The sequence below is a fragment of the Actinomyces sp. S6-Spd3 genome (assembly GCF_000758755.1).
In the GTDB taxonomy this organism is placed as follows: domain Bacteria; phylum Actinomycetota; class Actinomycetes; order Actinomycetales; family Actinomycetaceae; genus Pauljensenia.
This window is the reverse complement of sequence record NZ_JRMV01000279.1, coordinates 57,672-167,205: the sequence shown is the minus strand read 5'-3', so window position 1 is coordinate 167,205 and position 109,534 is coordinate 57,672. Positions and strand designations below refer to the sequence as shown.

Here is a 109,534-nt window from a genome sequence, read left to right as displayed (position 1 = left end):
CGTTCGTTCGCTGCTGTCACATGAAGTTGGTGAATGTCATGCGTTATAGCCTGTGGCATTTGCTGACTTCGTGTGGAGGTTGCTAGACGGGTGGCGTGGCAGCAGGGCTCTTGCGTCGAGGTAGCCGCAGCAGATCCGTTTGTGAACTGTCTCAAGTTAGCAAGAAACAGAAATAACTTGCTCAGACCATTCGTTTGTAACAATGACACCGCAAAATGGCAGTCACGCGCCGCCCTTGTTTCGTTGCGAAGAGAGACCCATGATCACCTTCGACACTGTTTCAAAGACATATCCTCCGGATACGCGAGCAGTTGAAGACTTTTCTTTAACGATTGCCCCACACACAACAACAGTGTTCCTAGGGACTTCAGGATGCGGCAAGACCACGCTCATGCGGATGGTCAACCGCATGGTTACGCCAACATCCGGCACAGTCACCGTCCGAGGGCAAAACGTCGCCAACGAAGATCCTGTCGCTCTTCGCCGCTCCATCGGCTACGTCCTTCAAGACGGGGGCCTCTTCCCGCATCGAACAATCGTTGACAACATTGCGACCGTTCCAGTTCTCGAAGGCGCCTCAAAGGCAAGCGCGCGAGCCGACGCGCTCAAGCTCATGGAGCTCGTCGGCCTCGACCCCTCAATGGCAAAGCGCTATCCCGCACAGCTTTCTGGCGGCCAGCGCCAACGCGTCGGCGTCGCACGAGCGCTGGCAAACCGTGCCGATATCCTCCTGATGGATGAACCCTTCGGAGCCCTCGACCCTCTGGTCCGCGCTGATCTCCAGCGCCAACTCCGTCGCATTCAGAAGTCCTTGGGCACCACGATCCTCTTCGTCACCCACGACATTGACGAGGCCATCTTGCTGGGTGATCGCATTGTCCTCCTTCGCGAGGGGGCTCAGATTGCCCAAGAAGGTACTCCGCGCGATCTTCTCCTGAACCCGGCCAATGACTTTGTTCGCGAGTTCCTTGGAACCTCCGCAATCAGCGAGCGCGAACGAATTTTGGAGGGCGCAACCGGCGCAGACCAGGCGAACAAACCCAGCACGGCCTCGGCAAACGACGCACAGGGGGAGCGCGCGTGAACTGGCTCTCCGGTTCCTGGGCACTCATCGGTGAGCTCACCCTCACCCATCTCACCATCGCAGTGCCCGCGATTATTGCTTCGGTGCTGATTGCAGTTCCCATTGGAGCGTGGGCGCAGCGTTCAAAAGGCGTCGGGGGTGTAGTTCTCTCTTTCCTGACAGTTCTCTACGCGGTGCCTTCGTTGCCACTCCTGATTGTTATTCCGGTTTTGTCAGGGGTTGCTCTTCGCTCGCGGGTCAACATGGTTGTTGTGCTAACGATTTACGGAATCGCTGTGCTGATCCGTCAGTGCGCCGAGGCCTTCGCCGCTGTTCCTGCTGACGTCCTCGAGTCCGCCGATGCGCTGGGAATGTCGCGTCTCCGCCGATTCTGCACGGTTGAGCTTCCTTTGGCTGTTCCCGTGATCGTTTCTGGGACACGAGTGGTGATTACCTCGACGGTTGCTTTGGTAACGATTGGTGCGTTCATTGGTGTGCGCTCGCTGGGAACGCTGTTTACCGATGGCTTCCAGCGCGGATTGACCGTTGAAGTCTTGGCCGGGCTGGTGATGACGATTGCCTTGGCTCTGCTTTTGGATGCACTTGCAGTCGGCGTGGGAGCGCTAATGACACCGTGGAGGCGAAAGCAATGAACCTCCTATTTGAAGCCTTTCAATGGCTGGCGGATGGACACAATTGGCTAGGGCCATCCGGGATTTTCGAACGAGTGGGTCAGCACATCGTCTTCGTTGCAGCTGTTGTTTCTGTTTCGACACTCATCGCATTGCCAATCGGACTGTATATCGGGCACACCGGACGTTGGAAGAACCTCGTCATGATCGGGACCGGTGCCGCGCGTGCGGTGCCTACTCTTGGCCTTCTCACCCTAGTTGGTTTGTGGCTTGGAATCGGTTGGCAAGCCCCCTTGATTGCTCTGGTTGCACTTGCAATCCCGCCGATTATCGCAGGTGCATACTCCGGTGTGATCTCTTCTCAAGGATCATCCGATGCGGCGCGAGCGATTGGCCTGACTGAAGGACAGATCCTCACACAGCTAGAGATCCCAGCGGGCGCACCGCTGATTCTTGCGGGTGTGCGCTCAGCGGTACTCCAGGTGATCGCAACGGCCACACTGGCTGCATACACAGCGAACCTTGGATTGGGACGTTTCCTCTACACGGGGCTGAAGACGCGCGATTATGGACAGATGATCGGAGGCGCGATCGTTGTTGTTGCACTGGCACTCATTACCGACGCCATGCTTGCAGGACTCATGCGTCTCCTGCGCTCCCGAACCCATTCGGATTTACAAACTTTATAACTTCATCACATTCGCTTACAGGCTTTTCTACACTCAGCAGGCAAAACCAAAGGAAAGACAATGAAACGCTCCGTTCTCGCCGCCGCGGTAGCGGCATTCACTGCCGTTGCACTCACCGCATGCAGCACAGGGAAGTCTCTGGAAGGCGGCGAAGAAGCGAAGGGAAGCGCGGCCTCGTCGAAGATCGTGGTTGGCTCACAAGACTACTACTCGAATGAAATCCTGGCCGAGGTCTATGCCCAAGCGCTCGAAGGATCAGGCTTCACGGTCGAGCGTCAGCTGCGCATCGGTCAGCGCGAGGTCTACATGCCCGAGCTGGAATCGGGTTCGATCGATGTTTTCCCGGAGTACACGGGCAACTTGCTCCAGTACTTCGATAAAGATGCGAGTGCTCGTACGGATACTGAGGTTTACCAGGCGCTGGGCGGAGCGCTGCCCAAGGGGTTGCGCGTATTGGACGAAGCCCCCGCAACCGACCAAGACTCCTATGTTGTTACCACTGCTTTCGCTTCCGAGCACTCTCTCAGCTCAATTGGTGACCTGGCGAGCGCCGGACAGATCACTCTTGGTGGCAACTCTGAGCTTGCGACGCGTCCGTATGGACCGAAGGGATTGGAATCGGAATACGGTGTGAAGGTTGCTTTCACGCCGATCGAAGACTCGGGCGGACCGCTGACGGTAAAGGCGTTGAACGATGGCTCGATTCAGCTGGCGAACATCTACTCTTCGGACCCCGCGCTTGCAGACGGAAGCCTGACGGTCCTCAACGACCCGAAGGGACTCTTCTTGGCATCGCACGTTGTGCCGGTCGTTTCTACGAAAATCAACCAGGATGCAGCCGCTGTGATCAATAAGGTCAGTGCAGCTATGGACGCCAAGGACTTGATTGAGATGAATCGGCAGTCAACTGTCGAGGCGCAATCTGCGTCCTCGATTGCCTCGAAGTGGCTTGAATCGAAGGGGCTGCCGCACAAGTAAATGAGGGGGCACTTGTGTGGTGTCAGGTGCCGCCAACTCATCCCTGAATGCCACACGAAGTTGGTGAATGTCACGCGTTATGGCCTGTGTCATTTGCCGACTTCGTGTGTCGTTGCTGCAAACAGAAAAGGGCTGGTGCTCTAGTGAACACCAGCCCCGATCCCGTTGGGAGAACGATTAAACGCTCAGTGAGCGTTGAAGCCTTCTGTCTCTGCGCGCTCGAAGGAACGGCGGATTTCTTCTTCTGCCTCTTCTCGGCCCACCCAGTGCGCACCTTCGACGCTCTTGCCGGGCTCGAGGTCCTTGTAGACCTCGAAGAAGTGCTGGATTTCCAGGCGGTGGAACTCCGAGACATCTTCGATGTCGGTACGCCACGCGGCGCGCTGGTCCGAAGCGGGCACGCACAGGACCTTATCGTCACCGCCCTTTTCGTCGCGCATGCGGAACATTCCAAGGGCGCGGCAGCGAATCACGCAGCCGGGGAAAGTGGGTTCTTCGAGGAGAACAAGAGCATCCAAGGGATCCCCGTCCTCGCCCAGCGTGTCATCGATAAAACCGTAGTCATCGGGGTATCGAGTCGAGGTGAAGAGCATACGGTCCAAGCGGATGCGTCCAGTCTCGTGATCGATCTCGTACTTGTTACGGTTCCCCTTGGGAATCTCGATGGTCACGTCGAATTCCATTCGAGCCCTCCTGAGTCGTTGATCCACCACGTGGATGTCGATTACGTATTCTTACCCCCCGAAGCATTAGGGTGTTCCTAGGTCATTGACGGAAGGACAACCCCTACATGCGACGTGGGACTACTGCTGCGATTGTAGGCGCATCGAGCGCCGCAGTGCTGATCGCAGCCTATTTTGTAGCAGATGTGCAGGATGCCGCACCAGGCATCTTCACACTTTCTCAAGCACCCGCACCATCTGCTGCCCCCACAGCGTCAGCTGTGCCCGCTCCGACACTGAATGTTCCACAGGGACAGGGGGATAGTCAAGCCCCCACGAGCCGCGAGCTCGAAGAAGCATGGGCACCTAGCGTTGCCGCCGCACAAGAAGGCGGCTGGAACGCGTGGGCAATGGTCGTTGACGCGCGAAGCGGCAACACTCTCTACGAGTACAACGCGAATAGCGCCCACACCCCGGCCTCGATCACCAAGATCCTTACCGCCTACACTGCGCTGTCCCACCTCGACCCGAATTCGCATCTGACGACCTCGGTCGCTCAGGATAACGACAATATCTACCTCGAGGGCGAGGGCGATCTTCTTCTGGGCGAGGGAACCAATTCCATCGAGGTCAGCGGCCGTGCGGGCCTCGAAACCCTGGCGAAAGATACGGCGAGTTCCCTGATGTCTAAGGGCATTTCGCATGTCGAATTGCACGCGGCCCCCGCGCTTTTTGCGGATACCGCGCGCCCGGCCTCGTGGAGCGAACAGCAGGTTGCGGGCTACGAAGGCCAGCTCGCTCCCTACGCGATCGATGCGGGGCGCACCTACCCCAAATCGAATGAATTCTACGCGGACTCGATCTCGAACGTCGCTGAAGTTTTCGCGCAGAAGCTTCGCGCGCAGGGAATCGATGTTGATTTCGGGGTCCGAGGCCCAGCCCCCCAAGGCGCAACTCGGATCGCTTCCGTGCAGTCCGCGAGCGTCGACGAGCAGATTCGCTGGATGCTCTATCACTCGGATAACACCTTGGCGGACCAGTACTGTCACTTTGCCGCACGCCAATCCGGTGGGGAAGCAAGTTTCGCCGGGTCGGTCCAGACCCTCGAGAAGACGCTGAGTGAGCGCGGAATTCCTACCGATCAGCTTTCTTTGGAGGACTGCTCGGGGCTTTCCTCGAACGATCGGATTCACCCGAAGACTTTGGCAGCAATCCTTTCCCAGGGCTTCGACGCCACCCAACCCGTCGCGCCGCGCGTTGTGCGTAATCTTCCGTGGGCTGGAGTTCAGGGGACTTTGGCGAATCGCCTCACCGATGACATGGTCGCGGGCAATGCTCAGGCAAAAACGGGGTCTTTGGCGGAAGTGTCTTCACTCGCGGGAGTTGTCTCGACCTCGAAGGGGCACCCGGTGATCTTCGTCATCGGTATCGATAAGGTTCCCAATGATGGCGCCTATGCAACTCGCGGTTATCTGGACAATTTTGTCACCGCAATCGCCGAAATGTGACGGGCCGATTCGATAGCATAGAGACATGCCGATCTATCCCACTCTGACACAAATCGCGCAGGTCTCTGCTTTAGGCATTTTTTCGGGCCCCCAGGCGTCTTTCGCTTCGGCGCAGGCGATAGTTTCTCGTTTGAAGCGCGGCCAGGAGTGGGCGAACAAGCGCCTTCCCGGCGTCATTGGCCGTTTTGCTGAGTTTTCGCCGGTTGAGGTCTCTCTTCCTCTCGTCGAGCGCCGCTCTTCGATGCGTCTGTGGGCGCAATTCGCCGAGGACTGGGGAGTTCAGCTGCAAAGCGCACCCAGGATCCTCACCGCCCGGGGCGCTCTCGGAGTTCTCGCGAGGCGTTCTTTGAGCGTGAGTGGTCCCAATGGCGGGGTCGCCTGCATCGTTGCTCCGAATGTTCTCGAGGCCGGCATTCGCGGAAAGTTTGACTTGGGCGACTGGGCAAAGTGGGTTGCTTTGCGCGGGGCCGTTGATGTGTGGCTTTCTTCGCGGACGCCTTTCTTTGAGGAATACTGCCGTGAACTTGTTCCGGTTGCGTCGATTGATCCGATTGATGCGCAAGAGCTTTCTCGCCAGCTTCTTGTCCGTGATTGCATCATTGATGTTTTTATGGATTCATTGACTCCGAAGGACCTGTCTTCCGTTAAATGGATTGATGCTCACCGCCCGGCTGATTTCATGGTGGACGGAGCGCTTGTCACCCTTTTGGGCGGGCTTGTTCCGCAGGGGGTCATCCAGGCTCGCCGCGAGATGGCGAGCTATGTCCGCGAGGTTGTTGCAGGCCCCGGTCTTGAATCGATTTTGACCCCGCGGATGTGGCCGAGCTTCCAGTGAAATCTATTCCCGCAAACCCCACGGGGGATGTGCGACGCCTCTCTCTGGCCGTGCGCGAGCACGTGCACTGGGCGCTTGCCAATTGCGACGCGATTCTGATCGCAGTATCGGGCGGCGCAGATTCCACAGCTCTCGCAGCGGTTGTCATCGACCACTGCCTGCGCGCTGGATCCACCCCTTATACCCTCAGCGTTGATCACGGGATCCGTCCGGGTTCGGATCGCGAGGCCCAAGAAACATGCGAAGTGATGGCCTCCTTGGGCGCGCAGAGTTCGTGGGTGAGCGTCACCGTCGACGCCCCAGGTGGTCCCGAGGCCTCGGCTCGCTTGGCCCGCCGGAGTGCACTTGCCACGCACGCCCGGACTTTGGGCGAGAGGGTCGCCGTCTTCTTAGGACACACGATGGACGACCAGGCCGAGACTGTTCTTTTGCGCCTTGCACGAGGCTCTGGAGTTGGCTCCCTGCGCGCGATGAGTGTTCGCGATGACGCCGGGAGCATCGTGTGGATGCGTCCCCTGATGAATTGCCGCCGCAGCGAGACTCTAGGTGCATGCCGCCAGCTTGAGCTTCCTTGGGTTGATGACCCCTCGAACAAGATGGACGGTCCGTGGCGAGCTGCTGACGGGAGTGCGCTGCGCCGCAGTGCGGTGCGCGAGCAGGCGATCCCCAGCCTCGCGAATAGCCTTGGGATGGACCCGGTTCCTGCCCTTGCCCGCACGGCTGAACTTTCCGCTGCAGACGACGAGGCCCTCGATGAGTGGGCAGAGCAAGTTTGGCAGCGCGCGTGGGAGGCTTCGGCCGGGGCGGCCTCGGGAATCGGGGTACTTCGGGTCGCAGAACTCAAAGAAATCCCCCAAGCGGTGCGCATGCGCGTTCTTCACCGCTATCTCAGCGCAGTGGGAGCACCCTCCCTGGCTCACCTCGAAGAGGCCGATGCACTCATCACTCACTGGAGCGGGCAAGGTCCTCTCTCGATTCCCAAAGGGACGCTCACGCGCGCGGGAAAAGGAAAAGATGCGAGGCTCATCTTGCAGCCATTGCGCCTAGAGCGAGAAAGACCGCGTCACTGAGCAGCCCGTAGGGCACATGTGGCACTCTTATTATCTGGACTAGCAGTCGAAAGGACATGGAACTGTGGACGCACAGGACATGGGAGATGCGCTCGAGCGCATTCTGGTTACCGAGGACGAACTATCTCGCCGAATGCGTGAACTCGCTGCGCAAATCGACGCGGATTATCAAGGCAAAGAGCTTCTCTTAGTAGGCGTTCTCAAGGGCGCTCTCATGGTGATGGCCGATTTGTCACGCAATCTTCACACTCCGCTGGCAATGGACTGGATGGCCGTGTCTTCCTATGGGACCGGCACAAAGTCTTCCGGCGTGGTTCGCATCCTTAAGGATCTCGACGCAGATGTGCATGGCCGGGACGTCCTGATTGTCGAAGACATTATCGACTCGGGTCTGACGCTGTCGTGGCTCCGCGAAAACCTCTTGTCTCGCGGTGCAGCATCGGTCGAAATCGCTGCAGCGCTTCGCAAGCCTGAAGCTGCAAAGGTCCATGTTGACGTCAAATACGTCGGTTTTGATATCCCCAACGAATTCGTCGTGGGCTACGGCCTCGACTATGCAGAGCGCTACCGTCATCTTCCCTTCGTCGGGACCTTGGCGCCGCATGTTTATGGCGGCTGAAAGGGGCTTCCATGGCAAATAACACTCAGAGCAAGAAAAAGAAGAACGCCTGGGGGCTTGCAGCAATTCCCGTGCTGCCCCTCATCATCGCGCTGTTCTTCTTGTGGACGTGGTTCCAGCCCCAGTCGGTGGATACCTCCGAAGGCCTTCAGATCCTGAAGGAAGCTCAGATTGAGCGCGTGAGTGTCAATGACGGCACGCAGCAGGTCAACCTGATGCTCAAGGACCCTTGGACGCACAAGGCCGTCGGGGCCAATGATCGTGAGCGCAGCCTTGGACGTTCGATCTCCTTCACCTACGCGCGCACGCAGTCGCAGGCTATCGTCGATGCAGTAGAGAAGGCCTCGCCGACAACCGGGTGGAACGCCTACTATCCACAGTCTTCGCTTCTGGGTTCGACCCTGGTCATGGTCCTGCCGCTGCTCATCGTCATGGGCCTCTTCTGGTTCTTCATGGGCCGAATTGGCGGCGGGCGGATGATGGGTCCCTTCAGCCAGAGCCGCACGAAGGAATTTAACCAAGAGCGTCCAAATGTCACCTTCGCGGATGTCGCGGGTGAAGATGAGGCCGTCGAAGAACTCGAAGAAGTTCGCGAATTCCTGATTGCCCCCGAAAAGTTCCACAAGGTTGGAGCCCGCATTCCCCGAGGCGTCCTGCTTTACGGTCCACCCGGAACGGGTAAGACTCTGCTGGCAAAGGCAGTTGCAGGAGAGGCCGATGCCCCCTTCTTCTCTATCGCCGGTTCCGAGTTCCTCGAAATGTACGTCGGTGTTGGCGCCTCGCGCGTGCGCGACTTGGTTGCACGCGCCAAGAAGGTTGCTCCCGCGATCATCTTCGTCGACGAAATCGACTCCATCGGTCGCCACCGTGGTTCGGGATATGGCGGCGGCTCCGATGAACGCGACCAGACTCTGAACCAGCTCCTGGTTGAGATGGATGGTTTTGACGATTCCTCGAACTTGATCTTCATTGCGGCAACGAACCGCCCCGATATTCTTGATCCGGCGCTGCTGCGTCCGGGACGCTTTGACCGTCAGATCGCGGTTGAAGCCCCTGATCTCAAGGGGCGCGAGGCCATCTTGCGTGTGCACGCCGAAGGCAAGCCGCTGACCAATGACGTCAACCTCCACACGATCGCGAAGCGCACCCCGGGTTTCACCGGCGCCGACCTTGCCAATGTTTTGAACGAGGCCGCGCTGCTGACCGCTCGCTCCAACGCTGACCTGATCGATAACCGTGCCATTGACGAGGCCATTGACCGCGTCATCGCTGGCCCGCAGAAGCGTACTCGCGTGATGAACGACCACGACAAGTTGGTGACCGCCTATCACGAAGGTGGCCACGCCCTGTGTGCTGCTGCTCTTCGATACACGGACCCGGTCACGAAGGTGACGATTCTTCCGCGCGGTCGCGCTTTGGGCTACACCATGGTGCTCCCGACCGAGGATCGTTACTCCAAGACCAGGAACCAAATTCTCGATGATCTGGTCTACGCGATGGGTGGTCGCGTCGCCGAAGAACTCGTCTTCCGTGATCCTTCCACCGGCGCCTCGAACGATATCCAAAAGGCCAGCGCACAGGCACGTGCTTTGGTCACCGAATACGGTATGTCCGATCGCATCGGTAATGTGCGGCTGAGTGCGGACGAATCCGATCCCATGACCGGGTATGGAATGGGCCGCGGGAATGAGCGCGCATACTCAGACGAATTGGCATCCATCGTGGATGAGGAAGTTCGCAAGTTTATGGACGCGGCAACCCGCGAAGCATGGGAGATCCTGACGAAGAATCGTCACGTCTTGGACCGCCTCGCTCAGCGTCTTCTTGAAGAAGAAACCCTGGACGAAGCTCAGCTGGCTGAGATCTTCGCCGATGTCATCAAGCAAGATGAGCGTCCCGTGTGGAATTATGGCGAAGAGGCTGCCATCGATGGTGCAGTTATGGGCAACCCCATTGAGATGCCCGGTGGTGACCGCGCGAAGTTTGATCCGAATTCGGATCCCAGCGAGGCTGCGGCCGAGCCAGCGATGACGCTTGATGATCCCGCCGGGGGAGTGCAACCCGAGGAGAATGCTCAGTGACCTACGATCAGCACGGCGTTGAGGATGCTTCCCGCGCTCTTCTTGAGGCAGTCGGGGAGGACATTACGCGCGAAGGCCTGCGTGATACTCCTTCGCGAATGGGGCGTGCGTGGCGCGAGCTGCTCAGCGGTTTGGAAGAGGATCCCCGCGATCACCTGAAGACCACCTTCGAAGTGGGGACGGACGAAATCGTCATGGTCCGTGATATCCCCTTCTATTCCGTGTGTGAGCATCACCTTCTGCCTTTCTACGGACACGCGCACGTCGGCTACATCCCGAAGGGCGGTCGCGTGACGGGGCTTTCGAAGCTCGCGCGCGTTGTCGAGGGCTATGCTCGTCGTCCCCAGGTTCAAGAGCGCCTCACCGCGCAGATCGCTGATGCGATTGATGAGGTTCTTGCCCCGCAGGGCGTCATTGTCGTTGTCGAGGCCGAGCACATGTGCATGACCATGCGCGGTATCTCCAAGCCAGGCTCCTCAACGGTAACTTCCGCTCTGCGCGGGATCGTCAAGCGCGATGCAACGCGGGCGGAAATGATGTCTTTGGCCTTGGGAGGGGTCCGTCGATGACGTCTCACGAGGCCGCCTCCGCTTGGGCGCTCGCGGGCGGTGCGCGTCCGCCTCGTCTTCCCAAGGGAATCACGCTTCCTACTGACCGGATGCTGGTCATGGGAATTCTTAACGTGACTCCGGATTCCTTCTCCGATGGGGGGCGTTTCTTTGACCCGGGCGCTGCCTTTGAGCACGCGCTTCAGATGGTTGAAGCCGGCGCCGATCTTGTTGATCTTGGCGGCGAGTCGACGCGTCCGAATTCTCAGCGCATCAGCGAGGACGAGGAGTGGGAACGCATCGGTGCGACCATCCAACGCCTGACTCAGGCGGGGATCGTCGTTTCGGTTGATACTCTTCACGCGATCACTGCTCGCCGAGCCGCAGACGCGGGAGCCGCAATCATCAATGATGTCAGTGGGGGGCGCTGGGATCCGCAGATGAACGCTGCGGTTGCCCAAACCTCGTGCGCCTACGTCATCCAGCACTATCGTGCGCTTCCCGGAATGCCCGAAGAATCCTTCGATTACGGGGACCAACCCATTGCCGTGGCGCTGCGTGAGCGCGTGGCAAGCCAGGTTCGCGATGCTCTCGAGGCCGGTGTTGAGCCTGAGCGCATCATCGTCGACCCCGGACTGGGTTTTTCACTCAATAACGAACAATGCTGGTCTCTCGTCGCGTCGCTCCGGATTTTTGCGGAGCTTGGGTACCCTGTTCTTATAGGTGCGTCCCGGAAACGCTTCCTCGGTCAGTCCCCCCTTTCGGACCGAGACGAAGCAACTCTCGATATTTCTCGGCGCGCACTTTCAGACGGGATGTGGGCTGTCAGGGTCCATGCCATAGACCAACAAGCGAGGCTTGTGCGTGCAGGGAGGTGAGGGCACGGTGGGACAGCTCGATGTCATCGCATTACGCGGCATTTCAGCGCAGGCTGTCCATGGAGTCCTCACGAAGGAGTGGAATGCTCCTCAATCTTTCTCGGCTGACATCCTCCTGTGGGTCGACACCGATCAAGCGGCCCTCAGTGACGATATTGCCGACACTGTCTCCTATGCGGAAATTGCCGAAAAAGCGCACGCAATCCTCAGAGGTCCTTCGGTTCGACTGATCGAAACGCTGGGACATCGGATTGCAGACGTCGCAATGGAAGATGAGCGAGTACGCGGCGTTGAGGTCACCATCCACAAGCCCGATGCTCCCATTGATGTTCCTTTCGCTGATGTCTCGGTGACGATCCGTAAGGGAAATATTCCCCTACCTTTCGTTGCGGCTTCTCATGATCTTCCTTTCGATGGGCCGGCTTCGGAAGAAGCGACGCAGCCCAGTGGCCCGATTGCGCCTGAAACTGGCGCAGATGAAGACTGTGATATCCCCAGCGCTGGCGTTGAAACGATTCTGCCTCCCAGTTCGGAGGCAGACACTGCCCCGGTAAGCGAAGCTGCCTCGGAAATTGAAGCCCCGGCGGAGCCTGTCAAACACTCGCACCGCGGTGCCTACGCTGTCGATGATCGCCCTCCGACATGTGACGTGGTCCTAGCCTTTGGCGGAAATCTTGGGAATGTTCCCGTCACTTTGAAGAGGGCCATCGAGGAAATCTCCCAGTGGGACGACGTTGATATCACGACTGTCTCTCCCTTGGTGCGTACCCGCGCTGTATTGCGGCCGGGGCAAGATGCCCAGCCGGATTATTGGAATGCCGTTGCTCTGGGAACAATTACTCTTGCCCCTCTGGATTTCCTTGATCGCATCCACGAACTTGAGGCGCGCCTGGGACGCGTGCGCCACGAGGTGTGGGGCGCGCGCACCATCGATATCGACGTCATCGATATCAAGGGAGTGACATCGGATGATCCGCGCCTGACGCTGCCTCATCCGCGAGCACACGAGCGAGCCTTTGTTCTTTCCCCGTGGCTCATGGCAGACGAAAATGCAGAGCTTTCGGGATACGGCCCTCTTGCAGATCTCATTGCCCAAGCGCCCGACCGAGGTGGAATCCTCGACGCGGTTGCCAATTGGATGGAAGATTCCGAGTCGGTCATCGCTGATTCAGACGAATTACTCGAAGAATTGCGTCTGCCCCGCCTGGAACAGGCCGAAAAGCTTCGTCCCCTCAAGCTTGAAACGAATGGTATTTCAGTACGTCCAAGCCGCCTGGACATGCTTCCCGAGGCATCTCGTTCCGATCTGGCTCCCGACGATGAAGGTACGGATTTCGTCTGGAAACAGCTGTGGAACCGTTGGAGTTCCCCGGTGGATTCGGTCGAGTCTCGCCACGTTGAGCTGTCAAAGCCTGCAGCCTCGCAGCCTTCGGTAACGTCGGCCCCCACGACTGCAGCGTCTTTTGAGCCCACAACCGGTGATCGCCCGTCGCATGAAGCTGATTCACTCGTTCCGCCCAGCATAGCTTCATCGAATGAGGCGCCCATTCAGCTTGCAAGCCGCCAGCTCCCGGCACCCGCACCGCTGAACGTTCCACCGCTGAAGCCTTCTCGTCTTTCCGGTCAGACAGATAGCTCCGCTTCGACCCAGCTCACTGAAGGAATGGTCTCTTTGGCGCCTCGTCGCCCCATTCCCACGGCTCATGTCGAACAGCCCACGGTGGTGCGCCGCCCCCTCTTCGAGCGCGTGCAGAGCCGTGAGTCGGAGATCCCGAGCGCCTCCCTTGAGGTTGCCCCAGAACCTCCCACGATTCAAAGCACGGACCCGCAGGAAGAGGCTTCTCCCTCAACCTCGCCGATTACCGCGGAAGTTCCCTTGAGCCGCAGGAAGCGCCGTCCTCGCTGGCGTCCTGTGACCGAGGAGGGAACCGGTATTTCCACGGCTAATTCCCCGCGTCCTTTCCGTGCTCGCACGGATCGTTTGGCCGCGCAATCGCACCGCGCTAAGCCCTCGCACCGCGCGCCCGAATCCCAAGATTCAGCATCGAAGACCGCTCAGCAGACCTCACCCGTTTCCGAGGCCGACGCTCAGCAGCCCCGCCGAAGCTCACTTTTCTCCCGCCGACCCGAGCAGGCCTCGGCGCAAGAGAAAACCAAGGCTCAAGGAGACGCTCAAGCGCAGGACGCTGCGGCCTCGCGGCGCACCCCTGCAACGCGCGCGCTTCCGGGCTGGACTTTCTCCGAGGACGTTCGCGTGGTCGATGACTCCAGCGCACTGACCCCTCGCGAGGCGACTTCGCCCCCTCAACCCAGTCTTCCCCCGCGCTACAGCCACGTGCTGGATCCCAAACTTGCCGATACCATCGATCAGGGGCCGGCACAGGAAACGGGACCGCAGACTCCCTCCTCAAGTGTTCGTCGCAATGTGACGATCCGTCCCAGTGTGACCGGCCAGATTCCTGTCTTCCGTCGTCGCCCTGAGGACTCATGAAACCGCTGAGTATTGTTCTTCTTGTCGCCGAGGCAGCTGCTGCCTCGGCGCTTGCAGCTGCGGCCACTGCTGTTGCGATTCGCTTGGGACAAGGCCCCTGGATTATCCATCCCGCACTCGCGTTGGTTTTCGTTGTTGTTGCAGGAATCCTCGTGTGGCTTGGCCTGCAGGTTCGTCGCTTCCGTGCTCATAAGACCACGTGGATTGATGCCGTTGCAGCCTTGAGAATCGCAATGTTTGCACGCGCGAGCGCTCTGGTGGGAATCCTCAGCAGCGCAATTATGGTCGGGATGTCTCTTGCTTTCTTCACGCGCTGGGAAGCTCAAGCCAGCGTTTATGCGGCAATTTGCGGCCTGATTTGTGCGCTCGGTGCCTGTGCGTGGGGGACCGCCGGGATCATTGTTGAACGCTGGTGTGTCATCGATCCGAAGGATGACGCCAAGGAAGGTGAACAACGAGCACACGGAGCCAAGGGGACACTTGGGGCTTCGAGCCGCGTGGGTGCCGGTAGTGGAAAGTCGCAGGGGGCGATCTAATGGCACAGCGTTCTGGACGATCCTCGTCGAGGCCCGTGCGTCCCTCGGGTCGCTTTCCTTCCCAGCAGGGGAAGAAACGAAGTGCTGCCCGGCCTGCGCAGGTCCCGACCTCGCTGTGGGTGAGAAGAATCGTCACGGGACTTGGCTTACTTCTCATCGTCGCGCTTCTTATTTGGGGGATCGCAAAGGGAGTCTCGGCACTGACGAAGTCCAAGGAGGCAGAGCCCCAACCACAGCCCACCAGCGCGCAGCCTACACCTACAGCAACAGCGACGGGCGCGGCCTCGTTGAAAGACGGAGAAACTGCAAGCAGCGATGGCATCGTTGATGCCGATGGACGCGTCCGGATCCCTGCGTGTGCACCGGCAGATCTAACGGTTCGTCCATCTGTATCAGACACCTTGGTTGGGCAAACGCAAAATGTTTCTGTTGCGATCGAAAACCGAGCAGGGGTTGCTTGCTCCTTTGAATTCGGACAGATCGATCTGAAGATTCTCAGCGGCGATGAAACTGTTTACGACGGATCAAAATGCCAGCGTGATCGCACGAGTGCCATTTTGCTCTTGGTGCCAGGCGATACCTCGAATGGCGGTTTGAGCTGGGATGGAGGACTCTACTCGGGGTGCACTCCTCGCGATGGGAACTCTGATGGTGCGACCGATCCCGCGCCGGCCGGTACTTACCGCGTGCAATTGATGCTTGACGGGAAGACAGTCGGAGACGAACGCGTCTTCACGATTACGCAGCCCGCACCAGCCACTACCGAGGCGACGCCTGCGCCTTCCGAATCAGCGCAGTCGCAGGGGGATTCGCAGCAGGGCGAACACGAATAAGCGGCTACGTTTTACCAGCCGACGATTCCCGTTGCCGCCATTGAGAACTGATTCTCAAGAGTTTCACGGATGAGCTTCGCGCGGTAGGGGCCAATACCTTCGATTTGTTGAAGGTCTTCGACGCTGGCTTCGCGAAGATCTGCAAGATTCTCCCAGTGGCTGGTGATTTCCTTGATGACATTCCACGGGAGACGGGGAACCAAGGAGAGAGCCCGGACACCACGGGGTTGGATCATGCGGTCCAGATCGGAAGGATCGTAAACGCCAAGCCCCAAAACGTTTGCGATAGCCGCAAGATCAACAAGACGGTCACTGGCAAGCTCAGACAAAGCAGCTTCGGCGGTCGCCACGGCCGAAGAATCCCTGATGTAATCACGCAGGACCAGAGCGCGCTCCGACCCGGCTCCGCGAACCAGATCATCAACCTGCAGGGCGAGAAGACGTCCTTCCGAACCGAGTTCTTCAAGGTACTCGTTAATTTCAGACGTGATGCGGCGGATCATTTCCATGCGCTGCATGACGGTTGCGACATCGCGAATGGTCGCCGAATCACGCATTTCGAGGATTGTGAGCGTCTGCAAAACTTCATCGAGACGCTGGCTGTAACGATCCAAGGTGTCAACCGCGAGATTTGCACGCGAGAGCAAAGCCTCAGGTTCTTCGACAATGTGGTGGTATTTACCGACGTAGATCGAGATCAAGCGCATGGATGCGGAAACCGAAAGAACAGGAAGGTGCGTTTGATAGGCGGTGCGCTGTGCAGTACGGTGACGCATTCCCGATTCATCGGTCGGAATGGACTGGTCGGGGAAAAGCTGGACGTTTGCCTTGCGAATTCGCCAATTCGTTGGGTCGATGATGACTGCGCCATCCATCTTGCATAATTCGCGCAGACGAGACGCGGTGAATTCCACGTCCAAATCGAAGCCGCCTGAGCACAGCTCTTGGAGTTCAGGAGAAAAGCCGAGGACGATCAGTGCGCCCGTGTGGGAGCGCTGAATGCGTTCGAGACCCTCTCTCAGCGCAGTTCCGGGCGCAATGTCCTGTAATGCGCTGCGCAAGAGTGCGGCATCTGATGTCATGAATCCAGCCTTTCAATGCGTGATCCCTGCTCTAAGTGTATTAGACGGATTCTTGCAATGAGCGAAGAAACTCAGCGGATTGCGGCCCGCAGCGCACTTGCCAGATCAGAAATGGGCAAGACAGTAATGCCCTCCACTCCCATGGCCTCTTCGCATCCTTGTGCAGGAATGATTGCGGTTGTGAATCCTAAGCGCGCGGCTTCTTGAACGCGTCGTTTCACTCCGGTACAGGCGCGTACTTCACCCGTCAAACCGACTTCGCCGAAAGCAATGAGCGCGCTGCGAGTGGGAGTCCCCCTGACCGCCGAGACAATGCCGATAGCAGTAGCAAGATCCGCAGCGGGTTCGCTGATTCGAGCTCCTCCGACCGTCGAGGCGTAGACATCGCAATCAGAAGTATCAATTCCGAGCCGTGCCTGCAGGACTGCCAAGATCATGGCCACGCGCGAGTGGTCAACGCCAACCGTTGTTCGACGTGGGGACCCGGCCGAGGTATGAGCTACGAGAGCTTGGATTTCAGTGGGGAGGGGACGGCGCCCCTCCAAAGTGACAGTGACGCAAGAGCCTGGGACGGCAGATTGTGACTGTGAGAGGAATAAGCCAGAAGGATCTGTCAGCCCGATAATTCCGGTGTCACTGAGCTCGAAACAGCCCACTTCATCGGTGGGACCGTAGCGGTTCTTAACGGCCCGCAACAGCCTCAACCGCGTGTGACGGTCCCCCTCGAATTGGCAGACCACGTCGACAAGGTGCTCTAACAAACGAGGCCCCGCGATCCCGCCATCCTTGGTGACATGACCAACCAAAAGGATCGGGATGGAGCGTTCCTTCGCAACACGGATCAACGCGCTGGCAACAGCCCTTACCTGAGCCACGCTTCCCGCACCACCATCGAGCTGATCCGATTGCAACGTTTGGACAGAATCAACAATGACAAGGGAAGGGTTCGTTGCTTCGATGTGGCCAAGCGCCGTGGACAGCGATGTCTCATCGGCAAGGAAAAGCTGAGGGTGGAGTGCGCCGATGCGTTCCGCGCGGCCTCTAACCTGCGAGGCAGATTCTTCCCCCGTGATGTAGAGGACCGGGGCCGCGCCGGCGCAGGTCGAGGCAACCTCTAAGAGAAGCGTCGATTTGCCAACACCCGGCTCTCCGGCAAGGAGGATGACGGCCCCGGGGACAATCCCGCCTCCGAGGACGCGGTCAAATTCCCCGATACCGGTGGCTTTGCTGCGTGCTTTCTCTGCACTGATGTCATTGATGGGCAGTGCGGGCTGGCGCGGGGTAGTGGCAAGCGTTGTTCCGGGAGATTGGACAGCGGGACCGGATTCTTCCATCGAGTTCCACTGGTGGCACTCGCGGCACTGTCCGACCCATTTGGGTGAGGTCCACCCGCATTCGCTGCACCGGTAAACGCTTTTCTCTTTAGCCATGTCCCTACGCTAAACCACGCCGGGTGCATCTGCGTCCAGTTGTGGACGCAGACAGAAAAATTACTAGGCGCAATAGATCACGGACGATTGGCGAAGTACTCCAGCAGACGCGTATCACCCGAGACAACGATGACGTCTTCCCGATTAATGCGCGTCGTGGAATCCGCATACTCGAAAGGCGCGCCGGGACGAAGGATGCCCAGCACGTTCACGCCGTAGCGGCCTCGCAAATCAAGCTCACTCAAGGTGAAGCCACAAACTTCTTTAGGGGGACGCAGCTTCATGATTGCGAAGCCGTCCTTATCCATTTCGATGTAGTCGATCATGCGTCCACCCACGAGGTGAGCGGTGCGCTGACCGGCATCGAATTCGGGGGCAACAACGTGGTGTGCGCCGATGCGACGCAAGATACGGCTGTGCTCGCGCGAGATTGCCTTCGCCCAGATATTGGTCATGCCCAAGTCGACAAGGTTTGCCGTGATGAGAACGGAAGCCTCCAGAGAAGAACCGATGCCCACGACCGCTGAATGAAAGTCGCGCGCACCCAGCTGGTTGAGTGCTTCCATTGAGGATGCGTCGGCCTCGACAACGGGAATGCGACCGGAAAACTGCTGGACGCGGCGAGAGTCTTTTTCGACCGCCAATACCTCGTATCCGAGCTTTTCTAGGGTCAGCGCGACGGCTGAGCCAAAGCGTCCCAAGCCAATAACCAGGGTTCCCGATGAGAGGTCCTTATCTTCTGCCATAGTCGTATTCTCCCACGCGCATGCGGTTTTGGTTGGAATCAATATGGAACGAGGCCGGGCTGGGGCTAGCCGATGAGGGGAGTTTCTGCGGGGAAGCGAATGGCACGAGGCCGATCGCGCAGGGCGAGCGCTGCAGCAAGCGTCATTGTTCCGGTACGTCCGGCAAACATGAGCGCGGCCAGTACATACTTCGCTAGCGCCGGGAGCGCGGGGGTGATCCCCGTTGAAAGCCCCACTGTTGCAAAGGCAGATATCGATTCAAAGAGGACGACATCCAAGGTGTAACCGGTCAGTGAGAGCAGGATGACCGTCGAGAGGCCGACAAGGAGAGAACCCATGAGAGTGACCGCAACCGCGAGGCGAAGAACGCCGTGGGAAATGCGGCGGCCGAAGACCTCGATGTCGCGATCGCCTCGTGCCTCTGCAGCAGCAGCGAGCAAAAGAACCACGAAGGTGGTGACCTTGATGCCGCCTGCCGTCGACACGGAGCCGCCGCCGATCATCATGAGGACATCTTGGATGAAGTGAGTTTGGGGGCGCATCTGGCCGACGTCGAGTGCGGAGAGTCCGGAGGAACGAGCGTTGACTCCACCAAGAAGCGCATTGAGAAGCTTCGAGGAAACATCGAGGTCACCCAGCGTTGAGGGGTTGGTCCACTCTGTGATTGCAAGGGTGATGGTCCCGAAGAAGGTCAGAAGAATGTAGGTCGAAAGTGTGAGCTTTGTGTGGAGCGCCCACTTCGACGGGGTACGCCAATGCTGCGAAAGATCAAGGATTACCGGGAAACCGATAGCGCCCACGAAGGTTCCCAGAATAATCGGTCCGAGCATCCACCAGTCATTGTGATAGGGGGTGAGGCCACCACTGAGGATCACAAAACCAGCGTTATTGAAAACCGAAATTGCCATGAACATTGCGTGGAAGAAAGATTCGACAAGTGTGTCGTGGCCAAGAGTGATGAAGCGTGGGAGGAAAACGAAGGTGAGAAGGATCTGTGCGCTTAAGGAGGTAAAGATGACAGCTTTGAGGAGCGCTGTCAGTTGCCCCATGCCACTTGATTTTGTTTCGACTGTCGCGAGCATGCGCTGGGTGAGGCCGAGCTGGCGTGACACTGCGTAGCCCAGAATAGTTGCGAGAGTGACGACCCCCAAGCCGCCAATAAAAATACCCAATGCGATCACCGAGTGGCCGAAGGGTGACCAATAGGTAGCGGTATCGACGACGGTTAAGCCAGTGACGCAGACGGCAGAAATTGCCGTAAAGAGAATATCGATGAAGGGTGCGCGTTCCGTCGAGGCTGTTGCAATGGGGAGCGCAAGAAGCGAAGTAATAAAGGCAATGAGCATGACGAAGACGATCAATGCCAGCCGAGCGGGAGAATAACGAGCTTGACGAGCAAACCATACGCGGAAGCGCATCCATGGTCCCGAGTCTTCAAGAACCCGAGGACTCACTCCACGCGGGTAAACAACGGCGGGAGAGGGACGATCTTCGGAAGCAAGTGGCGCGGTCGAATAGTCACTCGAACGGTGCTCAAGAGCCCGAGCATGGGAGCTAGGAGAATGTCGACGGGGTATCCCGCGACGCACGCCTCGGCGTCGGTTAGAACGAGCCATGTCACCTCCCGTTTTCACTCGTCAATGTTCATCCTAGTGCCCAAAAAGTCTAACGCCTGAAACGTTTGTGAATAACGTGACACAGGTGGCTGAAGTAATTACATGAAATTGAAGTGGAGAAAGTTGCATTTTGGGGGAGTGAATCACGTATCATAGGACGGAAATAATCTTTGCACGTCTGGGAGTCATCAATGGATCAGCACTCTGCCCCGCGTTTTATGACGGTATCTGAGGTGGCGGACATTATGCGCGTCTCGAAGATGACTGTTTATCGTTTGATTCACAGTGGAGAGATGCCGGCAATTCGCGTAGGCAAGAGCTTCCGCGTTCCCGAATCAGCTGTGGGACAGCTGATCCGTGCCGGTCTGACTGATCACATCGATGAACGCGTTGCGGGGATTAACGGGTAATATAAACCTGCTGTGCCTTTTGGCACCTGACGTCAGGCGGTAGTCACCTCTGCCGCACCTACACACTCGAGGGAGGAACCCCATGGGCTCCGTCATTAAGAAGCGCCGCAAGCGCATGGCGAAGAAGAAGCACCGCAAGCTGCTGCGCAAGACGCGTCACCAGCGTCGCAACAAGAAGTGATCTTCTTGAAGGGTCCCTCCACAGGTGGGGCCCTTCGGCATATCTCCTCCATTCCCTCCTCTTCTCGCGTTTTGCCCGCGTGTCGATGATGGGAGCCACGAAAGGCTTGTGAAATGAAGACCGTCATCCATGTGATGCGCCACGGAGAAGTCGATAACCCAGACGGTATTTTGTACGGCCGCCTTCCCGGCTATGGCCTTACCGACCTCGGTCACCAAATGGCCGAGGCCGTCGCCGACTACTTGGTGGATACCGACGCGGATATCACCCACGTTGTCGCCTCGCCCCTGCTGCGCGCACAACTCTCAGCTGCCCCCACGGCCTCGGCCTACGATCTCGAAATCGAACACGATCACCACCTGATCGAAGCCGAATCGGTTTTCGAGGGTGTCGCGGTAAACGCAAATCGATGGATTTTGGCGCGACCGCAATACTGGCGCTACTACGTTAATCCTCTGCGTCCATCGTGGGGAGAATCCTACGCCCACGCTGCACAGCGCATGACCCGCGCGGTCGCCCGTGCACTGCGTGAAGCTCGCGGCCACGAGGCCTTGCTGGTTTCGCACCAGATGCCGATCGTTTCGCTTCAGCGTCTGATCCGCCACCAGCCTCTGGGGCACTCGCCGCTGTCGCGCCAGTGCTCTCTTGCGTCCTTGACATCACTGATTTTCGACGACGATGTGCTGGTCGGAATGACCTACACGGAGCCCGCTGCGCACCTGCTTTCCCAGGCCTCGGACATGGTTCCGGGAGTATCTGAGGCTCAGCTCAAGCGCTAGGCGTCGGGTCTTCGTCCTTGCCTGGATCAGAATCCTCTCCATCGGCTTCGCTGGAGGGGTTTTCTGTTTTCTTCTTCTCTTCTTCGCGCTTGCGTTTCATCTGGAGATCACGTTCGAGGCGGAAGAGGAACTCGGGATCATCATCGGGCGCTGCTGGAGCTTTTGGAGAGCCCTGTTCCTGACGTTGTTCTGCATTCGCAACAGCCTTGAGGACAATCCACGCCAGCGCTCCCAAAGAAAGGAAAGGAACCGTGACGACCAAGATGATGAGCCAGGTCATTCGCGGCAGATTCAAGGGCATGCGGTCCGCAGGAGTTGTCGCCCAGTCCGAAATTGCATAAACGGATGCAGCAAACCAGGCGATAACAAAAAGAACGCGAACCATACGTCGAGTGTAAAGCAGGTGATCAAGCAAATGTACTTGAGACCAAAAGGGCGCTCACGAAGATGGCCCAGCCCAAGGTCAAGAAACCCGTGTGTTTAAGGACCATGATGAGTCCCTTCCCGCGCAGGTCGCTGAGGACCAGATACGCGGGCTGAGTAATCGCCAAAAGCCACGTGATCGAGGCCAGAATGCACACGATCACAGGAGTGCCAACGGCCTGGGGAAGAGCGGCAAAAACTGTGATGGGGAAGAGAAGACACAGCGCATAAATCCAGCGTGAGGTCCGCTGTCCCAAACGCACCGCAAGAGTCTTCTTTCCGCTCGCGCTATCTGTTGGGATATCGCGGATATTGTTCACCATGAGCATGGCAACCGAGAGCAGTCCCAGGCACGAGGCCATGAGCCACAGCCACCAGGGAGCCTGAGGGGTGTGCGTCCAAGTCGTCCCGACCGTTGCCATGAGGCCGAAAAAGACGAAGACGAAGAGTTCGGATAGCCCGATGCCCATGTATCCGTAGGGGTGCTTTCCTCCCGTGTAGAACCAGGCTGCGGCAACGGCTGCGATACCGGCTGCAATGAGGGCCCACGCTGCGCTAAGTGCGACCAAGATCAATCCGAGTACGCCGGCCGCCGCGAAGCATCCCAGTGCTGCGCTTAGAACAGTTCGAGGCCGAGCAAGCCCCGACCCGGTGAGGCGCTGGGGACCGCTGCGCTGGTCATCCGTCCCGCGGATCCCGTCGGAGTAATCGTTGGAGTAGTTGACACCAATTTGGAGGAGCAGGGCGACGCTGAGTGCGAGGACGGAGCGGAGCGGGTGGAAGCTGCCCAGAGCATAGGCGGCGGCCACACCCACAATGACGGGGGCAGCGGCTGCGGGAAGAGTGCGCAGCCTGGCCCCTTCAATCCAGTCCGCAAGAGTCGCCCCGCCCGGCCTTGCCTGACTCATCGGCGCCACTCTGAATCGCTGCCGGTCAGAGACTCGGCAAGGGCGCGCGCTGCAAGACGGTTGACCTTGCCCGATGAGAGCTGGGGAATCTCAGGAACAAAAATGACGCGGCGAGGTGCTTGCGGTCGACCGATCTGGTTCGCGACCTCCTCGCGGATCTTGTGGCCCCAATGCTCAACGAAGTCTGGGCTGGGCGGGAAAGAAGTCTGCGCCTCGGGGACAACCAGACAGGAGAGGACTTGGCCCCACTTCTCATCATCAAGTCCCACCGACCACGCGTCCTTAACTCCGGACACGTTCTTGAGAGCATCATCAACCCGAATAGGCGGGATATTGAGGCCTCCGGAGATGATCACATCGTCTGCGCGCCCCATGACTTTCAGGCGTCCACCCGCATCAATCATTCCGGTATCTCCGCTGATGAACCAGCGTGTGCCGAGTTCGTCGTGGAAGGGAGTGTCCTGGGCTAGATAGCGAGTCAATAGCACGGGACCCGCGATCGCGACGCGGGTTGCTCCATCCCATTCGAGCGTGCGGACTAGGACTCCGGGGAGGGGAACACCATCGTAGACGCAGCCGCCGCATGTTTCCGTCATTCCAAAGGATTCAACGATGTGGAGGCCTGCTTCTTCTGCGCGGGCGCGCAAAGTTGGATCTAGGCGAGAACCGCCGATGAGAATGGTGTGAAGTTTCGCCATGGCCTCAAGGACCTCGGCTCCGGCGTCGAGGCAGGTTGCCAACTGGGTGGGGACCAAGGACAGATAGCCCGGAAGCTCAGGATCGGAGGTAGCACCTGCAATGGCTGGAAGCAGGTCTTGCGGGTTGAACCCGTGGGTGCAGTCCACGATTTGAGGAGAAATCTCTGTGGCTGCCGCGCGCATGAGGACTTGGGCGCCCGCAATGTGGTGCGAGGCAAGAGCGAGGATCCAGCGTCCAGGATCACCAAGCGCGGAATGAGAAGCCTTGACCGAGGCCAAGAGTGCCTCGATGGAGAGCCCGACCAACTGGGGTTCGCCAGAGGATCCTGAGGAAGCGAGGACAAGATCGATCCCGTCAAAGAGGTTGGGATCGTCGATGCGGTCGGCGAGTTCGGGATAGAGCTCGGGCGGGAAGGCTTCACGAGGCGTAGTCACGGCTGCGCGCAGGCTTGAAGGTGGCACTTGGGCGGGATCGCGGATCACAACAACGGTGCGCGGCGCTGGATGGCTGGGATCGGCCTGGTGCTCTTCATACAGCTCAACGAGCTTGTGCAAGGAAGCGTGCGCCATAGCTACAGATGCCGGGGAGGTGCCCCCCGGAACAACAAGAAGACGAAGGTCACTCACTTTTTACCTCCCCGGTACCGCCTTCTTTAACGGTACGCCTGAACAGCGGAAATAGGGTACCAGGAAACAATCAGCTACGCGCGGCAAGGCTTCGTGGGTGCGAAGCTGTGAGTTTATCGCGAAAACAATGTGAAATCGGTAGGATAGGGACGATGACTGAACATACTTCTTCCCGATCACGCAAGCCTCTGATCCTTGGCGTCTCGCTTGGGGTCTTCTTCGTTGCGCTGATCGCTGCGGCTGTCGCTTACGCAGTGCACTACTCGGCGCGTGCTCTGCCCAATGTGACCGTGGCCGGACAGTCCGTTTCGGGAATGACTCGCGATGAAATTGTCTCCATGGTCGATGAGCGCGCCGCCGGGATGAAGGTCAACCTCAAGGTTGAAGGGCACTCCACTGAACTTGCGCTTGCTGACATGGGCATGACCGTTGATTCTCAGGGGAGTGCGGAGCAAGCTCTTGCTCCGAATAAGAGCATCTTGGAACGTTTCAAAGCGCTTGCAGTTCATCACGACGTCCCCGCTGCAGTCACAGTCGACGACGTCAAGCTCAGGGACCTGTCGAATAAGGTTGCCTCTTCCCTGGGAACACCGGTCGTTGATGCCAGCGTGCATCCCGCGGAGGACCAGGAATCCTTCGTGGCAACCTCTTCGCAGGCTGGCCGTGGAGTTGCCTACGAAGAACTTCGTTCAGCCCTTGGCGAGGCCGCTCGCATGCTGCGGGGAGGAGACCTCGAACTCACTGCCTCGAATCTGTCTCCCGTCGTTGACGATCGCACGGCACAGGGGATTGCCGATAGCGCGAATAAGCTGGCGCAGATCCCCGTTGAGATCTCCGATGGTGAGGACGTGATCCAGGCCGATGCGAAGGCTCGCGTTGGCTGGGTCAAGATCTCGGCCGCCGAAAACGGTACCTTGAATCAGCCGACGATCGACGATGAGCGCGTACGTGAGTGGGTTCGTACTCAGGGGGAAAGCACCAATCGCGAGCCTGTGAATGGTCGTCACAACGTGAATTCCGCTGGCGATATTGTCCAAACCCCGAAGAAGGCTGTTGATGGTCGCAAGGTGAAGGACCTTGATGCCCTCTCGTCTTCTGTTATTGAATCGCTCAAGGCAAATCGCGAATTTAAAGGCGAGTTCAGCTACGACACGACTCCTGCGACTTATGAGCGCAAACTGATCGCAGATGGCGCAGAAAAGCTGGTGTATCAAGCAGCACCGGGAGAGAAGTGGCTCGAGATTAACCTCGGAAACAACTCTGTAACTGCCTATGAAGGTGCGACGGTGGTTCATGGTCCAGTCGCAATTGTTCCGGGTTCTCCTGGCCATGAGACCGTGACGGGTCTGTACAACGTTTACCTCAAGTACCAAGCACAAGACATGGGCTGTACTCCGGATTGGCCCTACTGTGCCAAGGGTGTCCCGTGGGTGACCTATTGGACCGGTTCTTACGCTTTCCATGGTGCTCCTTGGCAGAGCTCCTTTGGCTGGAGTGGCCCGGGAGGCTCGCACGGCTGCATCAATATGCCCGTTGACGAAGCACGCTGGGTCTATCAATGGTCGGAGATTGGAACTCCGGTCATGTCGCACTACTGAGCCGCAAATCCGCGTGACTTCTTTCTGACTGGGGAATATGTCACGAAAAGATCACGCGATGGGGCCAATAGTCCGGTGATCTTCCGGCACAAATGTGGGAGAATAATTCCTGACAGATGTTGTCATCAATTAGGAGGCTCCTGTGCCCATCGCAACCCCTGAGGTTTACAACGAAATGCTCAACCGTGCGCGTGACGGAAAGTTCGCGTACCCGGCAATTAACGTGACCTCTTCTCAGACTCTGAGCGCTGCACTTCGCGGTTTCGCTGATGCCGAATCCGATGGCATCATCCAGGTTTCCGTGGGTGGCGCTGAATACTGGTCAGGTTCCACCGTCAAGGACCGTATCGCCGGCTCTCTGGCAATGGCTGCCTACGCGCGTGAGGTCGCAAAGAACTACGACGTCACCATCGCACTGCACACCGACCACTGCGCAAAGCAGAACCTGGATTCTTGGACCGAGCAGCTCATGCACATGGAGGCCGAGGAAGTTAAGGCAGGTCGTCTGCCCTGGTTCCAGTCCCACATGTGGGATGGCTCCGCTATCGCCCTCGATGAGAACCTGGAGATCGCCAAGCGCCTGCTCCAGCTCGCAGTTGACTCTCACACCGTCCTCGAGATCGAAGTTGGCGCTGTGGGTGGCGAAGAAGACGGCGTCGTTGGCGAAATCAACGAGAAGCTCTACACCTCGACCGCAGATGCCATCAAGACCGTTGAGGCTCTGGGCCTGGGCGAGAACGGCCGTTACATCACCGCTCTGACCTTCGGCAACGTGCACGGTGCGTACAAGCCCGGCCACGTCAAGCTGCGTCCCGAACTCCTGGGCACCATCCAGGAAGAGGTCGCCGCTCACTACGGTCTGGATCACCGTCCCTTCGACCTGGTCATGCACGGTGGCTCTGGCTCGACCGACGAAGAGATCGCACTGGCAGTTGCCAACGGCGTTATCAAGATGAACGTTGACACCGACACCCAGTACGCCTTCACCCGCCCGGTCGTCGACTGGATGATGACCAACTACGAAGGCGTCCTCAAGATTGACGGTGAGGTCGGCAACAAGAAGAAGTACGACCCCCGCGCATGGGGCAAGGAAGCGGAAGCCGGCATGGCTGCACGCGTCGTTGAAGCTGCTGAGCGCCTCGGCTCGGTCGGCACCAAGATGCGCTGATCGCTTCTGAGCAAGCACATCTGGTGGGGGTACCTCAAGGGTGCCCCCACCTTGCTTTTATTTTGAATGCGGCGACTCAAATCTCGTGTTCAAGACGCGTCCATCCCAATTTGTAGAGCCACAGTCAATTTCGAAGAATAGAGACGCTAGACTTGAACCAAGTCGAAGGACCACCGAGGGTCTGACGGAAGGAAGACAAAGATGACTGATGCACCATGGACCCGCGTTGAGGGCATGATGATCGCTTCCCAGCTTGATCCCGCCGAGGTTGCCCAGGCACTTCGCGAGAAGGATGTTCTGGTCCAGCTTGAATGGTTTGAAGCCACCCCCCAACTCCTAGGACTCAACGTCGCAGTGGCAGATGGTCGCGTTGCGACTATTACTGAAGGATCAACCGAGGCGGTGCCGGGTCTTACGGTCACCGAGCTTGCCCAGGATCTTGCCCAGCGCTTCAACGCCGAAGTTCGTTTGGGATCTGAACACGCTGACGCACTGTCTCAGAATGAGAGCCCGCTCGCTGATTTCCTCCCCGACGAGGTTGACGACACTGAAACTCCCGTCCGCATTGTCGAAATCGGCCGTACCCCCGCTTCGTCGGTGCCCTTGCTCGCAGCCCTCGAAGGCGTTGACGTTGCTGACATCGAGCTCGAGGACGGTTATCGTGCCCTCCTCGCTGAGATTCCGGAAGAAAAGTCCGGATGGAACTTCGGCGATCTCCCCTTGGTCTCTCTGACCATGACCGACGGCGATTTGCATCTCTACCTCGTCACCGACGACCACCTCGAGCATGTGCTCACCTATAACTGGGGAATGACGGTTCGCATCGTTGTTGGTTCTTCCTCTGTCGAGGCCGTTGATCCGGCCGTCGTCGACCTGGTAGGGGACCGTCCCGCATTGCGCGAGATTGCGGCCCACGTTCCTGGAGCCGATGTTGACGCACTGCTGGCAGCTCAAGAACTCCGCGGCGCGGAGGCAATCACTGGGGTCGTCCAGGCTCTTGCTCTTCCTCATGGCGTCGCCGAGTTCCTCTCGGGGACCATCGAAGCAAGCGATGTTGAAGGCGCGGTTCTGCATGCCGCTCGCGGAATTTCAAATGCGATCGGACGAAGTGTTGACATCATGATGACCAGCACTGAGGATGCGCAGACAGCGATTCAAAAGGCCTATATGGCAGTCGTTTCTGAGCGCCCGTGGATCATCTCAACGCTTGCCACCTTGGAGGCGGCTGTCGGTGCGTCCATGCTTGTCTCGACGGTGAAAACCCCCAAGCCTCGCTCTGGATGGAAGATCTTTGCGGGAGTCTTTGGCGGGGCCATGCTTGTGGATGCATTTGCTGAGATCGCGCTCGCGCGCGTGATGCGATCGAAGTTCCACCGTCGCTGAGACTGCGAAACTGATAAAACAGTGCCGTCCATGCCTCTGGTGAGGTGTGGACGGCAGTTTTTATCCCCTGGATCGGATGAGGAAAAGTTTCTGGGTTACTTTCCCTTGTGGAAAGTAGCAAGAGCCCCAGCCGCAGCAGTGACAAGAAGCGCGGCAACCGCGACAGCACTGTTGGCTTCAACATCGCTCATAAGGCCGCCACGGCGTCCATCAGCGTTGAATGCGTAGCTGGACGGGGGATTTGCTACGCCGGCATCAGCGGAAGTAGACGCGGCAGAAGCCGAAGGGGCCACAGTTGCGGGACTGATCGGTGCAATCGGAGCATTCGTACTGCGCTGAGCTGCACGGTTGCTGTTCTGCTGAGGAGATTGCGAGCGGTTCGCAGTCGCCCCGTTGTTTCGCGAAGAATTCTGAGCGCTAGGACGGTTCGGTGACTGCGGTGAATACACTCGAACGACGCGGGCGGGAGCCGGAGCACGGTGGTCCGCATTCGGGCGAGGCCTGGGCTGCACGATTACACGCCCCGGATTCTGGTGAGTCGGAGAAACGGTTGCTGGAACTCGCGTATTCGGGGAGGCGGTGGGTTTTGCCTTCTTCGTTGGCGTAGCAGTTGGGATCGGTGTGGGCGCCGAAGTGCTTACAGACACAGAGGGAGACGGAGTCGGCGTCGTTGAAGGGACGGGCGCGGGGCAGCTCAGCTGGCCACTGAGCTCTAGCTCGGTCCAGCGTGATTCGTCACTACTCAGGCGCTTCCAGTGGAACTTAGTCGTTGTTTCGCTAGACGAATCTGGCGAGCAGCTGGGTGCGCTCTGGCGAATGCGTGCGACGATCGAAATCTTAGAATCGCGAGGCATATTGACCACCGAGTGGAAGAGAGGAACTTCCTTATCGGAGGTAAAAGCAGCGGAACGCTCATCCGTGAAGTTCGGGCAGGTGGCTCCGCCATCCGTCGTGCATTCGAGGGTCCAGGTCAAGGTCTGGGCGCCCGGCGCCTTACTGGAGAAAACGCCTTCAATTTCGAGCTCGCGCACGTCGTTACCGACATTGCTGAGTTCAAAAGTCATTGTCCGGATCTCACCCGAAGCGACGAGAATTTCCGGAGTCGAAAGGCTGGAGTCAATCGTGGGGATGGAGTTCAGCTCTTCGATTTCTTTGATGGAGGTCGCATTAGCTGAAGGAATTGCATGGGATTCGGCCCAAGTCTGGCCTTCGTGACCGGTGAAATCACCAATAGAAGGATCGCCCTGCGGGGTCGGCTCGGGGTCGAGCTCGTCCAAAGTCACCGCGGGAGTCTGGTTCGGGAGCTTTTCTTCGGGGGCAAACTCGGCGCCCTCGACAACGATCTCTGCCTTTTCGTAGGGAGTACGCGCGAATCGCCTCCCGAGTTCGGAGTCTCCGTCTAAGACGATGGCGTCGGAAGGAACCCCAACGGAAGCAGTATGCGAAGTCTGAGCCGGCTCTGTTGAATCGGCTGAAGGGGCTGCAGCATAGACCTCGTCGGTCTTGTCTGCGTTCATATGCCCATTGCCAGGAGCTACTGAGACGGTCGTTGAGGGGAAGAGATCCACATCTGCCAGGGCTGGTGCCCACGGCAGGGACATGATCGTGAAAGATGAACCGATTGCTGCCGATGTCAGGAGAATCAGGGCGCGCGAAACCCGGGGAGCCTGTCGATACGACGGCGCCCTGTGGGAGGATCGCGTTCCTAAGTGAATTCTCACATAGGCCCTTTCGTTCTAAGTGGAATGCACGATGGGAGTGTGCACCACTAACACGCACTTTATGTTAACGGCAGTACTAGTTTATAGGGTTTGTCAAGGTTTTGGGATACACAAGTGTATCAGAGCTGTAATTTTCCCTGAAATTCAGCTAAAAATGTCATGGATCACAACCCCTGTCTGAGATTCGCAGACCCTGAAGAGGTACTGAAAGATTAGTCTTATTAGAAATAGTAAGGATAGGGGGACCAATCTGGCTCGCGGTGCTCAATGAAAGCATCTCGGCCTTCCTGAGCCTCGTCAGTCATGTACGCCATCCGCGTTGCCTCCCCCGCAAAGACCTGTTGTCCCGCCAAGCCGTCATCGGCCAAATTAAAAGCGAACTTCAACATTCGGATGGCCTGAGGGGATTTTGTTGCAATGATGCGAGCCCACTCGAGTGCAGTTTCTTCCAGCTGCGCATGGGGAACCGCTTCGTTGACGACGCCCCATTGTGCGGCCGTATCCGCATCGTAGCGTCGAGCAAGGAAGAAGATCTCGCGAGCGCGTTTATCTCCCACTTGGCGTGCAAGGAGCGCTGAACCGTATCCGGCATCGAAAGAGCCAACATTTGCATCGGTCTGCATGAAGGCTGCATGCTCACGCGAGGCAAGAGAGAGATCGCAGACGACATTGAGGCTGTGTCCACCTCCCGCTGCCCACCCGGGGATAGCGGCAATAACGACCTTGGGCATCGTTCGAATCAGGCGTTGAACCTCGAGGATGTGGAGCCGCCCCGCCCGCGCGGGATCAATCTGTTCCCTTCTCTTTTCTACCTGCGCCGAGGCCTCGCTTCCCTCAACTTCATAGCGGTAGCCATCCTTGCCGCGGATGCGCTGGTCGCCACCCGAACAAAACGAATAACCGCCGTCGCGAGGGGAGGGGCCATTGCCCGTCAGAATGACGGCAGCGACGTCACCGGTCATTCGCGCATGATCAAGGCAACGGTAGAGTTCGTCGACCGTATGAGGGCGGAATGCATTGCGAATTTCAGGACGGTCAAAAGCGATGCGAACGACGGGCAGATCCTCGCCTTTGGGGGCGCCGTCGATAGGGCCTCGGGAAATCCCACGATGGTAGGTCATATCGGTGAGCTCGAAGCCCTCAACCTCGCGCCAGCGCTGGGCGTCGAAAGTATCAGAAACAAAATCCAGTGCACTCATACAGCCAAGAATACCGACCTGCTACCACTTGGTCCCGGCACGTTTTAGGATAGGGGGGTTCACATATTATGCGTCCGCCTAAAGGAGTCCATTGATGTCCTCCTCTTTGTCCGCAATTCCCGGACTTGTCCCTCTTCCAGTCTTCATTGAAGAAGCACAACCTCATCCCTCCGATGCAACATGGGCAGAAATTAGCCCCTCGGTTGTCCTGTGTACCGAAGAAGAATTCGAGGCCGCAGTCGCCCCCTGCGAGCTTCCCTCCGGCTGGCAGCGCAGCGAGGCCTACCTCTTGGACCTATCCAACGGCGCGGCGCAGGTGAGTGCGATCAGCGAACTTGGGCTTTCACGAGGCCTGAGAAGGCTCAACACTTTGGCGATCGCCAATCATCACCGCGAGCCCGTCGCTGTGAAAATTTTTGACTACCCCGCATACAGGCACCGCGGCCTGCATATTGATGTCTCTCGCCATTTCTTCGGCGTTCCTACAATCGTTCGCGTCATGGATGCGATGAGCGAGCTGGGACTGAATATTTTGCATCTGCACCTCAGTGATGACCAGGGCTGGCGTATTGAAATTCCGCAGTTCCCTGAACTCATCGAGCGTTCCTCTGATTGCGCGGTCGGAGGAGAAGAAGGCGGATACTACAGCCTCGAGGACTACCAAACGCTGGTCGAAGAAGCGCGCTCGCGGATGATCGCGATCATTCCCGAGATCGATATCCCCGGGCACGTCAATGCAGCGCTTCACGCTATTGAAGGTCTCAACCCCGACGGTCTATGCCCCCCACTCTATGAGGGCACAGAAGTGGGCTTTTCAACGCTGTCTACCAAAGCTCCGGCAACGCAAGCATTCCTCGAAGCAATCGTCCAGACCCTTGCTCCCTTCTCTCCCGCGGGAATCCACATCGGTGGGGATGAGTCCTTCTCGACCGCAGAAGGTGACTACCCGATCATCGTTGGCAGCCAGATCGAACGCATCCATGCACTGGGCAAGCGCGCTCTCGCATGGGAGGAAGCAGCGGATCTCCTGGGCGAAGGAGACCTCGTGCAGGTCTGGCATGACGACCTCGAGGGTGACTCTATCGCTCGCGCAGTTGCGCGCGGCGTGCGCGCAGTCATGTCGCCCGGCCCCAAGGCCTACTTTGATATGAAGGAATACCCCGAACAAAAGCTCGGTATCACCTGGGCCGGTATTCTTCCTCTGAAGAATGCGTGGGATTGGGATCCAGAAAAGATCTGCGAAGGCGTGGATCGTAAAGGGATCGAAGGCGTCGAGGCCTGTCTGTGGAGTGAAACCCTCCGTCGCGAAAAAGATGTGTGGGAAATGCTCCTGCCGCGCTTAGCGGGCCTTGCTGAGGTCGCCTGGGCTGGCGGTCCCGTCGGGAGCTGGGAGGACTTCCTCGAGCGTCTTGCAGGTCTTGAGGGGCTGTGGCGAGGCCGCGGCTGGTACATCAAGTAGCAACAAGGTGATGCCCTCCCCGATTTGGGGAGGGCATCGTCGTCACCCGCACGCGCATTCCAAACGTTGGGCGGCGAGGAAAAGCGCTCAGTTATTAGACCTGGGCGTACAAGCGCATGAGGCGCTCAACTTCTTCTTGAACCAAACGAGTTGCCGGGCCAACGTACTTGCGCGGATCAACCAAGGATGGATTCTCGTTGAGGATCTCGCGAACTCCAGCGGTGAAGACAACATTCAAGTGTGTGGAGACGTTGATCTTTGTCATCCCTGCACGAATGGCCTGAACCATGCCTTCGTCGGGTACGCCCGAAGAACCGTGAAGTACCAGGGGAACCGGAACTGCCTGGTGAATTGCGGAAATCAGGTCGTTATCGAGGACCGCCTCACGAGTTGCCATGGCGTGTGAGGAGCCCACAGCGACAGCAAGAAGATCCACTCCGGTGTCGGCAACAAACTGTGCCGCGTCATGGGGATCGGTGCGTGCAGAAGGATCGTGGACGCCGTTCTTGCCGCCCACCTCGCCGAGTTCCGCTTCGACGCTCACGCCGTGCTCGTGCGCAAAAGCCGTAATCTCAGCGGTGGTTTCACGGTTTTGTGCATCGGGGAGCTTAGAACCGTCGTACATGATCGAGGTGAATCCGAGCTCGATGGCCTCGCGGCAGAGGTTGGTGTCTTCTGCGTGGTCCAGGTGCACTGAAACCTGCGCGGACGAGGCTTCTGCGAGTTCAAGGAGAGCCCGCCCGAGGGGGCGCAGACGGCCGCCGTGGTACTTCACAGCGTTTTGTGACAGCTGCAGGACCAGCGGCAGACCGGTGTTTTCAGCGGCCTGAACGAAGGCCTCGGCGTGGTCGAGAAGGACCACATTGAAAGCGGCAAGGCCAACCTTGCGCGCGGCGCACTCGCGTGCGAGTACAGCGGTATCAGCAAGCATCGTGACCTACTTTCTTGTGAATTTAAGACAAACGAATGGGGGTAATACGTGCGAGCAATTCCTCGCGAAGTGGGAGATCAACTTCGCCAGCGACCGGCATGGTCACCGCGGCGGCCGAGGTTGCGACGGCCTCGGCAATTGCGGTGGAAACGATGGACTCAAGGTCATCCCCGGCCTGAGCAAGCGAACGCGCCAAGGAGGCAACGCAAGCGTCGCCCGCACCGGTCGGATTTCCCTCGAGGACGACGCCCGCTTCGGCATGCCAGTGGCTGTGGGCGGAGAAAAGGTCCATCCCTTCTTCTCCGCGAGAGACACACACCCATGTGGGGCCAAGCTCGAGCAAGGTACGTGCCCCTTCCTCAATGGAAGATGCGCCAGTCGCATCAAGGAGCTCGTGGTGGTTGGGCTTTAAAACATCAGCCCAGCGTGCGCACTGAACCAAAGACGGCCCAGAGGTGTCCAAGATGATCCGGCATCCGCGCTCGCGGGCAGACTCAAGAATTGGCTCAAGAGACTCAAAACTTGTGTCCCCAGGAAGGGATCCGGAAACAACCAGAACATCCGACGCGCTTAAAGAAGCCTTCAAAAGCTCGCGCATCTCTTCCCAAGAATGAGGAGGAAGAGAGAAACCTGACTCGTTGTACACCGTAGCCTCGCCGTCGATCATGGCAATTGACCGGCGCGTTTGAACGGGAACATCGACCCAGTGCGTCGTGACCTGGGTGGTCATTTCTTCCATTAACGAGGCGATGGCTTGTCCCGTGGTCCCACCGAGGAAGCCCGTCGCATGGTTGGGGACACCAAGCTGCTCCAAGACGCGAGAGACATTCAATCCCTTGCCTCCAGGACGCTGGGAATACTCGGTAATGCGATGAACCTGTCCGCGAGTCTGATCGGGTGCCTGCCACGTGATATCCAAGGCAGGATTCGGCGTGAAAGTCCAGATCATGATTCGACCTCGATTCCATGGCTTTGGAAGGCAAGCGCCGCAGCGCCCAGTGCCTGCGAGGAAGAACCAAGAGCCGCGGTAAGAACCGGGGGAGCGGGCATCACGGTGCAGCCCTTGTCCAGAGCGTTGCGCAGTGGATCGTAGACAAGAGATCCGCCGCGACACAGTCCGCCGCCAAGGACGATGGGAATCGCCCCGACCTGGTGACATACCGTTGCCAGAACCTCACCCAGAAGGCTCATCGAGCTCGAAAGAATCTCATGGGCAAGGTGAGACGAATCCTCATGGGAGAGAGCGAGCTCTTCGACCTCGCGCGCGCCCGAACCCTGGGGAAGGATTCCAGCATCGATTGCACGTCGCGCAATTCCCGAAGCCGAGGCAACGCGCTCGAGGGGGACAATTTCTGAGGGATCGTCCGGGTGGGGGACGGGGACCTGACCGATTTCTCCTGCCCATGGGGCGCCGGGAGCCAGGCGGGAGTTGATGACAACACCCGAAGCGATCCCTGTTCCCACCGCAACGTAGAGGCATGAGGAGCAACGAACTCCCCACAGTGCCTCGGCTAAAGCACCCGAACGCACGTCATGTCCCAGGGGAACGAAAGAATCCAAGGCCTGGGAGAGCATGTCGCCCAGCGGGGCATCTTTCCACCCCAAGTTGGCGGAAAAAATACCGATTCCTTGTTCTTCGTTGATAATCCCTGGAACGCATACGCCTACTGGCGCCTCGGGCGAGTCCTCGCGCAGGGTGCGGGCCAGTCGCGCGGCTGCGGCAACGACGTCTTCGGCACCGGTGCGCGGAGTAGCGACGGCCTCGGAAGTGGCAATGATGTTTCCTCGGGTGTCGGCGAGCACCCCCTTAATGGTGGTGCCGCCAACATCGATTCCGATGGCCAGCTGCTGGTCCGCAGTGCTCACTTGAGGATCACCGAGCGGGTCAGGTGGCGCGGGGTATCGGGGTTAAGGCCTCGAGCCTCGGCGCGAGCAACTGCCAGACGCTGGGCAACAACCAGGTGAGCCATAGGATCACCATCGAAGGTCACCAATTCGGCGCCGGTTGCAGCAACCTGATCGGCCATTCCTTCGGGAACCGGGCCGAAAACCCAGGTGAGGCGACCGGGCTGTGCAATCGAAATGGGACCGTGGCGGTATTCCATAGCCGGGTAAACCTCTGTCCAGGACTGCGAAGCTTCGCGCAACTTCAGGCCCGCCTCGTTGGCCAGACCAATGGTCCACGCGGTGCCCAGGAAGGTGATCTGCTCGGCGTCCACCCAGCGCTGGGGGATTTCGCACTCAAGTGCGCGCTGAGCGTCATCTGCGGCGCTTGCGATATCGTCTCCCAAGCTGTGGCGGAAGTAAGCCAAAGCGGTGGTGGCGAAACGAGTCTGGACGACGGATTCTTCATCGGCGAAGTCCAGAACAACCTCAACATCTGCGTAGGGGGTTGCGGGGCCATTGCCCACAGCGGTGATCAATACATTGGGAACACCGCGTTCTTTCAATCCGCGCAGAATGTCGATGATTTCAGTTGTCGTGCCTGAACGAGACAGGCAGACGACTCGATCATAGGAGCGATCCCAGGGGAATTCGGTTGCAGTGAAGGCATCCGAGAGTCCCTTGCCCTGGCGCTCACGAGCAACGGTGTAGGCCTGGGCGATGAACCATGAGGTTCCGCATCCGATCACCGCAATTGATTCGCCATCTTTGGGAAGAGCATCGGTGGGAACTTCACAAACTCGACGCCACAGCTCGGGCTGGCTGTTGATTTCTTCTGAGGTAAGGGACATCGGTGTCTCCAGTGTGTAGAGGATGTGCATCACCACGTCGGTGTGCTTGTAATATCGTACCAAGAAGGAGATAACTTGGGACTGGCTGAAAAAGTCCGCAAAGTTGTTCCCCGCCTGCAAAGAGGCTAGATATCAACACAATGGAGTGACAATGACTGACAAAACGACGCGACTGGGCCGTCTGACTCTCCCTATCGAGCGAGGAATTGACGAAGAGGTTCGCGCCCTCGTTGAGCGGCTCGGCGCCGACGCTGTCCGTAATTCAGATGGAACCGAATTGCCCGAATGGGTTGATCGCGCCTTTGCCAAGGTTTACAGCACATACTTCCCTGCTCGCGGCGACGAAGAGTGGGCAGACCAGAGTGAAGGCGAACGCATTCACCAGTACTTGTCCTCGAATGCTCACACTGCGCCGGAAAGTGGCCCTTTGTGCATCGACGTGATGGAGGGCTGGTTCCAGGCTCAGTTCCGTCCGGATACTCAGTGTGATACATCACGTTGGTGGCAGGTGATTGACCGAACCAGTGGTGAGGTTGTTGATCCTTCACAGTGGAGCGTTGAAGATGTTCCGGCCAAGCCAATCGTTGACCCCATCCCGATCGTTGGGGACCTGCCCAAGAACGCCGGAAGCGCTGTTGTCACGATTCATTCCCCCGAGCCCTTCCACGTCTACACCGTGAGCTTCTTCGCAGTGCAAGTCTGGGATTCGACCCAGATGTACAACTATTTGACGAACGACTGGGCACTTGAGGAAGGACGCGTTAAAGAACGTCCCTTCGATGTGGCTTTCCCACGCACCTGGGAACATGTCAAGGATGCCTTAGCGATCTGGCTTAAAGCCAACCCCCAGGTGGATGTGGTTCGTTTTACAACCTTCTTCTATCACTTCACTTTGGCCTTTGATTCCCGAGGCCGCGAACGCTATGTCGATTGGTTTGGCTACTCCGCCTCGGTCTCGATCCCGGCGATGGAAGAGTTCGAAAAGGAATACGGCTACGCGCTGACCCCTGAGGACTTTGTTGATGGCGGCTGGTACAACTGCCCCTTCCGCACTCCCACTCCGGTCTTCAAAGACTGGATCGATTTCACTTCCAAGCGAGTCGCCGCGAAGGCGGGTGAGCTGGTTCGCAAGGTTCACGAGGAAGGCCGCGAGGCCATGATGTTCCTCGGGGACAACTGGATCGGCATGGAGCCCTACGGCCCCTACTTCCCCTCGATCAAGATGGATGCGGTTGTCGGATCCGTCGGCTCGGCCGCGACTTGCCGCATGATCTCGGATATCCCCGGTGTGCGCTACACCGAGGGGCGCTTCCTTCCCTACTTCTTCCCCGATGTCTTCCGCGAGGGCGGCGATCCCCTGGGCGAGGCCAATGAATCGTGGCGTACCGCTCGCCGCGCAATCGTCCGCAGCCCCCTGGACCGCATGGGCTACGGCGGTTACCTATCCTTGGCGCTCAAGTTCCCCGAGTTCATTGACCGCGTGGAGGAAATCCTTGGTGAGTTCCGTTCCCTTCACGAGGCCACGGGCGGGGAGAAGCCCGCATGTGCGCCCGTGCGCGTTGCCGTCTTGAATGCGTGGGGTAAGCTGCGCACGTGGCAGACCCATATGGTCGCCCACGCCCTGTGGTACAAGCAGATTCACACCTACCTCGGGGTGATTGAAGCCCTTGCGGGCCTGCCCTTCGATGTCCGTTTCATGTCCTTCGACGAGGTGATTGAAGGTGAGATGAAGGCGCTCGAAGACGTGGATGTCGTCATTAATGCGGGCGCTGCCAACACTTCTTTCTCAGGCGGGCAGGTCTGGGAGGATCTTCGTCTCCAAGACGCTCTGCGACGTTTCGTTGCCCGCGGTGGCGGTTTCATCGGCGTTGGCCAGCCGACGGCCTCGGTAGGGACGCAGGGAAATGCTGATCGTGGAGGAATCTGCCGCGGAAGCATCTTCGCACTCTCTGACGTTTTGGGCGTTGATCAGGAGATCTCGTGGTCACTGTCCAAGGATCACTACGAGGAGCCGGTGAGCGAGCACTTCATCACCGCTGATCTGGATGGGGACTACATCTTTGGTGAAGATCCCGGTGATGTTGTCGTTACCGACTCGGCAACTCACGTTTTGGTGATGGATCGTGGCAGTGTTCGTGCCTCGGCTCATGACTTCTGCGCAGGACGCGGTGTGTATCTTGCGGGGCTGACATGGTCGACCGCGAATAGCCGTTTACTTCACCGCGCCATCATGTGGGCAGCTCATGCTGAGGATCAGTGGCAGAGCGTTCTGTCTTCGTCGAACCCGGATGTTGAAGTTGCCTGGTACCCAGAATCAGCACTCGCATTCGTCTATAACGATGCAGATGCCCCGCGTTCGAGTGAGATTTCTGGCCAGGGCGGACAAATCCTCGTTGAATTGGCTGCAGGTCAAGGACGCTGGGTTGACTGGGAAAAAGGTCAGCTTCTTTAGTTATCAAATCGTAATCAACTAATTGCATAGTCACAGGTTAAAAATGTGTCAGACATCTTCTCTGTGAGTTAGCATAAGAGAGCAATGGATGAAGCTGACAAAAGGTGTCAACTTTATAAACGTCCCACGATGGAGAGGGAACAACATGCACATGTCACGCCGTTCCATGAGCGTTGTCGCGCTCATGTCAGTCGCTGCGATGGGTCTGACTGCGTGCTCGGGTTCGGGCTCGAAGACGGATACCACCGCAAGCTCTTCGGCATCTGCTGATAAGGCAGCGACCATCACCTACCTGCACCGTCTGCCCGATGGTGAAGGAATGACCAAGGTGTCCTCGCTGGTTGATCAGTGGAACAAGGAACACCCTGACACTCAGGTTCAGGCGGTCAAGTTCGATGGCAAGGCCAACGAAATGATCAAGAAGCTTGAAACTGACGTCAAGGCGGGCTCCGGACCTTGCTTGGCGCAGATCGGCTACGGCGAACTCCCCGAGATGTTCACCAAGGGTCTGCTCGAAGACGTCACTGAGTACGCCAACCAGTACAAGACCAACTACTCTGCCGGCGCATTCTCGCAGGTAGGCGTTGGTGGCAAGTACTTCGGCCTGCCCCAGGACACCGGCCCGCTTGTTTACTACTACAACAAGGCAGAGTTCGACAAGCTGGGAATCAAAGTTCCCACCAACCTCGACGAGTTCAAGGCCGCTGCCAAGACCGCAGCTGCAAAGGGCAAGTACATCTCCGCCTTCGAGACCGATGAAGCACAGTACGGCCTGTCTGCACAGGCAGCTGCAGCTGGCGGCGTCTGGTACAAGGCTGCAAACGACAAGTGGACCGTCAAGATCGACGATGCTTCCGCCAAGACCGTTGCAGACTTCTGGCAGTCGATGCTCGATGACAAGACCACCTTCGTCACCGAGCGTTGGGGCGATTCCTTCACCAAGGCCCTGACCGACAAGACCCTGATCGGCACGATCGGCGCCGCTTGGGAAGCACCGCTCATCTCCGGTGACCTGGCGAAGACCGATAACAAGGGCGAATGGGCAGTTGCTCAGCTCCCTGATTTCGGCAAGGGCGCCCTCACCGGCCCCGACGGTGGTTCCGGCGTTGCAGTCATGAAGGGCTGCGCGAACCCCAAGGGTGCAATGGAGTTCAACAACTGGCTGAACACCCAGGTCGACGCTCTGGTTTCCCAGGGCCTCGTCGTTGCAACCACGACCGGCACCATGAAGACCCCGGATTCGATCAAGGAGTTCTACGGCGGACAGGATGTCTTCGCTGAACTGTCGAAGGCAAACGCCAACCTGGCACCTGACTTCCCGTACATCCCCTTCTTCTCGAGCGTTGGTGCTCCGATGACCAAGGCCGCTACTGCAGCTGGTGACGGTTCCGGAAAGGTGATCGACATCTTCAAGGCTGCTCAGGAGCAGTCCGTGAAGTCGCTCAAGGACGGAAACCTCCCCGTCGCCGAGTAATCATTGATCGCGGAGGGGTGTGGTTTCTCCGCGGAGAAACCACACCCCTTTACGTATTCTTCGTCATATAACCCAATAATTCTGCGAACAATCGAAGGTGATTGATAGATGCAGTCCCAGACTCAAAACCGGCGCATTAGAGAGCGGCACGATGCGCGTACCGGGTGGGCGTTTATGGCCCCCTTCTTCATCATGTTCCTCTTGGTTTTTGCCGTTCCGATCTGCGTTGCAATCTACCAATCCTTCTTCCGTCAGGTTGCAAGCGGCGGTGGCCTCTATGGCGGCGGCGAACTTGAAAATCAATTCGTCGGCTTCGATAACTTCGTTATGGTCATCACTTCCGCCGACTTCTGGACGGGCATGGGACGAGTCGTGATCTACGCGGCCTTCCAGATCCCCTTCATGATCATTTCGGCTCTTGTCCTTGCCCTTGTTCTGGACTCCTTCTTGGTCCGCCGCGCAGGCTTTTTCCGACTGACCTACTTCCTGCCTTTCGCCATTCCCGGCATTGTCGCAGCAATGGTCTGGATGTACATCTACACCCCTGAACTCTCGCCCATCGTGAAGTTCTTTGATTCCCTGGGACTTCACGTCGACTTCATGGCACCGGGAGCCCCCATTCTGGCCTCGATGGCAAATATGACCACGTGGACCTACACCGGCTACAACATGCTGATCTTCTTGGCCGCGCTCCAGGCAATTCCCCATGAGCTCTACGAGGCCGCGCGCTTGGATGGCGCTTCTTCCTGGCAGATCGTTCGCAGCATCAAGATCCCCATGGTTTCTTCCGCAGCGCTGCTGGCAGTGCTGCTCTCAATCATCGGCACGATTCAGCTCTTCAACGAGCCCGCGGTCATGTACTCATCCAATAGGTGGATGGGGAATGCTTACACGCCCATGATGATGGCCTACAACACCATGTTTGGTCAGATCTCACCCGGTGGTGATGGTCCGGCCTCGGCAATCTCAATCGTTATGGCGCTGGTTGCGGGCGGACTTGCCGTGATCTACGCACTCTTGCAAAGGAAGACCGTCCGATGAGTACCACAATGCGCACACTGCCTGATGGACGTCAGTACACCCCCTCTCTCGAGGGAATGCCCCCGCGTTCACTCGCACCCTCGAAGGCCGCTCGAATCGTTACGATCGTTGCTCTGACCTTCACCATGCTCTACTTCGTTCTGCCGATCATCTGGGTGATGTTCTCCTCAACGAAGTCGAATGCCGATCTTGTTTCCACCAACGGTTTCTGGTTTGGTCACTTTGAATTGGGAGACAACTACACGAAGCTCATGGGGTGGACTCAGGGCCTGTTCTGGCGCTGGGTGCTCAACTCCCTCTTCTATTCAACAGCAGCAGGGATCATCGGAACTTTGATTTCGGTCGCAGCGGGTTATGCAATGGCGAAATTTGTTTTCCCCGGGCGAAATGTCTCCATGGCCATGATCATGGCAGGCCTGCTCATGCCGGTCGCCCTGCTCACGATTCCCCTGTACGTGGTCTTCCATAACTTGGGTCTGACCGATACGGTCTGGGCGATCCTCATTCCCAGCTGCGTGTCTCCCTTCGGTGTGTTCCTTGGCCGGGTCTATGCGGATTCTTCGGTTCCGACAGAGCTCATCGAGGCCGCGCGCATCGATGGGGCCTCAGAAGCTCGAGTCTTTTTCACGATTGTCTTGCGTCTACTGGCGCCGGCAATGGTGACGATCTTCCTCTTCATCTTCGTGGCAACCTGGAACAACTTCCTCTTGCCCTTGATGATGGTATCCACTGCCGAACTCAAGCCCGTCACTCTGGGCTTGTACGGAATGATGAGTTACTTTACTCCTCAAAAGGGCGCAGTCATGCTGGGCGCGCTCTTGGGTGTTTTGCCACTCATCGTGCTATTCCTTGGTTTGCAGAAGTACTGGCAATCGGGCCTGGCTGCCGGTTCTGTGAAGGGATAGTCAGTCCCGCTGTCGAGCCACCACGAGGTGCTGGGAAGGATAGGTAAATGGATACGATTGCCTACGGCGGAGATTGGAACCCTGAACAGTGGGACCGCGAGACCAACCTGCGCGACATCGAACGCATGGTCGAGGCCGGAGTCAATCTGATATCTCTAGGAATCTTTTCCTGGGCATCTCTTGAATCCGAAGAAGGGCACTACGACCTCGAGTGGCTAGCAGACCTCATTGACCAGCTCCACAATGCCGGGATTAGCGTGGATCTGGCCAATGGGACTGCTTCCCCTCCGGCCTGGATGGCGCAGCGCTATCCCGAGACTCTTCCCGTCGATTCTCGAGGCGTGCGTTTAGGATTCGGCTCGCGCCAGCAGTACAACCCCTCAAGCGAGCTTTTTTGCCGCAAAGCTTGCGAGTTGACCGAGGCCATGGCGCGCCGTTTTGGCGACCATCCCGGCGTCGTCATGTGGCATATTTCGAACGAATACGCCTGTCACACGGCAGAGAGCTTCGATGATGAGTCCGCTGCGGCATTTCGACGCTGGCTCGTGGAGAAATACGGGGATCTTCAGGCGATCAATCGGGCCTGGGGAACTGCATTTTGGTCCCAAACCTATAGGGATATCCAAGAAATTCAGCCTCCCCGTGCAATGCCCACCTTCTACAACCCCGGGCAAATGCTGGATTGGCGTCGCTTTAGTGACTACGCTCTGCGTTCCCAGATGGAACGTGAACGAGAAGTGATTCGTCGCTATTCGGACCGACCAATCACGACGAATTTTATGGGGACCTTCCCGCTTCTCGACTACCGCAAGTGGGCACCACTGTGTGACATCATCGCTGATGATTCTTATCCGGACCCCGCAGATCCTCAGGCTGCACACGACATCGCATGGCAGGGTGACGTCATGCGCGGCCTCGGCGATGGTGCTCCCTGGCTGCTGATGGAACAGAGCCCCGGCGCGGTGCAGTGGCGACCCCAAAACTCTCCCAAGCGCCCCGGACAGTTCCTTTTGTGGACCATCGCAAGGCTCGCTCACGGAGCGGATGGAATCCTCCAATTCCAATGGCGCCAATCCGCCAAGGGGTCGGAAACCTTCCACTCTGGAATGGTCCCGCATTCGGGTGAGGACTCGCCGATCTGGACGGATGTTGTGAGCACCGGTCAAGCTCTAAAGTCTTTGGCGCCTATTACGGGGACTCGCATGAGTGCCCGCGCTGCAGTTGTCATTGACTGGGAGAGCGAGTGGGCACGCCACTATGCGATCGGTCCGATTAGTTCTGAAAATCCCACAGATTCGTGGGGGAACTTCGCGCCCGCTAAGTCCTGGCACCAAAGCCTGTGGGAAGCGGGAATCGCGACCGATGTCGTGGGTGTCGATAACGACTTCACCTCCTACGATCTCATCGTTGTGCCGGCAGTCTTCATCGACTACCCCAACATGGCGCACTCTTTGCGCATTGCCGCCGAGCGCGGCGCGCAGGTAGTTATCACCGCCCCAAGCGCCGTTGTGGACAGCCAGTGCGGTGCGATCTTGGGCGGATACCTGGGCTCTCTTGCAGACCTTGCCGGAGTGAAGGTTGTCGAACACTCGACCTTGACCGGGCCCTCTCAGGGGCGCACTTACGATGCTCGCGAGAGCACTGCTTACAGGATTTCCGGTGCCGTAGAAACTCCCGCTGCCCTGAACTGGTGCGGAATCGATACCGACAACGAGGCTCTCAAGCGAACCATTGAGCTGGTTGGAGACGCTGCCAAAGACCTGCGCTCGGGACGCTGGGCCGAAAAGATCGTTCCCGCCGGTGAACATGAGTGGCGAGGCCTCGGCGAAGGAAATTCCTCGGCCGGCGTTGAGTGCGTGGCCTACTTTGATGGCCGAGGCGGCGGAGTTGACCTAGCGGGAGCGTGCGCACTGAGCCGAAACCGAGTTGGTCAGGGTTCGGTGTGGTATGCCGCAGCCGACTTCGATGCACTCTCGCGATCGGTCCTTGTGCGCATGTGGGCGAGCTACGCGCGCCTCCTCCCCGTGTTCCCCGATCTTCCTCGAGGAGTTGAGGCACAGGAACGCGAGGGTTTCCTCTTCCTCCTCAACCATTCCGATCGTGCAGTTGAACTGAGCGGGATTGTGGGCAAAGATCTTCTCAGCGGAAGGGAATGCACGGGACACGTGGTCCTAGCTCCGCGTTCAGCACTAGTCGTTGAGAGATAAGGGATCGCATAGTGGAGAAGACGCATGCGGATGCTTCGCCTCTCCGTCTCCACGAACTCTCCCTTGAGCAACTACCTTCCGATACGCGACGCGTGTTCGAGGGGATTGATCGGGTGCTCGTCTATTCAATCCCCATGCGTGTGCGTTTTCGGGGGATTGATGTGCGCGAAGGCCTTCTCTTCCATGGCGAAGAGGGATGGGGAGAGTGTGCTCCGTTTTGGGATTACGACCCCCAGGAATCTGCTGCTTGGCTTGCCAGCGCATTGGAGGCTGCGCGCATTGCCTCGCCGCGGCCTCGTCGATCAAAGATCCCACTCAATGTGACGATTCCCGTGATCGAGGCCGCTGCTGCACGCCAGAGGATACTCGACGCACCCCAGTGGATGACCGCGAAAGTAAAGGTTGCCGATGCACGTTCCGACCTTGAGCGTGATTGCAGGCGCGTCGAGGCAGTCGCCGAGGCGTTAGCCGAACGACACGGGTCATCCGCGAGGGTACGTGTCGATGCCAATGGGGCATGGGACCGGGAGAGTGCTCTGACGTGGATTGCCCGTTTGAATCGTGCAGCAGAGGCAGTGGGCGGACTTGAGTACGTTGAACAGCCCTGCATGGCAGTTGAAGACCTCGCATGGCTGCGTCGAAAACAAGACGTTCCCATCGCAGCAGATGAATCGATTCGTCGCGCGGAGGACCCCCTCAAAGTCGCGCGTCTAGAAGCCGCGGATGTCGCCGTCATCAAGATCGCGCCACTAGGTGGAGGTCGTGCGGTTACTCGCCTCGTTGAAGAACTCCCCATGCCGCTGGTGATCTCTTCGGCGCTCGAGACCAGCTTCGGCTTGGATTACGCCGCGCGAGTGGCATGTGCTCTGGATCAGGAACCACGCGCGTGCGGGCTGGGGACCGCTAATCTGCTAGCAGCGGACACTGCGCTCACCCCCGCGCTCATCCAGGACGGGTGCATGATTCCATCCGAGCTTTCCTTGAATGAAGCTTTAGTGAGCGAAGCACCTACTGACAGCTCTCTTACTCAGTCCTGGGCTGAGCGCCTTGCTGAAATGGCGCACTATCAATAGAAGAAAAGACATGTTCCCATCACAAGCTCTAGCGCAAGGCATCATTGACTCCCTGATCGCAGGCGGAGTTCGCGACTTCGTGTACTGTCCTGGATCGCGCAATGCTCCTTTCGCCTATGCTCTTGCGCGCCTGGAAGCTCAGGCCAAGAGTCCGATTCGCGTTCACGTCAGGCTCGACGAACGCTCCGCCGCCTTCTTCGCCTTGGGATTGAACCTTGATGCGAGTGCTTCGCAGCGACGAGGCCCAGCGCGCGCCTGCGTCATCACGACCTCGGGGAGTGCAGTCGCTGAGCTCTATCCCGCGATTGTCGAGGCCCACTATTCCCATGTTCCGCTGCTGGCGATCAGCGCGGATCGCCCCGTCGACCTGCACGGGGTTGGGGCCTCGCAAACTATGACGCAGCAGGGACTTTTCTCGCCTCACGTCGTGGGGGAGTGGAACTTCTCGACCGCGAGAGAAGAACTGGGGAGCATTCCTGATCGCATGTGCCGCGCGCTTGCGGCAAGTGCTGGTCTGCCGAGCGGTACTCCTGGCCCCGTTCATATCAATTGTGAATTCCGTGATCCGCTGGTTCCCGAAGATTTCCAGACCGAGAGTGTATGCGAGGCCCATGAAGGGAACCGGCGCTCGGCAGTATCGGTCTATCCCGCGCAATTTCTTCGTGATCCCCTCAGTGAGAACATTCTTGATCCAGTGCGTCCAACCGTCGTCATTGCGGGACAGGGAGCTGAGAGCGCAGTGCTTGAATGGGCCGCTCGCTCGCGGGTTCCAGTTTTCGCCGAGCCAATGGTGACCGGTGTTCCTGAAGATGTGCGTATTCCTTTCCAGCAGACTTTTCTTGGCGATGAAGAGATCACGGGGCTTTTTGAGCAGATCATTGTGACGGGGCGTCCGACCTTGTCGCGTCCGGTTCAGGCTGTGTGTGCTTCCGGTAAACGAGTCGTGGTCGTTGCCTCCTACGGTGAGTGGCCCGATCTGCACGGAAGTGCATCATGTGTTGTCCCATCTCTTCAAGACAGTGATTGCGTGGACGAGGCCCGCCAACTTCCCCTACTTGAGGCGCTGCGTGAACGCGTGAAAGAAGTGCGCGCGGGGATCGAGGAGATGATTGCCTCTTATGGGGATACCCCGAGCGCACTTGGAGTGATGGATATCGTGTGGCAGCTGTGCCCGAAGATTTTCCTCGGGGCTTCCAACCCGGTTCGTATCGCTGACCTCATCGCGCATCGCCACGAAAATGCCAGTGGCCCCACCCAGGTCTGGTCGAATCGAGGATTGGCGGGAATCGATGGCAATACCTCAACCGCTCTTGGATGGGCGAGCGCGTGCGCGCGCCTCGAAGGTGCAGATTGCTCGGGGGTGACTGCGGTGATGGGGGACCTGACTTTCTTACACGACGCCTCTGGTTTGGGACTGCCTCGCGGTGAAGAGTTTCCGCCTCTTCGAGTAATCGTTCTTGATGATTCCGGTGGCTCAATCTTTGAAAGCCTTGAGCACGGGCGCACAGCACCGGCGGAAATGTATGAGCGTTATTTCGGGGTTTCGCAGCGCGCGGATATCCCCGCACTTGGCGCGGCATACGGCGTAAAAACCCGCACGATTTCATCGCTTACCCAGCTTCGCGAGATCCTTACGTCACCAGTTGAAGGACTGGAAATTCTTCATCTTCCTATTTCGCGACCGACGAAAGATATTGCGTATCTGCGAGCCCTGTAGCATGCTAATGTAACAAATTGATAACGATTGAAATGGGTTGGCGATGAATACTGACGAAAATACACCCGAAGACGGCGCACGCTTCCAACCGCAGATGAATGAAGCACCCGAGCAAAACGCCTCGGAAACTCCTAGCCCTGTCCTTCCAACTCCCGCAGCTCCGGATGCTAGTGACGCAAGCTTTTCGCAGAGTACGCCGGTCGCCTCGGCAGAGGAAACCGGCGCAGAAACTGTAGAGGCGGCACCGGTTACCGTTGCGCCCGCTCCGGTCAGGCGTGGCCCGGGTTGGGGAGCCCTCTTCCTTGCCATGGTCTGCAGTATCGGAATGGCAACCGGTGGAACCCTGGTACTTGGCCAGAATCTGCGTTCCTCTGTTACCACTCCCTTGGTCAGTCAGACTTCCGCGCCAGCACAAGCAAACTCTGCTGGAACTGCAGTCGATTGGGAAGCGGTTTCGGCAACCGTGTCTCCCGCGGTCGTGACAATCAACGTCTCAGGACAAAGCTCTTCCGGCGTCGGATCAGGCGCGATTGTTGATTCCTCCGGAAACATCGTCACCAACTACCACGTCATCTCCTCGGTCGTCGACGGAAGCGGAAGAATCCAAGTCACCCTGACCGACGGGCGAATTTACGAAGCAAAAATCGTTGGAACTGACCAAAGCACAGACCTCGCAGTGATTCGCCTGGTCAACCCGCCTTCGGATCTGGTCGCCGCGCAATTCGGTCAATCTTCCGACCTCAAGGTCGGTCAGCCCGTCATGGCGATCGGTTCACCCCTGGGCCTATCAAATACCGTAACGACCGGAATTATCTCGGCGCTTAACCGTCCCGTCCAGGTGCAGGCCTCCGAATCGAATGACCAGGGCAATTCGAAAGACCCCTTCAATCAGCTTCAACAGCAAAACAACCAGGCGGTGACGACGAACGCAATTCAGGTCGACGCCTCGATCAACCCCGGTAACTCTGGCGGTCCTCTCTTCAACGAGCATGGGCAAGTGATCGGAATTAACTCCTCGATTGCCTCGCTGTCCTCGTCGTCGAGTTCTCAAGCGGGATCGATTGGTCTAGGCTTTGCGATTCCCTCGGACCTGGTCGTTTCCGTTGTCAATCAGCTCATCCAAAATGGCACGGTCGACCACGCCCGGCTGGGAGTTTCCATTACGACGGGCGCTGCACGAGTGGGAAACGATACTCGCGCGGGAGCGCAGATCTCAGCAGTGACTCAGGGCTCGGGCGCAGAAGCCGCTGGATTGAGGGCCGGGGACGTCATCACGGCTGTCGACGACAACACTGTTTCATCGGCGCAATCCCTGGTCGGATACGTACGGCGCTACATGGGTGGCCAGGAAGTCAAGGTGACCTACGTGCGTGACGGCGTTGAGAACACCGTCCACGTAAAACTCCAGTCGGAGAAGTAGGCTAGACGCCTAAAACCTCAAGAATCGGCCGCATCTTGGTCTGAGTCTCTTCAAATTCGCTGCTCGACAGCGAATCCGGCATGATTCCGCAGCCGGCGAAGACTCGCAAGGTGCGGCCGTGATCTTCAATCTGACCGCAACGAAGCGCAATCCCAAACTCGCCATTACCGGCGCCGTCAATCCATCCCACCGGTCCCGAGTAACGACCCCTTTCGATGCGCTCGTGAGCATGAATCAGATCGAGAGCATCATCGAGGGGAGTGCCGCACACCGCAGCCGTTGGATGCAACTGTGCGACAGCATCAAGAACAGAGCCTTCGGGGAAAGACGCGTCAACATCAGAACACAAGTGAGCGATATTGGGGAGCACGAGGACCTCGGGACGCGCGGGTGCGCGTACGTCCTGGGCAACGGGCAGAAGAGCTGCGACAACCGATTCAAGGGCGAAAAGATGTTCGGAGCGATCTTTCAAAGATAGCGGGAGCTTTTCCGCATCTTCGGGAAGACAGCTTCCTGCTAGGACCCGCGAGTGAAGGTGCCCCTCTTTCAAGGAAACCAACATTTCCGGTGTTGCACCGATCAATCCGTCAACGGAAAAAGTCCAGGTTTGCGGGTAGCGCTCATGAAGACTCTCAACGAGGGCGGCCTCATTAATTTCACTGTCGCTGCTGATGGTGAGGTCGCGTGCCATCACAACTTTTGCGGCCTCTTCGTTGCGCAGCGCATCGATCACCTCGTCAACAGCCTTGCGCCACTGTTCTTCGCCCATTGCGCCGGGGCCGCACTCAAGGTACGAAGGAAGAGTGTGCTGGCGGATCGGCGGCGCAAATTCGGGTTTCACGCGAGAATCTGTTGAAGCAGCGATGACAAAGCGCTGCGAACCGGAGGTAATGATTGTCAATTCCGGAACGATGATCGTGCGCTCACCATCGTCTTCAAAAGCGCAGGATACAAATGCAAAGGGAAGAGTGGGGAGGTTCTTTCCCCAAGCGTCGCGCGCGCCCTCGCCCCAATGAACTTGGGCTTTTTCACGCAGGAGATCCCACACGCGAGCGGCCTCGGTGATCGCAGCATTTTCCCCGGCCTCGACCAGAGGAGGGCGATCTTTCCCGCGCTTCCAGGACCAGGCTTTCCCCCAACCGACCATGGCCTCGTCGCGGATCCACGCGCATACCCCGGAGGAGGGAAGCAAAGAGAAGATTGGCGCGCGCCCATACTCGCTGGAAGGGTCAATAAGATCAACCCAGCAATACAGCGTCGGGATCGTCGAGAAATGTCGAGAGGGCATGAGTCAATGCTAATTCCCTGCACGTCCATGAGCGATTGAGTGTGCCTAAAACACGCACAAATGGGAAAATAGACACATGAGTGCATACACTTCCTCTCAGCCGCGCCGCGCCGATCTTGGAAAATCTCAAGACGAAGTAGCTGCGATGTTTGACGACGTCTCCCAGCGCTACGACGTGATGAACGCTCTGCTCAGTGGCGGGATGAATTTTGTGTGGATGAAGGCGCTGACCGCGGCACTCAAACCCAGGCCTTCCGACTATATTTTGGACTTGGCCGCTGGGACCGGCGCCTCATCGGTAGCGATCGCGCGCAGTGGTGCTCGAGTTGTCGCATGTGACCTCTCGGCTGGAATGATTGAAGTGGGACGCGCGCGTCACCCCGAGGTTGATTTCGTTCAGGGCGATGCCATGAACCTTCCCTTTGCGGACAATACTTTTGACGCGGTCACAATTTCCTACGGACTACGAAATGTTCCCGATCCGAAGCGCGCCTTGGAAGAGATGTCTCGCGTGACGCGTCCGGGTGGGCGTTTGCTTGTCTGCGAGTTTTCGACGCCGACATCGGCGCTCCTGCGCGCGGGCTACTCGCTGCACCTCCAGTACCTGATGCCCCTGGTTGCGCGCTTTGCCTCCTCGGATGATGTTGCCTATGACTACTTGGCGGAGTCGATCCTTGACTGGCCGGGTGCCCCCGAAGTTGCAGCCTTGATTGCCGAGGCCGGGTGGAGCGATGTGCAGTATCGTTACCTCACGGGTGGCATTGTTGCGCTTCACCGAGCCTACAAGGCCTAGAGGGGCGCGGAAGACTTCCGGTCGTTTGCAGAGTGTGGACTGCAAGCGGCCGGATCCTTTTATGGGCCGTAGTTTCGGGGAGCATAATGGGAGAGTCGAAGAAGACTGTGTGAATGGAGCCTTCATGTCCAAACCTCTGCGCGTTGGAATCATTGGATTGGGAGCGCGATGCTCCATTGCCGAAAACTGTCAGGTTTCCTCGGTACCCGCTGAACTAGTAGGCGGCTGTGATCCCAACCCCGCAATGCGCGAGCGCGCTCGTGAAATCCTTGGTGACCATCCGTGGGTAGAAAGTCTGGAAGAGCTTCTTGACCTGGGAATTGATGCCGCAATTGTTACGAGCCCCGATGACACTCATGAAGACATCACATGCCAGCTGCTAGAAGCTGGGGTTGGAGTCTACTTGGAAAAGCCCATCGCCATCACCATTGAAGGTGCCGATCGCGTGCTTGAGACCGCATTCCGCACAAAGACCCCGCTGTACGTTGGACACAATATGCGCCACATGGCCGTTGTCCGAATCCTTCGCCAGGTTATTCGTGATGGTTTGATCGGCGAGGTCCGTGCAATCTGGTGCCGGCACTTCGTGGGAAACGGCGGCGACTACTACTTCAAGGACTGGCACGCTGACCGCAGCCGAACGACAGGCTTGCTCTTACAAAAGGCCGCACACGATATTGACGTGATGAATTGGCTCTCCGATTCTGTGCCCGAGCGGGTCGTCGGAATGGGAGATCTCATGGTCTACGGAAAGCTCACAGATCGCAGCGGCCAGCGCCGCGATAGCGTGATGAGTGACTGGTTTTCTTTTGACAATTGGCCGCCGGAATCCCTCACAGGACTCAACCCCGTCATTGATGTTGAAGACCTCTCGATGTTCATGATGAGACAGGTCTCTGGAACCATGATTTCCTACGAGCAGTGCCATTTCACTCCCGATTACTGGCGAAACTACACCGTTATTGGAACCCGAGGCCGCGCAGAAAACTTCGGTGACGGTGATGGGGGAGTAGTGCGTGTCTGGAAGCATCGGAGTCGCTGGGAGCCTCAAGGTGACATCGAAATTCCGATCCGAGGTGATGCTCGTGGTCACGATGATGCCGACGTCGCGACAATGGACGAATTCTTGCGTTTTCTTGCTCACGGGGATCAAACGGATCCGACACCTTTGGGTGCGCGCGAGGCTGTTGCCGCGGGGGTTCTTGCAACGAAGTCGCTACGCGAGGGCAATATTCCCTTCGATGTGCCACGGGTGGCCCCGTACCTTGCTGCCTATTTTGAGGGCAATCAAGAGCGAGGCCACCGGTGAAGACCGCGTGATCTGCGGTTTTTGGCTGGAAAAGAACTGAGGGAATCTGCGACGGAGAGCAGGTGGTTGGGGATTCCTGAGTTGCAACTGGAAGCACTCTCAAGAGCTTTGAGATGGCGCTGTTTTCTCCTGAACTTGTCCTTCACATCATTAACGCAACGTATGTGTGCGTAAATTAAATAAGGGTGTGCGCTCGCTCACGGCCTCAAAGTGTTGTGCTCACGGACTTTTTGGCGTTCTTTCGCCCTTTGTGGACGCCGTGACTATCGTCGTCTAATGGACCCTGATTGAAATTCGGGTGTCATATGGAGCGTTCAGGAGGATTGGTGAGCCAGCAGGCCCAGGACATGAGTGCCGACGTCGTCGTAGTCGGCGCCGGCCCCGGCGGTGCGTCGACCGCTTACCACCTGGCGACCCTTGGTATTGATGTTCTCCTCGTTGATAAGGCCCGTTTCCCGCGTGACAAGATCTGCGGTGATGGGCTTACTCCTGCCGCCGTTCAAGAGCTCATCCTCATGGGTGTCGATACCTCTACTTGGGCTCGTAACCGAGGACTGACGGTGATTGGAGGCGGCCACACAATCCACATGGAGTGGCCAGACCAGGCCTCGCTTCCCGGATACGGAATGACCCGTGCACGCATGGAACTCGACCACGCGCTGGTCCAGCGTGCGCAGAGTGCGGGAGCTCGCCTCGAAGAAGAACTCACCGTCACCGAGGTGATCCAAGATTCTGCCCACCGGGTGTGCGGTGTCCGCGCGCGCCGAGGCCGTGGCGCAAAGACCCAGGATGTGACCATCCGCGCCAAGCTGGTTGTCGACGCCGGGGGAGTGTCCGCAAAGGTCGCCACCCGCCTCGGAATTGAAAAGAACCCCAAGCGCCCCATGGGCGTTGCTGCGCGCACCTACTTCCGCAGTCCTCGTGGAAACGAAGAGTGGATGGAATCCCACCTGGAACTGTGGGCCGGAGAACCCGGGCACTCTGATCTTCTGCCCGGATACGGGTGGATTTTCCCCATGGGGGACGGAATCGTCAACGTTGGACTGGGATCGGTATCTTCAACGGCCAGCGCGACGAGCCTGCCCTATCGCCAGGTTTTTGAACAGTGGGTTGCTAACCTCCCCGAAGAATGGGGGTTCACCGCCGAAAACCAGATCGGCCAGCTCCGCAGTGCAGCGCTTCCCATGAGCTTGAACCGCAAGCCCCACTACACCAATGGATTCCTTCTTGTTGGGGACGCCGGTGGAATGGTTTCGCCCTTTAACGGCGAAGGAATCGCGCCGGCGATGAAGGCGGGGCGCTACGCCGCCGAAGCGATGGCTCAGGCTCTCTCGCGGACTCACCGGGCGGGAGTAGACCGCGCGATGAGCGCCTATCCGCAGCGAGTTCGCGACGAATACGGCGGCTACTACCAGCTTGGGCGCATCTTTGTTCGACTCATTGAAAACCCCAAGATCATGCGTCTGTGCACGACCTACGGTCTGCCCATCCCGCGCCTGATGACACTGGTTCACAAGCTTCTGTCGGATGGATTCGAACGCCAAGGCGGCGATTTCGATGACCGACTGATTACGACCCTATCCAAGATGGTGCCATCAGCATGATGGCCACGAAGGTACACCCGATGTGGGAGGAACGATGACCAATCCCTATGTTCCGCTGCTGATCATGGCTGCAGCCGCCACGGTCCTTGCGCTTGGCGGGCTGGGCGCATCCGCAATTCTGGGGCCGACACGGAAGAACCGGACGAAGGCCGATAACTACGAATGCGGTATCGAACCCACCGAACAGCACCTGGAACGCGGACGCTTCCCCGTTCGCTACTACCTGGTCGCCATGACCTTCATTGTCTTCGACATCGAAGTGGTGTTCATGTACCCGTGGGCCGTCAGCTTCAACCAGCTGGGACTCTTCGGACTGGTCGCCATGCTGACCTTCATCGCGGTGATCACCGTCCCCTATATCTACGAATGGCGCCGCGGCGGACTGGATTACTGAGGTAAGAGGAAAACAATGGGAATTGAAGAGAGCCTGCCTGCAGGCATTGCCCTGGCAAGCATGGAGAAAATCCTCGGTCTTGCTCGAAAGCACAGTCAGTGGCCGGTCACCATGGGCTTGGCATGCTGCGCAATTGAAATGATGGCAGCCGGAACTCCCCGTTTCGACATGTCGCGTTTCGGCCTGGAAGTTTTCCGCGCCTCGCCGCGTCACTCTGACCTCATGATTGTCTCCGGACGTGTTTCCCACAAGATGGCCCCGGTTATTCGCCGTGTCTATGACTCAATGGCGGATCCCAAGTGGGTGATCTCCATGGGAGCTTGCGCGTCTTCGGGCGGAATGTTCAATAACTACGCCGTTGTCCAGGGATGCGACCACATCGTTCCGGTCGATGTGTACCTTCCCGGCTGCCCGCCTCGTCCCGAGGCGCTGATTCACGCAATCCTCACCCTGCGTGAGCAGATCGGTAGCGAGCCCCTGGGCGCGCACCGCCGCGAAATCGCACGCAAGGCTGAGGCTGCAGCGCTTGCGGCAACCCCCACTCACGACATGAAGGGATTGCTGGCATGAGCGAAGAAATCAGCCGTTTTGGCGCGGCAGAACCCTCGGTGATCAAGAGCCGTCAGGGAATGTTTGGGGTCGCAGACCAAGGCGATACCACGGGCTTTTCTGAACTTGAAACCGTTGCTCTGAGCGCCCCTGCCGCCACTCGTCCCTACGGTTCCTACTTTGACCAGATCGTGGACGTCCTCGAAGAACTCATCGAAGCCGATGGATTGGTCGTCACCGATGTCATCGAGAAGGTCGTCATCGAACACGGCGAACTCAGCATCTTCATTGCGCGCGAGCACATCCGCCGCGTTGTGCGATACCTGCGCGATGACCAAGATCTGCGTTTCGAAATGTGCTTGGGAACCAATGGCGTGAACTACCCCGAAGATCGCGGCCGCGAGCTTCACGCCATTTACCCCTTCATGTCGATCACGCATAATCGCATGATTCGTCTGGAAGTCACCTGCCCGGACGCCGACCCGCACATCCCCTCGATCGTCGATATCTACCCGGCGAATGACTGGCAAGAGCGCGAGACCTGGGACCTGATGGGCATTGTCTTCGGTGGACACCCTTCGCTTACGCGCACTGCTCTTCCCGATGACTGGGTAGGGCACCCCCAGCGCAAGGACTACCCCCTGGGTGGTATTCCCGTGGAATTCAAGGGAGCAGTCAATGCCCCTGCCGACACCCGGAGGTCGTACAACTAATGACTACTCCTTCACTGCATGCGGCAGCATCAAGTGCGGGCCTGGACATTGAAGATGTTCCCGAGGTCCTGGCTCAAGGCGGCGACTGGGATGACGTCATCGCTGAAATCGAGCGCATCAACCACGAGCGCGTGGTCCTTAATATGGGTCCCGTTCACCCCTCGACCCACGGTGTTCTTCGCTTGATCCTCGAGCTGGATGGCGAAACCGTTCGTGAAACTCGCGTCGATACGGGATACCTGCACACGGGTATCGAAAAGACCATGGAATACCGCACCTGGACACAGGGCGTGACACTGTGCACCCGCATGGACTACGTTGCTCCCTTCTTCCAGGAAGTCGGGTACTGCCTGGCCGTCGAAAAGCTTCTTGGTATTACGGATGATGTTCCCGAGCGCGCGAACCTGGTTCGTATTCTCCTCATGGAACTCAACCGCATTGCCTCGCACATCGTTGCTATCGGTACCGGTGGTAACGAGCTGGGCGCGACGACCATGATGACCATCGCATTCAGGGGCCGCGAAGAAATCCTGCGAATCTTCGAGCGCATCACCGGCCTTCGTATGAATCACGCATTCGTGCGACCCGGCGGCATTGCCCAGGACCTGCCCGGCGGTATGGTTCCCTATATCCGCGAGAAGCTCCCCAAGGTTCGCCACGATATCGGCGAACTCCAGGACCTGGTTTTGGCCAACCCCATTTTCAAGCAGCGCTTCATCGGGGTGGGCTACATGCCCCTTTCCGCGATGATGGCCCTGGGACTGACCGGTCCCTCCCTGCGAGCCGCGGGTCTGCCTCAAGACCTGCGTAAGGACCAGCCCTACTGCGGTTACGAGAACTTCGAATTCGATGTCCCGACCTATGACTCGAATGATGCCTACAACCGCGTGCGCGTCCGCTTCGACGAGTGCTACCAGTCGCTGCGCATCGTCGAGCAGGTCCTGCGCCGCCTCGAAGAAACCGAAGGCCAGCCCGTTATGGTTTCTGACCCGCACATCAAGTGGCCCGCACAGCTCTCGGTCGCAACGGACGGTCAGGGTAACTCTGCGGAACACATCGCGAAGGTCATGGGAAGCTCGATGGAATCCCTGATCCACCACTTCAAGCTGGTCACCGAAGGTTTCAAGGTCCCCGTCGGCCAGGTCTACCAGACCGTTGAACACGCCAAGGGCATCTTGGGTGTCCACCTGGTGTCTGCTGGTGGAACCCGCCCCTTCCGCGCACACTTCCGCGACCCTTCATTCGCAAATCTGCAGTCTCTGGCCATGATGACGGAAGGCGGACAGCTCGCCGACGTCGTTGTTTCACTGGCCACTATCGACCCCGTTCTGGGAGGCGTTGATCGATGAGCTATCCCGTGGAAACCTATGAGCGCCTAGCAGGTGAGGCACGCGAAATCATCGCGCGCTACCCCGAGGGCCACGCTCGCTCCGCACTGCTTCCCATGCTGCACTTGGTTCAGTCTGAAGACGGCTATGTGAGCGCTAATGGAATCGCGCTGTGCGCCGAGCTTCTGGGCATCACCCGCGCAGAAGTTTCGGCAGTTGCGACCTTCTATACCCAGTACAAGCGTCACCCCACGGGCGAGTACCTCGTGGGCGTGTGCACCAATGCGCTGTGCGCTGTTATGGGTGGAGACGAAATCTGGGAAGCCGTCAGCGAAAAGGTTGGCGTCGGAACCGATGAGACCAACGAGGCCGGAACCATCACCCTGGAGCGCCTCGAATGCAATGCCGCCTGCGATTACGCGCCCGTCGTCATGGTGAACTGGGAATTCTTCGACAACCAGACCCCCGAGTCGGCGTGTGCCCTCATCGATGACATCGAGGCCGGCAAACCCCTGCACCCCACACGCGGAAGCGCTGTGCTGCCGACCTTCAAGGAAACCGAGCATGTTCTTGCTGGCTTCCTCGACGGTCACGAACACGAAGGACCCAGCGCAGGCCAGGCCTCGACACTGGGACTGAGGATCGCCGAAGAACGCGGCTGGAGCGCTCCGGCCGATGTTCCCGCGGAAGAAGGAAAGGAGACGGACGGTGAGTGAAGCAACCGTGGCACTGACCCCGATTCTGACCCGCGGATGGGGAAGCGATCGCTCGTGGACTTTGGAGTCTTACCTGAGCCGAGGCGGCTACGAGGGACTCAAGAAGGCCAACACCATGGAGCCTGCCGAGATCGTTGAGACCGTTAAGGCCTCCGGCTTGCGAGGCCGTGGTGGCGCTGGATTCCCCACGGGCCTCAAGTGGTCCTTCCTTCCGCCCGATGACGGTTTGCCCCGCTACTTGGTGGTCAACGCCGATGAATCGGAACCGGGAACCTGTAAGGACATCCCGACGATTATGGCGAACCCCCACGTGTTGATTGAAGGCATTGCGATTACCTCGCGCGCCATCAACTGCAACCACGCATTCGTCTACCTGCGCGGCGAGGTCGTTCACGTTTACCGTCGCCTGATGAATGCGGTAAAGGAAGCCACTGAAGCCGGCCTGTTGGGCGATCTTCGCATTACCGCCCACGCAGGTGCCGGCGCATACATCTGTGGTGAAGAAACCGCTCTTCTGGATTCCCTGGAAGGCTTCCGCGGTCACCCGCGTCTCAAGCCCCCCTTCCCTGCTGTCGCAGGTTTGTATGCGCGCCCGACCGTTATTAATAACGTCGAGTCGATCAGCCAGGTGACGGGAATCTTCCAGCACTCCGCACAGTGGTACGCCTCGATGGGAACGGAAAAGTCCAAGGGACACGGTCTGTTCTCAATCTCAGGCCACGTGAAGAACCCGGGCCAATTCGAGGCCCCCTTCGGAATCACCATGCGCGAACTCATTGAGCTTGCCGGAGGTATTCGCGAAGGACACCAGCTGAAGTTCTGGACTCCCGGTGGCTCTTCAACTCCGATCTTCACCGAAGCAGAACTTGACACACCTCTGGATTACGAATCCGTTGGCGCCGCCGGTTCGATGCTCGGTACCCGAGCCCTGCAGGTCTTCGATGAAACGACCTCTGTGGTTCGCGTGATCACCCGCTGGATCGAGTTCTACCAGCACGAATCCTGCGGTAAGTGCACGCCCTGTCGCGAAGGAACCTACTGGCTTAAGCAGATCATGCTCCGCCTGGAAGCAGGTAAGGGCCAGGAAGGCGATATCGATCTGCTGGACGAAATCGCACACAATATTTTCGGTCGAAGCTTCTGCGCCCTGGGCGATGCAGCGGCAACCCCGATCATGTCGGGAATTAAGAAGTTCCGCGAAGAATTCGAGGCCGGGCTGACCACGCCCGCGCGCGAATTGTTCCCCTATGAGGCCTCGAGCAACTTTGCCAAGGGAGGAGTTCGATGAGCGAGAACCTAGTGAAGGTCACAATCGACGACGTCGAATTGGACGTTCCCGCAGGCACCCTGGTGATCCGCGCGGCCGAGAAGGCCGGAATCCGCATCCCGCGATTCTGTGATCACCCGCTGCTTGAGCCCGTCGCTGCATGCCGTCAGTGCTTGGTTGAGGTCGGAATGCCCGATCGCAATACGGGCGAGCTGCGTTTCATGCCCAAGCCTCAGCCTTCATGTGCTCAGACTGTCACCCCCGGCATGGTGGTGAAGACCCAGCGCACCTCCGAGGTTGCCCGTCGCGCCCAGGAAGGCGTGATGGAATTCCTGCTCATCAACCACCCGCTGGATTGCCCGATCTGCGATAAGGGCGGCGAATGCCCCCTGCAGAACCAGGCAATGAGCGAAGGCCGCGAGAGCTCGCGCTTCATCGATGCAAAGCGCACCTACCGCAAGCCCCTGAAGCTGACCTCGCAGATCCTGCTGGACCGCGAGCGCTGCATCTTGTGCCAGCGCTGCGTGCGCTTCGGTAAGGAAATTGCGGGCGACGTGTTCCTGGACCTTCAGGGACGAGGCGGTGGCACCGCGCCGACCGAACACCACCACTTTATGGGTGAGCAGGTTGGCTCCTTCGATACCGCGGTCTTGGATTACTTCAATCCGCAGGAAAAGGACAACGTCCAGGCGGGAATTTCGGGTCCTTACGGTCAAGAAGGCATTATTGGCTCCCTCAATGAGGGTGATCTTGCCCCCAACGATCGTGATGTTTCGGGCCGCGCATTCGCCTCGTACTTCTCGGGCAACATTATTCAGATCTGCCCGGTTGGCGCTCTGACCTCAAATGACTACCGCTTCCGTGCACGCCCCTTCGATTTGGTTTCGACCGCTTCGGTGACCGAGCACGATGCTTCCGGTAGTGCGATCCGCGTGGATATTCGCCGCGGTGAAGTTCTGCGACGCCTCGCTGGAAATGATCCCGAGGTCAACGAAGAGTGGATCACCGACAAGGATCGTTTTGCCTTCAGGTGGTCGGGCGTTGAGCGTCTCAATACTCCTTTCGTTCGCGAGAACGGTCAGCTTGTCCCGACCTCGTGGTCGGATGCCTTGGACCGTGTCCACCGCGCACTTGCCGGCCTTTCCGGTGATCAGGTTGGTTTCCTTCCCGGTGGCCGCCTGAGCTTTGAAGATGCTTGGGCATGGTCGAAGTTCGCGCGCACCGTCGTGGGATCTGATTCCATCGATATGCGTTCGCGTAGCCACAGTGAAGAAGAACGTTCATTCCTTGCTTCCCACGTGGCAGGCAGCGGTTTGGGCGTCACCTACTCGCAGCTTGAGAGTGCCGGCCAGGTCCTCCTGGTTGGGCTTGAGCCCGAGGACGAGTGCGGCGCGCTCTTCCTGCGGATGCGAAAGGCTACCCGCAAAGGCAAGCTTCGCGTGGCTTCCCTTGCCCCCATGACTTCCCGAGGCCTCGCCAAGCTTTCTGGAGAGCTGCTCCGTTGCGCTCCGGGTACCGAGGTTGAGGTTGCTGCTGAGATCCGTGAAGGTGGTGAGTTCGCCGATCTCGCCTCGCGTCTTGACGGGGGAGTGATCTTGGTTGGTGAGCGCGCCAGCCGCACCCCGGGTCTGCTCAGTGAAGTTGTCCGTCTTGCCCAGCGCTGCAAGGCACGCATCCAGTGGGTGCCTCGTCGTGCGGGTGAACGCGGTGGCCTCGAGGCCGGTCTTCTTCCCGGACTCCTGCCCTTCGGTCGTCCGGCATCCAGTGCAGATGCGCGTGAAAGCCTCGCATGGGGCGAAATCCCCGCAACTCGCGGACTCGACGCTTCGCAGATGCTGGAAGCTGCAACTGAAGGCCGCGTCAAGGCCCTCGTCGTCGGCGGCGTTGACCTGCGCGATTTCGACGATCCGGCCGCTGCGCGCGATGCCCTCGACCGAGTCGACTTCCTTGTCAGCCTTGAAGTTCGCCGCAGCGAGGTAACTGATCGTGCAGATGTGATCTTGCCGGTCGCACCGCCGCTTGAAAAGAACGGCACCTTCATCAACTGGGAAGGACGCCTGCGTCCCTTCGGTCAAGCAATCGCTTCTCGTGCACAGACCGACCGCCTTGTTTTCGATGCTCTTGCTCGCGAATTCGGCGCTGATCTTGGTCTTTCCGATCTGGTGAGCCTTTACGACCAGGTCAACCCGCTCATGAACTGGACGGGTGAGCGTGAAGAATTCGTTCCAGCTCAAGCCTCACCGCTCGTTGAGCTCGCAGAGGGACAGGCGCTCCTCGCCACCCATAAGCCGATGCTCGATGCTGGTCGCTTGCAAGATGGCGCACACATGCTGGCTGGAAGCGCACGTCGCCCCGTCGTCTTTGCGGCGCGCGCCACGGTAGCGGGCCTTGGCCTCGACGAAGGGGAACTGCTCACGCTGAGCAGCCCGCGCGGAAGCGTGACGCTTCCCCTGCAATTTGCTGATCTTCCGGAAGGAGTCGTCTGGGTGCCCGAGTGCTCGCAAGGCTCCCTCGTCCACGAATCACTGGGGAACTTCGGTTCTTCTGTCACCCTGAGCGCAAAGGGGGAGGTGGCCCGATGAACATGATCCCCATGGAAGTTCCCAACTATTCTCCCGCGGACTTCTCGCAGGAAACCTGGTGGTTAACAGTCCTTAAGGCCGTTTTCATCATTGTTTTCCTGATCCTCAACGTTCTGCTCGCACTGTGGGTTGAACGTCGAACGATCGGACGCATGCAGACTCGTCCCGGCCCGAATGTCGCCGGTCCCTTCGGCTTGTTCCAAGCAATTGCCGACGCCGTGAAGCTGCTCTTCAAGGAAGACATGTGGACGCGCAAGTCCGAGAAGTTCATCTACCTGCTTGCGCCTTCGGTCTCCGCATTCGCAGCCTTCAGCATCTTCGCCGTCATCCCGATGGGTCCGAATGTTTCGATTTTCGGCCACTCAACGCCCCTGCAGCTGGCAGATATGCCGGTCGCTGCCCTGTATATCCTTGCGATTTCTTCGCTGGGCTTGTACGGCATCGTTCTGGGTGGTTGGTCCGCGTCCTCAACGCTTCCGCTCTACGGCGCGGTGCGTTCCTCGGCGCAGGTGATCTCCTACGAACTGTCAATGGGAATGTCCCTGGTTGCGGTCTTCCTCATGGCCGGCTCGATGTCGACCTCGCAGATCGTCGCATCCCAGGCTCAAACCTGGTGGTTCCTGCCCTTGGCACCGGCCTTCGTCATCTACCTGATCTCGATGGTCGGCGAAGTGAACCGTCTTCCCTTTGACCTCCCCGAAGCTGAAGGCGAATTGGTCGCTGGTCATATGACCGAGTACTCCTCGATGAAGTTCGGTTGGTTCTACCTGTCTGAATACGTCAACATGTTCAACGTTTCGGCGGTGGCAACGACCATGTTCTTCGGCGGATGGCACGCTCCGTGGCCGCTGTCGCACATCGAGTTCCTCAATAGCGGCTGGTTCGGCATGCTGTGGTTCTTCCTCAAGATGTGGTTCTTCATGATCCTCATGATCTGGACACGAAGCACCCTTCTGCGTTTCCGCTACGACCAGTTCATGCAGCTGGGCTGGAAGCGCCTCATCCCGATTTCCTTGGCGTGGCTCGTCATGGTCGCCGTCATTCGCGCCGTGACGCAGTGGGTCTCCCTCACCCTGCCTCAGCTCATCGGCGCGGTCGCCGGCATCTTCGTTGTCGCACTGATCATCATGTGGTTCGCAGATTCGGCTGATGCCCGTAAGGAAGCAGCGAAGGAGGAAGAAGCGCGCGCACGCCTCGAGAACTTCGATCCGATGGCCGACGGCTTCCCGGTACCTCCGCTTCCCGGACAAAAGCTCCCGCCCTCGCCGCGCGCTTCCCGCGTGGTCAACGCAGTAATGGAGGAGACGAATGACTGAGCAGAACCAAAGCGAGAACCTGCGCTACGAGCAGGATCCCAAGGGACCGATCGGTCAGTTCTTCGCACCCTTCGCCGGGTACGGAGTGACCCTGTCCTCCTTCTTCCGCCCGACCGTTACCGAGCAGTACCCCTTCGAGGGGCCCTTCGTTGAACCGCGTTTCCACGGTCGACACCAGCTCAATCGCTATGCCGACGGCCTCGAAAAGTGCGTCGGTTGCGAATTGTGTGCGTGGGCGTGCCCCGCGGATGCGATCTACGTCGAGGCCGCATCCAACACTCCCGAGGAACAGTACAGCCCCGGAGAACGCTACGGTCGCGTCTACCAGATCAACTACCTACGTTGCATTTTCTGCGGTTACTGCATCGAGGCCTGCCCGACTCGTGCACTGACGATGGGGCACGACTTCGAACTGGCCGAATACACTCGCGCAGACGATATCTACGAGAAGGAACAGCTCCTAGTTCCCCTCTCCGAGGGAATGCTGCAGCCTCCTCACCCACAGGTCGAAGGACTCTCTGACGGCGACTATTACCGAGGCGAAGTCCACGGCCCCACGCAAGCACAGATCGATTGGGTGCGCGAGCATCGCCCCGAAGATCCTTCCCTTGCTACTGCACGTCCCGTCTACGAGGAGGCACGTCAGTCATGACCCTCATGAATTGGCCCGAAATGGCATCAACGGGGGAGGCGATCCTCTTTGGCTGCGTGGCAGTGTTCATGATTGCCTGCGCCCTGGGCGTGCTCTTCTTCAAGAAAGCCGTCCACTGTGCGATTTGCATGGTCGGAGTCATGCTCGGATTGGCCGTCCTCTACCTCATGCACGGAGCAGCCTTCTTGGGAACCGTTCAGGTTGTCGTCTACACCGGCGCGATCATGGTTCTCTTCCTCTTCGTCATCATGATGATCGGTTTGGGAGCATCCGACAATTACGCGCAGCAATCGCGCGGGCGCATCATCACTTCGGTGCTCATCGCTCTGGGCTTGGCAGCTGTCGTTATTGGAGCTGTTGCCCGCTCGCGCGCAACCGGCTCCTCTAATTCCTTGAGTTCAGAGCCCTACTCGAATGCTCCGATCACCGACCTAGCAGCAACGCTGTTCTCGCGCTACTGGTTCTCAATGGAACTTGCGGGAATCTTGCTCATCACCGCGGCCATCGGCGCCATGCTGCTCACTCACTCCGATCAGCTCGGCCCGGTCCTCACCCAGCGTGCAACCGCAGAAGCGAAGATGCGCGCCTTTAAGGCCTCGGGTCGCAGGATTGGTCAGCTTCCCGCCCCTGGTGTTTACGCGCACTCCAACGCGGTCGACGTTCCTGCAATCTCCGGCGAGACGCACGGCCCGGTCGAGGCCTCGGTCCCCAGGGTGCTGCGCGTGCGCGGTCTGGAGCGTGTCGTTGGACAGGTCGAACCCGAGGTCGCGCAGTCCTTGGCACTTGCCAAGAGCGGTGCTCTTGAGGACACGATCTTCGATCCCACACACCCGCAGACTCGTCAGCGTTCGCAGGCTTGGGGTATGCCCGGTGCGCCCGCCCCGAGCGGCTTGAACCAGCCCCTTGCCAGCGATAACAGTGAAGAAGGGAAGGAAGAAGAATGAGCCTTGCAGCCTACCTCGTGCTCTCGGGGATCCTCTTTGCGATCGGTGCAGCGATTGTTCTGGTCCGTCGCAGCGCAGTGATCTCCTTGATGGGAGTCGAACTCATGCTCAACTCCGCCAATCTTGCCTTCGTGACCTTCGCGCGAATCCACGGAAACGTCAGTGGAGAAATCATGGCCTTCTTCGTCATGGTTGTTGCTGCGGCTGAAGTCGTGGTCGGACTGGCAATCGTTGTGTCCATCTTCAAGTCACGCGTTACCACCAACGTTGACGACCTCGATCTTCTGAAGAACTGAGGAGTAAGCCGGAATGACCTTTACACTGCTGAATGCTGCGGCCCAAACCGCAGCTCCAGTCGAGGCTACGGGAGTCTTCTCCTGGGCTTGGCTGATGATCGCAATTCCAGCTGCATCCAGTGCGCTTCTTCTTGTGTTGGGACGCCGCAGCGATCGCTGGGGTCACCTGCTGGCAACCTTGGCATCATGGGCCGCCTTCGCGGTGGGCGTGGCGGTTATTGCCACAATGCTCTCCCTTCCCGCCCAAGGACAGCGAATCGCGCTTCCCCTGTTCCCGTGGATTCCCGCGGGAGACTTCTCCGTTGACTTCGGATTGATGCTCGACCCGCTGTCGATGACCTTCGTCATGCTGGTCACCTTCGTTGGGTCTCTCATCCATGTCTACGCGATCGCGTACATGGAGCACGACACTGATCGTCGTCGCTTCTTCGCCTACCTCAACTTCTTCATCGCCGCAATGCTGATCCTGGTTCTGGCGGACTCCTACGCGGGGCTCTTCGTCGGCTGGGAAGGCGTGGGCTTGGCCTCGTACCTGCTCATTGGCTTCTGGAACCACGTTCCCGCCAATGCGGTTGCCGCGAAGAAGGCCTTCGTCATGAACCGAGTGGGCGATATGGGCCTGCTCATCGCCATGATGGCAATGGTCGCGAACTTCTCGACCGTCAACATGGAGAAGGTCAACTCGATGGTCGTCTCGATCTCGCCGGTTCAAGCAACCATCATTGGTTTCTTCCTCCTGGTGGGTGCGTGCGGTAAGTCCGCTCAGTTCCCGCTGCAGGCGTGGCTCGGCGATGCAATGGCTGGCCCGACTCCCGTGTCCGCTCTCATCCACGCGGCAACGATGGTCACCGCCGGTGTCTACCTCATCGTTCGTTCGGGTGCGATCTTCCAGGCTTCGCCCATTGCTGCAACCGCGGTTGTCATCGTCGGCGCGATCACGTTGCTCTTCGGCGCGATCGTCGGCTGCGCGAAGGACGATATGAAGAAGGTACTCGCGGCCTCCACCATGAGCCAGATCGGCTACATGATGCTCGGTGCAGGTCTTGGCCCCATCGGTTGGGCCTTCGCGATCTTCCACCTCTTCACCCACGGCTTCTTCAAGGCCCTGATGTTCCTTGGCGCGGGTTCGGTCATGCACGGCATGAACGATCAGGTCAATATGCGTCGCTTCGGCGCATTGCGCACCGCCATGAAGGTCACGTGGATTACCTTCGCATTCGGCTGGCTGGCGATCTTGGGAGTCCCGCCCTTCTCGGGCTTCTTCTCCAAGGACAAGATCATCGAAGCCGCTTTCGGTGCGACCACTTTTGCCGGCCACGAGGCCGTCTGGGCCGGTTGGGTCTTCGGCATCGTCACCATGGTTGGTGCTGGAATCACCGCTTTCTACATGTCGCGGCTGTTCTTCATGACCTTCCACGGCACCGCTCGTTGGACCACCGAAGCTGAAGGCTCGGGCGTGCATCCGCACGAATCCTCTCCTTTGATGACCGTCCCGATGATCATTCTGGCGATCGCGGCTGCCGCTATCGGTGGAGTGCTCTCAATCGGAAACGCTTTCACAACGTGGCTCCAGCCTTCGCTGGGCGAGGTTGAGCACGCTCATCCCGTTGCCCCAGAGATCGCAATCCAGGTCGTCACCTTGCTGCTGGTGCTTGCGGGCGCTGGCCTTGCGTGGATGATTTACGGACGTCGTGAGGTTCCCACCGCAATTCCTGCGGGTAATGCACTCACGCGTGCCGCTCGCCAGGATCTCTATCAGGATTCGGTGAATGAGGCACTCTTCATGACTCCGGGTATTGCCCTGGTTAAGGCCGCAACTCTTGGCGATGACAAGGCGATTGACGGCATCGTTCACGTGGTGGAAAAGGCATCAACGGGTGCTGGACGTGCGGTGGGTGCTACCCAATCCGGACGCGTGCGCACCTATGCCTCCTACATTCTTGGCGGGGTAGTCCTTGCCCTGGCCGCCGTCTTGGCATTCACGCTGTGAGGAAGTAAGAGTTATGCAGATTTCTCAAATGACCAGCGCGCCACTTCCGTGGCTGTCGATTCTTGTCGCGCTTCCCGCGCTGGGTGCCTTGATGCTCGCGATGGTCCCCGCCCTGCGTCGCGCCGGACGTACCTTCGCCCTGATCTTGTCGGTGTGTGAACTTGCCGCGGCCATCGTGGCATTTGTCAGCGCCTTCGATTGGTCGTCTTCCTCCACCTATCAGCTTTCCGAGGCCTACTCGTGGATTCCCCAGATGGGCCTGAGTTGGGCGCTGGCCGTGAATGCACTGGGCGCGGTTATGATTCTTCTTGCCGTTGCCTTGGTTCCCCTGGTCGTGTTGGCCGGTTGGAACGACGATGAAGACGAGGCAAAAGCTGGAGCTTATTTCGGATGGGTGCTGCTTCTTGAGGCCTTCATGGTGCTGATCTTTGCGGCTTCCGATGTCCTGCTCTTCTACTTGGCTTTCGAAGGAATGCTCGTTCCTCTCTTCGTCATGATTGGTCGTTACGGAGTCGGTGAAAAGAAGGCACGTCAGCGTGCTGCGATGAAGTTCCTTCTCTTCTCTCTGGCCGGTGGTCTGGTGATGCTCGGTGGCCTTGTTGCCATCTGGGCGCTGGCTGCTCGCCGCGGAGATACCCTCTTCCGCCTCGATACGCTGGCTTCGGGGACAGTGAGCCTTCCCGTGGGCATTCAAGTCGGCCTCTTCCTGACCTTCTTCATTGCCTTCGCGATTAAGGCCCCCATGGTCCCGGTTCACACCTGGCTTCCCGATACTGCGCAGAATGCTCGCCCGGGTACCTCGGTGCTCCTCGTTGGCGTTCTCGACAAGGTCGGAACCTTCGGCATGATCACCCTGTGCTTGCGTTTGTTCCCGCTGGGAGCGGCCAGCCTGCAGTGGTGGATCTGCGGCTTCGCCGTGGCCTCGATCCTGTGGGGCGGCTTGGCTGCCATCGGACAAAACGACATTATGCGTCTGGTCTCCTACACCTCGGTCTCGCACTTCGGTTTCATGGTCCTCGGTATCTTCATCGGCTCGCAGATCGCGCTGACTGGCGCCATGGTCTACATGGTCGCCCACGGTGTGTCGATCGCAGCGATGTTCCTCCTTTCCGGTTGGCTTTCCGCACGAGGCGGCACCCAGGACATGCGCGAGTACGGCGGTATGCAGCGCGTGAGCCCGGTCCTTGCAGGCTTGTGGCTCTTCTCGGGTCTGGCTTCGGTTGCGCTTCCCGGCCTGTCCGGGTTCGTCCCCGAGTACCTGGTTCTCATGGGAACGTGGAAGGTCTCGACGATGCTCGCGCTCTTCGCAGTGCTTGGCGTAATTTTGGCCGCGCTGTACATGCTGATGCCTTATCAGCGTGTCTTCACCGGTCCGCCGCGAGCTGGAAAGGATCAGATTGCTGATCTGAATGGACGTGAGAAGACCGTTATGACCCCGTTGGTCATTGCGATGCTCGTCTTGGGTATCTGGGCGGCGCCGTTGGTTTCCGCTCTGACGCCGATTGCGACGCAGGGCGAACAGCTGATGACCGCTGCAAGTGCAGTTTTGAGTGAAGGGAGCGCACAGTGAATTCTGTGGCAACAGCCGTGACGTTCACGGTCCCCGAGATTTCCTGGGCTGCACTTGCGCCCATCCTGTGCGTCCTTGGTGGCGGTATCCTCGCGGTTCTCGCTGAGTCTTTCGTGCCGGTGCGTGCGCGCCGCTCGAGCGTCATCGGAATCGCTCTCGTTGCGCTCATTGCTTCGGCGGTTGCCCTGGTCATGCGCTGGGCAGTGGTCACAGTGACCCCCTCGTCACTGGGGGAGTACATCGAAGATCCTTTGACGATCGCCGCGCAGGGCATTCTTGTTCTGATTGCCTTCTTCGCGGTCCTCGTCATTGCGGACCGTTCCGAGGCCGGCGACGGCGCCTTTGCTGGACAGCCTTCGGACCGCCCGGGTTCTTCCGATGAGGAGCGTTCGGACGCGAAGGGCTACCAGCGTTCTGAGATGTTCGCTCTGGTTCTTTTCTCGACCGGCGGCATGATGATCTTCCCGGCAGCGAATTCCTATATTGCACTTTTCGTTGCTCTGGAAGTGATGTCTCTTCCTCTGTACATCCTGGCTGCGACCGCGCGTCGGCGTCGTCAGCTCTCGCAGGAAGCTGCGCTGAAGTACTTCATTCTTGGTGCGTTCTCCTCGGGCTTCATGCTTATGGGTTCTGCTTTCCTCTACGGTTACTCCGGTTCGCTCATCATCTCCGATGCAGCTACCCCGACCCCGCAGACGGCTGGAATGCACGTGCTCTTGCTGATGGGCACTGTCATGGTGATGGTCGGCTTGCTCTTCAAGGTTGGCGCGGCTCCCTTCCACGCGTGGACTCCCGATGTTTACACCGGTGCTCCAACTCCCGTGACGGGCTTCATGGCTGCCGCGGTTAAGCTCGCAGCCTTCGGCGCAATGCTCCGTTTCTTCCAGGTTGTGGCAGCTCCCCTGCAGTGGAGCCTGATTCCGATCATGATCGTTGTCGTTGTCTTGACCATGCTGGTTGGAACTTTCGCAGGCCTCGTGCAAATGGACGTCAAGCGCATGCTTGCCTACTCGTCGATCGCTCACGCGGGCTTCATCCTCTTGGGTATTCTCTCGCTGGTGCGCTACTCAGCTGGTCACGTACTCTTCTATGTCTTGGCCTACGCGGTGGCGACCGTTGGAGCCTTCGGAGTGATCACCCTGGTTCGTTCAAGTGACGACGAGGGAAATATCGGCGGCGAAGTGACGGATCTGCGCCGCTGGGCGGGACTGGGGAAGACCAACCCCGGCTTGGCCTCGGCAATGTTGATCTTCCTACTCTCCTTTGCGGGTATTCCTTTCACGGGCGGCTTCATTGCGAAGTTCGTCGTTTTCTCGGATGCTTTCGCGGGTGGATACGTCTGGCTGGTCGCGCTTGCGCTTGCCTGCTCGGCTGTCACGGCATTCTTCTACTTCCGTCTGGTTCGCGTGATGTTCTTCATGCAGCCGCGTGAGGACGTTGCGGTCGTTCGCTCTGAAGGTTTCGCTGGTGTTGCGATCACCGTGTGTGCTGTGGGTACGATTGCCCTTGGACTCTTCCCGAGTCCGGTTCTGTCTCTACTCAATCAGGTGGTTGTGCTTCTCCCGTGAGCGCCGTAATCGATTTACACGTTCCTGATCTCGAGGCCCGAATTCTTCCGGGCCTCGAGGCCGTTGAGGACCGTTTGCACCGTTCCGTCAGTGATTCCAGGGACTTGGTCACTGAACTCACCAGTCATCTGGCTCAGGCCGGTGGCAAGCGCATGCGTCCCTTGCTCACGCTGGTTGCAGCTCAATTCGGCGACCCCCAGCGCGCTCTGAGCGATGAGGTCCTCACTGCAGCAACTGGCATTGAACTCACGCACTTGGCATCGCTCTACCACGACGATGTCATGGATTCTGCTCCCACCCGCCGTGGAGTTCCCTCCGCTCAACACCTGTGGGGTAATAACCGCGCGATCTTGGCCGGCGATATTCTTTTCGCTCGAGCCTCTGCGATGATCGCGACTTTGGGTGATGAAACGGTTCGCCACCACGCCGTCACTTTCGAGCGCCTGTGCATGGGCCAGCTCAATGAGACTTTCGGTCCCGAAGAGGGCGATGACCCGCTGACTTTCTATCTCCAGGTTCTTGCCGATAAGACCGGTTCCTTGGTGGCATCGGCTGCTGCTTTCGGTGCGATGCACGCGGGCGCGGATCAGGCAACCATCGAAGCGCTCACGAACTTCGGAGAGCGCCTGGGCGTCGCCTTCCAGATCGCGGATGACGTCATCGATCTGGGCCCTGCAGAAGGACAGTCAGGCAAGACCCCTGGAACCGATCTTCGCGAAGGCGTGGATACCCTTCCCGTGCTGCTGCTTCGCCGCGCACAGTCCAACGGAAATCTGGATCCCGAAGGCCAGAAGATCTTGTCGATGCTGAGTGGGGATTTGTCCTCGGATGAGGCCTTGGCTGCTTTGGTTGCGCGGCTGCGTGAGCATCAGGTCGTCGCCCAGACCCGTGAGCTTGCTCATGAGTGGTGCGAAAGCGCATTGGAATGCATCGCGGATCTTCCCGAGGGGGAAGCAAAGCAAGCGCTGATTGCCTTTGCGCACTTGATGGTGGATCGCGTCGCCTAAGTCCTCTCGGCTGCTCCTCAGGTCGTGTGATTGTAGGATTGGAGCAGGATAAGGGCTGCGCGTGGGCGCAGCCGGAGAAGAGGATCACGCGTGAGCACCTACAACGTTGCCGTTATCGGCGCAGGCCCTGCGGGCATTTATGCATCTGACATTCTGTCCAAGTCCGGTTTGGACGTGAATATCGATCTGTTCGAACGCCTCCCCGCCCCCTACGGCTTGGTGCGCTACGGCGTCGCCCCGGACCACCCCCGAATCAAGCAGATTATCGTCGCCCTCTACAAGATTCTTCAGCGCGGCGATATCCGTCTGCTGGGTAACGTTGAGGTTGGCCGCGATATCACCATCGAGGACCTCCACGCCCACTACGATGCAATCATCATTGCCACGGGCGCTGATCGTGATGCTCCGCTGAATATTCCGGGCGTTGACCTTCCGCAGTCCTACGGCGCCGCCGATTTCGTGTCTTGGTACGACGGGCATCCGGATTACCCCCGCACCTGGCCTCTTGAAGCAAAGTCCGTTGCCGTGCTGGGCGTCGGAAATGTTGCACTGGATGTTTCGCGTGTCTTGGCCAAGCACGTCGAGGACATGCTGGTCACTGAGATCCCCGAAAACGTCGCCAAGGGCTTGGCTGAAAACCCGGTTACTGACGTGCATGTCTTTGGTCGCCGAGGCCCCGCGCAGGTGAAGTTCACCCCCTTGGAATTGCGCGAATTGGGGCACGTTCCCGACGTTGACATCATTGTGTCCGAGGACGATTTCGACTTCGATGAGGGCTCCGAAGAGGCACTGCGCGCCTCGAACCAGCAGCGTCAGGTCGTCAAGACCTTGACCAACTACGCGATGGAGGATCCCGAATCGCACACTGCCTCGCGTCGCATCCACATTCACCTTTTCCAGTCTCCGGTCGAGATCCTTGCCGATGAGGACGGAAACGTCAGCGCAATTCGCACCGAGCGCACTGAGCTCACGGGAGATGGCTCCGTACGCGGAACCGGTGTCATCACCACCTGGCCCGTTCAGGCGGTTTACCGCGCAATTGGCTACTATTCTTCGCCGGTTCCGGGGCTTCCTTTCGACAAGCGTGCAGGCGTTGTCCCCAACGTTGAAGGACGCGTTATCGATTCGGATACAACGCAGGATCCCAATGCTCCGGTGGTTCAAGGCGTTTACGCAACCGGTTGGATTAGGCGTGGCCCCGTTGGCCTGATCGGTTCGACGAAGTCGGATGCTCAGCAGACCATTTCTCACCTCGTCGAGGACGCGGAGGCGGGGCGCCTTCACGCGACTTCTTCTGAGGTCGGTCACGAGGCCATGGTTGCTCTGCTTCGTGAGCGTGGCGTGGAGTTCACCACCTGGGAAGGGTGGGAGCTTCTTGATGCGTACGAGGCCGCGCTGGGTGAGAAGTATGGTGAGCTTCCCGGTGGCCGCGGCCGGCGTGAACGCATCAAGGTTGTCTCGCGTCGCGCAATGACCGACGTGTCTTTGGGTAAGGACCAGGTCCACGAGGACCTCATCGGTCAGATGGGTGAGATGGGAGTTCCTTCTGCCCCCGAGCGTTTCGAGGATTACTCGGGCCCCAGCCGCATCTAGCGGATCATTCGCGCAAAGGAGGATTATGCGCACGCGTCACTATCACAACGGTTTCAAGACCGCCCTGCTCCTTGGGGGAATGTGGGCTCTGCTCTTGCTCATCGGCTCGGGCATCGCCTATGGAACCGGCCGCGCGGTGTGGATTTTCATCTTCGCAGGAATCGGCTTGGTTCAGACGGCATGGTCCTATTGGAATTCGGCGACCATGGCCCTGCGTTCAATGAACGCCTACCCGGTTACCGAAGCTCAGCAACCGGCAATGTATCGCATTGTCCGCGAGCTTTCTCAAACGGCTGGGCAGCCAATGCCGACGCTGTGGGTCGCACCGACCATGACTCCCAATGCTTTTGCGACAGGACGTAACCCCGCGAATGCTGCAGTGTGCTGCACGGAGGGAATCTTGCAGCTACTGAACGAGCGCGAGTTGCGTGGAGTGCTGGGACACGAACTCATGCACGTCTACAACCGTGACATTTTGACCTCCTCCGTTGCGGCAGCGATGGCGGGTGTGGTGACGTCGATTGCTCAATTCCTAATGTTTTTCGGTGGTGGTAATCGTCGTGATCGCGAGGGCGGGGGACTGGCAGTGATTGGTTCACTTGCCCTTGCCTTGGTTGCGCCTTTTGCTGCGACACTCATCCAGTTTTCTCTCTCGCGTACGCGCGAATTTGATGCCGATGAAGATGGTGCTCTTTTGACGCAAGACCCGTTGGCGCTCGCTTCTGCATTGAAGAAGCTTGAGAGTGGAAACTCACAGTACCCCCTAGCGGCCACCCCGCAGACGCAGAATGTCTCGGCGATGATGATTGCCAATCCCTTCAGGGGAGGGGGAATTCGTAATCTCTTCTCGACGCACCCGCCGATGGATCAGAGAATCGCACGTCTCGAGCAGATTGCCGGTTACTAATGCCAAGCTTTGTTCAGTGTCAATAAAGCTGATCAAGCTGAGCCGCGTAAGATTGCGCGGCAACTGAATAGACGTATGTGGGGGCATCTAGCACAGTGCTAGATGCCCCCACAGCTTTGCGATATTCGAGGAATCTCAGCGATAGTTCACGAACTGAAGAGCTACGTCAAGCTTTTCTCCGGAAGGGCCCTTGAGAAGGGCGATCACTGCCTGCAGATCATCGCGAGACTTGGAAGAAACGCGGATTTCATCTCCTTGGATCTGTGCCTTCACTCCCTTGGGGCCCTCGTCGCGAATCAGTTTTGTGATCTTCTTCGCAACATCTTGCTCGATTCCTTCGCGCAGAGGGGCAACGAGGCGGTAGATCTTGCCCTGTGCCTTGGGCTCGCGATCCTTGAGATCAAGCGCCTTAAGTGAAACTCCGCGGCGAATAAGCTTCGTCTGCAAGACGTCGACAATAGCCATGACGCGCTCAGGGGTGTTCGCCTCCATTTCGATGGCGCCACCAACCAGTCGAATCGAGGCGTCAACATTGCGGAAATCGTAGCGAGTTGAGACCTCTTTTGCGGCTTGATTGACCGCATTATCGACTTCCTGGCGGTCCAATTTGGAAACGATGTCAAACGATGAATCTGCCATGATCATCCTTTCTTTGTGCGCTGTGGCGCACTTCGGTCACTTTGATTGGCGCAGTGCCGGGTCATTCTGCTATTCTTCCACAGCACCGATTTTTTCGGCGCATGGCAGGTTTCCAGAGCGGCCAAATGGATCTGACTGTAAATCAGACGCTTCGTGCTTCGGGGGTTCGAATCCCTCACCTGCCACAGTCTCTTCGAGACTCGTTGTGATGTCATTCTCAATCACAGGAATTGCATTGTGGTTCCGTTTTGAGTTAGGCTTCTCGGCGTTGCCCCGATAGCTCAGTCGGCAGAGCGTCTCCATGGTAAGGAGAAGGTCAAGGGTTCGATTCCCTTTCGGGGCTCAGGTCGCGGCTACAGCCGCAGCCGCTGCGGCGGGGTAGCTCAGCTGGTCAGAGCGCACGACTCATAATCGTGAGGTCGCGGGTTCGAGCCCCGCCCCCGCTACCAGACCAACGAAGAGTCGCACGCCGACATAAGCAAAAGCAAAAGGGGAATCACCGTGGCAAGCAAGTCTCAGGACGTTCGCCCCAAGATCACTCTGGCATGCTCGGAGTGCAAGGAGCGCAACTACATCACCAAGAAGAACCGTCGTAACACGCCGGATCGTCTTGAACTGCAGAAGTTCTGCCCGCGTTGCCGCAAGTCTACGCTTCACCGCGAGACCCGCTGACGGCGTCGCGCTAACCCCGAGGAACGTAAGGTCCTCGGGGATTTTTGTTATCCCGGCGGCGCTGGTGGTTTATTCTTTTGCCTATGACTACTCGTGGTGAACCCCGTCAGATCCTTGCCCCTATCGGCTCAGGCGAGGTGCGTATTCCGGCGATTGTCACTGTAGCCAGCGGACGCGCGATTCTTTTCTATGACGAACGCCCAGCCCCGGCCTCGGGAAATGGATCGGATTTCAACGGGCTGACCATGGCCTCGGACCTGCCCAACCCCAACAAAATTCGCTGGATGGAATGCAGCGCGACGGGGGAGTGGTCGACTCCTCGGGACCTTCCCACGACGCTGCCCGCGATTACCTCAGATGCCTGCGTGGGAGTGGATGGCGATGGCTTCCTGCACCTTGCATGCGCCTCGAGCGAAGGGCGAGTCGGCTACATGGACTCGCGCGCCGATTGTGATCGTCTACAGGCGATCCTCGCGTGGGGACCTTCCCCGGAGGACCTGCGTTCGACGGATCTGACGGATGAGCTTTACCGGGAGACCGGAGCAGATGCCCTCTTCGCGACCTCTGGGTCAACAGTGAGTTTCGATGGCGCGGTATTGATTCCTTATGTTGTACGCATTGGGGAGGAGACTCATATTCGAGTCGTCGCTCTTCGAGCGGGGAGGATTGAATGGATTTCAGATCCTCTCGTGGGTCCTGAGGGTGTTCTGCTCGACGAAACAACGCTCACGGTGTGGGATGGCCGCGTTGTTGCGAATTGTCGCCTCCAAGGATTTGAAGGACGAGGCGCAGGTGGGCGCTACCTTGCCTGGGGGGATGGATGTAGCTGGGCTGGCGGGTACCTGTGGGAGTGCGAGGACCCTGGGTGCAATGCAAAGGCGATGGGGGATCTCTTTGTCCACCCGCATTCGCTTTCCGCGCGGGAGCGTGGCTCGATCCTTCGTTTAACGCCTCCGTGGGAAGGTGCGGTGCATGCCGATTGCGTTGCTTCTCTTGGGTTTGGGGGTTTTGGCTACAGTGATGCGATCCTTTCCGGAGACGAGGCTGTGGTTGTTTTTGAGCGCGATTGCGGCTTGTGGGAGGCGGTTGTGCGCGTGAATGAGGCACCTGTTTCCTGAGCTTTCTGCGAGTGTTTGCGCACCTCTTCGGAGTTTTTTGGCGAATGTTGTTTTACCCCTTGCGGGAATTTGTCAGACAACATATGCTTGCTTCAGCGGACGTGATAAACGGCCCGCACATCCCATTTCTCGAAGATGAGGAGCGAGAATATGCGTATGCGCAAGCACTTCGCAACCGGTGCTGCAATGGCAGCAGCGGCAACCATGGTCCTGACCGCATGCGGCGGCGGATCGTCCACTTCAACATCAACCAGCAGCAGTAGTTCAGACTCAGGCGCACCCAAGGGCACCATCACCGTTGGTTCCGCTTACGAGACCACTGACTACAGCCCGATCACCACTTCGGCACTCGGCATGGGCGCAAACTGGCAGGTTCTCGAAGGCCTGTACCGTTTCGACATGTCCGACTACTCGGTCAGCCCCGCGCTGGCTGCCGGTGACCCCGTCAAGGTTTCCGACACCGAGTACGAGATCGCACTGCGCGACGGAGCCAAGTTCTCCGACGGCACGGATGTCAAGGCTGCAGACGTCGTGAGCTCCTACGAGCGCACCACTAGCGACAAGTCCATCTTCCGTCAGTTCTTCACCTTCGTGGATTCCGTTTCCGCGAAGGATGACAAGACCGTCACTGTTAAGCTCAAGTACCCCTTCTCCAACCTGAAGGAGCGCTTCGTCAACGTTCACGTCGTTCCCTCGACCATGAGCGAAGATGCACTCAAGGCCAAGCCCGTTGGCACCGGCCCCTACAAGTACGATAACATCTCGGCAACTGAAATCACCGCTGTTCCCAACGAGCACTACAACGGCAAGACTCCCGCGAAGGCAGCCACCCTCAAGTGGAGCGCCCTCAAGGATGATGCAGCACGCCTCTCCGCTGCTCTCGGTGGCAGCATTGACATCATGGAAGCCGTTCCCGCCGCAGCGCAGGATCAGCTCAAGGCAGCAGGCTGGAACGTCGAAGCCAAGCCCGGCTACGGCAACCCCTTCATGATGTTCAATACCCAGAAGGCTCCTTTCGACAAGCCTGAGGTGCGCCGCGCATTCATCAAGGCCATCGACAAGCAGAAGCTGATCTCGTCGGCTCTGAACGGTCAGGCTGTGGAAGCAAAGTCCTTCCTGCCCGAAGCAAACCCGGCCTACAAGAAGCCCGCAACCGACCTGTCCTACGACAAGGATGCAGCCAAGAAGCTGCTCGCCGATGCCGGTGCTTCCGGTCTGACGGTCAACCTGGTGACGACGGACCACCCGTGGGTTCTCTCCCTGGTTCCCCAGATCAAGTCCGATCTCGAAGCTCTGGGCCTGAAGGTCAACCACCAGCAGATGGCTTCCTCGGCTCTCTACTCGACCGTGACCGACGTTGACAACCCGACCTACGATGTCGTCCTGGCCCCCGGTGACCCCTCGGTCTTCGGTGTTGACCCCGGCATCATCGTTTCTTGGTGGAACGGCGACAACGTCTGGACCAAGAAGCGTGACGGCTGGCAGGTTTCGGATCCCGATTCCTTCAAGAAGCTGCAGGGCCTCATGGACGAGGCTGTTCAGCTTGACGGTGACGCTGCCAAGGCTAAGTGGGGCGAGGTTCAGGATCTGCTCGCCGAGCAGAGCGTGATCTACCCGCTGGTCTTCCGCAACATGATCACCGCATCTAACCCCAAGAAGGTCGATGGCTTCAAGGCAATTTCCGCCACCAGCCTGCAGCTGCTTGGAGTAAGCGCGAAGTAAAGCCCTAGCAGGCTTTCGACGAAAGGAGGGGTGGGATGCCCACCTTAGGCTAACGCCACAGTGGGACCCCACCCCTCCATCATTTTGCTCAATTCCGCTTGACATGGAGGTCTAGCAGTGAATAACCTTCTGCGCCTTATCGCGCGACGACTGGTGGCGCTGCCGATCATGGTGGTCGGCGTGTCATTCCTCGTCTTCTTCATCATGTCGCTGTCTCCCATTGACCCCGCCTACTCGGCACTGGGTGAGACAGCCACTCCCGAAGCTCTCGAAGCGTACCGCGTTGAACGCGGACTCAACGAGCCCTTCTTCACCCAATACGGAACGTATCTGTGGAACATGCTTCACGGTGACCTCGGTCTGTACGCAACTGGCACGGAGTACCACGTGAGTGATCTGGTCGCACAGGCGCTGCCTGTCACTCTTCAACTCACCTTCTTGGGTCTGTTCTTCGCAATCGTTATCGCTTTCCCCCTCGGCGTCATTGCCGCTCTGTACCGCGATCGCTGGCCTGATCAGCTGATCCGCGTGATCTCGGTTATCTGCATTGGTACCCCTTCCTTCTGGCTGGCAGCGCTGCTGGTCTTGGCTTTCGTCGGTGGTTCCATCCCGGTTTCCGGTCCTATTCCTGCATTCAGCGTCGATCCCTCGGGTTGGTTCCTTCGATTACTTCTTCCCGCCATTGCATTGGCTGTTCCTGTGATCGGCCAAATGACCCGCGTCGTGCGTACCTCGATGGTTGAGGAATTGGACCGCGACTACGTTCGCACCGCAATCGGTGCGGGCATTCCCAAGCATGTCGTCGTTGCCCGCAACGTCCTGCGCAACGCCCTCATCACTCCTGTGACTGTTCTGGGTCTGCGTATCGGCTACCTCATGGGTGGTGCCGTCGTCATTGAAATCATCTTCGCCATTGATGGCATGGGTAAGCTCGTGCTCCTCCAGGGTATCCAACAGAACTGGGTGACCCTAGTGCAAGGTGGCGCCTTGGTCGTCGCAATCGCCTTCATCATCGTCAACATTATCGTTGACATGCTCTACCTGCTCATCAACCCGCGTATTAGGTCGGTGTGAGTCATGAACCAAAAAGCAAAACTCGCAAAGGTCACCGCGAAGGGTGCGCATTTCTCACGCATCAGTGCGATGTCTTTGGGATCCAAGATCGCAATCGCTGTTTTGGCACTGATCGTTCTTGTATCAATCCTCGCGCCCTTCGTGGCGCCCTATTCGCCCGAATTTATCGATACGCCGTGGCAGGGGCCGTCTTCGGCTCACCTCTTCGGTACTGACCATGCGGGCCGAGACATTCTGTCTCGCATCCTCTTCGGTGGCCGCTACTCACTGCTTATCGGTCTTTGCTCAACCGTGATCGCGCTCTTCTTCGGCGCAATCATCGGATCGATCGCAGCTGTGACGCGCAAGGCCATCTCCGAGACCATCATGCGCATCCTAGACATCATCATGGCTGTCCCCGGTATCGCAATGGCGGCCGTCACGGTTTTGGTCTTCGGACGCACACTTGCCCAGTCCGACAACAAGATGGGCATTGTCTTCGTCATTATCTTCTCGATCGCATTCGTCTACATCCCGCAGCTGGCACGTATTGTTCGCGCAAACGTGATGGCCGCGTACGGTGAGGATTACGTGCGTGCAGTGATCGTCTCCGGTGCTCGTGCACCGTGGATCCTCATCAAGCACGTCATGCGTAACACTGCTGCTCCGGTTCTGGTCTTCGCCACGGTCTTGGTCGCAGATGCGATCATCCTCGAGGCCTCGCTGACCTTCATTGGGTCAGGCCTTCCCGCAACCATGGTCCCCACTTGGGGCAATATCTTGTCCGAGGCTTCGTCCTACCTCTCGGTCCTGCTGGGCTACTGGTGGACCGCCTTCTTCCCCGGTCTGTTCATCATGATCAGCGTGTTGTGCTTGAACATCCTCTCCGAAGGCATCACGGACGCAATGGTCGCAGCTCCCTCCACGGCAGCTGTCGCCCAGGTCGATAAGAACTCTGACCGCGAAGCCGACCGCATCCTTCTCGATCCTCGCCGCGCCTACGCCGAGCAGGCCGAGTCTCTGCAGGCACGCCTCGACGATCTGGAATCTGTCGAAGGTAAGCGCACCGACCGCTTCGAAGATGACTTTACCGGAGAGCCTCTCTTGGAGGTCAAGGACCTGTGCATCAAGTTCGAGCGCCACGGCGATGTCAACGTCGTCGATCACGTGTCCTTCAAGGTGCGCCCCGGCGAGACCATGGGCCTCGTCGGTGAGTCCGGCTGTGGTAAGTCCATTACGGCGCTGACCATCATGGGCTTGATCGATCCCAAGGCAGAGATCACCGGTGAGATCCTCTACGAAGGCAAGAACCTGCTGGAGATGAAGCCTGAAGAGCGTCGTGCGCTTCTTGGCCACGAGATGGCAATGATCTACCAGGATGCGCTTTCCTCACTCAACCCCGCCATGCTCATCAAGGCACAGATGAAGCAGCTGACCAAGCGCGGCGGAACCCGCACTGCAGAAGAACTCCTTGAGCTGGTGGGCCTGGACCCCAAGCGCACCCTCGAGTCCTACCCGCACGAGCTTTCCGGCGGCCAGCGTCAGCGCGTTCTGATTGCAATGGCACTGACCCGCGACCCGAAGCTCATCATTGCTGACGAACCGACCACCGCTCTGGACGTGACCGTTCAAAAGCAGGTCATTAACCTGCTCAACGAACTGCGTGAGAAGCTCGGCTTCGCAATGATCTTCGTTTCCCACGACTTGGCGCTTGTCGCCGAGGTGGCCCACAAGATCACCGTCATGTACGCCGGTCAGGTCATCGAGCAGGCGTCGACCAAGGAACTGCTCACTCACCCGACCCACGAGTACACTCGCGGTCTGCTGGGCGCAGTGCTCTCGATCGAAGCCGGCTCCGGACGCCTGCACCAGGTTCCCGGAACTGTTCCCTCGCCTCGAGATTTCCCGATCGGCGACCGCTTTGCTCCTCGTTCCTCGCACCCCGACTACGGCCTCGATATTCGCCCGGTCCTCACCGAGGTGGGCCCCGAGCACGTGTATGCGGCACTGCCGCCTCGCGAAGAGGTCCTCGTCTCCAGCGAGACCATCGTCATTGAAGAAGGTCAGGAGGAAAACTGATGAGTACTGAAACTCCGATCATCGAGCTCAAAGACGTTGAGGTGACCTTCAACTCCCGCACTGGCTCATTGTTCCGCCCCCACAAGGTGCACGCGGTTCGCGGTGTCAACATGCGCATTGAGCGTGGGCAGACGCTGGGTATCGTCGGTGAATCCGGCTGCGGTAAGTCCACGACTGCAAATGTTATGTGCGGCCTGCAGATGCCAACGAAGGGCCAAGTGTTCTTCAACGGTGAAGAAGTCACCAAGCGCGGTGCGGATGCGCGCAGGCGTATCGGACGTGTTGTTTCCGTGGTCTTCCAAGACCCCGCAACCGCTCTCAACCCGCGTATGCACGTTGCTGATCAGCTTGCTGATCCGCTGCGCGTACACAAGATTGGTGACGAGGCCTCGCGGGCCAAGCGCGTGCAAGAACTGATCTCTTTGGTGGGTCTGCCTTCGAGCGCCTTGGATGCACTCCCCGGTCAGCTCTCCGGCGGTCAGCGTCAGCGCGTTGCAATTGCTCGTGCCCTGTCCATTGGCCCCGATGCGATCATCGCTGATGAGCCCACGAGCGCACTGGACGTTTCGGTGCGCGCACAGATCCTGAACCTGCTCACGGACCTCAAGAGTGAACTGGGCTTGGCGATGGTCTTCATCTCGCACGATATTCAAACTGTTCGCTACGTTTCTGACCGGATCGCTGTGATGAACGGCGGAAAGGTCGTTGAAGAGGGACCGGCAGCTGAGTTGCTGGCGTCCCCGAAGGATCCCTACACCCGCAAGCTCCTGGGGGCTGCACCCTCGCTGCTGCATCCAACACTCGGAGGAGAGAACTAATGAGTTCACAGATTCGCGGCGTTGTCCCGCCGTTGGCTATCCCGCTGAAGAACGGCGAACTGGACGTTGCCTCGCTGGAGCGTCACATCAACCGCATGATTGGTGCGGGCCTGAACGGCCTCTTCGTCTCCGGCTCGACCGGTGAGGTTGCATTCTCGACCTCCGAGCGTCGTCAGCAGATCCAGCGCGAGGTTGTTCGCATTGTCGACGGTCGCGTTCCGCTGCTGGTCGGTGTGATCGATACCGAAACTGAGCGTGTCATTGAGAACATCAAGGCCGTCGAGGAGATCGGTGGAGCTCTGGGCGTCGTTGCAACCGCTCCCTTCTATGCACTGGGCGGCCAGGCAGAGATCGAGAAGCACTTCCGCATCCTCAAGGAGAACACCAATCTTGAGCTGTGGGCCTACGACATTCCCGTCTGCGTCCACACGAAGCTGCAGAACGATCTTGTTCTTCGCTTGGGTAAGGAAGGCGTTCTTGACGGCGTTAAGGATTCTTCCGGTGATGATGTGGGCTTCCGCTGGCTGTCCCGTGCGAACGAGGCCGCTGGTCACCCGCTTCAGCTGCTGACCGGCCACGAAGTGGTTGTCGATGGTGCTTACATGTCGGGCGCAGACGGCTCGGTCCCCGGCCTGGCCAACGTTGACCCCGATGGCTACGTCCGTCAGTGGCAGGCTTTCGAGCGCGGTGACTGGGAAGCTGTGCGCACCGAGCAGGACCGCCTCGCGGACCTCATGCGCATCGTTCTGGTCCAGGGCGTTCAGGGCTTTGGCGCCGGTGTTGGTGCCTTCAAGACTGCTCTGCAGCTCCTCGGTGTCTTTGATTCCAACGAGATGCCTCGCCCCGTGAAGGCTCTTGAAGGTGCAAACGTCGAGCATGTCGCCTCCGTCCTTCGTGAGGTTGGTCTGCTCTCCTGATCATCAGCGAGGCCGAGGCGGTACTTCCTCTCGCGTGCGCGCGAGCGTGCGCCCGCCTTGGCCTCGCTGATTAGTCTTCTCTTCCGTCGCCTTTTGGAGAATTTTCATGACTACGCTCCTTGCTCTTGATATCGGTGGAACGAAGATCGGTTGGGGCATTGTCGAGGCCGAAGACAGCTTCACCGTTACCGAACGCGGATCAATCCCGACCTTGGCCGCTCAGGGCGGTGCCGATGTTGCTGCGCGAATCTGCGCACTGGCCTCGGAACTGATCGAGTCGCACCCGGCTATTACAGGTATCGCGGTCGCAAGCGCCGGAGTTGTCGACCCCGCGACCGGTACGATCGTGTCCGCAACGGACATCATGCCCGGTTGGGCGGGAACCAAACTCGGTGACCTCCTTTCCGCGCATACGCAGCTCCCGGTTCGTGTCCTCAACGACGTGCACGCACACGGGCTTGGAGAGGCCACTTTGGGTGCAGGGCGTCCCTATCGAAGCGTTCTATCTATTGCCGTGGGAACGGGGATCGGTGGTGCCTTCGTCGAAGACGGTCGCGTTGCCTTCGGTTCTCGCGGTATTGCGGGACACGTGGGTCACGTTCACCACCATTTCGCTCCGGACATGGTTTGTTCGTGTGGGCGCTTGGGACACATCGAATCCTTCTGCTCCGGGTCAGGAATTACCACGTGGTATAACTCGCTGCGTCCACAAGACAAGCCGGAAGTTGACGGAGGACGCGCTCTCCAAGAGCTCGCCGATTCTGGCGATCCCCTCGCACAAGCGTGTTTCGCGCGTTCCGCGTACGCACTGGGCGAGGCCACGGCCTCGTTAGTGAACTGTATGGATCCCGCCGTCGTCATCATCTCCGGCTCGATGACTCGCTCGGGGGATATCTGGTGGGATGGTCTCAACGAGGGCTTTTCAGCCAGCGCGATGACACCCGTTGCAGCTACCCCCATTCTTGTTGGTTCCCTTGGTGGCGATGCGCCGCTGCTCGGGGCTGTTTCTTTCTTCCTCAACGCATAGGAGTTCATCATGCATCCGCTTATTGCCGGTCTTAAAGGAAAGCTCATCGTTTCTGTTCAGGCTTACCCGGGGGAACCCATGCGTCACCCCGAGACTATGGCTCAGATTGCGCGTGCTGCCGAGATCGGTGGCGCTGCGGCGATCCGTTGCCAGGGGCTGTCGGATATCTCCGCGATCAAGGGACGTGTCGATGTCCCGGTGATTGGTCTGTGGAAGGAAGGCCACGAGGGTGTCTACATCACCCCCTCGTTGCGTCACGCGCGCGCCTGCGTCATGGCGGGTGCCGATATCGTGGCTCTAGACGCGACGGGTCGCCCGCGCCTTGACGGTCGTAGTTTTGCTGAAACCGTTGCGGCTTTGCGCGAAGAAGAGACACTGGTGATGGCTGACTGTGGTTCTTTTGAAGATGCACAGCGCGCCGTCGATGCCGGTGTCGATATTGTTTCAACGACTCTTGCTGGCTACACCGGCGATCGCCCGAAGACCGATGGCCCTGATTTGGAGCTTCTCGAGCAGACGGTCCAGGCATTCCCGGGTGTTCCCGTGATCTGCGAAGGACGTATTCACACTCCGGAGCACGCCGCCGCTGCCATGAAGCTCGGCGCATTCGCAGTGATCGTGGGTACCGCGATTACTCACCCGACCTCGGTCACCGGCTGGTTTAAGGCCGCCGTCGAAGGCTGATTCGTCCCGAATTTCTGCGGTGCCCGTGTGGATGTATTTCACACGGGCAGCGCTGTATTCAGCCTTTATCTACGTGCGTGAACGCGCGTAAAATTGCGAACCATGTCTATCCCCTCAGCTCGCGCTCACAGTGCCCTTCGTGCAACCTTTGTGGTCTACGCAGGCCTGGGTTCTGCAACCTCAGCGTGGCTCTCACGTCTACCCGATGTGCGTGATCACCTGGGATTGACCCCGGGAACCATCGGCATGATGCTGCTGATTGCCTCCCTGGGTTCTTTGTTGACCCTTCCCACTTCGGGTCCGATCGTCATGAAGATCGGTGCACGGTGGGCTGGGCGAATCGGCGTATTCATTTGGGCATTGGGCATTGTCGGAGCAGCGACGGGAACGCTCGCGAATTCTCTCGTGCTCTTCACCGGTTCCCTTGTTTTCATGTCTGCCGGGGCGGGCCTGTGGGGATCGAGCATGAACATCGAGGCTGGTTTGGTCCAAGCTGCTGTGAGGCGCCTTGTAGTTCCAGTGATTCAAGCGATGTACGCGGTTGGCATGCTTGGTGGCGCATTACTTGGAGCACTTGCCTCGCGGGTCGGAGTTCCACTCGGAGCGCACTTATACGGTCTGGCTGCTCTTGAACTTATTGTGTGCGGTGTTTCCATTGGTTTCTACCTCAGTCAGGACGAGGTCGCCGCTCTTGAACCCGCAAGGGAAAGCCCTGCGGGCGAAGGGGACGAGGCCTCGGCAGGCAATGCGAAGAAGGGCCTGACCCGCTTGGCGTGGCGCGAACGCCGCACGGTTCTGATCGCTCTCATGGTGATGAGCGGCGGACTCCTGGAAGGCGCTGCTAACGACTGGCTGAACCTGTCGATGGTCGACGGTTATGGTTTTGCGACCTCGACGGCGTCGGCGATCTTCGCTTTCTTCTTGCTGATGATGACGATCATGCGCTTCGGATCTCCGCGTTTAGAGAGGCGTTTTGGGGCGCCGCATCTGCTTCGATTGACCATGGGATGCGCGATCGTTGGCCTGATGCTTGTTGCCTTTGCGCCGCATCATATTCTTGCGGTTATCGGTGTTGCCTTGTGGGGTATCGGTGCATCCTTGGTGTTCCCCCTGGGTATTTCCGCCCTGAGCATTGATCCCGTGATGACGCCTGCGCGAGTATCGGTCCTCTCGACCGTGAATTATGGTTCGGCGCTCATCGGACCGCCGATTTTAGGTCTTATTGCAGATCACGTCGGCTACCACCGTGCGCTCATTTTCGTCGTGCTCCCGGTGTGTCTGGCCATCGTCTTGGCCGGACAGGTTCCGGACCAGCGGGGGCGCGTGCGAGCCGTTGCACCTCTTGACGATTAATCTTGAGTCATGACGACTCTTGCTGAATTGACGACCTTTCGCGTGGGCGGAGAGGTTTCTCGCCTTGTACGCGCAACTTCCAGTGAGGAATTGGTTGCTGGCGTTCGCGCGGCCGATGAGGAGCAGCGCCAGCTTCTAGTTCTGGGCGGCGGATCGAATCTGCTTGCATCGGATGCTCCATTTGATGGAGCTGTTGTCGCTGTACGTCCGGGTGCAGAGATTGCGCGCATCGTTGAAGAGGATGCGGCTGACTCGGTGATTGTACGTGTGTGGGCCGGTACAGTTTGGGATGACTTTGTTGCGTGGAGCGTCGAAGAACAGTTGTCCGGTATCGAGGCTTTGTCGGGGATCCCCGGAAGCGCGGGAGCATCCCCGGTACAGAACGTGGGCGCCTACGGACACGAGGTTGCTGAAACAATTCACAGCGTCGAGGCCTACGACCGCCTCGAGCAGCGCACCGTTCGTCTGCTTCCCGCAGAGCTAGGTTTTGCTTACCGTTCCTCCGCGATCAAGCACAGCATTGGTCAGCCCGGTCTTCCCGGCCGCGTGTGGGGGCCGACGGGGCGTTGGGTTGTGTTGAGCGTCGACTTCCGCCTCGAGCGCTCATCCCTGAGTGCGCCCGTCATGTACTCCGAACTTGCGCGGCGCCTCGGAGTGGAAGCTGGGGAGCGTGCCGAGGCTTCCCTGGTCCGCTCGACCGTGCTTGAGCTGCGCGCGGGGAAGGGAATGGTCTTAAACCCGGAGGACCACGATACGTGGAGCGCGGGATCTTTCTTCACTAACCCCATCCTCCCCGAGGCCGTGGCTGCCGCGCTCCCCGAAGAGGCGCCTCGTTTCCCGGCGGGGGAGGGACTGGTGAAAACCAGCGCTGCTTGGCTCATTGACCACGCGGGCTGCTCCAAGGGTTTCCATCTTCTAGAGGCCGGTGCCCCGCCTCGCGCATCCTTGTCGACCAAGCACGTGCTCGCACTGACAAACCGCGGGGGTGCAAGCGGCGCAGACATCGAGGCCTTGGCGCGCGCTGTGCGCGAGCGTGTCTTTGATGCCTATGGCGTGACTCTTGTTCCTGAGCCTGTTGCCATCGGCATTGAGTGGTAGTTCGGGCTATCTTCAACGAGCTGAGGAGGACCGCCGTGAACGAGTACCTTGCGAGCTTGGAAAGAGACCTTTCCCCGATCGAGGGAGGCTTCAAAGAAGAAGAGCGGCGGGCACGCAGCGACTACGACTCTCATGATCGCGACCAGGCTTTGGAAATTGCCTATTGCGCATACCGCTCCGAGGTTTACCAGGTGCGAATGTACGCGGTTTTCCTCTTCGGGTATCTCTCGCAGGATCAGGAAGTACTTACTTTCTTGAGGGAAAATATCGCCCAGGATGACAACTGGAGAGTTCAAGAAATCCTGGCGAAAGCCTTTGACTTTTTCTGCGCCACTACGGGGTATGAGCACTCTCTTTCAGTGATCGACGAGTGGCTGGCTCATTCCAATCCAAATGTTCGTAGAGCTGTCACTGAAGGACTACGGATATGGACCAGTCGCCCCTATTTTAAAGAGCACCCATGTGAGGCAATCGAGAGGCTTTCGGCGCTTCGAAATGACCCGAGCGAGTACGTCAGAAAATCTGTGGGAAACGCTCTACGCGATATCAGTAAGAGGTTCCCAGACCTGGTTGCAACCGAATTAAGCGCGTGGGATCTGGAAAGCAAGGAAACTCGACAGGTCCACAAGCTAGCGAGCAAATTTATTGAACGGAATGCCGCTCACACCGCGGGTGGGGCCGCGAGCCACTGATCGATTTCCGCTTTCCACACGCGTTTCGAGGCCTCACTAGCCAAAGAAGCATCAATAGACTGACGTGCCAAATCTGCCAGCTGAACGTCAGAAAGCCCGAAAACATCACGCGCGGCCTCGTATTGGGCAACCACGCGCGAATGGAATAGCAAGGGGTCGTCAGCCGAAAGAGCAACGCGCGCGCCGGCCTCGATAAAGCGCATGAGCGGAACAGATGCGAAATCGGGGAAGACCCCCAGGTGAATATTCGAGGTCGGACACACCTCGAAAGAAACATCCTCGTCAATCAAACGCCGCAGCAAATCGGGATCTTCACTGGTGCGCACGCCGTGACCCAAACGCGTCGGGTGCAGGGCTGAAACAACATTCATCACAGACTCCGGGCCCAAAAGCTCCCCGCCATGAGGAACCGAGGCCAAACCGCCCTCGCGGGCAATACGGAAGGCAGGAGCAAACGCTGAGGTATCGCCAACGCGCTCATCATTGGACAGACCAAAGCCCACAACCTGTCCGGGGCCATCACCCGCATACTGAACTGCCAGACGAGCAAGCGTTCGCGCGTCAAGGGGATGGCGAATTCGCGAAGCCGCAACGATCAATGCAACTTCGACGCCCGTGCGCTTTCCCGCAGCGATCGCCTCGTCAATGATGATCTCCAAAGCGGGAGTAATCCCGCCAACCCAAGGGGCATAAGACGTGGGGTCAACCTGCATTTCGAGGCGACGCGAGCCCTCGGCCGCATCATCTTCCGCGGCCTCGGCAACGATCCGCCGCATCGCGGCTTCGGAACGGACCAAAGCGCGCGCGGCATCGTAGGAGCGCTGGAAACGGAACCATCCGCGAGCATCTGCGGGCACGGTTAAGGGGTCCAAGTCCAAGAGGTGGGGAGGAAGGCGAGTGCCCTTCTCGCGGGCCATATCGATCAGACTTTGCGGTCGCATCGCACCCGTGAAGTGCAGATGCAGGTGCGCTTTTGGCAGAGTGGACAACGGCCGACGCCCGGGGGGAGTCGGCGCTGGGACCGTTAGTGAAAGCTGGCGAGATGCTTGATGCTGCTCCATCAGTGCTTCTCGACCCACAGGAGTAGGTCGCGCAGGACCATGGCCTTCTCAGGCTCGTTGAGAACCTCGTGGCAAGCCCCATCGATGACGCGCAGGTGAATATCTGCGTCGGGGTGAGCCTCGAGCACGCGCGCAACAAACTCTGCAGAGCCCTCCGGTGAGGTCAGTTCATCAGCACTGCCATGGAAAATCAGCGTCGGGCAGGTCAGGCGATCCGCGTGCTCGAGGGCCTTCTTGCCTTGAATCACCATGGTCGAGGCCGTCAGAAGCGGGGGAGCGCCGTGGTAGTTGAGCGGATCGGCGTCGAAAGCTTCCTGAACGCTGGGATCGCGCGAAAGCAAAGAATGCTCGGGCGTGGACTGGGCCGCCGGAACCTGCACTCCCGGCAGGTAGCGAGCGAGTTTCCCGAGGCCACCAACCACCGGCGCGGGAAGATGAGGAAGCGGGATGAAAGCGGGACCAGTGAGGACCATACAGCGAATGCCTCGCTGTGAGATCAAAGCCGAGGCCGCAGTGATGAGACCCCCCATTGAATGCCCGAAAAGAATGAGCTCATCGAAACGGGAATCGGCCAAAACTTCTTGGCGAGCGCTGATGTGGTCCTTGATCAACGCACCGACGTCGACTTGAGCGCGAGGCCCGGGGGAAGTGCCGTGGCCGTAGTGGTCATAAGTGGACACATCGTAGCCTGCGTTGAGGAGAGCGGTGCTGAGTCCTTCAAAACGTCCCGAATGCTCGCCGTAACCATGGGCAATCAGGACATGCCCGCGAGGCTGATCGAGGTGAGTGCGCCGAGTTGAAAGGTCCATGTGTCAATTGTGACAGCTCAAGGCGTCATTTGGGTAGCGATATTGGGGTGTGACTTGACGAAGAGTAAGAAAAATCCCGCACGGCTAGCGATGTGCCTACCGCGCGGGATTTCGTAGTGGAACCCTGAGTCAGCGAGCCTCGGAGAGAAGCTCCTGAATTCGTCCCACGCCCTCGACCAAATCGTCATCGGCCAAAGCGTAAGAGAGGCGAATGAAGCCCGAGGGGCCGAAGGCTTCGCCCGGGACAACTGCGACCTCAACCTCATCGAGGATCAGGTCAGCGAGCTCGCCCGACGTGTTGGCCACGCGGCCTCGGAACGCGCGAGGTGACGCGCGGCATCGTAGGAGCGCTGGAAACGGAACCAACCGCGGGCGTCCGCGGGCACGGTTAAGGGGTCCAAGTCCAACAGGTGAGGAGGAAGGCGAGTGCCTTTCTCGCGGGCCATATCGATCAGAGTTTGCGGGCGCATCGCACCCGTGAAGTGCAGGTGCAGGTGCGCCTTGGGGAGCGTGGACAGCGGTCGTCGCCCAAGGGGAGTCGGCGCTGGAACGGTAAGAGAAGGCTGGCGAGGAATAGAGGTCGATCCTATCAGTGCTTCTCGAGCCACAGGAGCAGGTCGCGTAGGATCATATCCTTCTCAGGCTCATTCAAGACTTCGTGGTAGGCCCCATCGATGACACGCAGGTCAATATCTGCGTCGGGATGCGCATGACGTACACGCTCAACAAACTCTGCAGAACCCTCCGGCGAGGTGAGCTCATCGGCGCTGCCGTGGAAAATCAGCGTGGGGCAGGTCAGGCGATCCGCGTGCTCGAGCGCCTTCTTGCCCTGAATCACCATGGTCGAGAGCGTCAGACGCGGGGGAGCGCCGTGGTAGTTGAGGGGATCGGCGTCGAAAGCTTCTTGGACGCTGGGATCATGCGAAAGTACGGAATGGTCGGGCATGGACTGTGCCGCCGGAGCCTGTACTCCCGGCAAATAGCGAGCCAGTTTCCCAAGTCTGCCAACCACGGGCTTAGGAATCTCGAGGAGTGGAATAAAAGCGGGTCCAGTGAGGACCATGCATCGCAGATCCTTGCGGTAGATCAGCGCAGAAGCAGCGCTAATCAAACCACCCATTGAATGCCCAAAGAGGATCAATTCATCGCAGCGTGAATTGTGAAGAGCCTGTTGGCGAGCAGCGATGTGGTCCTTGATCAGCAGACCGACATCGACCTTGGCGCGAGGGCCTGGGGAAGTGCCATGACCATAGTGGTCGTAGGTTGACACATCGTAGCCAGCCTGGAGAAGTGCATTGATCAGACCTTCAAAACGTCCCGAATGCTCAGCATAACCGTGGGCGACAAGGACATGTCCATTGGGTTGGTCGAGTTGTGTTCTCCGCGTCGAGATGTCCATATGTCAATTATAACAGCTCGGGACACACTTTAGGTAGCGCTACTGCACACTTTTTGACAGTGCGTTCATAAAAGCCCGCGCGGTGGCACAAAAGTACTCACCGCGCGGAACTTCAGTCGCATGTAATTGGTCTATCGGGCTTCTGACAGGAGTTCTTGGATACGACCAACGCCTTCGACGAGGTCGTCGTCGGCCAGGGCGTAGGAGAAGCGCAGGAAGCCGGAGGGGCCGAAGGCCTCGCCTGGAACCGCCGCGACCTCGACCTCGTCGAGGATCAGGTCGGCGAGCTCACCCGATGTGTTGGCCACGCGGCCGCGGATCTCGCGACCCAGCAGGCGCTCGACGGAGGGGTAGACGTAGAACGCGCCCTTGGGGGTCGGAACGTCGAAGCCGTCGATCTGGCGCAGCATGTCAACGATCGTGCGGCGGCGACGGTCGAAGGCGACCCGCATCTCGTCCACGGCGTCCAGGGAACCCGACACGGCGGCGCGCGCGGCCTCCTGGGCGACGTTGTTGACGTTGGAGGTCAGGTGCGACTGGAAGGACAGTGCGGCCTTGATGACGTCGGAGGGGCCGATCATCCAGCCCACTCGCCAGCCGGTCATCGCGTAGGTCTTGGCAACGCCGTTGAGGATGACGGCCTGGTCGGCCAGCTCGGGCACCAGCTTGACGATGTGCGCAGTCTGCGCGTCCTCGTACAGCAGGTGCTCGTAGATCTCATCGGAGATGACCCAGATGCCGTGCTCGAGGGCCCACTGGCCGATCGCGGTCAGCTCCTCGGGCGTGTAGACGCTGCCCGTCGGGTTGGACGGCGAGCACATGAGGAGGACCTTCGTGCGAGGCGTGCGCGCGGCCTCGAGCTGCTCGACGGTCACCTTGTAGTCCTGGTCGGCGCCCGCGAACACCTTGACGGGGGTCGCACCGGCGAGCTTGACGACCTCGGGGTACGTCGTCCAGTAGGGGGTCGGCAGGATCGCCTCGTCGCCGGGGCCCAGCAGCGCGGCGAAGGCCTGGAAGACGGCCTGCTTGCCGCCGTTGGTCACGACGATGTCGGCGGGGGAGACCTCGTAGCCGGAGTCGCGCAGGGTCTTTTCTGCGATGGCCTCGCGCAGCGCCGGGAGGCCGGCGGCGGGCGTGTAGCGGTGCATCGCGGGGTTGCGCGCGGCCTTGACGGCGGCCTCGACAATGTAATCGGGGGTGGCGAAATCAGGTTCGCCCGCACCGAAACCAACGACGGGGCGTCCCTGGGCCTTCAGTGCCTTGGCCTTAGCGTCGACGGCAAGGGTCGCTGAGGGAGTGATATTTGCGAAGCGCGTTGAGACGCGGGAGGCTGATTGAGTATCCACGCGAACATTGTGGCATGGATAGATCCATTTATTGGTGTGAGTCACAATTTGAGCGCTTATGAGGCGAACGCATCGCGGTGAGTTGGACAGGAGGCCTCTTCTCCCCTAAACTCAACCGAGCAAGTCTTTTTCGGAAGAGTTGCAGTAGGGCAGTGGCGCAATTGGTAGCGCACCGGTCTCCAAAACCGGCGGTTGTGGGTTCGAGTCCCGCCTGCCCTGCCACTCAGGTGCATAACTATTGGAGGAACGATGAGCGAATCCCAGGCTCGCCGTGAAGAATCCCCGCGGGTGGATCGCACGAAGAAGCGTGCAACCCCCTCGCGCGATGGCGCACCTCAACCCAAGGAAAAACGCCCGAATATTTTCAAGCGTATGGTGATCTTTGTCTCTCAGGTGATCTCTGAGATGAAGAAAGTCATTTATCCCAGCGGTTCTGAGACCTGGACCTACTTCCTCGTCGTCATTGTGTTTGTTGCCGCAATTATGGCTTTCACTGGCCTTCTTGATTTCTTATTCGGTAGACTGAACTCATTGGTATTTGGCTGAAACCGTTAACCCGCCCGCAGGAATGCAGGCGGGTTTCTTCTACGGCTCGGCCGCGAACACCGCGCGAGCGTTAAGCACAGGAGGAAAACCCGTGAGCCTAGACAATATCGAAGAGGCCCCGATCGACACCTTTGACGGTGGAATCGCGCCCGAAGCTGATCTGGAAACTGCCGCACAGCGCGAAGACGACGTGGCAGAACGCCTTGAAGATGCTCCCGTCGAGCGCGAGGAAGCACGTGAAGAAGGCGAAGCGGAAGCTGGCGTTGAAGAAGCAGCTGAGCAGGCGGCCTCGTCAGACGATGATCCGGTAGAAAAGCTGCGCCGCGAACTCTACATGTCTCCCGGCGACTGGTACGTCATTCACACCTACTCCGGTCACGAGCGCAAGGTGAAGGCAAACCTTGAGCAGCGTATTACCAACCAGAACATGGAAGACTCGATTTTCCAGGTCGAGGTTCCCGATGAGTACGTCATGGAGTACCGCGGAAATGCGAAGAAGCGCGTTCGTCGCGTGCGCATTCCCGGCTACGTCATCGTCTGCATGGACTTCAACGAAGACTCCTACCGTGTGGTGAAGGAAACCCCCGCAGTCACCGGCTTCGTGGGTGACCAGCACAACCCGGTCCCGCTTTCGATCGACGAGGTCGTTATGCTGCTGACCCCGAATGTTCTCGAGGCCGCGGCTGCAGAAGAGAAGAGCGCTCCCGCCCCCGTCCAGGAAGTTCAGACCCAGTTCGAGGTCGGCGAGGTTGTCACCGTTATCGACGGTGCATTCGCCACCATGAGCGCTGTGATTTCTGAGATCATGCCTGAAACCCAGCGTCTGAAGGTCCTCCTGACCATCTTCGAGCGTGAGACCCCCATGGAGCTGACCTTCGATCAGGTCGAGAAGATCGAAGAGTAAACGCCTCGTGGCGTGACCTCGAGCACCAAGACTTGGGGGAGCGCCGACATCGCGTTATGATGTAGATTCGTGCGTCTGGGTGGACTATGTCCGCAGGTTGCTCTTCCTGTGGGCGCCACGTGGATGCATGCCGCGGTAGTCTCCGCGGCCCAGTAAGAAATAGAAAGACCCGAAATATGGCACCGAAGAAGAAGAAGGTCACCGGCCTCATTAAGCTGCAGATCGCTGCAGGCGCCGCGACCCCTGCTCCGCCCGTTGGTCCCGCACTGGGCCAGCACGGCGTTAACATCGTCGAATTCACGAAGGCATACAACGCTGCAACTGAGTCGCAGCGCGGTTCGATCGTCCCGGTTGAAATCACCGTCTACGAAGATCGCTCCTTCACCTTCGTCCTCAAGACCCCTCCGGCCTCCGAGATGATCAAGAAGGCTGCAGGTGTTGCAAAGGGTTCGGGTACCCCGAACACCGCCAAGGTTGGATCGATCACCATGGACCAAGTGCGCGAAATCGCCCAGGCCAAGATGGTTGACCTCAACGCCAATGACATTGATGCCGCTTCCAAGATCGTCGCGGGCACCGCGCGTTCCATGGGCATCACTGTTCAGGACTGACCCTTTATTACCTCGTGGTAGGGCAGGCGCTGCCCGACACCCACACCTGCAAGGAGAAGAAGCAGAATGACGAAGCGCTCTAAGAGCTACCGCGCAGCGGCGGAGAAGATCCACGCTGGCGAACTGTACAGCCCCCTGGCCGCAATGCGTTTGGCCAAGGAAACCTCGGTCACCAAGTTCGATTCAACCGTCGAGGTTGTTATGCGACTGGGTGTTGATCCCCGCAAGGCGGATCAGATGGTCCGAGGCACCGTTTCCCTGCCGCACGGCACCGGTAAGACCGCTCGGGTCTTGGTCTTCGCCGTTGGCGAGCGCGCACAGGAAGCACTCGACGCTGGAGCCGACGAGGTCGGCGGCGACGAGCTCATCGAAAAGGTCGCAAAGGGCTACACCGACTTTGATGTCGCCGTTGCAACCCCGGACCTCATGGGCAAGGTCGGCCGTCTGGGCCGCGTCCTGGGTCCCCGTGGCCTCATGCCGAACCCCAAGACCGGCACCGTGACCATGGACGTCGCCAAGGCTGTCCGTGAGATCAAGGGTGGTCGTATCGAGTTCCGTGTCGACAAGCACGCAAACCTGGCTTTCATCGTCGGTAAGGCTTCCTTCACCGCCGAGCAGCTCGTTGAGAACTACGCAGTTGTTCTCGATGAGATCCTGCGTCTGAAGCCGGCTTCCGCAAAGGGCCGTTACATCATCAAGGCCACGGTCGCCACGACCATGGGCCCCGGTATCCCCTTGGATGCCACCAAGACTCGCGCCCTGACCTCCGAGGATGCTTCCTGAAGCACTAGAGGTTAACGGCAGATAGTCGTTTTCTAAGGCCCCCACGAGCAACGCTCGTGGGGGCCTTTGTGTTATTCCAATTGGGCACAAGGTCTTATAAGCCTACATAAAAATAGGCTATCCTTAGCTTTATTCTATAAACCTCATTATCATTAAAGGTCGCGATCATGACTCAGGTTTCAAGCTCGGGCGTTACAAAGGCGCGCTCAGCTGTCACCATTGGTGCATTTACCGCCGTCTATTTCATTCTCATGTGGTGCTCGGGAATGCTCGGCTTCTTCGGCCCGGCATTCATGTTCGTTGGCTGGATTGTCGGTCTCCTCCTTAACGGGCCGGTCATCATGCTGATGATGGTGCGCTCGCGCATGTTTGGGACGGTCACGATCATGGCGGGCATCGTCGCCTTCCTCATGGTCGTGACAGGACATGCATGGGTGACCGTACCCTTCGCTCTTGTCCTCGGTTTCTTGGCTGACCTCATCGCCCACAGCGGTGGATATCTGAGCGCCCCTCGAAACATCGCAGCATACATGCTCTTCTCCCTGTGGATGATCGGCCCGCTTGCTCCGATTTTCTTTGCTCCCGACTCTTACTACGCGGATGTCGCGTCCCAGATGGGCCAGGACTACGCGGATGGTATGCGTGCCCTCTTCAGCCCCGCTGTCATCAGCGTATGGGTCGTTGTTGCGATGATCTTTGCGTGCATTGGTGGACTCATCGGGCGCTTCCTGCTTCGCAAGCACTTCGCAAAGGCCGGCGTTGCCTGAGATCTCGCCGGCCGAATCGGCTCCCGGTGAGTCGTCGAGCAGGCTGGACCCACGCACGAAACTCTTAGCCCTTCTCGTGCTCAATGCGCTCGTCATGCGTGCGAGTCCCACGACAACCCTTGTTGCCGTTCAGCTCTTGGTAGTGGTTGCCCTCGCATGGGAGGTGAGCGCTCGGTCCGCGCTGCACACGGGGTTCGGCTGCTTCATCTGCGACCTCGTCACCCTTGGTTCCCCTTTTCTCATCGCTTGGATGCAGTCGATCGGCTGGCCTCGGAGCATCGTTCTCATCATCGGAACGTGCAGCGCGATCATGTACTGGTTTGCGCGTTTCTTCGCGGGTTTCGGCCTCGCCCTCTACGTGTATCGAACGACGAAAATTGGACAGATGAAGGCGGCACTGCGTGCCATTCATCTACCGCGTGTGTTCATTGATGCGCTCGTGGTTGCCTTCCGCGTCATCCCGACTGTGGGGGCCGAGGCAGTAGCCATCCGTGAGGCCATGGAGATGCGCGGAGTGGACCTGAGGATGCGCGGCGTGCTGCGTCACCCGCTGGTGATCGCTGAGCGCTTCCTCGTTCCCCTGCTTTCCTCGATCGCGCGCGTCGCCGATGACCTCGCGGCCTCGAGCGTCGTCCGAGGTCTGGGCGGACCCACGCGCCCCACCTCGCTCACGCGGCTGAGGGCCAGCGTCTGGGACGCGCTCGCCCTGACGTGCGTGATCGGCGTCATCGTTATCGAGATCTGTGCGCACCTGGGAGTCCTTCCGTGATTGATGTTGAATCCCTGTCGTTCTCCTACGTCAGCGAGCTGACGGGAGATCGCGTCGACGCGCTCGCCGGAGTCGACCTGTCCGCCCGGCCGGGCACCCTCACCCTCGTGTGCGGCTCCTCCGGCTGTGGGAAGTCGACGCTCATGCGCTCGCTCACCGGCCTCGTCCCGCAGATGACTCCGGGAGAGCTGGAAGGTGCGGTGCGGATCGACGGGCGCGATCTGGCAGAGGTTCCCCTGACTGAGGTTGGTCATCTGTGTTCCTCTGTTTTTCAGAATCCACGCACTCAATTTTTCTGCGATACCGTTGCAGAGGAACTCGCATTCTGCGGTGAAAACTATGGTCGAGACCGTACGGATTTGATCGAGAGCAGTGAACGCGCCGCAAAGCTCATGGGGATCTACGCCCTCATGGATCGCAAGCTGTCAACGCTGTCTGGCGGACAGCTTCAGAAGGTAGCTCTTGCGTGCGCGCTGGCATCTGGTGCTCCGGTCCTCCTCGCCGATGAGCCGACATCAAACCTCGATCCCGCAGCAATCGCTGATGTGCGACGTGCCCTCGAGCTCCTCAAAGAACAGGGGATGACGATCGTTGTCGTCGAGCATCGCCTTCACTTCCTGAGCGGACTTGCCGACCAGGTTCTCCTCATGGAGGCTGGCGCGGTGACGAGGCGCTGGAGCGGCGAGGAGTTCTATTCCATGACGGATGAGGAACGCTGCTCTCTTGGCTTGCGTACCCTCGTTGATCCCGGACCGCCCGAGGCCTGGGTGGCCTCGCGGGGGAGCGGGGAAGTAGCCGCGGGCGCTGAGGCTCCCCGGCTATCGTGCCGTAACTTGAGCTTCTCCTATGGTCGCACTCCAGTTTTTCAGGGCTTTAATGCGGATTTTCATTCTGGGGAAATTACCTGCATCGCCGGGGTCAATGGTGTCGGCAAAACGACTCTTGTCCGCGTGCTGTGCGGATTGGCAGCCCCGAACTCTGGGGAGATTTCCTTGGATGGCGTGACAAGCTCGCGCAGTCAGAGGCGTGCAATGTGCGCACTCGTCATGCAAGATACCGGGCGTCAGCTCTTTTCCGACACACTCGAGGGCGAGTTGACCATTGGCGCCTCGGATGCCAGCGGGGAGGTCGGGGAGAAACTCTTGGCTGACTTTGACCTCGCGAACCTGGGTGATCGCCACCCCTTGAGCCTTTCGGGAGGACAAAAACAACGCCTCGTCATCGCTGCCGCACGCGCAGCAAGGCGTCCCATCGTCATCCTCGACGAGCCAACCTCGGGAGTCGACGCCAGGCACCTTGATTCAATTACCGCCACCCTGCGGCGCATTGCTGACGAAGGTGCAGCCGTCATCGTTGTTACCCACGACGGCGAGTTTGCCTCGGCGTGCGCAGATCGACTGATCACACTCACACCAGCAGACGGTGGGTGTGCCAACGAAGGAAAGCAATTATGACTGACAGTGATCAAGGCCTGAAAGTGAGCAGGGAAGAGCAAGCCTTGTCATCCTGTGACGGAGCCGAAATGAACGACCCGCGCGCTGCACACAGGGCTGGGCAAAAGGCGTTCAAGGAACTTACCGCACCGATCCGTGGATCCATGGCTCTCGCCCAGCTACTTGGCGTCCTCTACGGCGCGCTTGCAGTCGCTCCCTATGTCATTCTCGTCCAGCTTGGCGAGGTACTTCTTGCCGCAGCGCGCTCGGGGGTCTCTCCTGACCGCGCTGAGGTTATCAGCCTGCTTATGTGGCTTATCGGAGCATTTGGTGCGCGCTACGGAATCTACTTCCTTGCACTGAGCGTCACCCACTTCGCGGATGTGCGCTTTGGACACATCGTGCGCATGCGCATGGTGAAAGTCCTTGCATCAGCGCCCCTCGCGTGGTTCACCTCGACGAACTCGGGGGCTGTGCGCAAGGCGATCCAGGACGACACTCACGATGTCCATACGGTCATAGCCCATGCGCCAGTTGAGTCTGCTGCTGCAGTCAGCGCGCCTCTCTCCTTGTTGATCTACTCGTTTATCATTGACTGGCGTCTAGGCCTGCTCTCAATCGCCACGTTACCGATCTATGCACTTATCAATGCGTGGATGATGCGGGACATGGGCGAGAAAACCGCCCAAATGGACCGGTACCTCACGCGTGTCTCAGCAACAATGGTTGAGTTTGTTTCCGGTATTAGCGTTGTAAAAGCATTTGGTACCGTCGGGCGCGCACATGAACGTTTCACCCGAGCCGCTGAGGATTTTGCGAGCTTCTATGTTGCCTGGTGTGGGCCATTGCTGAAGGGATCGGCGCTCGGACAGGCTGCTGTGTCGCCCTCGATGATTCTGCTGATATCAACAGCGGGAGGTTCGGCGCTGGCGGCTGCTGGCATCGTGAGCCCTGTCCAGGTCATCACCTGTGCGCTGATCGCTCTTGTCATTCCGGCCGCAATCGAGGTGCTTGGATCAACGGTTTGGTCGTATCAGATCGCTGGAGCCGCCGCCCTGCGCATTGTCGACCTGCTTTCTGTTTCGCCGCTGCCGGTTGAAGGAAACGAGGAACCGAGCGGGGCTGAGGTCGAGATCGATGATGTCTCCTTCTCTTACGGCTCGACGCTTGCTCTTCAAGACGTGAGTCTCACAGTCCCGCAAGGGACAGTGACGGCTCTTGTGGGTCCGTCCGGCTCTGGAAAATCCACCTTGGCGACCCTGGTCGCGCGTTTTGCTGACCCAGATCAAGGAAGTGTGCGCATCGGAGGCGTTGATGTGCGAGCCATTGCTCCCGACGTCCTCTACCGGCACGTGTCTTTTGTTCTCCAAGATCCGCAGCTTCTTGATATATCTGTGCGCGAAAACATTGCGCTAGGCAGGCCAGATGCTAAGGAAGAGGCAATATGGGCAGCTGCCACCGCTGCCCATATTGACGACTATGTGCGTTCCCTTCCACGAGGCCTCGACTCTGTCATAGGGGAAGACGCCCATCCCTCGGGCGGGCAGGCCCAGCGCATCGCGATTGCGCGCGCACTGCTTGTCGATGCGCCCATCCTTGTACTCGACGAGGCCACCGCGTTCACAGACCCCGAAGCCGAGGCCGAGATCCAATCAGCTCTCACCCGCCTCGTTCAAGGAAAAACAGTTCTGGTGATCGCCCACCGGTCCGCGTCGATTATCGGTGTTGATCAGGTTGCCATCCTCGAGGCAGGTCGTCTCATCGCGCGGGGTACGCCCGAGGAACTCGCGGATCACCCGTATATGCGTGAGCTTTCTGCGCCCGTGAAAGGACACTGACATGTTCGAGCTGATCTCCAGGCTGCGTGAGCCTCTCTCTTCTGAGGGGCGCACCGGATTCTCCCACGTTATGTACCTGTCCTGCATTGTCGGACTCGTTCGGGGTTTTTCCCTGATTTCATTCATTCCGGCGGCGATTGCGCTGACATCAGGACAACCCGCGTGGGGTATGGGCTTACGTGGGTGGCTCATCGCGCTCGCCGTGTGTGCAGTGGCCTCGTTTATCTTGGAGTACTTTCTAGCCATCCGCTCCTACGTGGTGGCCTTCGATTTCCTTACGAATATGCATCGCGCTATCGGAGATAAGATCGCTTCTCTGCCTCTTGGTGCTTTCCGTGCGGACACGGCCGGGAAGACCTCGCGCCTTGTCTCTCGCGAACTCATGATGCTCGGCGAAATCTTTGCCCATATGTATTCGCCCCTAATTGCAGCGATCGTCACTTCACTGACGATGCTTGTAGGAATCTCCGTCTTTTCGCCGGTTCTAGGGGTGGTGTGCCTAGCCTCAGTCCCGATCGTTGCTGGGGGAGTGTGGGTTGCGCGACGCTGCTTGCTTTCAGGCTCCGCGTTGAAAGAACCTCCTGCCCGAGAGGTGTCTCACCGCATTGTTGAATATGCGACGAAACAGGGAGCCTTGCGCGCTTGCGGGCGCTCCGCCTCCTATGAACCTCTCCGGCGAGCGGAAGAATTGTATGGGGCGGCCGCCCGACGCTCGCTTATCCGGGAAACGCTCGGGCAAATCGTCAATGGTATGGCTGCGCAACTCGTTGTCGTCTCACTGATCTGTGCGATCGGTTTGCTGGCGGTCGGTGGAAGCGTCAGCCCCGTGGAGGCAGTTGTTGCGATCGGTCTGCTCCTGCGCTTCACGCAGATTCTTGTTGACATTGGGTTGCTTGCCTCCGCCTTTGAGACTCGGCGTCCGGTCCTTGACCTCGGTCATGAGATCCTCTCCGCGCCCGAGCTCCCTACCGCCTCGGACGATGGGCAGAATGATGACTTGGCTGCGTTGAGTGCATCCGTGGCACTCGAGGACGTTGTTTTCTCCTACGAGGCCGATCAACCCGTCTTACGAGGTGTGTCCTTCCGCGTTGAGCCGGGAACGATGACTGCGATTGTCGGTCCTTCAGGCTGCGGGAAGACGACGATTGCTCGTCTCATCGCGCGTTTCTATGACGTGGATAGCGGCGTTGTAAGTGTGGGGAATCGAGATGTTCGTAACTGGGATACTGGGAAACTCATGTCCCAGCTCTCTTTGGTTTTCCAAGACGTCTATTTGTTTGACGATACCCTCGAGGCGAATGTTCGTGTCGGTCGCTCCGATGCAAGTTCCGCCGAGCTGGATGAAGCTGCGCGCCTGAGCGGTGTCGATGAAATCGTCGCTCGCCTGCCACTTGGGTGGAAGACTCGTGTCGGTGAGGGAGGACGTGCCCTCTCCGGTGGTGAACGTCAGCGCGTTTCAATCGCCCGCGCACTCCTTAAAGCTGCACCCATCGTCCTCTTTGACGAGGCCACCAGCGCCCTTGATCCCGAGAATGAACACCGCGTGACTGCGGCTATGGATGCATTGCGTCGTAGCGCGACCCTCATCGTTATTGCCCACAAGCTTGATACGATCACGGCAGCTGACCAGATTGTCGTCCTCGATGAGAATGGGCGTGTTACACAAATTGGTACTCATGCGCAGCTCTTCGCGGATACTGGGGGGCAATACCGAGGATTCTGGGAGGCTCGCTCACGGGCTGCGGGATGGCGCCTCGTCTGAGGTGGGCGGCTGGTGCTCGTCCGCCTCGTCCATGAGGTGTGCTGATCCACATTTGCCAGGGTGGATTCATGCGTGCGGGCGTGTTAGTCTATTCGTTGCCGAAGACCGTCGGTCATCCACCTCGGTGGATTCCAAGTGCGAAAGCATCCGACGCAGGTGAGTGACTTCTTTCGAAGTGGGTTTTATTGAGCCCGGCCGCTTTCCTGCGTGCCGGGCTTTTTTGTGCGTCCGGCGGCGAAGTTTTGAAAGGAGGACCATGGCGAAGTCCGACAAGGTAGCAGCAGTTGCTGAGCTCGTGGAGCGTTTCCGCGGAGCTGACGCTGTCCTGCTGACCGAGTACCGCGGCCTGACCGTTGGCCAGCTCAAGCAGCTGCGTCGCGGCCTGGGCGAGAATGCGACCTACGCCGTGGCAAAGAATACGCTGGCGATCCTGGCGGCTCGCGAAGTTGGTCTCGATTTCCTCGAGGCCGACCTGAAGGGCCCGACCGCTATCGCTTTCGTCACCGGTGAGCCCGTTGAGGCTGCCAAGACGCTGCGTGATTTTGCCAAGGAGAATCCTCAGCTGGTACTGAAGTCCGGTGCTATGGAGGGTGCACAGCTCTCCGCTGAGGCAGTCAAGAAGCTTGCCGATCTCGAGTCTCGCGAGGTCCTGCTGGCCAAGGCCGCAGGCGCCCTCAAGGCGAAGATCTCTCAGGCGGCATACGCCTTCAACGCGCTCCCGTCCAAGACGGTGCGCACCATCGATGCTCTGCGTGAAAAGCAGGGCGAAGCGGCCTGACGTGACAGGCCCGCAAAGGCAACCGCCTTTGCGATCACATCCACAATCTGCTCACGTAGCAGGCCAAAATCGAAAGGATGCCAATCATGGCTAAGCTCTCCAACGACGAGCTCATCGAAGCTTTCAAGGAAATGTCCCTCATCGAGCTCTCCGACTTCGTGAAGCTCTTCGAAGAGACCTTCGACGTCACCGCTGCTGCTCCCGCAGCCGTTGCCGTTGCTGCTCCCGCCGCAGGCGATGCCCCCGCAGCTGAAGAGAAGGACGAGTTCGAGGTTGTCCTCGAGTCCGCAGGCGACAAGAAGATCGCCGTCGTCAAGGCCGTCAAGGCTCTGACCGGCCTGGGCCTCAAGGAAGCCAAGGACCTGGTTGACGGCGCCCCCTCGACCATCTTCGAGAACGCCAAGAAGGAAGACGCCGAGAAGGCTAAGGCTGAGATCGAAGAGGCCGGCGGCAAGGTCACCCTTAAGTGACTTTCCCCGTCTGATTCATTCAGACTTTCGCCCGTCATGGGCTGTGAAACCCCGTTCTGCTACGGCAGGGCGGGGTTTCCGCTTTGCACGCGACGGTTTGTCCAAGCATCAACCTCGGCCGGGTGCGCCGGCCCGCCCGCTCGCCTTCCGCGCTGCGAGCTTTCGCTCGGCGCGTCGGTTCGAAGCCCGGCCAGGCCCTGCCGCCGCCCGCGGCCACGCAAGTGAGCCACGTGCGCACTCGACTTGAGCATGACGTGACGTGAGACTTCACAATGATTGACATGAGTAACGACGGCACTCTTTACACTGTCGGCGAGGTAGCTGAGCGCTTTTCGGTGACTGTGCGAACGCTTCACCACTGGGAGGCACAGGGGCTCCTCGCGCCTGTCGAACGGAGCTGGTCAAACTACCGGCTCTACTCGGTCGAGGACTGTGCTCGGGTCCAAAGGATCATCATCTATCGAGCGACGGGAATGAAACTGATGGATATCAAGGAGCTCCTTGAATCCGATGACTCTGCGATTGTGCACCTCAAACGTCAGCGAGAGAGCCTTATTGCCCATCGCCACCAGACGGACAAGATGATTGCAGCAATCGATACCTTATTGGAGGATGCAATGAACGAAAATTCTCTCAGCGTGGAAGAAGTTGGGGCAATCCTTGGGGATGCTGACTTTGCCGCGCATCAGGAGGAAGCTGAACAACTCTACGGTGACAGTGACGACTGGCAGGAATCTCAGCGCCGCACTGCGTCGTGGAGTGCGGCGGACTGGCAGGGAAACGCTGACCGTTTTCAGCAGGTCGAAAAGGATATGATCGCAGCCATTCGCAAGGGTGTTGCCCCCGATAGTGAGGAGGCGGCAGCTCTTGTCGCCTTGCATCGGGAATTACTCAGTGAGTTTTTCCCGGTGACTCCTGCGAAGCACTATGTGATTTCTCGTTCCTACATTCACGATGAGCGTTTCCGCTCGCACTACGACTCGCAGCTCGATGGTTTTGCGTGGTGGCTCGCGTCTGCAATCGAGTGTGCTGCTCGCGATAGCGGTGTGGATACCGACAATCCTGATTGGGTGTGATTGGTATGTGAGGCAGGCCATGAGTGAATGCCCTTTTCGGATTTGCTCTTGGCACACTTCATCGGTACTATTTCTTTTTGTCGCTTTCCCGCGTAGCTCAACGGCAGAGCATCCGACTGTTAATCGGACGGTTACTGGTTCGAATCCAGTCGCGGGAGCTTCTCCCCGGTACTTGGTACCGGGGTTTTTCTTTATCAGTGAACTCATGTCGCCCGTCTTGCACTCTGAGGCTGAGAGTGCCAGACTTGGACTTAGCACTCGGGAGTGCCGAGTGATAAGCACTAAGGCCGGTGAGGCTCTGGAGGAACCTGAGTCGTCCGTCGCGGGCATCGGTCCAATCCGCATCGCGGAAGGATAGAAGAACATGACAAAGCTCATTCACTTCGATGAGGAGGCACGCCGCGGCATGGAGCGCGGTCTGAACCTCCTCGCCGACACCGTTAAGGTCACCCTGGGCCCCAAGGGCCGCAACGTCGTTCTCGACAAGAAGTGGGGCGCCCCCATCATCACCAAGGATGGCGTTTCCGTTGCTAAGGAAATCGACCTCGAAGATCCCTTCGAGCGCATCGGCGCCGAGCTGGTGAAGGAAGTTGCGAAGAAGACTGATGACGTCGCAGGTGACGGCACCACTACCGCAACCGTCCTCGCTCAGGCTCTGGTTCGCGAAGGCCTGCGTAACGTTGCAGCCGGTTCGAACCCCATCGCCCTCAAGCGCGGCATTGACGCAGCTGTCGAGGCCATCGTTGCCCAGCTGCACAAGGATTCCAAGCCCGTCGAGACCACCGAGCAGATCGCAGCAACCGCATCGATCTCCGCAAACGATCCCGAAATCGGCAAGCTCATTGCTCAGGCATTCGAGAAGGTCGGCTCCGAAGGCGTCGTGACCGTTGAAGAGACCAACTCCTTCGACACCACCCTTGAGACCACCGAAGGTATGCGCTTCGAGCGCGGCTTCCTCTCCGCTTACTTCGTCAACGACGCAGAGCGCCAAGAGGCCGTCCTCGAGGATCCCTACGTCCTCCTGGTCGACACCAAGGTCACCAACGCCAAGGAACTGCTGCCCGTCCTCGAGAAGGTCATGCAGACCGGCAAGCCCCTCTTCATCATCGCTGAAGACGTCGAGGGCGAAGCACTGGCAACCCTGGTCGTCAACAACATTCGTGGCACCTTCAAGTCCGTCGCCATCAAGGCCCCCGGCTTCGGCGACCGTCGCAAGGCAATCCTCAAGGATGTTGCAATCCTGACCGCAGGTGAAGTTGTCTCCGAGACCGTTGGCCTCTCCCTTGAGAACGCCACCCTCGAAGACCTCGGCCGTGCACGCAAGGTCATCGTCTCCAAGGACGAAACCACCATCGTTGACGGACTCGGTGCAAAGGAAGACATCCAGGCTCGCATTCGCCAGCTGCGCAAGGAAATCGAAACCACCGATTCCGACTACGACCGCGAGAAGCTCCAGGAGCGCCTGGCAAAGCTCTCCGGTGGCGTTGCCGTCATCAAGTCCGGCGCCGCAACCGAGGTCGAGCTCAAGGAACGTAAGCACCGCATCGAAGATGCTATCCGTAACGCCCGCGCAGCCTCCGAAGAAGGCCTGGTCGCAGGTGGCGGTGTCGCACTGATCCAGGCTGCTTCCTCCGCTCTTGACTCGCTCAACTTCTCGGGCGACGAAGCAACCGGTGTCAACATCGTTCGCGAAGCAATCTCCGCACCTCTCAAGCAGATCGCAGAGAACGCCGGCCTCGAGGGTGGCGTTGTCGCCGACCGTGTTGCTCAGATGGAGCCCGGCTTCGGTCTGAACGCTGCAACCGGCGAGTACGGCGACCTCATGACCCAGGGCATCTCCGATCCGGTCAAGGTTACCCGCTCTGCTCTGCAGAACGCAGCCTCGATCGCCGGAATGTTCCTGACCACCGAAGCTGTTGTTGCCGACAAGCCTGAGCCTCCGGCGCCGGCTGCAGCACCTGCTGACGGCGGAATGGGCGGAATGTACTGATCCGCTAAGGATTCAGACACCATTTCTGGTTAAGTCCCGTTGGGGGGGGCGCGCCAAGCGGCGCGCCCCCCCAACGGCTTTTAATGCGCAAAGAGCCCCATACTTTGCGCTTCGGCATCTGCATAGACTTGTGCGGCGTGTGAAAGCGAGGTCGATATTTGATCCAAGGATGTTTCGACCTGTGCTTGGGTGGTTTGCCATGACGACACAGACTCCGAAAATTGCGCTGAGGCAGCTCCTTGCCACGAGTCTTTCAGGGCAAGGAGCTCATGCATCAAAGCAGAAACCTCCCCGCGAATGCTGTCGCAAGTTACCTGGATGCGAGAGGCGCAGGATGCGACCTGGCCAGAGTCAACCGAATAGACGGTCATAATTCCTCCTAGCGTGAGAAAAATGGTCCTCACAGCCTAGGAAAAATCAGTGTTCTGCCGCCGAGCGCGTACTGCAAACTGTGGATAAAAGGATTAACCCGCGCACTGTGGACAAATACAAGGATTCAGCGCCTTAAATCCGATTCACAAGACATGAAATAAGAAAATACTCAGGACAACGGCGGGGGTGCAGGAATATCAAGGTCCTCAATAGCGGATTCCAAAGACGAAGTATCGTCCTCGTCCGCTGCGTTCTTCGGAGCCATCTCAGAGCCCGTTGTTGAAGCGGCGGGAGCCAAAGTACGCTCGACTGTTGGAACCCCGGCAAGAGGCGTTGTGCTTGCTTCAGTAGCGTCATCTTGTGCGCTGTCGACGGCCGCGGCGCTGACGGTCGCATCGCCGGCAAGCGTAGTATCTGTCGGCGTCGCATCCACAGGGAGGCTACCTGTAGGAGCATCACTCAGCGAAGAAACACCACCAAGGTCACCGGTCGGCTGCACCTGAGGGGTTTCCTGCGAGGCGGCCTCGTCAGTGGAAAGATCCTCTGAGGTGAGCGCAATCTTTGACTCTGGTAACTCAACAACTGCGTAAGGCAAACTAGGAGCGGAAAGCCCCTCATCAACGCGGTCAAAAGGCTGAGTGTGGTTCTTGATATTGAGGTGGCGGCGCCTAATGATCATCGTCCCCGAGGCGGGAGTGTCAAGGGAAGTCTCCTGTGCGCCATCCTCGACGTCGAAGTCGTCGTCGCTATCGGTGATCTCACCGGCGGCCTCGGCGTCCTTCAGGAGGCGCGTCAGCTTCGTGCTTTCAGCCTCAAGATTGGCGCGCGCCGTTTCTTCCCAGCCGATGGCCAAAGGGGAGTGGAAAATTTGCTCGCGCTTCAAGATCTTTCGAATTGCTAACCGGCGTGCGCGGAAGAACTCAAGATCACACAAGTCTGTACATTCTTGGCGCAAGGCCTCACGGAAACGCTTGAAATCTTGCGGGCTTGCGGCAAGCATTCCCAAATCCGCATCGATGAGGACTTGAGCGTCCATATCGGAAGGATCCGCGCGATGAGTGAAGAGAGCCATCATGAGCTCTTGGATACGCGAGATCACATCCTCGCTCACTCCCAGAGTTTCCATGCGTGAACGTGCGTGATACAGCGACGCAAACTCTTGCTCGTCGCCCGTTTCGCCGCGGCGGAAGATGTCAAAACTACGATTGAGCACTGCACCCTGGTACCACAAAGCAACTCGAAGTACGTCGGGATCGTGCGCGGTTGAAGCGATCTCGTCAATACGCGACAGGGTCTTCAGCAGGTGACGGGTGTTGTGAAGAAAACGTCCGCGGGCATTCCACCGAGAAATCAAGTCACGCGCTTCTGCCTCAAGAACAGGAATCGGGGCGCTCGCCCCGATCTCTTGCATCGCGTCCACAAAGGAACTAAAAAGCCACTGAGGTGCATCGGCACCCATGAGCGTTCACTCCTAGTCTGACAATGTTACTTTGCCATGCTAGCCACTTTCGTGGCACTTGGCACGGCCGTGATCTTAACGCGAGAAAACTCGCAGAGGCAACACAGCGCCCGCCCGGATATCTCCCAGCGCGTTTATGCATCGGGCTGTGTGTTGATGCGGTCCTTGGACTGCACAATCGGCATGGTGATGCGGACGGTTAGCCCCCCGCCCGGCGTCTTGGCGAGTTCCGCGTGCCCGCCGTGGGCTGAGATGATCGACGAGACGATCGACAAACCAAGTCCCGAACCGCCGAGGGATCGCGCGCGTGAGTTCTCTGTGCGGTAGAAGCGCTGGAAGACTTTTTCGAAGTCTTCCTTAGCGATACCCGGACCGTGATCTCTGAACTCGATGAGAACGTTGGAGGGGCGCTGGGCGACGGCGATCTCAACCGGTGACGAACGAGGCGTGTAGCGCACGATGTTGCCGATGATGTTGGTCAGTACCTGCTGGAGTCGATCGCGATCGGCTTGAATCCACACGGATTGAGGGAGTTCTTGCGAATCAAAGCTCTCAATTTCAACCTGACGGGTTGGGTCAAGAGCCGACAGATCGAAACGAGCATTGCGCAGCATAGCGATAACGTCGACGTCAACGATTTCTAGCGGGCGTCCCTCGTCGAGGCGCGCCAGAGTCAAGAGGTCTTCAACCAAAGAACTCATGCGCGTTGATTCAGAGCGGATACGTCCCATGACTTCGCCTGTGCGTTCACTTGGGACTCCACCCATCGAGTACAGCTCGCAGTAGCCGGAGATTGCGGCAAGAGGAGTGCGCAATTCATGCGAGGCATCGGAGACGAAGCGTCGGATCTTCCGCTCCGATTCTTCGCGTGCGGCGAACGATTGCTCAAGCTGGGAGAGCATGGAGTTCAAGGACTTGGAGAGTGAGCCGACTTCTGTAGAAGGCGGCGCGAAAGGAACACGCTGGGTGAGGTCTCCCGCAGCGATCTCACCCGCTGTCGTCTCGATGCCACGCAGCGGAGAAAGCGCACGCCTCACGAGATAGGTTGCCAATCCTGTTCCGATAGCGATGATCGCAATTGCCGTTGTCGCAACGTATCCCGCCATGTTTTGGATGGTGAATTGGACGTCGTTGAGGGGCAGGGCGACGGTGAGGGTTCCCGATGGGGTGGTTTCACCCTTGCGCGTGATGGGGACAATGACGGCTCGCCACATCGAGCCTTTCTTCGTCGATTCGACGGTAATGGGGTCGGTCCATCCGCTAGCTGTATTCGCGCTTTCTCCGGGCTTGAGGAGCTCGGGGACTAGTGGCTTACCCGCGTGGTCGCGCGTCGAGGCCGACAGTAGGGTGACATCCTCTTCCGTGTCCCGGTGGATGTTCAGGTAGTAGAGAGTCGGAAGACTGGGCTCTTTCGCGAGTTCCTGCGGTGTTTCGATGACTTTCGAGGACAGCGATAGAACTGTCGACGAGAGTTCATCGTCAACCTGTGCAACCAAGTGACGTTGCAAAAGGCCGATCATGACCGTCGCAGAAAGGGAAAGACCAAGCGTCAAAAGAAGCGTGGTAAGCGCAACAATTCTGGCCGTCAACGAACGTGACGACCAGAATTTGTATACGACCCCGCGAGGATACATCTCTTAGTTTTCGTCTCGGAGGATGTATCCAACGCCTCGCTTGGTGTGAATCAGTTCGCCGCTTGCGCCTTCGACAGCAAGCTTGCGACGCAGGTAGGAAATGTAGGATTCGACGATCGCAACTTCGCCGTCCCAGTCGTATTCCCACACATGATCGAGGATCTGCATCTTGGAAACGACGCGTCCCTGATTGATCATCAGGTAGCGCAAAAGCTTGAACTCGGTGGGGGAGAGGTCGATCGGCACGCCAGCGCGGGTCACTTCGTGGGCGTCCTCGTCGATGACGAGATCTGCGACGCGGAGCTTGCCATCGTCGCCACTTTCGCCGAGCGTGCGGCGCAGAATTGCGCGGATGCGTGCAACAACTTCTTCGAGGCCGAAGGGCTTGGTGACGTAGTCGTCGCCGCCGACCGTGAGGCCCTGGATCTTGTCACGCATATCGTCGCGAGCGGTCAGGAACAAAACGGGGATGGTGATTCCGGCGTCGCGCAGGCGGCGGGTCACGGTGAAACCATCCATGTCGGGAAGCATGACGTCCAAGACGATCAGATCAGGGCGTTCTTCCTGTGCCTGGTGGTATGCCGAGGCACCGTCTTCTGCCGTGATGACATCGAATCCTGCGAATCGCAGTGATGAGGCCAGAAGATCTCGGATATTGGGTTC

General features: G+C 58.8%; 98 protein-coding genes, 5 tRNA genes and 2 pseudogenes (1 of these 105 running past the window's edge). 79 read left to right on the top strand and 26 right to left on the bottom strand.

The window, feature by feature from the left end; translation table 11 throughout:
- The first annotated feature begins 259 nt into the window (after nt 1–259).
- Genes HMPREF1627_RS07080 through HMPREF1627_RS07065 form a run of 4 tightly spaced genes read left to right on the top strand, consistent with a single transcriptional unit; the run spans nt 260 to nt 3,362 of the window.
- Nucleotides 260–1,084 (top strand): ABC transporter ATP-binding protein, encoded by an 825-nt coding sequence (locus tag HMPREF1627_RS07080; RefSeq protein ID WP_034502405.1) that lies wholly within the window; start codon nt 260–262, stop codon nt 1,082–1,084.
- Entirely contained in the window at nt 1,081–1,716 is a 636-nt protein-coding gene (locus HMPREF1627_RS07075) for an ABC transporter permease (protein ID WP_034502404.1), read from the top strand. The genes HMPREF1627_RS07080 and HMPREF1627_RS07075 overlap by 4 nt, the downstream gene beginning before the upstream one ends.
- The gene (locus tag HMPREF1627_RS07070; protein ID WP_034502403.1) at nt 1,713–2,384 is read left to right on the top strand and encodes an ABC transporter permease; all 672 of its coding nucleotides are present in this window, start codon (nt 1,713–1,715) and stop codon (nt 2,382–2,384) included. The genes HMPREF1627_RS07075 and HMPREF1627_RS07070 overlap by 4 nt, the downstream gene beginning before the upstream one ends.
- Before the next feature lie 60 nt (nt 2,385–2,444).
- Complete coding sequence (locus HMPREF1627_RS07065; protein ID WP_034502402.1) at nt 2,445–3,362, top strand: ABC transporter substrate-binding protein; 918 nt, start codon at nt 2,445–2,447, stop codon at nt 3,360–3,362.
- 185 nt (nt 3,363–3,547) lie between these two features.
- Here HMPREF1627_RS07065 and HMPREF1627_RS07060 read toward each other — a convergent pair whose 3' ends face one another.
- On the bottom strand, nt 3,548–4,045 hold the full coding sequence (locus tag HMPREF1627_RS07060) for an inorganic diphosphatase (protein WP_034502401.1): 498 nt from the start codon (nt 4,043–4,045) through the stop codon (nt 3,548–3,550).
- Nucleotides 4,046–4,152: 107 nt separating this feature from the next.
- Here HMPREF1627_RS07060 and dacB point away from each other — a divergent pair, with 107 nt between their 5' ends.
- The 10 genes from dacB (at nt 4,153) to HMPREF1627_RS07010 (ending at nt 15,423) form a co-directional block, all read left to right on the top strand.
- Nucleotides 4,153–5,532: a D-alanyl-D-alanine carboxypeptidase/D-alanyl-D-alanine-endopeptidase gene (dacB, locus tag HMPREF1627_RS07055; RefSeq protein ID WP_034502398.1), complete on the top strand. Its 1,380-nt coding sequence runs from the start codon at nt 4,153–4,155 to the stop codon at nt 5,530–5,532.
- Nucleotides 5,533–5,557: 25 nt separating this feature from the next.
- Nucleotides 5,558–6,367, top strand: a complete 810-nt coding sequence (locus tag HMPREF1627_RS07050) for a hypothetical protein (protein WP_034502396.1) — start codon at nt 5,558–5,560, stop codon at nt 6,365–6,367.
- Nucleotides 6,364–7,437 (top strand): tRNA lysidine(34) synthetase TilS, encoded by a 1,074-nt coding sequence (gene tilS / locus HMPREF1627_RS07045; protein WP_234305280.1) that lies wholly within the window; start codon nt 6,364–6,366, stop codon nt 7,435–7,437. The genes HMPREF1627_RS07050 and tilS overlap by 4 nt, the downstream gene beginning before the upstream one ends.
- 64 nt (nt 7,438–7,501) lie before the next feature.
- Nucleotides 7,502–8,056 (top strand): hypoxanthine phosphoribosyltransferase, encoded by a 555-nt coding sequence (hpt, locus tag HMPREF1627_RS07040; protein WP_034502390.1) that lies wholly within the window; start codon nt 7,502–7,504, stop codon nt 8,054–8,056.
- Nucleotides 8,057–8,067: 11 nt separating this feature from the next.
- Nucleotides 8,068–10,137 carry an ATP-dependent zinc metalloprotease FtsH gene (ftsH, locus tag HMPREF1627_RS07035; protein WP_034502387.1) on the top strand — a complete coding sequence of 690 codons (2,070 nt, stop codon included), beginning with the start codon at nt 8,068–8,070 and terminating at the stop codon, nt 10,135–10,137.
- Complete coding sequence (folE, locus tag HMPREF1627_RS07030) at nt 10,134–10,706, top strand: GTP cyclohydrolase I FolE (protein WP_034502385.1); 573 nt, start codon at nt 10,134–10,136, stop codon at nt 10,704–10,706. Before ftsH ends, folE begins: the two co-directional genes overlap by 4 nt.
- Nucleotides 10,703–11,563, top strand: coding sequence for a dihydropteroate synthase (gene folP, locus HMPREF1627_RS07025; RefSeq protein ID WP_234305279.1), 861 nt, complete (start codon nt 10,703–10,705; stop codon nt 11,561–11,563). Before folE ends, folP begins: the two co-directional genes overlap by 4 nt.
- Before the next feature lie 7 nt (nt 11,564–11,570).
- Nucleotides 11,571–14,054: a 2-amino-4-hydroxy-6-hydroxymethyldihydropteridine diphosphokinase gene (gene folK, locus HMPREF1627_RS07020; RefSeq protein WP_234305278.1), complete on the top strand. Its 2,484-nt coding sequence runs from the start codon at nt 11,571–11,573 to the stop codon at nt 14,052–14,054.
- Nucleotides 14,051–14,590 carry a DUF3180 domain-containing protein gene (locus tag HMPREF1627_RS07015; RefSeq protein ID WP_052040876.1) on the top strand — a complete coding sequence of 180 codons (540 nt, stop codon included), beginning with the start codon at nt 14,051–14,053 and terminating at the stop codon, nt 14,588–14,590. The genes folK and HMPREF1627_RS07015 overlap by 4 nt, the downstream gene beginning before the upstream one ends.
- Nucleotides 14,590–15,423: a phage prohead protein gene (locus HMPREF1627_RS07010; protein ID WP_234305277.1), complete on the top strand. Its 834-nt coding sequence runs from the start codon at nt 14,590–14,592 to the stop codon at nt 15,421–15,423. The genes HMPREF1627_RS07015 and HMPREF1627_RS07010 overlap by 1 nt, the downstream gene beginning before the upstream one ends.
- An 11-nt stretch (nt 15,424–15,434) precedes the next feature.
- On the opposite strand, the gene disA is transcribed toward HMPREF1627_RS07010, so the two are convergent.
- From disA to HMPREF1627_RS06990, 4 genes are all read right to left on the bottom strand, one after another.
- Nucleotides 15,435–16,505 carry a DNA integrity scanning diadenylate cyclase DisA gene (gene disA / locus HMPREF1627_RS07005; RefSeq protein ID WP_034502381.1) on the bottom strand — a complete coding sequence of 357 codons (1,071 nt, stop codon included), beginning with the start codon at nt 16,503–16,505 and terminating at the stop codon, nt 15,435–15,437.
- A gap of 71 nt (nt 16,506–16,576) precedes the next feature.
- Complete coding sequence (radA, locus tag HMPREF1627_RS07000) at nt 16,577–17,935, bottom strand: DNA repair protein RadA (protein WP_081940789.1); 1,359 nt, start codon at nt 17,933–17,935, stop codon at nt 16,577–16,579.
- Between the two features lie 77 nt (nt 17,936–18,012).
- Nucleotides 18,013–18,681, bottom strand: coding sequence for a potassium channel family protein (locus HMPREF1627_RS06995; RefSeq protein ID WP_034502375.1), 669 nt, complete (start codon nt 18,679–18,681; stop codon nt 18,013–18,015).
- Nucleotides 18,682–18,746: 65 nt separating this feature from the next.
- Nucleotides 18,747–20,297 (bottom strand): TrkH family potassium uptake protein, encoded by a 1,551-nt coding sequence (locus tag HMPREF1627_RS06990; protein ID WP_034502372.1) that lies wholly within the window; start codon nt 20,295–20,297, stop codon nt 18,747–18,749.
- Nucleotides 20,298–20,488: 191 nt separating this feature from the next.
- On the opposite strand from HMPREF1627_RS06990, the gene HMPREF1627_RS06985 reads away from it, so the two are divergent.
- The 3 genes from HMPREF1627_RS06985 to HMPREF1627_RS06980 all read left to right on the top strand — a co-directional run bounded on the left by HMPREF1627_RS06985 (nt 20,489) and on the right by HMPREF1627_RS06980 (nt 21,667).
- Nucleotides 20,489–20,707 (top strand): helix-turn-helix domain-containing protein, encoded by a 219-nt coding sequence (locus HMPREF1627_RS06985; RefSeq protein ID WP_009408561.1) that lies wholly within the window; start codon nt 20,489–20,491, stop codon nt 20,705–20,707.
- Between the two features lie 82 nt (nt 20,708–20,789).
- Entirely contained in the window at nt 20,790–20,888 is a 99-nt protein-coding gene (locus HMPREF1627_RS10235) for a 30S ribosomal protein bS22 (protein ID WP_003792170.1), read from the top strand.
- Between the two features lie 113 nt (nt 20,889–21,001).
- Nucleotides 21,002–21,667, top strand: coding sequence for a histidine phosphatase family protein (locus HMPREF1627_RS06980; protein WP_034502369.1), 666 nt, complete (start codon nt 21,002–21,004; stop codon nt 21,665–21,667).
- Here HMPREF1627_RS06980 and HMPREF1627_RS06975 read toward each other — a convergent pair.
- The 3 genes from HMPREF1627_RS06975 to HMPREF1627_RS06965 are packed head-to-tail and all read right to left on the bottom strand — an operon-like array spanning nt 21,657 to nt 24,323.
- Nucleotides 21,657–22,052 carry a phospholipase gene (locus HMPREF1627_RS06975; RefSeq protein ID WP_034502367.1) on the bottom strand — a complete coding sequence of 132 codons (396 nt, stop codon included), beginning with the start codon at nt 22,050–22,052 and terminating at the stop codon, nt 21,657–21,659. The genes HMPREF1627_RS06980 and HMPREF1627_RS06975 overlap by 11 nt on opposite strands.
- Nucleotides 22,053–22,074: 22 nt before the next feature.
- Entirely contained in the window at nt 22,075–22,998 is a 924-nt protein-coding gene (locus tag HMPREF1627_RS06970) for a 1,4-dihydroxy-2-naphthoate polyprenyltransferase (protein ID WP_034502366.1), read from the bottom strand.
- Nucleotides 22,995–24,323, bottom strand: a complete 1,329-nt coding sequence (locus HMPREF1627_RS06965; RefSeq protein WP_034502365.1) for an AMP-binding enzyme — start codon at nt 24,321–24,323, stop codon at nt 22,995–22,997. The genes HMPREF1627_RS06970 and HMPREF1627_RS06965 overlap by 4 nt, the downstream gene beginning before the upstream one ends.
- 152 nt (nt 24,324–24,475) lie before the next feature.
- Between HMPREF1627_RS06965 and HMPREF1627_RS06960 the strand changes: the two genes are divergently transcribed.
- The 3 genes from HMPREF1627_RS06960 to HMPREF1627_RS06950 all read left to right on the top strand — a co-directional run bounded on the left by HMPREF1627_RS06960 (nt 24,476) and on the right by HMPREF1627_RS06950 (nt 28,472).
- The gene (locus HMPREF1627_RS06960; protein ID WP_034502363.1) at nt 24,476–25,921 is read left to right on the top strand and encodes a L,D-transpeptidase family protein; all 1,446 of its coding nucleotides are present in this window, start codon (nt 24,476–24,478) and stop codon (nt 25,919–25,921) included.
- Nucleotides 25,922–26,063: 142 nt separating this feature from the next.
- Nucleotides 26,064–27,089: a class II fructose-bisphosphate aldolase gene (gene fbaA, locus HMPREF1627_RS06955; RefSeq protein WP_034502361.1), complete on the top strand. Its 1,026-nt coding sequence runs from the start codon at nt 26,064–26,066 to the stop codon at nt 27,087–27,089.
- Between the two features lie 201 nt (nt 27,090–27,290).
- Nucleotides 27,291–28,472, top strand: coding sequence for a hypothetical protein (locus HMPREF1627_RS06950; RefSeq protein ID WP_034502357.1), 1,182 nt, complete (start codon nt 27,291–27,293; stop codon nt 28,470–28,472).
- A gap of 95 nt (nt 28,473–28,567) precedes the next feature.
- On the opposite strand, the gene HMPREF1627_RS06945 is transcribed toward HMPREF1627_RS06950, so the two are convergent.
- Nucleotides 28,568–30,193 carry a hypothetical protein gene (locus HMPREF1627_RS06945; protein WP_034502355.1) on the bottom strand — a complete coding sequence of 542 codons (1,626 nt, stop codon included), beginning with the start codon at nt 30,191–30,193 and terminating at the stop codon, nt 28,568–28,570.
- Nucleotides 30,194–30,414: 221 nt separating this feature from the next.
- On the bottom strand, nt 30,415–31,392 hold the full coding sequence (locus HMPREF1627_RS06940) for a 1,4-dihydroxy-2-naphthoyl-CoA synthase (protein WP_034502351.1): 978 nt from the start codon (nt 31,390–31,392) through the stop codon (nt 30,415–30,417).
- Between the two features lie 94 nt (nt 31,393–31,486).
- On the opposite strand from HMPREF1627_RS06940, the gene HMPREF1627_RS06935 reads away from it, so the two are divergent.
- The gene (locus tag HMPREF1627_RS06935) at nt 31,487–32,851 is read left to right on the top strand and encodes a family 20 glycosylhydrolase (protein WP_034502349.1); all 1,365 of its coding nucleotides are present in this window, start codon (nt 31,487–31,489) and stop codon (nt 32,849–32,851) included.
- 94 nt (nt 32,852–32,945) lie between these two features.
- On the opposite strand, the gene HMPREF1627_RS06930 is transcribed toward HMPREF1627_RS06935, so the two are convergent.
- The 4 genes from HMPREF1627_RS06930 to HMPREF1627_RS06915 are packed head-to-tail and all read right to left on the bottom strand — an operon-like array spanning nt 32,946 to nt 36,517.
- Nucleotides 32,946–33,782, bottom strand: coding sequence for a class II fructose-bisphosphate aldolase (locus HMPREF1627_RS06930; RefSeq protein ID WP_034502347.1), 837 nt, complete (start codon nt 33,780–33,782; stop codon nt 32,946–32,948).
- 22 nt (nt 33,783–33,804) lie between these two features.
- Entirely contained in the window at nt 33,805–34,731 is a 927-nt protein-coding gene (locus tag HMPREF1627_RS06925; RefSeq protein ID WP_034502345.1) for a 1-phosphofructokinase family hexose kinase, read from the bottom strand.
- A complete protein-coding gene (locus HMPREF1627_RS06920; protein ID WP_034502344.1) occupies nt 34,728–35,648 on the bottom strand; it encodes an ROK family protein in 921 nt (306 codons plus the stop codon). Before HMPREF1627_RS06920 ends, HMPREF1627_RS06925 begins: the two co-directional genes overlap by 4 nt.
- A complete protein-coding gene (locus HMPREF1627_RS06915; RefSeq protein WP_034502342.1) occupies nt 35,645–36,517 on the bottom strand; it encodes an SIS domain-containing protein in 873 nt (290 codons plus the stop codon). The genes HMPREF1627_RS06920 and HMPREF1627_RS06915 overlap by 4 nt, the downstream gene beginning before the upstream one ends.
- A 151-nt stretch (nt 36,518–36,668) precedes the next feature.
- On the opposite strand from HMPREF1627_RS06915, the gene gnpA reads away from it, so the two are divergent.
- From gnpA to HMPREF1627_RS06875, 8 genes are all read left to right on the top strand, one after another.
- The gene (gene gnpA, locus HMPREF1627_RS06910) at nt 36,669–38,969 is read left to right on the top strand and encodes a 1,3-beta-galactosyl-N-acetylhexosamine phosphorylase (protein WP_034502341.1); all 2,301 of its coding nucleotides are present in this window, start codon (nt 36,669–36,671) and stop codon (nt 38,967–38,969) included.
- Between the two features lie 145 nt (nt 38,970–39,114).
- On the top strand, nt 39,115–40,443 hold the full coding sequence (locus tag HMPREF1627_RS06905; RefSeq protein ID WP_034502340.1) for an ABC transporter substrate-binding protein: 1,329 nt from the start codon (nt 39,115–39,117) through the stop codon (nt 40,441–40,443).
- 108 nt (nt 40,444–40,551) lie between these two features.
- Nucleotides 40,552–41,484: a carbohydrate ABC transporter permease gene (locus HMPREF1627_RS06900; RefSeq protein ID WP_034502339.1), complete on the top strand. Its 933-nt coding sequence runs from the start codon at nt 40,552–40,554 to the stop codon at nt 41,482–41,484.
- A complete protein-coding gene (locus HMPREF1627_RS06895; RefSeq protein WP_034502338.1) occupies nt 41,481–42,389 on the top strand; it encodes a carbohydrate ABC transporter permease in 909 nt (302 codons plus the stop codon). Before HMPREF1627_RS06900 ends, HMPREF1627_RS06895 begins: the two co-directional genes overlap by 4 nt.
- Nucleotides 42,390–42,436: 47 nt before the next feature.
- Nucleotides 42,437–44,596 carry a beta-galactosidase gene (locus HMPREF1627_RS06890; RefSeq protein ID WP_034502336.1) on the top strand — a complete coding sequence of 720 codons (2,160 nt, stop codon included), beginning with the start codon at nt 42,437–42,439 and terminating at the stop codon, nt 44,594–44,596.
- Nucleotides 44,597–44,607: 11 nt separating this feature from the next.
- Entirely contained in the window at nt 44,608–45,669 is a 1,062-nt protein-coding gene (locus tag HMPREF1627_RS06885) for an o-succinylbenzoate synthase (RefSeq protein WP_034502334.1), read from the top strand.
- Between the two features lie 10 nt (nt 45,670–45,679).
- Nucleotides 45,680–47,386, top strand: coding sequence for a 2-succinyl-5-enolpyruvyl-6-hydroxy-3-cyclohexene-1-carboxylic-acid synthase (gene menD / locus HMPREF1627_RS06880; RefSeq protein WP_034502332.1), 1,707 nt, complete (start codon nt 45,680–45,682; stop codon nt 47,384–47,386).
- Between the two features lie 43 nt (nt 47,387–47,429).
- Entirely contained in the window at nt 47,430–48,806 is a 1,377-nt protein-coding gene (locus HMPREF1627_RS06875) for a S1C family serine protease (protein ID WP_034502328.1), read from the top strand.
- Nucleotide 48,807: 1 nt separating this feature from the next.
- On the opposite strand, the gene HMPREF1627_RS06870 is transcribed toward HMPREF1627_RS06875, so the two are convergent.
- Nucleotides 48,808–50,094: an isochorismate synthase gene (locus HMPREF1627_RS06870; RefSeq protein ID WP_034502325.1), complete on the bottom strand. Its 1,287-nt coding sequence runs from the start codon at nt 50,092–50,094 to the stop codon at nt 48,808–48,810.
- A 76-nt stretch (nt 50,095–50,170) separates the two neighbouring features.
- Between HMPREF1627_RS06870 and HMPREF1627_RS06865 the strand changes: the two genes are divergently transcribed.
- The 20 genes from HMPREF1627_RS06865 to htpX all read left to right on the top strand — a co-directional run bounded on the left by HMPREF1627_RS06865 (nt 50,171) and on the right by htpX (nt 73,192).
- Entirely contained in the window at nt 50,171–50,887 is a 717-nt protein-coding gene (locus tag HMPREF1627_RS06865) for a class I SAM-dependent methyltransferase (protein ID WP_034502323.1), read from the top strand.
- A 124-nt stretch (nt 50,888–51,011) separates the two neighbouring features.
- Nucleotides 51,012–52,196 (top strand): Gfo/Idh/MocA family protein, encoded by a 1,185-nt coding sequence (locus tag HMPREF1627_RS06860; RefSeq protein WP_081940788.1) that lies wholly within the window; start codon nt 51,012–51,014, stop codon nt 52,194–52,196.
- Nucleotides 52,197–52,501: 305 nt separating this feature from the next.
- Nucleotides 52,502–53,800: a geranylgeranyl reductase family protein gene (locus HMPREF1627_RS06855; protein WP_052040875.1), complete on the top strand. Its 1,299-nt coding sequence runs from the start codon at nt 52,502–52,504 to the stop codon at nt 53,798–53,800.
- 34 nt (nt 53,801–53,834) lie between these two features.
- Nucleotides 53,835–54,194: an NADH-quinone oxidoreductase subunit A gene (locus tag HMPREF1627_RS06850; RefSeq protein WP_034502320.1), complete on the top strand. Its 360-nt coding sequence runs from the start codon at nt 53,835–53,837 to the stop codon at nt 54,192–54,194.
- Nucleotides 54,195–54,209: 15 nt separating this feature from the next.
- A complete protein-coding gene (locus tag HMPREF1627_RS06845) occupies nt 54,210–54,764 on the top strand; it encodes an NADH-quinone oxidoreductase subunit B (protein ID WP_034502318.1) in 555 nt (184 codons plus the stop codon).
- Entirely contained in the window at nt 54,761–55,456 is a 696-nt protein-coding gene (locus tag HMPREF1627_RS06840; protein ID WP_034502316.1) for an NADH-quinone oxidoreductase subunit C, read from the top strand. Before HMPREF1627_RS06845 ends, HMPREF1627_RS06840 begins: the two co-directional genes overlap by 4 nt.
- Complete coding sequence (locus HMPREF1627_RS06835) at nt 55,456–56,805, top strand: NADH-quinone oxidoreductase subunit D (RefSeq protein ID WP_034502314.1); 1,350 nt, start codon at nt 55,456–55,458, stop codon at nt 56,803–56,805. Before HMPREF1627_RS06840 ends, HMPREF1627_RS06835 begins: the two co-directional genes overlap by 1 nt.
- On the top strand, nt 56,802–57,500 hold the full coding sequence (gene nuoE, locus HMPREF1627_RS06830) for an NADH-quinone oxidoreductase subunit NuoE (protein ID WP_034502312.1): 699 nt from the start codon (nt 56,802–56,804) through the stop codon (nt 57,498–57,500). The genes HMPREF1627_RS06835 and nuoE overlap by 4 nt, the downstream gene beginning before the upstream one ends.
- Nucleotides 57,493–58,788, top strand: a complete 1,296-nt coding sequence (gene nuoF, locus HMPREF1627_RS06825; protein ID WP_034502311.1) for an NADH-quinone oxidoreductase subunit NuoF — start codon at nt 57,493–57,495, stop codon at nt 58,786–58,788. Before nuoE ends, nuoF begins: the two co-directional genes overlap by 8 nt.
- Nucleotides 58,785–61,349 carry an NADH-quinone oxidoreductase subunit G gene (locus HMPREF1627_RS06820; RefSeq protein WP_034502310.1) on the top strand — a complete coding sequence of 855 codons (2,565 nt, stop codon included), beginning with the start codon at nt 58,785–58,787 and terminating at the stop codon, nt 61,347–61,349. Before nuoF ends, HMPREF1627_RS06820 begins: the two co-directional genes overlap by 4 nt.
- The gene (gene nuoH / locus HMPREF1627_RS06815; protein ID WP_034502307.1) at nt 61,346–62,665 is read left to right on the top strand and encodes an NADH-quinone oxidoreductase subunit NuoH; all 1,320 of its coding nucleotides are present in this window, start codon (nt 61,346–61,348) and stop codon (nt 62,663–62,665) included. The genes HMPREF1627_RS06820 and nuoH overlap by 4 nt, the downstream gene beginning before the upstream one ends.
- Entirely contained in the window at nt 62,658–63,317 is a 660-nt protein-coding gene (nuoI, locus tag HMPREF1627_RS06810) for an NADH-quinone oxidoreductase subunit NuoI (RefSeq protein ID WP_034502305.1), read from the top strand. Before nuoH ends, nuoI begins: the two co-directional genes overlap by 8 nt.
- On the top strand, nt 63,314–64,261 hold the full coding sequence (locus HMPREF1627_RS06805) for an NADH-quinone oxidoreductase subunit J (protein WP_034502302.1): 948 nt from the start codon (nt 63,314–63,316) through the stop codon (nt 64,259–64,261). Before nuoI ends, HMPREF1627_RS06805 begins: the two co-directional genes overlap by 4 nt.
- Entirely contained in the window at nt 64,258–64,557 is a 300-nt protein-coding gene (gene nuoK / locus HMPREF1627_RS06800; RefSeq protein WP_009408608.1) for an NADH-quinone oxidoreductase subunit NuoK, read from the top strand. The genes HMPREF1627_RS06805 and nuoK overlap by 4 nt, the downstream gene beginning before the upstream one ends.
- A 13-nt stretch (nt 64,558–64,570) precedes the next feature.
- Nucleotides 64,571–66,547, top strand: a complete 1,977-nt coding sequence (gene nuoL, locus HMPREF1627_RS06795; protein ID WP_034502300.1) for an NADH-quinone oxidoreductase subunit L — start codon at nt 64,571–64,573, stop codon at nt 66,545–66,547.
- Between the two features lie 28 nt (nt 66,548–66,575).
- On the top strand, nt 66,576–68,117 hold the full coding sequence (locus HMPREF1627_RS06790) for a complex I subunit 4 family protein (RefSeq protein ID WP_034502435.1): 1,542 nt from the start codon (nt 66,576–66,578) through the stop codon (nt 68,115–68,117).
- Complete coding sequence (gene nuoN, locus HMPREF1627_RS06785) at nt 68,114–69,685, top strand: NADH-quinone oxidoreductase subunit NuoN (RefSeq protein ID WP_034502298.1); 1,572 nt, start codon at nt 68,114–68,116, stop codon at nt 69,683–69,685. Before HMPREF1627_RS06790 ends, nuoN begins: the two co-directional genes overlap by 4 nt.
- Nucleotides 69,682–70,692, top strand: coding sequence for a polyprenyl synthetase family protein (locus HMPREF1627_RS06780; protein ID WP_034502296.1), 1,011 nt, complete (start codon nt 69,682–69,684; stop codon nt 70,690–70,692). The genes nuoN and HMPREF1627_RS06780 overlap by 4 nt, the downstream gene beginning before the upstream one ends.
- Before the next feature lie 90 nt (nt 70,693–70,782).
- Nucleotides 70,783–72,285 carry an FAD-dependent oxidoreductase gene (locus tag HMPREF1627_RS06775; protein WP_034502294.1) on the top strand — a complete coding sequence of 501 codons (1,503 nt, stop codon included), beginning with the start codon at nt 70,783–70,785 and terminating at the stop codon, nt 72,283–72,285.
- A gap of 25 nt (nt 72,286–72,310) precedes the next feature.
- Nucleotides 72,311–73,192 carry a zinc metalloprotease HtpX gene (gene htpX / locus HMPREF1627_RS06770; protein ID WP_034502292.1) on the top strand — a complete coding sequence of 294 codons (882 nt, stop codon included), beginning with the start codon at nt 72,311–72,313 and terminating at the stop codon, nt 73,190–73,192.
- A gap of 135 nt (nt 73,193–73,327) precedes the next feature.
- Here htpX and HMPREF1627_RS06765 read toward each other — a convergent pair whose 3' ends face one another.
- Nucleotides 73,328–73,831 carry a YajQ family cyclic di-GMP-binding protein gene (locus HMPREF1627_RS06765; protein WP_034502434.1) on the bottom strand — a complete coding sequence of 168 codons (504 nt, stop codon included), beginning with the start codon at nt 73,829–73,831 and terminating at the stop codon, nt 73,328–73,330.
- Between the two features lie 103 nt (nt 73,832–73,934).
- Here HMPREF1627_RS06765 and HMPREF1627_RS06760 point away from each other — a divergent pair.
- From HMPREF1627_RS06760 to HMPREF1627_RS06690, 15 genes are all read left to right on the top strand, one after another.
- Nucleotides 73,935–74,016 (top strand) — tRNA-Tyr (locus HMPREF1627_RS06760).
- A gap of 85 nt (nt 74,017–74,101) precedes the next feature.
- Nucleotides 74,102–74,174 (top strand) — tRNA-Thr (locus HMPREF1627_RS06755).
- 29 nt (nt 74,175–74,203) lie between these two features.
- Nucleotides 74,204–74,280, top strand: a tRNA-Met gene (locus tag HMPREF1627_RS06750).
- A 52-nt stretch (nt 74,281–74,332) separates the two neighbouring features.
- Nucleotides 74,333–74,503: a 50S ribosomal protein L33 gene (rpmG, locus tag HMPREF1627_RS06745; RefSeq protein WP_034502432.1), complete on the top strand. Its 171-nt coding sequence runs from the start codon at nt 74,333–74,335 to the stop codon at nt 74,501–74,503.
- An 83-nt stretch (nt 74,504–74,586) separates the two neighbouring features.
- On the top strand, nt 74,587–75,621 hold the full coding sequence (locus HMPREF1627_RS06740) for a sialidase family protein (protein WP_034502290.1): 1,035 nt from the start codon (nt 74,587–74,589) through the stop codon (nt 75,619–75,621).
- 150 nt (nt 75,622–75,771) lie between these two features.
- Nucleotides 75,772–77,343, top strand: a complete 1,572-nt coding sequence (locus HMPREF1627_RS06735; protein WP_034502288.1) for an ABC transporter substrate-binding protein — start codon at nt 75,772–75,774, stop codon at nt 77,341–77,343.
- A 117-nt stretch (nt 77,344–77,460) separates the two neighbouring features.
- Nucleotides 77,461–78,417: an ABC transporter permease gene (locus tag HMPREF1627_RS06730; RefSeq protein ID WP_034502287.1), complete on the top strand. Its 957-nt coding sequence runs from the start codon at nt 77,461–77,463 to the stop codon at nt 78,415–78,417.
- Between the two features lie 3 nt (nt 78,418–78,420).
- On the top strand, nt 78,421–80,475 hold the full coding sequence (locus HMPREF1627_RS06725) for a dipeptide/oligopeptide/nickel ABC transporter permease/ATP-binding protein (protein ID WP_034502285.1): 2,055 nt from the start codon (nt 78,421–78,423) through the stop codon (nt 80,473–80,475).
- Nucleotides 80,475–81,293, top strand: a complete 819-nt coding sequence (locus tag HMPREF1627_RS06720; protein WP_034502284.1) for an ABC transporter ATP-binding protein — start codon at nt 80,475–80,477, stop codon at nt 81,291–81,293. The genes HMPREF1627_RS06725 and HMPREF1627_RS06720 overlap by 1 nt, the downstream gene beginning before the upstream one ends.
- Nucleotides 81,293–82,210, top strand: a complete 918-nt coding sequence (locus tag HMPREF1627_RS06715; RefSeq protein WP_034502283.1) for a dihydrodipicolinate synthase family protein — start codon at nt 81,293–81,295, stop codon at nt 82,208–82,210. The genes HMPREF1627_RS06720 and HMPREF1627_RS06715 overlap by 1 nt, the downstream gene beginning before the upstream one ends.
- Nucleotides 82,211–82,316: 106 nt before the next feature.
- A complete protein-coding gene (locus HMPREF1627_RS06710; protein WP_034502281.1) occupies nt 82,317–83,237 on the top strand; it encodes an ROK family protein in 921 nt (306 codons plus the stop codon).
- Nucleotides 83,238–83,246: 9 nt separating this feature from the next.
- Complete coding sequence (locus tag HMPREF1627_RS06705) at nt 83,247–83,921, top strand: N-acetylmannosamine-6-phosphate 2-epimerase (RefSeq protein ID WP_034502280.1); 675 nt, start codon at nt 83,247–83,249, stop codon at nt 83,919–83,921.
- A 102-nt stretch (nt 83,922–84,023) separates the two neighbouring features.
- Nucleotides 84,024–85,274 (top strand): MFS transporter, encoded by a 1,251-nt coding sequence (locus HMPREF1627_RS06700; RefSeq protein ID WP_034502279.1) that lies wholly within the window; start codon nt 84,024–84,026, stop codon nt 85,272–85,274.
- A 9-nt stretch (nt 85,275–85,283) separates the two neighbouring features.
- Nucleotides 85,284–86,372 carry a UDP-N-acetylmuramate dehydrogenase gene (locus HMPREF1627_RS06695; RefSeq protein ID WP_034502276.1) on the top strand — a complete coding sequence of 363 codons (1,089 nt, stop codon included), beginning with the start codon at nt 85,284–85,286 and terminating at the stop codon, nt 86,370–86,372.
- 35 nt (nt 86,373–86,407) lie between these two features.
- Nucleotides 86,408–87,064 (top strand): DNA alkylation repair protein, encoded by a 657-nt coding sequence (locus HMPREF1627_RS06690; protein ID WP_052040874.1) that lies wholly within the window; start codon nt 86,408–86,410, stop codon nt 87,062–87,064.
- Here the strand turns inward: HMPREF1627_RS06690 and HMPREF1627_RS06685 are convergent.
- From HMPREF1627_RS06685 to HMPREF1627_RS06665, 6 genes and pseudogenes are all read right to left on the bottom strand, one after another.
- Nucleotides 87,034–88,125 carry an adenosine deaminase gene (locus tag HMPREF1627_RS06685; protein ID WP_034502274.1) on the bottom strand — a complete coding sequence of 364 codons (1,092 nt, stop codon included), beginning with the start codon at nt 88,123–88,125 and terminating at the stop codon, nt 87,034–87,036. The two genes, HMPREF1627_RS06690 and HMPREF1627_RS06685, sit on opposite strands and share 31 nt — an antisense overlap.
- Entirely contained in the window at nt 88,125–88,934 is an 810-nt protein-coding gene (locus tag HMPREF1627_RS06680; protein ID WP_034502272.1) for an alpha/beta hydrolase, read from the bottom strand. The genes HMPREF1627_RS06685 and HMPREF1627_RS06680 overlap by 1 nt, the downstream gene beginning before the upstream one ends.
- A gap of 129 nt (nt 88,935–89,063) precedes the next feature.
- A pseudogene (locus HMPREF1627_RS10415) lies at nt 89,064–89,258 on the bottom strand (aspartate aminotransferase); the annotation flags it as partial.
- Nucleotides 89,240–89,509, bottom strand: a pseudogene (locus HMPREF1627_RS06675) (adenosine deaminase); the annotation flags it as partial. The pseudogenes HMPREF1627_RS10415 and HMPREF1627_RS06675, both read right to left, overlap by 19 nt.
- Before the next feature lie 14 nt (nt 89,510–89,523).
- The gene (locus tag HMPREF1627_RS06670; RefSeq protein WP_034502268.1) at nt 89,524–90,333 is read right to left on the bottom strand and encodes an alpha/beta hydrolase; all 810 of its coding nucleotides are present in this window, start codon (nt 90,331–90,333) and stop codon (nt 89,524–89,526) included.
- A 131-nt stretch (nt 90,334–90,464) separates the two neighbouring features.
- Nucleotides 90,465–91,679, bottom strand: coding sequence for a pyridoxal phosphate-dependent aminotransferase (locus tag HMPREF1627_RS06665; RefSeq protein ID WP_034502267.1), 1,215 nt, complete (start codon nt 91,677–91,679; stop codon nt 90,465–90,467).
- Nucleotides 91,680–91,825: 146 nt separating this feature from the next.
- On the opposite strand from HMPREF1627_RS06665, the gene HMPREF1627_RS06660 reads away from it, so the two are divergent.
- From HMPREF1627_RS06660 to groL, 15 genes are all read left to right on the top strand, one after another.
- Nucleotides 91,826–91,901 (top strand) — tRNA-Trp (locus tag HMPREF1627_RS06660).
- A 27-nt stretch (nt 91,902–91,928) separates the two neighbouring features.
- Nucleotides 91,929–92,225 (top strand): preprotein translocase subunit SecE, encoded by a 297-nt coding sequence (gene secE / locus HMPREF1627_RS06655; RefSeq protein ID WP_034502265.1) that lies wholly within the window; start codon nt 91,929–91,931, stop codon nt 92,223–92,225.
- Between the two features lie 91 nt (nt 92,226–92,316).
- Nucleotides 92,317–93,129 (top strand): transcription termination/antitermination protein NusG, encoded by an 813-nt coding sequence (nusG, locus tag HMPREF1627_RS06650; RefSeq protein ID WP_034502263.1) that lies wholly within the window; start codon nt 92,317–92,319, stop codon nt 93,127–93,129.
- A gap of 176 nt (nt 93,130–93,305) precedes the next feature.
- Nucleotides 93,306–93,740, top strand: coding sequence for a 50S ribosomal protein L11 (rplK, locus tag HMPREF1627_RS06645; RefSeq protein WP_009408634.1), 435 nt, complete (start codon nt 93,306–93,308; stop codon nt 93,738–93,740).
- Between the two features lie 66 nt (nt 93,741–93,806).
- Nucleotides 93,807–94,523, top strand: coding sequence for a 50S ribosomal protein L1 (rplA, locus tag HMPREF1627_RS06640; protein WP_034502260.1), 717 nt, complete (start codon nt 93,807–93,809; stop codon nt 94,521–94,523).
- A 167-nt stretch (nt 94,524–94,690) separates the two neighbouring features.
- Nucleotides 94,691–95,290 carry an MptD family putative ECF transporter S component gene (locus HMPREF1627_RS06635; RefSeq protein WP_034502257.1) on the top strand — a complete coding sequence of 200 codons (600 nt, stop codon included), beginning with the start codon at nt 94,691–94,693 and terminating at the stop codon, nt 95,288–95,290.
- Nucleotides 95,232–96,059 (top strand): energy-coupling factor transporter transmembrane component T family protein, encoded by an 828-nt coding sequence (locus HMPREF1627_RS06630; RefSeq protein ID WP_234305276.1) that lies wholly within the window; start codon nt 95,232–95,234, stop codon nt 96,057–96,059. The genes HMPREF1627_RS06635 and HMPREF1627_RS06630 overlap by 59 nt, the downstream gene beginning before the upstream one ends.
- Nucleotides 96,056–97,513: an ABC transporter ATP-binding protein gene (locus HMPREF1627_RS06625; RefSeq protein WP_034502253.1), complete on the top strand. Its 1,458-nt coding sequence runs from the start codon at nt 96,056–96,058 to the stop codon at nt 97,511–97,513. Before HMPREF1627_RS06630 ends, HMPREF1627_RS06625 begins: the two co-directional genes overlap by 4 nt.
- Nucleotides 97,514–97,581: 68 nt before the next feature.
- Nucleotides 97,582–99,330, top strand: a complete 1,749-nt coding sequence (locus HMPREF1627_RS06620) for an ABC transporter ATP-binding protein (RefSeq protein WP_107066767.1) — start codon at nt 97,582–97,584, stop codon at nt 99,328–99,330.
- A 1-nt stretch (nt 99,331) separates the two neighbouring features.
- Nucleotides 99,332–101,092 carry an ABC transporter ATP-binding protein gene (locus tag HMPREF1627_RS06615; RefSeq protein WP_034502251.1) on the top strand — a complete coding sequence of 587 codons (1,761 nt, stop codon included), beginning with the start codon at nt 99,332–99,334 and terminating at the stop codon, nt 101,090–101,092.
- A 256-nt stretch (nt 101,093–101,348) separates the two neighbouring features.
- Nucleotides 101,349–101,870, top strand: coding sequence for a 50S ribosomal protein L10 (rplJ, locus tag HMPREF1627_RS06610; RefSeq protein WP_034502250.1), 522 nt, complete (start codon nt 101,349–101,351; stop codon nt 101,868–101,870).
- 86 nt (nt 101,871–101,956) lie between these two features.
- Complete coding sequence (rplL, locus tag HMPREF1627_RS06605; RefSeq protein ID WP_019126974.1) at nt 101,957–102,340, top strand: 50S ribosomal protein L7/L12; 384 nt, start codon at nt 101,957–101,959, stop codon at nt 102,338–102,340.
- Between the two features lie 281 nt (nt 102,341–102,621).
- Nucleotides 102,622–103,416, top strand: a complete 795-nt coding sequence (locus HMPREF1627_RS06600) for a MerR family transcriptional regulator (protein ID WP_034502425.1) — start codon at nt 102,622–102,624, stop codon at nt 103,414–103,416.
- A gap of 86 nt (nt 103,417–103,502) precedes the next feature.
- A tRNA-Asn gene (locus HMPREF1627_RS06595) sits at nt 103,503–103,574 on the top strand.
- A 206-nt stretch (nt 103,575–103,780) separates the two neighbouring features.
- Nucleotides 103,781–105,406 (top strand): chaperonin GroEL, encoded by a 1,626-nt coding sequence (gene groL, locus HMPREF1627_RS06590; RefSeq protein ID WP_034502247.1) that lies wholly within the window; start codon nt 103,781–103,783, stop codon nt 105,404–105,406.
- An 80-nt stretch (nt 105,407–105,486) separates the two neighbouring features.
- Here groL and HMPREF1627_RS06585 read toward each other — a convergent pair whose 3' ends face one another.
- From HMPREF1627_RS06585 to HMPREF1627_RS06570, 4 genes are all read right to left on the bottom strand, one after another.
- A complete protein-coding gene (locus HMPREF1627_RS06585) occupies nt 105,487–105,777 on the bottom strand; it encodes a WXG100 family type VII secretion target (RefSeq protein ID WP_034502245.1) in 291 nt (96 codons plus the stop codon).
- A gap of 170 nt (nt 105,778–105,947) precedes the next feature.
- Nucleotides 105,948–107,237 (bottom strand): hypothetical protein, encoded by a 1,290-nt coding sequence (locus tag HMPREF1627_RS06580; protein WP_034502243.1) that lies wholly within the window; start codon nt 107,235–107,237, stop codon nt 105,948–105,950.
- Between the two features lie 134 nt (nt 107,238–107,371).
- Nucleotides 107,372–108,871: a sensor histidine kinase gene (locus tag HMPREF1627_RS06575; protein WP_034502240.1), complete on the bottom strand. Its 1,500-nt coding sequence runs from the start codon at nt 108,869–108,871 to the stop codon at nt 107,372–107,374.
- 3 nt (nt 108,872–108,874) lie between these two features.
- Nucleotides 108,875–109,534, bottom strand: the 3' portion of a protein-coding gene (locus tag HMPREF1627_RS06570; RefSeq protein ID WP_034502238.1) for a response regulator transcription factor. It continues 60 nt past the right edge of the window; the window shows 660 of its 720 coding nt (coding positions 61–720); its start codon lies off the right edge, out of view — the gene reads right to left on this strand; the stop codon is at nt 108,875–108,877.

Excerpts from the sequence above, each read along its gene's own strand:
- HMPREF1627_RS07080 (WP_034502405.1), top strand. The coding sequence starts at position 260 with ATGATCACCTTCGACACTGTTTCAAAGACATATCCTCCGGATACGCGA.
- HMPREF1627_RS07070 (WP_034502403.1), top strand. The coding sequence starts at position 1,713 with ATGAACCTCCTATTTGAAGCCTTTCAATGGCTGGCGGATGGACACAAT.
- HMPREF1627_RS07065 (WP_034502402.1), top strand. The coding sequence starts at position 2,445 with ATGAAACGCTCCGTTCTCGCCGCCGCGGTAGCGGCATTCACTGCCGTT.
- HMPREF1627_RS07060 (WP_034502401.1), bottom strand. The coding sequence starts at position 4,045 with ATGGAATTCGACGTGACCATCGAGATTCCCAAGGGGAACCGTAACAAG.
- dacB (WP_034502398.1), top strand. The coding sequence starts at position 4,153 with ATGCGACGTGGGACTACTGCTGCGATTGTAGGCGCATCGAGCGCCGCA.
- HMPREF1627_RS07050 (WP_034502396.1), top strand. The coding sequence starts at position 5,558 with ATGCCGATCTATCCCACTCTGACACAAATCGCGCAGGTCTCTGCTTTA.
- ftsH (WP_034502387.1), top strand. The coding sequence starts at position 8,068 with ATGGCAAATAACACTCAGAGCAAGAAAAAGAAGAACGCCTGGGGGCTT.
- folP (WP_234305279.1), top strand. The coding sequence starts at position 10,703 with ATGACGTCTCACGAGGCCGCCTCCGCTTGGGCGCTCGCGGGCGGTGCG.
- HMPREF1627_RS07015 (WP_052040876.1), top strand. The coding sequence starts at position 14,051 with ATGAAACCGCTGAGTATTGTTCTTCTTGTCGCCGAGGCAGCTGCTGCC.
- HMPREF1627_RS07010 (WP_234305277.1), top strand. The coding sequence starts at position 14,590 with ATGGCACAGCGTTCTGGACGATCCTCGTCGAGGCCCGTGCGTCCCTCG.
- disA (WP_034502381.1), bottom strand. The coding sequence starts at position 16,505 with ATGACATCAGATGCCGCACTCTTGCGCAGCGCATTACAGGACATTGCG.
- radA (WP_081940789.1), bottom strand. The coding sequence starts at position 17,935 with ATGGCTAAAGAGAAAAGCGTTTACCGGTGCAGCGAATGCGGGTGGACC.
- HMPREF1627_RS06995 (WP_034502375.1), bottom strand. The coding sequence starts at position 18,681 with ATGGCAGAAGATAAGGACCTCTCATCGGGAACCCTGGTTATTGGCTTG.
- HMPREF1627_RS06990 (WP_034502372.1), bottom strand. The coding sequence starts at position 20,297 with ATGGCTCGTTCTAACCGACGCCGAGGCGTGCGTCGCGGGATACCCCGT.
- HMPREF1627_RS06985 (WP_009408561.1), top strand. The coding sequence starts at position 20,489 with ATGGATCAGCACTCTGCCCCGCGTTTTATGACGGTATCTGAGGTGGCG.
- HMPREF1627_RS10235 (WP_003792170.1), top strand. The coding sequence starts at position 20,790 with ATGGGCTCCGTCATTAAGAAGCGCCGCAAGCGCATGGCGAAGAAGAAG.
- HMPREF1627_RS06980 (WP_034502369.1), top strand. The coding sequence starts at position 21,002 with ATGAAGACCGTCATCCATGTGATGCGCCACGGAGAAGTCGATAACCCA.
- HMPREF1627_RS06975 (WP_034502367.1), bottom strand. The coding sequence starts at position 22,052 with ATGGTTCGCGTTCTTTTTGTTATCGCCTGGTTTGCTGCATCCGTTTAT.
- HMPREF1627_RS06970 (WP_034502366.1), bottom strand. The coding sequence starts at position 22,998 with ATGAGTCAGGCAAGGCCGGGCGGGGCGACTCTTGCGGACTGGATTGAA.
- HMPREF1627_RS06960 (WP_034502363.1), top strand. The coding sequence starts at position 24,476 with ATGACTGAACATACTTCTTCCCGATCACGCAAGCCTCTGATCCTTGGC.
- HMPREF1627_RS06950 (WP_034502357.1), top strand. The coding sequence starts at position 27,291 with ATGACTGATGCACCATGGACCCGCGTTGAGGGCATGATGATCGCTTCC.
- HMPREF1627_RS06940 (WP_034502351.1), bottom strand. The coding sequence starts at position 31,392 with ATGAGTGCACTGGATTTTGTTTCTGATACTTTCGACGCCCAGCGCTGG.
- HMPREF1627_RS06935 (WP_034502349.1), top strand. The coding sequence starts at position 31,487 with ATGTCCTCCTCTTTGTCCGCAATTCCCGGACTTGTCCCTCTTCCAGTC.
- HMPREF1627_RS06930 (WP_034502347.1), bottom strand. The coding sequence starts at position 33,782 with ATGCTTGCTGATACCGCTGTACTCGCACGCGAGTGCGCCGCGCGCAAG.
- HMPREF1627_RS06925 (WP_034502345.1), bottom strand. The coding sequence starts at position 34,731 with ATGATCTGGACTTTCACGCCGAATCCTGCCTTGGATATCACGTGGCAG.
- HMPREF1627_RS06915 (WP_034502342.1), bottom strand. The coding sequence starts at position 36,517 with ATGTCCCTTACCTCAGAAGAAATCAACAGCCAGCCCGAGCTGTGGCGT.
- gnpA (WP_034502341.1), top strand. The coding sequence starts at position 36,669 with ATGACTGACAAAACGACGCGACTGGGCCGTCTGACTCTCCCTATCGAG.
- HMPREF1627_RS06905 (WP_034502340.1), top strand. The coding sequence starts at position 39,115 with ATGCACATGTCACGCCGTTCCATGAGCGTTGTCGCGCTCATGTCAGTC.
- HMPREF1627_RS06900 (WP_034502339.1), top strand. The coding sequence starts at position 40,552 with ATGCAGTCCCAGACTCAAAACCGGCGCATTAGAGAGCGGCACGATGCG.
- HMPREF1627_RS06895 (WP_034502338.1), top strand. The coding sequence starts at position 41,481 with ATGAGTACCACAATGCGCACACTGCCTGATGGACGTCAGTACACCCCC.
- HMPREF1627_RS06890 (WP_034502336.1), top strand. The coding sequence starts at position 42,437 with ATGGATACGATTGCCTACGGCGGAGATTGGAACCCTGAACAGTGGGAC.
- menD (WP_034502332.1), top strand. The coding sequence starts at position 45,680 with ATGTTCCCATCACAAGCTCTAGCGCAAGGCATCATTGACTCCCTGATC.
- HMPREF1627_RS06875 (WP_034502328.1), top strand. The coding sequence starts at position 47,430 with ATGAATACTGACGAAAATACACCCGAAGACGGCGCACGCTTCCAACCG.
- HMPREF1627_RS06870 (WP_034502325.1), bottom strand. The coding sequence starts at position 50,094 with ATGCCCTCTCGACATTTCTCGACGATCCCGACGCTGTATTGCTGGGTT.
- HMPREF1627_RS06865 (WP_034502323.1), top strand. The coding sequence starts at position 50,171 with ATGAGTGCATACACTTCCTCTCAGCCGCGCCGCGCCGATCTTGGAAAA.
- HMPREF1627_RS06860 (WP_081940788.1), top strand. The coding sequence starts at position 51,012 with ATGTCCAAACCTCTGCGCGTTGGAATCATTGGATTGGGAGCGCGATGC.
- HMPREF1627_RS06855 (WP_052040875.1), top strand. The coding sequence starts at position 52,502 with ATGGAGCGTTCAGGAGGATTGGTGAGCCAGCAGGCCCAGGACATGAGT.
- HMPREF1627_RS06850 (WP_034502320.1), top strand. The coding sequence starts at position 53,835 with ATGACCAATCCCTATGTTCCGCTGCTGATCATGGCTGCAGCCGCCACG.
- HMPREF1627_RS06845 (WP_034502318.1), top strand. The coding sequence starts at position 54,210 with ATGGGAATTGAAGAGAGCCTGCCTGCAGGCATTGCCCTGGCAAGCATG.
- HMPREF1627_RS06840 (WP_034502316.1), top strand. The coding sequence starts at position 54,761 with ATGAGCGAAGAAATCAGCCGTTTTGGCGCGGCAGAACCCTCGGTGATC.
- HMPREF1627_RS06835 (WP_034502314.1), top strand. The coding sequence starts at position 55,456 with ATGACTACTCCTTCACTGCATGCGGCAGCATCAAGTGCGGGCCTGGAC.
- nuoE (WP_034502312.1), top strand. The coding sequence starts at position 56,802 with ATGAGCTATCCCGTGGAAACCTATGAGCGCCTAGCAGGTGAGGCACGC.
- HMPREF1627_RS06820 (WP_034502310.1), top strand. The coding sequence starts at position 58,785 with ATGAGCGAGAACCTAGTGAAGGTCACAATCGACGACGTCGAATTGGAC.
- nuoH (WP_034502307.1), top strand. The coding sequence starts at position 61,346 with ATGAACATGATCCCCATGGAAGTTCCCAACTATTCTCCCGCGGACTTC.
- nuoI (WP_034502305.1), top strand. The coding sequence starts at position 62,658 with ATGACTGAGCAGAACCAAAGCGAGAACCTGCGCTACGAGCAGGATCCC.
- HMPREF1627_RS06805 (WP_034502302.1), top strand. The coding sequence starts at position 63,314 with ATGACCCTCATGAATTGGCCCGAAATGGCATCAACGGGGGAGGCGATC.
- nuoK (WP_009408608.1), top strand. The coding sequence starts at position 64,258 with ATGAGCCTTGCAGCCTACCTCGTGCTCTCGGGGATCCTCTTTGCGATC.
- nuoL (WP_034502300.1), top strand. The coding sequence starts at position 64,571 with ATGACCTTTACACTGCTGAATGCTGCGGCCCAAACCGCAGCTCCAGTC.
- HMPREF1627_RS06790 (WP_034502435.1), top strand. The coding sequence starts at position 66,576 with ATGACCAGCGCGCCACTTCCGTGGCTGTCGATTCTTGTCGCGCTTCCC.
- htpX (WP_034502292.1), top strand. The coding sequence starts at position 72,311 with ATGCGCACGCGTCACTATCACAACGGTTTCAAGACCGCCCTGCTCCTT.
- HMPREF1627_RS06765 (WP_034502434.1), bottom strand. The coding sequence starts at position 73,831 with ATGGCAGATTCATCGTTTGACATCGTTTCCAAATTGGACCGCCAGGAA.
- HMPREF1627_RS06740 (WP_034502290.1), top strand. The coding sequence starts at position 74,587 with ATGACTACTCGTGGTGAACCCCGTCAGATCCTTGCCCCTATCGGCTCA.
- HMPREF1627_RS06735 (WP_034502288.1), top strand. The coding sequence starts at position 75,772 with ATGCGTATGCGCAAGCACTTCGCAACCGGTGCTGCAATGGCAGCAGCG.
- HMPREF1627_RS06725 (WP_034502285.1), top strand. The coding sequence starts at position 78,421 with ATGAACCAAAAAGCAAAACTCGCAAAGGTCACCGCGAAGGGTGCGCAT.
- HMPREF1627_RS06720 (WP_034502284.1), top strand. The coding sequence starts at position 80,475 with ATGAGTACTGAAACTCCGATCATCGAGCTCAAAGACGTTGAGGTGACC.
- HMPREF1627_RS06715 (WP_034502283.1), top strand. The coding sequence starts at position 81,293 with ATGAGTTCACAGATTCGCGGCGTTGTCCCGCCGTTGGCTATCCCGCTG.
- HMPREF1627_RS06710 (WP_034502281.1), top strand. The coding sequence starts at position 82,317 with ATGACTACGCTCCTTGCTCTTGATATCGGTGGAACGAAGATCGGTTGG.
- HMPREF1627_RS06705 (WP_034502280.1), top strand. The coding sequence starts at position 83,247 with ATGCATCCGCTTATTGCCGGTCTTAAAGGAAAGCTCATCGTTTCTGTT.
- HMPREF1627_RS06700 (WP_034502279.1), top strand. The coding sequence starts at position 84,024 with ATGTCTATCCCCTCAGCTCGCGCTCACAGTGCCCTTCGTGCAACCTTT.
- HMPREF1627_RS06695 (WP_034502276.1), top strand. The coding sequence starts at position 85,284 with ATGACGACTCTTGCTGAATTGACGACCTTTCGCGTGGGCGGAGAGGTT.
- HMPREF1627_RS06685 (WP_034502274.1), bottom strand. The coding sequence starts at position 88,125 with ATGGAGCAGCATCAAGCATCTCGCCAGCTTTCACTAACGGTCCCAGCG.
- HMPREF1627_RS06680 (WP_034502272.1), bottom strand. The coding sequence starts at position 88,934 with ATGGACCTTTCAACTCGGCGCACTCACCTCGATCAGCCTCGCGGGCAT.
- HMPREF1627_RS06670 (WP_034502268.1), bottom strand. The coding sequence starts at position 90,333 with ATGGACATCTCGACGCGGAGAACACAACTCGACCAACCCAATGGACAT.
- secE (WP_034502265.1), top strand. The coding sequence starts at position 91,929 with ATGAGCGAATCCCAGGCTCGCCGTGAAGAATCCCCGCGGGTGGATCGC.
- rplK (WP_009408634.1), top strand. The coding sequence starts at position 93,306 with ATGGCACCGAAGAAGAAGAAGGTCACCGGCCTCATTAAGCTGCAGATC.
- rplA (WP_034502260.1), top strand. The coding sequence starts at position 93,807 with ATGACGAAGCGCTCTAAGAGCTACCGCGCAGCGGCGGAGAAGATCCAC.
- HMPREF1627_RS06635 (WP_034502257.1), top strand. The coding sequence starts at position 94,691 with ATGACTCAGGTTTCAAGCTCGGGCGTTACAAAGGCGCGCTCAGCTGTC.
- HMPREF1627_RS06620 (WP_107066767.1), top strand. The coding sequence starts at position 97,582 with ATGAACGACCCGCGCGCTGCACACAGGGCTGGGCAAAAGGCGTTCAAG.
- HMPREF1627_RS06615 (WP_034502251.1), top strand. The coding sequence starts at position 99,332 with ATGTTCGAGCTGATCTCCAGGCTGCGTGAGCCTCTCTCTTCTGAGGGG.
- rplJ (WP_034502250.1), top strand. The coding sequence starts at position 101,349 with ATGGCGAAGTCCGACAAGGTAGCAGCAGTTGCTGAGCTCGTGGAGCGT.
- rplL (WP_019126974.1), top strand. The coding sequence starts at position 101,957 with ATGGCTAAGCTCTCCAACGACGAGCTCATCGAAGCTTTCAAGGAAATG.
- HMPREF1627_RS06600 (WP_034502425.1), top strand. The coding sequence starts at position 102,622 with ATGAGTAACGACGGCACTCTTTACACTGTCGGCGAGGTAGCTGAGCGC.
- groL (WP_034502247.1), top strand. The coding sequence starts at position 103,781 with ATGACAAAGCTCATTCACTTCGATGAGGAGGCACGCCGCGGCATGGAG.
- HMPREF1627_RS06585 (WP_034502245.1), bottom strand. The coding sequence starts at position 105,777 with ATGACCGTCTATTCGGTTGACTCTGGCCAGGTCGCATCCTGCGCCTCT.
- HMPREF1627_RS06580 (WP_034502243.1), bottom strand. The coding sequence starts at position 107,237 with ATGGGTGCCGATGCACCTCAGTGGCTTTTTAGTTCCTTTGTGGACGCG.
- HMPREF1627_RS06575 (WP_034502240.1), bottom strand. The coding sequence starts at position 108,871 with ATGTATCCTCGCGGGGTCGTATACAAATTCTGGTCGTCACGTTCGTTG.